Annotated in this window: 111 protein-coding genes, 1 tRNA gene, 1 pseudogene and 1 riboswitch (1 of these 114 cut by a window edge); of the genes and pseudogenes, 65 read left to right on the top strand and 48 right to left on the bottom strand. The window is 71.4% G+C overall.

Going from position 1 to position 112342, the window contains the following annotated elements; translation table 11 throughout:
* A protein-coding gene (locus ABZ857_RS28255; protein ID WP_357048262.1) for a MinD/ParA family protein crosses the window boundary here: on the bottom strand, positions 1-1742 show its 5' portion. Its footprint begins 847 nt before the window's first position; 1742 of the gene's 2589 nt are visible here — the first part of the coding sequence; the start codon lies at positions 1740-1742; its stop codon lies beyond the left edge, outside the window.
* A gap of 114 nt (positions 1743-1856) precedes the next feature.
* Here ABZ857_RS28255 and ABZ857_RS28250 point away from each other — a divergent pair, with 114 nt between their 5' ends.
* Positions 1857-2819 (top strand): NAD(P)H-quinone oxidoreductase, encoded by a 963-nt coding sequence (locus tag ABZ857_RS28250; RefSeq protein WP_357048259.1) that lies wholly within the window; start codon positions 1857-1859, stop codon positions 2817-2819.
* Between the two features lie 124 nt (positions 2820-2943).
* A complete protein-coding gene (locus ABZ857_RS28245; protein ID WP_357048256.1) occupies positions 2944-3471 on the top strand; it encodes a bacterial proteasome activator family protein in 528 nt (175 codons plus the stop codon).
* A gap of 18 nt (positions 3472-3489) precedes the next feature.
* Here the strand turns inward: ABZ857_RS28245 and ABZ857_RS28240 are convergent, their stop codons facing one another.
* The gene (locus ABZ857_RS28240) at positions 3490-4287 is read right to left on the bottom strand and encodes an HAD family hydrolase (protein ID WP_357048253.1); all 798 of its coding nucleotides are present in this window, start codon (positions 4285-4287) and stop codon (positions 3490-3492) included.
* A gap of 240 nt (positions 4288-4527) precedes the next feature.
* On the opposite strand from ABZ857_RS28240, the gene ABZ857_RS28235 reads away from it, so the two are divergent.
* Positions 4528-4731 carry a cold-shock protein gene (locus tag ABZ857_RS28235; protein ID WP_030511000.1) on the top strand — a complete coding sequence of 68 codons (204 nt, stop codon included), beginning with the start codon at positions 4528-4530 and terminating at the stop codon, positions 4729-4731.
* 458 nt (positions 4732-5189) lie between these two features.
* Here the strand turns inward: ABZ857_RS28235 and serS are convergent, their stop codons facing one another.
* The 4 genes from serS to ABZ857_RS28215 form a co-directional block, all read right to left on the bottom strand.
* On the bottom strand, positions 5190-6455 hold the full coding sequence (gene serS, locus ABZ857_RS28230; RefSeq protein WP_357048250.1) for a serine--tRNA ligase: 1266 nt from the start codon (positions 6453-6455) through the stop codon (positions 5190-5192).
* 38 nt (positions 6456-6493) lie between these two features.
* The gene (gene pheA / locus ABZ857_RS28225) at positions 6494-7414 is read right to left on the bottom strand and encodes a prephenate dehydratase (RefSeq protein ID WP_357048247.1); all 921 of its coding nucleotides are present in this window, start codon (positions 7412-7414) and stop codon (positions 6494-6496) included.
* Between the two features lie 210 nt (positions 7415-7624).
* Positions 7625-8044, bottom strand: a complete 420-nt coding sequence (locus ABZ857_RS28220) for a DUF4446 family protein (RefSeq protein WP_357048244.1) — start codon at positions 8042-8044, stop codon at positions 7625-7627.
* 22 nt (positions 8045-8066) lie between these two features.
* Positions 8067-9341, bottom strand: coding sequence for a glycosyltransferase 87 family protein (locus ABZ857_RS28215; protein WP_357048241.1), 1275 nt, complete (start codon positions 9339-9341; stop codon positions 8067-8069).
* Between the two features lie 62 nt (positions 9342-9403).
* Between ABZ857_RS28215 and ABZ857_RS28210 the strand changes: the two genes are divergently transcribed.
* Positions 9404-11566 carry a hypothetical protein gene (locus ABZ857_RS28210; RefSeq protein WP_357048238.1) on the top strand — a complete coding sequence of 721 codons (2163 nt, stop codon included), beginning with the start codon at positions 9404-9406 and terminating at the stop codon, positions 11564-11566.
* Positions 11567-11753: 187 nt separating this feature from the next.
* On the opposite strand, the pseudogene mptB reads toward ABZ857_RS28210, so the two are convergent.
* From mptB to ABZ857_RS28195, 3 genes and pseudogenes are all read right to left on the bottom strand, one after another.
* Positions 11754-12620, bottom strand: a pseudogene (mptB, locus tag ABZ857_RS28205) (polyprenol phosphomannose-dependent alpha 1,6 mannosyltransferase MptB); the annotation flags it as partial.
* 374 nt (positions 12621-12994) lie between these two features.
* Positions 12995-13726 (bottom strand): glycosyltransferase, encoded by a 732-nt coding sequence (locus ABZ857_RS28200; protein ID WP_357048235.1) that lies wholly within the window; start codon positions 13724-13726, stop codon positions 12995-12997.
* A 19-nt stretch (positions 13727-13745) separates the two neighbouring features.
* Entirely contained in the window at positions 13746-14096 is a 351-nt protein-coding gene (locus ABZ857_RS28195; RefSeq protein WP_030511009.1) for an STAS domain-containing protein, read from the bottom strand.
* A gap of 224 nt (positions 14097-14320) precedes the next feature.
* Between ABZ857_RS28195 and ABZ857_RS28190 the strand changes: the two genes are divergently transcribed.
* The 9 genes from ABZ857_RS28190 to ABZ857_RS28150 all read left to right on the top strand — a co-directional run bounded on the left by ABZ857_RS28190 (position 14321) and on the right by ABZ857_RS28150 (position 21241).
* Entirely contained in the window at positions 14321-14758 is a 438-nt protein-coding gene (locus tag ABZ857_RS28190) for a hypothetical protein (protein WP_357048233.1), read from the top strand.
* A 207-nt stretch (positions 14759-14965) separates the two neighbouring features.
* A complete protein-coding gene (locus ABZ857_RS28185; protein ID WP_357048230.1) occupies positions 14966-15460 on the top strand; it encodes a hypothetical protein in 495 nt (164 codons plus the stop codon).
* 11 nt (positions 15461-15471) lie between these two features.
* Positions 15472-17037, top strand: a complete 1566-nt coding sequence (locus ABZ857_RS28180; protein ID WP_357048227.1) for a multicopper oxidase family protein — start codon at positions 15472-15474, stop codon at positions 17035-17037.
* 282 nt (positions 17038-17319) lie between these two features.
* A complete protein-coding gene (locus tag ABZ857_RS28175) occupies positions 17320-17478 on the top strand; it encodes a hypothetical protein (RefSeq protein ID WP_193201905.1) in 159 nt (52 codons plus the stop codon).
* A gap of 165 nt (positions 17479-17643) precedes the next feature.
* The gene (locus ABZ857_RS28170; protein ID WP_357048224.1) at positions 17644-18201 is read left to right on the top strand and encodes a MauE/DoxX family redox-associated membrane protein; all 558 of its coding nucleotides are present in this window, start codon (positions 17644-17646) and stop codon (positions 18199-18201) included.
* Between the two features lie 2 nt (positions 18202-18203).
* Complete coding sequence (locus ABZ857_RS28165; protein WP_357048221.1) at positions 18204-18680, top strand: S26 family signal peptidase; 477 nt, start codon at positions 18204-18206, stop codon at positions 18678-18680.
* Between the two features lie 27 nt (positions 18681-18707).
* Positions 18708-19235 (top strand): redoxin family protein, encoded by a 528-nt coding sequence (locus ABZ857_RS28160; protein ID WP_357048218.1) that lies wholly within the window; start codon positions 18708-18710, stop codon positions 19233-19235.
* The gene (locus ABZ857_RS28155) at positions 19232-21007 is read left to right on the top strand and encodes an ABC transporter ATP-binding protein (RefSeq protein WP_357048215.1); all 1776 of its coding nucleotides are present in this window, start codon (positions 19232-19234) and stop codon (positions 21005-21007) included. The genes ABZ857_RS28160 and ABZ857_RS28155 overlap by 4 nt, the downstream gene beginning before the upstream one ends.
* 81 nt (positions 21008-21088) lie before the next feature.
* A complete protein-coding gene (locus ABZ857_RS28150) occupies positions 21089-21241 on the top strand; it encodes a hypothetical protein (protein ID WP_357048212.1) in 153 nt (50 codons plus the stop codon).
* On the opposite strand, the gene ABZ857_RS28145 is transcribed toward ABZ857_RS28150, so the two are convergent.
* A complete protein-coding gene (locus ABZ857_RS28145) occupies positions 21224-21763 on the bottom strand; it encodes a transcriptional regulator (protein WP_357048209.1) in 540 nt (179 codons plus the stop codon). The genes ABZ857_RS28150 and ABZ857_RS28145 overlap by 18 nt on opposite strands.
* 163 nt (positions 21764-21926) lie before the next feature.
* Between ABZ857_RS28145 and ABZ857_RS28140 the strand changes: the two genes are divergently transcribed.
* Positions 21927-22619, top strand: a complete 693-nt coding sequence (locus ABZ857_RS28140) for an SDR family NAD(P)-dependent oxidoreductase (protein ID WP_357048206.1) — start codon at positions 21927-21929, stop codon at positions 22617-22619.
* Positions 22620-22760: 141 nt separating this feature from the next.
* Here the strand turns inward: ABZ857_RS28140 and ABZ857_RS28135 are convergent, their stop codons facing one another.
* Entirely contained in the window at positions 22761-23876 is a 1116-nt protein-coding gene (locus tag ABZ857_RS28135) for an ATP-binding protein (protein ID WP_357048203.1), read from the bottom strand.
* Complete coding sequence (locus tag ABZ857_RS28130) at positions 23873-24586, bottom strand: response regulator transcription factor (protein ID WP_357048200.1); 714 nt, start codon at positions 24584-24586, stop codon at positions 23873-23875. The genes ABZ857_RS28135 and ABZ857_RS28130 overlap by 4 nt, the downstream gene beginning before the upstream one ends.
* A gap of 240 nt (positions 24587-24826) precedes the next feature.
* Between ABZ857_RS28130 and ABZ857_RS28125 the strand changes: the two genes are divergently transcribed.
* The 4 genes from ABZ857_RS28125 to ABZ857_RS28110 all read left to right on the top strand — a co-directional run bounded on the left by ABZ857_RS28125 (position 24827) and on the right by ABZ857_RS28110 (position 26543).
* Complete coding sequence (locus ABZ857_RS28125; RefSeq protein ID WP_167530395.1) at positions 24827-24994, top strand: hypothetical protein; 168 nt, start codon at positions 24827-24829, stop codon at positions 24992-24994.
* 1 nt (position 24995) lies between these two features.
* Positions 24996-25277, top strand: coding sequence for a DUF6412 domain-containing protein (locus tag ABZ857_RS28120; protein WP_357048197.1), 282 nt, complete (start codon positions 24996-24998; stop codon positions 25275-25277).
* 67 nt (positions 25278-25344) lie between these two features.
* Complete coding sequence (gene yidC, locus ABZ857_RS28115) at positions 25345-26007, top strand: membrane protein insertase YidC (protein WP_357048194.1); 663 nt, start codon at positions 25345-25347, stop codon at positions 26005-26007.
* Between the two features lie 23 nt (positions 26008-26030).
* Positions 26031-26543, top strand: coding sequence for a GNAT family N-acetyltransferase (locus ABZ857_RS28110; protein ID WP_357048191.1), 513 nt, complete (start codon positions 26031-26033; stop codon positions 26541-26543).
* A 76-nt stretch (positions 26544-26619) separates the two neighbouring features.
* Here the strand turns inward: ABZ857_RS28110 and ABZ857_RS28105 are convergent, their stop codons facing one another.
* Complete coding sequence (locus ABZ857_RS28105) at positions 26620-27072, bottom strand: ATP-binding protein (protein ID WP_357048188.1); 453 nt, start codon at positions 27070-27072, stop codon at positions 26620-26622.
* 150 nt (positions 27073-27222) lie between these two features.
* Entirely contained in the window at positions 27223-29106 is a 1884-nt protein-coding gene (locus tag ABZ857_RS28100; protein ID WP_357048414.1) for a PAS domain S-box protein, read from the bottom strand.
* Between the two features lie 239 nt (positions 29107-29345).
* On the opposite strand from ABZ857_RS28100, the gene ABZ857_RS28095 reads away from it, so the two are divergent.
* The 6 genes from ABZ857_RS28095 to ABZ857_RS28070 all read left to right on the top strand — a co-directional run bounded on the left by ABZ857_RS28095 (position 29346) and on the right by ABZ857_RS28070 (position 34834).
* A complete protein-coding gene (locus tag ABZ857_RS28095; RefSeq protein ID WP_357048185.1) occupies positions 29346-29906 on the top strand; it encodes a methylated-DNA--[protein]-cysteine S-methyltransferase in 561 nt (186 codons plus the stop codon).
* Between the two features lie 182 nt (positions 29907-30088).
* Positions 30089-30250 carry a hypothetical protein gene (locus ABZ857_RS28090; RefSeq protein WP_357048182.1) on the top strand — a complete coding sequence of 54 codons (162 nt, stop codon included), beginning with the start codon at positions 30089-30091 and terminating at the stop codon, positions 30248-30250.
* A gap of 67 nt (positions 30251-30317) precedes the next feature.
* Complete coding sequence (locus ABZ857_RS28085) at positions 30318-31319, top strand: MvdC/MvdD family ATP grasp protein (RefSeq protein ID WP_357048179.1); 1002 nt, start codon at positions 30318-30320, stop codon at positions 31317-31319.
* Positions 31316-32329, top strand: a complete 1014-nt coding sequence (locus tag ABZ857_RS28080) for a TIGR04500 family putative peptide maturation system protein (protein WP_357048176.1) — start codon at positions 31316-31318, stop codon at positions 32327-32329. The genes ABZ857_RS28085 and ABZ857_RS28080 overlap by 4 nt, the downstream gene beginning before the upstream one ends.
* A gap of 19 nt (positions 32330-32348) precedes the next feature.
* Positions 32349-32705, top strand: a complete 357-nt coding sequence (locus ABZ857_RS28075) for a hypothetical protein (protein WP_357048173.1) — start codon at positions 32349-32351, stop codon at positions 32703-32705.
* Entirely contained in the window at positions 32702-34834 is a 2133-nt protein-coding gene (locus ABZ857_RS28070; protein ID WP_357048170.1) for a peptidase domain-containing ABC transporter, read from the top strand. Before ABZ857_RS28075 ends, ABZ857_RS28070 begins: the two co-directional genes overlap by 4 nt.
* Positions 34835-34861: 27 nt before the next feature.
* Here the strand turns inward: ABZ857_RS28070 and ABZ857_RS28065 are convergent, their stop codons facing one another.
* From ABZ857_RS28065 to ABZ857_RS28045, 5 genes are all read right to left on the bottom strand, one after another.
* Entirely contained in the window at positions 34862-38185 is a 3324-nt protein-coding gene (locus tag ABZ857_RS28065) for a BTAD domain-containing putative transcriptional regulator (protein ID WP_357048167.1), read from the bottom strand.
* A gap of 134 nt (positions 38186-38319) precedes the next feature.
* Positions 38320-39660 carry a cytosine permease gene (locus ABZ857_RS28060; protein WP_357048164.1) on the bottom strand — a complete coding sequence of 447 codons (1341 nt, stop codon included), beginning with the start codon at positions 39658-39660 and terminating at the stop codon, positions 38320-38322.
* Positions 39651-39767: riboswitch (TPP riboswitch) on the bottom strand. Its footprint overlaps the gene before it by 10 nt.
* A gap of 103 nt (positions 39768-39870) precedes the next feature.
* Positions 39871-40194, bottom strand: coding sequence for a rhodanese-like domain-containing protein (locus tag ABZ857_RS28055; protein ID WP_357048161.1), 324 nt, complete (start codon positions 40192-40194; stop codon positions 39871-39873).
* A gap of 111 nt (positions 40195-40305) precedes the next feature.
* A complete protein-coding gene (locus ABZ857_RS28050) occupies positions 40306-41184 on the bottom strand; it encodes a DNA-formamidopyrimidine glycosylase family protein (protein WP_357048158.1) in 879 nt (292 codons plus the stop codon).
* A gap of 22 nt (positions 41185-41206) precedes the next feature.
* Entirely contained in the window at positions 41207-41812 is a 606-nt protein-coding gene (locus ABZ857_RS28045) for a TenA family protein (protein ID WP_357048155.1), read from the bottom strand.
* A 43-nt stretch (positions 41813-41855) separates the two neighbouring features.
* On the opposite strand from ABZ857_RS28045, the gene ABZ857_RS28040 reads away from it, so the two are divergent.
* Entirely contained in the window at positions 41856-42509 is a 654-nt protein-coding gene (locus ABZ857_RS28040; protein WP_357048152.1) for a GPP34 family phosphoprotein, read from the top strand.
* Positions 42510-42548: 39 nt separating this feature from the next.
* Here the strand turns inward: ABZ857_RS28040 and ABZ857_RS28035 are convergent, their stop codons facing one another.
* Positions 42549-43802, bottom strand: coding sequence for an LCP family protein (locus tag ABZ857_RS28035; protein WP_357048149.1), 1254 nt, complete (start codon positions 43800-43802; stop codon positions 42549-42551).
* Positions 43803-44054: 252 nt separating this feature from the next.
* Here ABZ857_RS28035 and ABZ857_RS28030 point away from each other — a divergent pair, with 252 nt between their 5' ends.
* Positions 44055-45521, top strand: coding sequence for a hemolysin family protein (locus ABZ857_RS28030; RefSeq protein ID WP_357048146.1), 1467 nt, complete (start codon positions 44055-44057; stop codon positions 45519-45521).
* Positions 45518-46534, top strand: a complete 1017-nt coding sequence (locus ABZ857_RS28025) for a hemolysin family protein (protein WP_357048143.1) — start codon at positions 45518-45520, stop codon at positions 46532-46534. The genes ABZ857_RS28030 and ABZ857_RS28025 overlap by 4 nt, the downstream gene beginning before the upstream one ends.
* Before the next feature lie 519 nt (positions 46535-47053).
* Here ABZ857_RS28025 and ABZ857_RS28020 read toward each other — a convergent pair.
* A tRNA-Leu gene (locus ABZ857_RS28020) sits at positions 47054-47139 on the bottom strand.
* 157 nt (positions 47140-47296) lie between these two features.
* On the opposite strand from ABZ857_RS28020, the gene ABZ857_RS28015 reads away from it, so the two are divergent.
* The 7 genes from ABZ857_RS28015 (at position 47297) to pknB (ending at position 56064) form a co-directional block, all read left to right on the top strand.
* Entirely contained in the window at positions 47297-48037 is a 741-nt protein-coding gene (locus tag ABZ857_RS28015) for a DUF3662 and FHA domain-containing protein (RefSeq protein ID WP_357048140.1), read from the top strand.
* Positions 48038-48054: 17 nt separating this feature from the next.
* Positions 48055-48519 carry an FHA domain-containing protein gene (locus ABZ857_RS28010; RefSeq protein ID WP_346228714.1) on the top strand — a complete coding sequence of 155 codons (465 nt, stop codon included), beginning with the start codon at positions 48055-48057 and terminating at the stop codon, positions 48517-48519.
* Entirely contained in the window at positions 48516-49790 is a 1275-nt protein-coding gene (locus ABZ857_RS28005; protein WP_357048135.1) for a Stp1/IreP family PP2C-type Ser/Thr phosphatase, read from the top strand. The genes ABZ857_RS28010 and ABZ857_RS28005 overlap by 4 nt, the downstream gene beginning before the upstream one ends.
* A 26-nt stretch (positions 49791-49816) precedes the next feature.
* On the top strand, positions 49817-51160 hold the full coding sequence (locus ABZ857_RS28000) for an FtsW/RodA/SpoVE family cell cycle protein (RefSeq protein WP_357048132.1): 1344 nt from the start codon (positions 49817-49819) through the stop codon (positions 51158-51160).
* Positions 51157-52614, top strand: coding sequence for a penicillin-binding transpeptidase domain-containing protein (locus ABZ857_RS27995; protein WP_357048129.1), 1458 nt, complete (start codon positions 51157-51159; stop codon positions 52612-52614). The genes ABZ857_RS28000 and ABZ857_RS27995 overlap by 4 nt, the downstream gene beginning before the upstream one ends.
* Positions 52611-54110, top strand: coding sequence for a protein kinase (locus ABZ857_RS27990; protein WP_357048126.1), 1500 nt, complete (start codon positions 52611-52613; stop codon positions 54108-54110). The genes ABZ857_RS27995 and ABZ857_RS27990 overlap by 4 nt, the downstream gene beginning before the upstream one ends.
* Before the next feature lie 67 nt (positions 54111-54177).
* Entirely contained in the window at positions 54178-56064 is a 1887-nt protein-coding gene (pknB, locus tag ABZ857_RS27985; RefSeq protein WP_357048123.1) for a Stk1 family PASTA domain-containing Ser/Thr kinase, read from the top strand.
* Positions 56065-56307: 243 nt separating this feature from the next.
* On the opposite strand, the gene ABZ857_RS27980 is transcribed toward pknB, so the two are convergent.
* Positions 56308-56886: a gamma-glutamyl-gamma-aminobutyrate hydrolase family protein gene (locus ABZ857_RS27980; RefSeq protein ID WP_357048120.1), complete on the bottom strand. Its 579-nt coding sequence runs from the start codon at positions 56884-56886 to the stop codon at positions 56308-56310.
* Between the two features lie 196 nt (positions 56887-57082).
* Between ABZ857_RS27980 and ABZ857_RS27975 the strand changes: the two genes are divergently transcribed.
* Positions 57083-57328 (top strand): cell division protein CrgA, encoded by a 246-nt coding sequence (locus ABZ857_RS27975; RefSeq protein WP_357048117.1) that lies wholly within the window; start codon positions 57083-57085, stop codon positions 57326-57328.
* Positions 57329-57448: 120 nt separating this feature from the next.
* On the opposite strand, the gene ABZ857_RS27970 is transcribed toward ABZ857_RS27975, so the two are convergent.
* Positions 57449-57655, bottom strand: coding sequence for a 4-oxalocrotonate tautomerase family protein (locus tag ABZ857_RS27970; RefSeq protein WP_357048114.1), 207 nt, complete (start codon positions 57653-57655; stop codon positions 57449-57451).
* A gap of 61 nt (positions 57656-57716) precedes the next feature.
* The gene (locus ABZ857_RS27965; RefSeq protein ID WP_357048111.1) at positions 57717-58451 is read right to left on the bottom strand and encodes an SDR family oxidoreductase; all 735 of its coding nucleotides are present in this window, start codon (positions 58449-58451) and stop codon (positions 57717-57719) included.
* Between the two features lie 111 nt (positions 58452-58562).
* Between ABZ857_RS27965 and ABZ857_RS27960 the strand changes: the two genes are divergently transcribed.
* Positions 58563-59282: a TetR/AcrR family transcriptional regulator gene (locus ABZ857_RS27960; RefSeq protein WP_357048108.1), complete on the top strand. Its 720-nt coding sequence runs from the start codon at positions 58563-58565 to the stop codon at positions 59280-59282.
* Here ABZ857_RS27960 and ABZ857_RS27955 read toward each other — a convergent pair.
* A complete protein-coding gene (locus ABZ857_RS27955; protein WP_357048105.1) occupies positions 59275-60141 on the bottom strand; it encodes a rhomboid family intramembrane serine protease in 867 nt (288 codons plus the stop codon). The genes ABZ857_RS27960 and ABZ857_RS27955 overlap by 8 nt on opposite strands.
* A gap of 112 nt (positions 60142-60253) precedes the next feature.
* Positions 60254-60784, bottom strand: coding sequence for a peptidylprolyl isomerase (locus tag ABZ857_RS27950; protein WP_357048102.1), 531 nt, complete (start codon positions 60782-60784; stop codon positions 60254-60256).
* Positions 60785-60936: 152 nt separating this feature from the next.
* Here ABZ857_RS27950 and ABZ857_RS27945 point away from each other — a divergent pair, with 152 nt between their 5' ends.
* Positions 60937-61425 carry a hypothetical protein gene (locus ABZ857_RS27945; RefSeq protein WP_357048099.1) on the top strand — a complete coding sequence of 163 codons (489 nt, stop codon included), beginning with the start codon at positions 60937-60939 and terminating at the stop codon, positions 61423-61425.
* 71 nt (positions 61426-61496) lie between these two features.
* Here the strand turns inward: ABZ857_RS27945 and ABZ857_RS27940 are convergent, their stop codons facing one another.
* The 5 genes from ABZ857_RS27940 to ABZ857_RS27920 form a co-directional block, all read right to left on the bottom strand.
* Entirely contained in the window at positions 61497-63773 is a 2277-nt protein-coding gene (locus tag ABZ857_RS27940; RefSeq protein WP_357048096.1) for an ATP-binding domain-containing protein, read from the bottom strand.
* Between the two features lie 435 nt (positions 63774-64208).
* The gene (locus ABZ857_RS27935; protein ID WP_357048093.1) at positions 64209-65384 is read right to left on the bottom strand and encodes a zinc-dependent alcohol dehydrogenase; all 1176 of its coding nucleotides are present in this window, start codon (positions 65382-65384) and stop codon (positions 64209-64211) included.
* Positions 65381-65857: a hypothetical protein gene (locus ABZ857_RS27930; protein ID WP_357048092.1), complete on the bottom strand. Its 477-nt coding sequence runs from the start codon at positions 65855-65857 to the stop codon at positions 65381-65383. Before ABZ857_RS27930 ends, ABZ857_RS27935 begins: the two co-directional genes overlap by 4 nt.
* A gap of 228 nt (positions 65858-66085) precedes the next feature.
* Positions 66086-66469 (bottom strand): STAS domain-containing protein, encoded by a 384-nt coding sequence (locus tag ABZ857_RS27925; protein ID WP_357048089.1) that lies wholly within the window; start codon positions 66467-66469, stop codon positions 66086-66088.
* Positions 66469-68013, bottom strand: coding sequence for a SpoIIE family protein phosphatase (locus ABZ857_RS27920; RefSeq protein ID WP_357048086.1), 1545 nt, complete (start codon positions 68011-68013; stop codon positions 66469-66471). The genes ABZ857_RS27925 and ABZ857_RS27920 overlap by 1 nt, the downstream gene beginning before the upstream one ends.
* 259 nt (positions 68014-68272) lie before the next feature.
* On the opposite strand from ABZ857_RS27920, the gene ABZ857_RS27915 reads away from it, so the two are divergent.
* From ABZ857_RS27915 to ABZ857_RS27905, 3 genes are all read left to right on the top strand, one after another.
* On the top strand, positions 68273-70036 hold the full coding sequence (locus tag ABZ857_RS27915) for an ABC transporter ATP-binding protein (RefSeq protein ID WP_357048082.1): 1764 nt from the start codon (positions 68273-68275) through the stop codon (positions 70034-70036).
* A 132-nt stretch (positions 70037-70168) separates the two neighbouring features.
* Positions 70169-70978, top strand: coding sequence for a glycerophosphodiester phosphodiesterase family protein (locus ABZ857_RS27910; protein ID WP_357048080.1), 810 nt, complete (start codon positions 70169-70171; stop codon positions 70976-70978).
* A 208-nt stretch (positions 70979-71186) separates the two neighbouring features.
* On the top strand, positions 71187-72443 hold the full coding sequence (locus ABZ857_RS27905; protein WP_357048077.1) for an MFS transporter: 1257 nt from the start codon (positions 71187-71189) through the stop codon (positions 72441-72443).
* A gap of 81 nt (positions 72444-72524) precedes the next feature.
* Here the strand turns inward: ABZ857_RS27905 and ABZ857_RS27900 are convergent, their stop codons facing one another.
* A complete protein-coding gene (locus ABZ857_RS27900; RefSeq protein WP_357048074.1) occupies positions 72525-73193 on the bottom strand; it encodes a class I SAM-dependent methyltransferase in 669 nt (222 codons plus the stop codon).
* A gap of 478 nt (positions 73194-73671) precedes the next feature.
* On the opposite strand from ABZ857_RS27900, the gene ABZ857_RS27895 reads away from it, so the two are divergent.
* Positions 73672-74250 (top strand): sigma-70 family RNA polymerase sigma factor, encoded by a 579-nt coding sequence (locus ABZ857_RS27895; protein WP_357048071.1) that lies wholly within the window; start codon positions 73672-73674, stop codon positions 74248-74250.
* A 2-nt stretch (positions 74251-74252) separates the two neighbouring features.
* Positions 74253-75311, top strand: coding sequence for an LCP family protein (locus ABZ857_RS27890; protein WP_357048068.1), 1059 nt, complete (start codon positions 74253-74255; stop codon positions 75309-75311).
* A 1-nt stretch (position 75312) separates the two neighbouring features.
* Here the strand turns inward: ABZ857_RS27890 and thrS are convergent, their stop codons facing one another.
* Positions 75313-76599, bottom strand: a complete 1287-nt coding sequence (gene thrS / locus ABZ857_RS27885; RefSeq protein ID WP_357048065.1) for a threonine--tRNA ligase — start codon at positions 76597-76599, stop codon at positions 75313-75315.
* 220 nt (positions 76600-76819) lie between these two features.
* Here thrS and ABZ857_RS27880 point away from each other — a divergent pair, with 220 nt between their 5' ends.
* The 7 genes from ABZ857_RS27880 (at position 76820) to ABZ857_RS27850 (ending at position 81914) form a co-directional block, all read left to right on the top strand.
* On the top strand, positions 76820-77554 hold the full coding sequence (locus ABZ857_RS27880; RefSeq protein ID WP_357048063.1) for a CPBP family intramembrane glutamic endopeptidase: 735 nt from the start codon (positions 76820-76822) through the stop codon (positions 77552-77554).
* 31 nt (positions 77555-77585) lie between these two features.
* Positions 77586-77924: a PadR family transcriptional regulator gene (locus ABZ857_RS27875; protein ID WP_357048060.1), complete on the top strand. Its 339-nt coding sequence runs from the start codon at positions 77586-77588 to the stop codon at positions 77922-77924.
* Entirely contained in the window at positions 77921-78631 is a 711-nt protein-coding gene (locus ABZ857_RS27870; protein WP_357048057.1) for a hypothetical protein, read from the top strand. The genes ABZ857_RS27875 and ABZ857_RS27870 overlap by 4 nt, the downstream gene beginning before the upstream one ends.
* A gap of 70 nt (positions 78632-78701) precedes the next feature.
* Positions 78702-79343, top strand: a complete 642-nt coding sequence (locus ABZ857_RS27865) for a TIGR04500 family putative peptide maturation system protein (RefSeq protein ID WP_357048054.1) — start codon at positions 78702-78704, stop codon at positions 79341-79343.
* Positions 79322-80263, top strand: a complete 942-nt coding sequence (locus tag ABZ857_RS27860; RefSeq protein ID WP_357048051.1) for an ATP-dependent carboxylate-amine ligase — start codon at positions 79322-79324, stop codon at positions 80261-80263. The genes ABZ857_RS27865 and ABZ857_RS27860 overlap by 22 nt, the downstream gene beginning before the upstream one ends.
* A 3-nt stretch (positions 80264-80266) precedes the next feature.
* Positions 80267-80533, top strand: coding sequence for a hypothetical protein (locus tag ABZ857_RS27855; protein ID WP_357048048.1), 267 nt, complete (start codon positions 80267-80269; stop codon positions 80531-80533).
* A 214-nt stretch (positions 80534-80747) separates the two neighbouring features.
* A complete protein-coding gene (locus ABZ857_RS27850; protein WP_357048045.1) occupies positions 80748-81914 on the top strand; it encodes a methyltransferase in 1167 nt (388 codons plus the stop codon).
* Here the strand turns inward: ABZ857_RS27850 and ABZ857_RS27845 are convergent, their stop codons facing one another.
* Positions 81915-82781, bottom strand: a complete 867-nt coding sequence (locus ABZ857_RS27845) for a DUF72 domain-containing protein (RefSeq protein WP_357048042.1) — start codon at positions 82779-82781, stop codon at positions 81915-81917.
* A 254-nt stretch (positions 82782-83035) separates the two neighbouring features.
* Between ABZ857_RS27845 and ABZ857_RS27840 the strand changes: the two genes are divergently transcribed.
* From ABZ857_RS27840 to ABZ857_RS27825, 4 genes are all read left to right on the top strand, one after another.
* Positions 83036-84232: a transposase gene (locus ABZ857_RS27840; RefSeq protein WP_357048410.1), complete on the top strand. Its 1197-nt coding sequence runs from the start codon at positions 83036-83038 to the stop codon at positions 84230-84232.
* 84 nt (positions 84233-84316) lie between these two features.
* The gene (locus tag ABZ857_RS27835) at positions 84317-84949 is read left to right on the top strand and encodes a bifunctional 4-hydroxy-2-oxoglutarate aldolase/2-dehydro-3-deoxy-phosphogluconate aldolase (RefSeq protein WP_357048039.1); all 633 of its coding nucleotides are present in this window, start codon (positions 84317-84319) and stop codon (positions 84947-84949) included.
* Positions 84946-85890 carry a sugar kinase gene (locus tag ABZ857_RS27830; RefSeq protein ID WP_357048036.1) on the top strand — a complete coding sequence of 315 codons (945 nt, stop codon included), beginning with the start codon at positions 84946-84948 and terminating at the stop codon, positions 85888-85890. Before ABZ857_RS27835 ends, ABZ857_RS27830 begins: the two co-directional genes overlap by 4 nt.
* A gap of 78 nt (positions 85891-85968) precedes the next feature.
* A complete protein-coding gene (locus tag ABZ857_RS27825) occupies positions 85969-86283 on the top strand; it encodes a hypothetical protein (RefSeq protein WP_357048033.1) in 315 nt (104 codons plus the stop codon).
* Here ABZ857_RS27825 and ABZ857_RS27820 read toward each other — a convergent pair.
* Complete coding sequence (locus ABZ857_RS27820; RefSeq protein ID WP_357048030.1) at positions 86228-86755, bottom strand: discoidin domain-containing protein; 528 nt, start codon at positions 86753-86755, stop codon at positions 86228-86230. The genes ABZ857_RS27825 and ABZ857_RS27820 overlap by 56 nt on opposite strands.
* Here ABZ857_RS27820 and ABZ857_RS27815 point away from each other — a divergent pair.
* Complete coding sequence (locus ABZ857_RS27815) at positions 86754-89078, top strand: M28 family peptidase (RefSeq protein ID WP_357048027.1); 2325 nt, start codon at positions 86754-86756, stop codon at positions 89076-89078. The genes ABZ857_RS27820 and ABZ857_RS27815 overlap by 2 nt on opposite strands.
* Here ABZ857_RS27815 and ABZ857_RS27810 read toward each other — a convergent pair.
* Together ABZ857_RS27810 and ABZ857_RS27805 are read right to left on the bottom strand one after the other, a co-directional pair.
* Positions 89071-89220 (bottom strand): hypothetical protein, encoded by a 150-nt coding sequence (locus ABZ857_RS27810; protein WP_357048024.1) that lies wholly within the window; start codon positions 89218-89220, stop codon positions 89071-89073. The genes ABZ857_RS27815 and ABZ857_RS27810 overlap by 8 nt on opposite strands.
* Positions 89221-89265: 45 nt before the next feature.
* Positions 89266-93615, bottom strand: a complete 4350-nt coding sequence (locus ABZ857_RS27805) for a BTAD domain-containing putative transcriptional regulator (protein WP_357048021.1) — start codon at positions 93613-93615, stop codon at positions 89266-89268.
* Positions 93616-93956: 341 nt separating this feature from the next.
* Here ABZ857_RS27805 and ABZ857_RS27800 point away from each other — a divergent pair, with 341 nt between their 5' ends.
* The 3 genes from ABZ857_RS27800 to ABZ857_RS27790 all read left to right on the top strand — a co-directional run bounded on the left by ABZ857_RS27800 (position 93957) and on the right by ABZ857_RS27790 (position 95747).
* Entirely contained in the window at positions 93957-94505 is a 549-nt protein-coding gene (locus ABZ857_RS27800; RefSeq protein ID WP_357048018.1) for a dihydrofolate reductase family protein, read from the top strand.
* A 57-nt stretch (positions 94506-94562) separates the two neighbouring features.
* Positions 94563-95102 (top strand): NUDIX hydrolase, encoded by a 540-nt coding sequence (locus ABZ857_RS27795; protein WP_357048015.1) that lies wholly within the window; start codon positions 94563-94565, stop codon positions 95100-95102.
* 96 nt (positions 95103-95198) lie between these two features.
* Positions 95199-95747, top strand: coding sequence for a dihydrofolate reductase family protein (locus ABZ857_RS27790; protein ID WP_357048012.1), 549 nt, complete (start codon positions 95199-95201; stop codon positions 95745-95747).
* A gap of 87 nt (positions 95748-95834) precedes the next feature.
* On the opposite strand, the gene ABZ857_RS27785 is transcribed toward ABZ857_RS27790, so the two are convergent.
* Both ABZ857_RS27785 and ABZ857_RS27780 read right to left on the bottom strand, forming a co-directional pair.
* Positions 95835-96461 carry an NAD(P)H-binding protein gene (locus tag ABZ857_RS27785; RefSeq protein WP_357048009.1) on the bottom strand — a complete coding sequence of 209 codons (627 nt, stop codon included), beginning with the start codon at positions 96459-96461 and terminating at the stop codon, positions 95835-95837.
* Positions 96462-96487: 26 nt separating this feature from the next.
* On the bottom strand, positions 96488-96964 hold the full coding sequence (locus tag ABZ857_RS27780; protein WP_357048006.1) for an SgcJ/EcaC family oxidoreductase: 477 nt from the start codon (positions 96962-96964) through the stop codon (positions 96488-96490).
* 92 nt (positions 96965-97056) lie between these two features.
* Here ABZ857_RS27780 and ABZ857_RS27775 point away from each other — a divergent pair, with 92 nt between their 5' ends.
* Complete coding sequence (locus tag ABZ857_RS27775; protein WP_357048003.1) at positions 97057-97509, top strand: MarR family transcriptional regulator; 453 nt, start codon at positions 97057-97059, stop codon at positions 97507-97509.
* Positions 97510-97542: 33 nt separating this feature from the next.
* Here ABZ857_RS27775 and ABZ857_RS27770 read toward each other — a convergent pair whose 3' ends face one another.
* Complete coding sequence (locus ABZ857_RS27770) at positions 97543-98055, bottom strand: MarR family winged helix-turn-helix transcriptional regulator (RefSeq protein WP_357048000.1); 513 nt, start codon at positions 98053-98055, stop codon at positions 97543-97545.
* A gap of 91 nt (positions 98056-98146) precedes the next feature.
* On the opposite strand from ABZ857_RS27770, the gene ABZ857_RS27765 reads away from it, so the two are divergent.
* Positions 98147-100417 (top strand): LLM class flavin-dependent oxidoreductase, encoded by a 2271-nt coding sequence (locus ABZ857_RS27765; protein ID WP_357047997.1) that lies wholly within the window; start codon positions 98147-98149, stop codon positions 100415-100417.
* Between the two features lie 3 nt (positions 100418-100420).
* Here the strand turns inward: ABZ857_RS27765 and ABZ857_RS27760 are convergent, their stop codons facing one another.
* A complete protein-coding gene (locus ABZ857_RS27760) occupies positions 100421-101374 on the bottom strand; it encodes a YafY family protein (protein WP_357047994.1) in 954 nt (317 codons plus the stop codon).
* Positions 101375-101469: 95 nt separating this feature from the next.
* On the opposite strand from ABZ857_RS27760, the gene ABZ857_RS27755 reads away from it, so the two are divergent.
* Positions 101470-102021: a DinB family protein gene (locus tag ABZ857_RS27755; protein ID WP_357047991.1), complete on the top strand. Its 552-nt coding sequence runs from the start codon at positions 101470-101472 to the stop codon at positions 102019-102021.
* 87 nt (positions 102022-102108) lie between these two features.
* Here the strand turns inward: ABZ857_RS27755 and ABZ857_RS27750 are convergent, their stop codons facing one another.
* The gene (locus ABZ857_RS27750; RefSeq protein ID WP_357047988.1) at positions 102109-102741 is read right to left on the bottom strand and encodes a hypothetical protein; all 633 of its coding nucleotides are present in this window, start codon (positions 102739-102741) and stop codon (positions 102109-102111) included.
* A gap of 68 nt (positions 102742-102809) precedes the next feature.
* On the opposite strand from ABZ857_RS27750, the gene ABZ857_RS27745 reads away from it, so the two are divergent.
* Together ABZ857_RS27745 and thyX are read left to right on the top strand one after the other, a co-directional pair.
* Entirely contained in the window at positions 102810-103142 is a 333-nt protein-coding gene (locus ABZ857_RS27745; protein ID WP_357047985.1) for a YnfA family protein, read from the top strand.
* A 165-nt stretch (positions 103143-103307) separates the two neighbouring features.
* Positions 103308-104039, top strand: a complete 732-nt coding sequence (thyX, locus tag ABZ857_RS27740) for an FAD-dependent thymidylate synthase (RefSeq protein WP_357047982.1) — start codon at positions 103308-103310, stop codon at positions 104037-104039.
* An 88-nt stretch (positions 104040-104127) separates the two neighbouring features.
* Here thyX and ABZ857_RS27735 read toward each other — a convergent pair whose 3' ends face one another.
* The 4 genes from ABZ857_RS27735 to ABZ857_RS27720 form a co-directional block, all read right to left on the bottom strand.
* The gene (locus ABZ857_RS27735) at positions 104128-105126 is read right to left on the bottom strand and encodes a MerR family transcriptional regulator (protein ID WP_357047979.1); all 999 of its coding nucleotides are present in this window, start codon (positions 105124-105126) and stop codon (positions 104128-104130) included.
* A gap of 6 nt (positions 105127-105132) precedes the next feature.
* The gene (locus tag ABZ857_RS27730) at positions 105133-105801 is read right to left on the bottom strand and encodes a HEAT repeat domain-containing protein (protein WP_357047976.1); all 669 of its coding nucleotides are present in this window, start codon (positions 105799-105801) and stop codon (positions 105133-105135) included.
* A gap of 157 nt (positions 105802-105958) precedes the next feature.
* A complete protein-coding gene (locus tag ABZ857_RS27725) occupies positions 105959-106615 on the bottom strand; it encodes a DUF6461 domain-containing protein (protein ID WP_357047973.1) in 657 nt (218 codons plus the stop codon).
* A 266-nt stretch (positions 106616-106881) separates the two neighbouring features.
* The gene (locus ABZ857_RS27720) at positions 106882-107625 is read right to left on the bottom strand and encodes a hypothetical protein (protein WP_357047969.1); all 744 of its coding nucleotides are present in this window, start codon (positions 107623-107625) and stop codon (positions 106882-106884) included.
* A gap of 1217 nt (positions 107626-108842) precedes the next feature.
* Between ABZ857_RS27720 and ABZ857_RS27715 the strand changes: the two genes are divergently transcribed.
* The 3 genes from ABZ857_RS27715 (at position 108843) to ABZ857_RS27705 (ending at position 110460) form a co-directional block, all read left to right on the top strand.
* The gene (locus ABZ857_RS27715; RefSeq protein ID WP_357047966.1) at positions 108843-109202 is read left to right on the top strand and encodes an Arc family DNA-binding protein; all 360 of its coding nucleotides are present in this window, start codon (positions 108843-108845) and stop codon (positions 109200-109202) included.
* A gap of 335 nt (positions 109203-109537) precedes the next feature.
* Positions 109538-109903 (top strand): hypothetical protein, encoded by a 366-nt coding sequence (locus ABZ857_RS27710; protein WP_357047963.1) that lies wholly within the window; start codon positions 109538-109540, stop codon positions 109901-109903.
* A 227-nt stretch (positions 109904-110130) separates the two neighbouring features.
* On the top strand, positions 110131-110460 hold the full coding sequence (locus ABZ857_RS27705) for a hypothetical protein (RefSeq protein WP_357047959.1): 330 nt from the start codon (positions 110131-110133) through the stop codon (positions 110458-110460).
* Between the two features lie 179 nt (positions 110461-110639).
* On the opposite strand, the gene ABZ857_RS27700 is transcribed toward ABZ857_RS27705, so the two are convergent.
* Entirely contained in the window at positions 110640-110945 is a 306-nt protein-coding gene (locus ABZ857_RS27700; RefSeq protein ID WP_357047956.1) for a hypothetical protein, read from the bottom strand.
* A 1017-nt stretch (positions 110946-111962) separates the two neighbouring features.
* Positions 111963-112342: integrase core domain-containing protein (locus ABZ857_RS27695; RefSeq protein ID WP_357047953.1), on the bottom strand; the 380-nt coding region annotated here is incomplete at its 5' end.

Below are 112342 nucleotides of genomic sequence, written 5' to 3'. Positions count from 1 at the left end.
TCCGGGGCCTCACCCGGCTTGATCAGCCCGGCGGACGCCTTGTAGACCAGCCGCCGCCAGCCCGTCGCGGGAGCGTTCCTCCGCCCCCTCAGCAGGGTGACCGGGTCGAGGCTGTCTGCGGTCGGCTTGGACCCCGCCGACTTCGACCCTGTCGTACGCGCCGGCGAGCTGAAGGCGGAGACGGGGGGAGCCGGTCGGCGCGAGGGCTGGTATGCCTCCCGCTCCGCCGCCGCGTCCCGTTCCACCGCGCGGGTCTGGTCCGGTGCGAGGCTCGGCGCCGGCGCAGGCGAGGGCACAGACGAGGGCGACGGCGCAGACGAGGGCGAGGGCGCGGGTGACGGCGTCGGTGCCGCAATCGGACCCGGCTCGTACGGCTTCCGCTCCTCGGCGGCCAGGTCCTCCCGCAGCGAGCCGGTGAAGCGGTCGTCCTTGAAGTCAGGCACGGCCTCGGCGCGTGGCGTGGCGAACGGAGACGGCATCTCCGGTGGCGCGGGCGGCTCCTCCGGCTCGGCGGCGGTGGCGGGTTCCTGCTGGGCGGCCGGCACCGGTACGGCCGGCTCCAGCCAGCCCCGCAGCGGCCCCTTCGTCGCGGATGACTCGCCGGACTCCTGGGGGGCGAAGGGCTTGACCGCCTCGCCACCGGAGAACGCACCGATGTTGTTGTAGGCGTCGGTGTCCGCCGGGGAGCCGGAGGAACCGGGTGAGCCGGGGAAGGCGCCGCCGAAGGCCCGTTCGCCGAACGAAGGAGTGGTGAAGGACGAGGGACCGCTCAGCGAGGTGGGGCGGCCGTCGTCCTCCTGCGGCTCATGGTCGCCGTCCGGTGTTTCCGGCGTCGTGCCCGAGGACGCCGCCGGGGACTCCGGTCCCCCACCGGAGGAGGCCCCCGGAGAGGAACCGAAAGAGGCCGCGAAGGACGACTCGGCCGAACGGTCCGGCGCCTGCTCGAAAGACGCCTCCGATGCCTGCCCCAAGGAAGACTCGGACGCCGCGCCGAAAGACGACCCGAAAGACGAGCCGAGCGGCGACCCGAACGACGGGGCGCTCACCGGCCCGGTCGACGTGGCGGATTCCTCACCCCTGGTCTCAGCCGCCGTGCTCGCGGTGGGCGGCTCGGCCGGCGGCGCGTCCGCACGCTCCTCTGAGGGCGCGGACTCGGGCCTGGTCACGAAGGCCGTCGTCTCACCGTAGGCCGTCGTCTCACCGTAGGCCGCCGTCTCACCGTAGGCCGCCGTCTCACCGTAAGCCGCCGTCTCACCGAAGGCCGCCCGGTCACTCAGGCTCGTCGTGTCGGCCAAGTTCGTCGTGTCGCCGAAGGTCGTCTCGCCGTACGTCGAGTCGGCGCCATATCCAGCCCCGAATCCGGACTTTTCGCCACTTCCAAAGCCGCCCGAATAGCCGGAATCGCCGCCGAAGAGGGACTCGCGGATGGGACCGGTGGACGACGGCTCGGAGGTCTGCGCGTCCTCCTGCGCCGGGGCCCCGTACGCGGAGCCGGTCGCGCTGTCGGCCGCGCCCCGGAACAGGCCTCCCGACGCCGGCTCTGCCGGGACGAGGCTCCAGGGGTCGGCGGGGTACGGGGAGGCGGGCTCGGGGTCGGCGGCCGGCGGCGGTGGAGAGGCGAGCGTGGCGGAGGTGACCGCGCTGACCGCTATCTCCACCTCGTCGGGCATCTCCTTGATCGCGTCAAGCCACGCGAGCTGGTCCTCAAGAGAATGGGGATCCTCACGATCATGTCTCGCCACCGTGTACCCCCTCGGGCTGGGCTAATGGGGTAGCAAACACATTGCAGATTAGCGCCACGTAATACGGTGAATGCGGGCAACCGCCGAGTTCTCCGCCACGCTACTTTAGGTCACATGCGTGCGATCGTGATTTCCGAACCCGGCGGACCTGAGGTTTTGGCCTGGCAGGAAGTGCCGGACCCGCGTCCCGGCGCAGGTGAGGTGGTCATCGACGTGGCCGCCTCGGCCGTCAATCGGGCGGACCTGCTCCAGCGTCTCGGCTTCTATCCGCCGCCGCCCGGAGCATCGGAGATCCCCGGACTCGAATGCTCCGGAACGATCATTGAGGTCGGCGAGAACGTCCCGCATCTCGCCCCCGGCGATCAAGTCTGCGCTTTGCTTGCGGGTGGCGGATACGCCGAACGGGTGGCGGTCCCCTGGCAGCAGGTGATGCCGGTGCCGGAGGGCATTGCGTTGGACGAGGCCGCCGGTCTTCCCGAGGTCGCCTGCACGGTGTGGTCGAACGTCTTCATGACCGCCCGCCTGCGGAAGGGCGAGACCCTGCTCGTCCACGGCGGCGCGAGCGGCATCGGCACCATGGCCATCCAGCTCGCCAAGGCGTACGGCTCCCGCGTGCTCGTGACGGCCGGATCGGCGGACAAGCTCGCGCGCTGCCGCGAACTCGGCGCGGACGAGGGCGTGAACTACCGCGAGGAGGACTTCGCCGAGAGGTTCGAGGGACAGGCCGACGTCATCCTCGACATCATCGGCGCGAAGTATCTGCCCGGGAACCTCCGCGCCCTCGCCACCGGCGGCCGGCTGGTCGTCATCGGCATGCAGGGCGGCGCGAAGGGCGAGCTCGACCTCGGCACGCTGCTCGCCAAGCGGGCGACGGTCCACGCGACCGGGCTGCGCAACCGCCCGGTGGACGACAAGGGCGTGATCTGCCGCGGCGTGGTGGACAACGTGTGGCCGCTCGTCGCGGCCGGGGCCGTACGGCCCGTGGTGCACGAGCGGATCCCCCTCGACCAGGCCGCCCGCGCCCACCGGATGCTCGAAGAGGGTGACCACATCGGCAAGCTGCTGCTGGTCAGGTGAGTTAGGTTGGATCGGGTCGGGAGTGTCCGGCGCCGCCCGGCCACGCGCGGCAGGGCCGTGATTCGTCAGGCACGACCTGGCACGGTGCCCCCCAGCGGAGCGAATCAGGAGTTGTAAGCGATCGATGAACGCAGACGAGAGCACGCCGCAGATCGTGGTCGTGGGGCCGCAGGGCCTTTCGGTCTCCGGCGGCGACGGTAAGGGCGAGCACGAGGAGCGGTCCGTCGCCGACCTGGTGGAGCAGCCCGCCAAGGTCATGCGGATCGGCAGCATGATCCGCCAGCTGTTGGAGGAGGTGCGGGCGGCTCCCCTCGACGATGCCAGCCGCAAGCGGCTCAAGGACATCCACCAGAGTTCCATCAAGGAGCTCGAGGAGGGCCTGGCCCCCGAACTGGTGGCGGAGCTGGAACGGCTGTCCCTGCCGTTCAGCGACGAGAGCGACACCCCGCCGAGCGACGCGGAGCTGAGAGTCGCGCACGCCCAGCTCGTGGGCTGGCTGGAGGGCCTGTTCCACGGCATCCAGACCACGCTGTTCGCCCAGCAGATGGCCGCGCGGGCGCAGCTGGAGCAGATGCGCCGCGCGCTCCCCGGCGGCATGAGCCAGGCCGCGCAGGACGACCAGGGCCACCGCGCCGGCGGTCCCTACCTGTAGAACCCCGTACGCGCTGACTCAGAACAGGGTCTCGAGCACGACCGCCACGCCGTCCTCGTTGTTGGCCGCCGTCACGTGATCGACGGCGGCCAGCACGTCGGGGTGGGCGTTCGCCACCGCGTACGACGTGCCGGCCCAGGTCAGCATCGACAGGTCGTTCGGCATGTCGCCGAAGGCGACCACCTCCGCGGGCTTGATCCCCCGCTCCTCGGCCAGGGTGGCCAGCGCTGTGGCCTTCGTCACACCGTACGCGCTCATCTCGATCAGCGCCCGCCCGCTCGAGTGGGTCGGGGTCACGATGTCTCCGACGATCTCCAGCACCCCGCGGTGCAACTCGTCGGGGTCCATCGAGGGGTGCTGCGCGAGCAGCTTGGCGCACGGCTGGGACGTCAGCGCCGCGATGGCCACCATCCGCCCGTAGGACAGCTCCCGGGCGTCCCAGCGCCCCAGCGCGTAGTCGGACTCGTGCGCGAAGCCTCCCTCGTACTCGACCGAGAACGTGAGATCGGGCACATACCGCCGCAGCCGGGCCACGCACTCTTCGAGGATGTCGGGGGCGATCAGGTGCGACTCGACGATCTCCTCGGTGTGGAGGTCGTACACGAGCGCGCCGTTCGCACAGATCGCGAGGCCGCGGTGCCGTACGGCTCCCGCGACGGTGTGCATCCACCGGGGCGGACGCCCGGTCACGAAGACGAGGGTGCCGCCGGCCTCCTCCACCCGGGCGAAGGCGGCGGCGGTACGTGGAGAGACCGTTCCGTCGGTGCGCAGGGCGGTGCCGTCGAGGTCCGTGGCGACGAGGCGGGGGCAGGTCATGACAGGTTCCAGTGTGCACCGAGATAGGCCGTGGCATGCCCTCGGCCACACCCGGTGCGAGAAATCTCCTCCGGACGTGGAACACCAACGGGCTACATAGTGTTAGATGTGAAGGCGTTGTATTAGCTGTTCCCGTAGCGAAAACCAGTTTGACTGTATGAGCCACCCGGGGAGCTGTGCGACACACCCGGGGTCCACGAGGTGTGGTCCCCAAGATTCACTTCCTTAGGGAGAGCAGTAATGGCTCAGGGAACCGTCAAGTGGTTCAACGCTGAGAAGGGCTTCGGCTTCATCGCACCGGACGGCGGCGAGCCCGACGTGTTCGTGCACTTCTCCGCCATCACGGGCAGCGGCTACCGCAACCTCGAGGACGGCCAGCGGGTCGAGTTCGAGGTCATCGCCGGTCCGAAGGGCCCGCAGGCGTCGAACGTCCGGGGCATCTGACCTGACTTGAGAAAGGCGGGGTTCGCCGTGGCGAGCCCCGCCTTTCGCGTGCCCGGGGTGACCCGGCGGTAAGCGCGGCGGCGGACCCGCGAAGGCCGCCGCGCATGAAAGTTTCACGCGCGGAGCCGTTCTCCTCACTCGGATGCCGTCCGAAGCGAGAGATTTACATCACATCTGACGCCCCTGCCGTCAAAGGTGCAGGTCGCACTTTGGTGGACATCTGAGGCTTTCGGCCGCACTACGTCGCGCCGGCGACTACACCGTGCCGACGAACCACACCGTGCCGCCGAGCCACACCGTGCCCCGCCGAACCACGCCGTGCCGCCGAACCCGGCCGCTGAGGGGAGCCACCGGGCCCAGAACCACAGGGAGACAGAACCACCGGGACACAGACACGAAGACCTCCGTACGTGGCGGTCGGCACCACGCCGGAGGTCCTCGATCAGGGGCCCGTGGATCTAACGGGACAGCGGCTCCAGGACGTCGAGCCCCACGTACGGCCGCAGCGCCTTGGGGACGACCACCGAGCCGTCGGCCTGCTGGTGGTTCTCCAGGATCGCCACGATCCAGCGGGTGGTCGCGAGCGTGCCGTTGAGGGTGGCCACGTGCTGCGGCCTGCCGTCCCCGTCCTTGTAGCGCACCTTCAGGCGGCGGGCCTGGAAGTCGGTGCAGTTGGAGGTCGAGGTGAGCTCGCGGTAGCGGCCCTGCGAGGGAATCCACGCCTCGCAGTCGTACTTGCGGGCCGCCGAAGTGCCGAGGTCGCCCGCCGCCGTGTCGATGATGCGGTAGGGCAGCTCCACCTTCTCGAGCATCTCCTTCTCCCAGGCGAGCAGCCGCAGGTGCTCCTCGTGGGAGTCCTCCGGCCGGCAGTAGGAGAACATCTCGACCTTGTCGAACTGGTGGACCCGGATGATGCCCCGGGTGTCCTTGCCGTACGAGCCGGCCTCACGGCGGAAGCAGGACGACCATCCGGCGTACCGCAGCGGCAGCGACGCGCGGTCGAGGATCTCGTCGGCGTGGTAGGCCGCCAGCGGCACCTCGGAGGTGCCCACGAGGTAGAGATCGTCCTCGGGCAGCCGGTAGATCTCCTTGTCGTGGGCGACGTGGAAGCCGGTGCCCTGCATCGACTCCGGCTTCACGAGCACAGGAGTGATCATCGGCGTGAAGCCGGCCTCGATCGCCTGCTGCATCGCCATGTTGAGCAGCCCGAGCTGGAGCCGTGCGCCGACGCCCCTGAGGAAGAAGAACCGGGCACCGGAGACCTTCGCGCCGCGCTCGATGTCGATCGCGCCGAGCAGCTCGCCCAGCTCGACGTGGTCGCGCGGCTCGAAGTCGAAGACCGGCTTCTCGCCGACCTCCTCCAGCACCACGTAGTCGTCCTCGCCGCCGGGGGGCGCGCCCTCCTCGACGATGTTCGGCACGGTCATGAGCAGCTCGTCGAGCTCGCTCGCCAGCGCGGCGGCCTCGGTCTCGGCCGTCTTCACCTGCGCGGCCAGTTCCTTCGCGCGGTCGAGCAGCGCCTGGCGCTCGTCTCCGGACGCGCGGGACACCGACTTGCCGATGCTCTTCTGCTCGGCGCGCAGCGACTCGAAGTTGTTGAGCGCGGCACGGCGGCGCTCGTCGAGCGAAAGCAGGGTCTCCACGACCGAGTCGTCCTCGCCGCGGACGCGCTGCGACGCCCGGAGCCGGTCAGGGTCCTCACGAAGGGTTCGCAGGTCAATCACGGCTCAAAGGCTACCGGAGCCGGTGCGGCTCCCGCCCGTCAAGCGAGACCGGCGCGGATCTTTCCGAGCCATTCGGCGGCCTCGGCGAAGTCCGCGTCCGCCGTACCCTCCTTGATCTGCGTCGGAACCCGGTCGGCCCGCGGGTAGCTGCCGAGGAACCGCAGGTCGTCGCAGAGCCGGTGGAGACCGGCGACGGCCTCCCCGACCCGGGCGTCGGCGATGTGGCCCTCGAAGTCGAAGTGGAAGAAGTAGCGGCCGATGCCGTCCCCGGTGGGACGCGACTCGATGCGGGTCAGGTTGACCCCGCGCACCGCGAACTCGCTCAGCATCTCCAGCAGCGCGCCCGGGTGGTCGTCGCGGAGGAAGGCCACGAGCGAGGTGCGGTCGGCGCCGGTGGGCTCGGGCAGCCGCCCGGGCCGGTTCACCTTGATGAACCGGGTGACGGTGTCGGAGCGGTCGCCGATGTTCGAGCCGATCGCGTCGAGCCCGTAGTACTCCCCGGCGATCGCCGGGCTGATCGCCGCGTCGTACGGAGACTCGGGAGAGGCGACCTCCTGCGCGGCGGCGGCCGTCGACGAGGCCGCGATCACCACGGCGCCGGGCAGCTCGCGCTCGATGAACCCGCGGCACTGGGTGTGGGCCGCCGGGTGGGTGATGACCCGCTTGATCTGCGCCATCTCGGTGCCGGGCCGCACCAGTAGGGAGAACTCGACCGGAAGCAGCCACTCGCCGGTGATGTGGAGCGGCCTCCCCCCGGCCAGCTCGTCGAGGGTCTGTGTGATCGCCCCCTCCACCGAGTTCTCCAGCGGGACCACCGCGCCGTCCGCCTCGCCGTCGCGGGCGGCGTCGAGCGCGGCTCCGACGTTGGCGCAGGGCAGGCGCTCGGCATCCGGCTCCAGGAGTCGCAGGGCCGCCTCACAGAAGGTGCCCTGAGGCCCCAGGTACGCGAGCTTCGACATGTCCTCAAGGGTATCCGCAGGTAGCTGTGGCGAGCATGCGGAGACACTTCTGTGGAAAACATCCTCGTCCGGCTCGTCCTGTGGACAGGCCCGCTCATCCTGTGGACAACCGCGGCCGCGAACCGCCCGTGGACGGTCCTCGCCGCACCCCAAGGCGTGGTCTGTCGGACCGTCCCCGTCCTCGCGGATCGGCACCCCCGCCGTCCCGCCTCAGCGGGGGAGGCGGTGCGGCTCGACCTCCGGCCCGATGCCGAGCCTGGCGGCCCACACGGCGTGCTCCTCCTCCGGCGACAACGGCTGCACTCCCTTCCCTCCGCGTACGGCACGGGCGTACGTGCGGGTCTCGGTGCGTCCGTTGATCGACGTCAGCACGACGCCGTCACCGAAGCCGTTGACCAGCGCGAGCGAGAACGACAGCCTGCCGGTCATCTCGTCGAGCGCGTCGTACCGATACAGCGCCACGTCGCGGATCGCCCTGCTGTCCACGGGCCCCTCGACGGGGGCCCGCCGGGCGAGGGCGTCCAGGCATTCCCGCACGGAACGGCGGGCGGCGCGCAGCGCGGTCAGGCCGACGGCCACGCCGGTCACACCCGCCAGGACCCCGGCCATCTCCACAACGGTAACCAGCACGGCACCGAGCGTAATGAATTGGTCAAGTCGCCGCAGCGGGAACGGCGACAGCGGCCCGCCGCCGGGGCAGCCAGGAGCCGAGGAGCCAGACCAGGCCGATCGCGCCGAGCCCGAACGCGTTCTGCACGATCTTCCCCGCGACCGGGCTGAGCACGGGGATCTCCAGTGCCTTGAGCGCCACCCCCCACCAGGGGATGGGCAGCACGTAGTACAGCCACACGCCCGCAGCGACCAGCAGCCGGACCGGGTCGCGGCCGGACCCCGCGAGGGCCGCGAGCACGACCACGACCCAGGCGATGTGGTGGATCCAGGCCACCGGCGACAGCAGCACCGCCATCAACCCGGTGAGCGCCACCGCCGTCGTCACGTCGCCGTCCAGGTACGCCCGCCGGGCGCGGCGGAAGCCGTACCAGCCGATCACGGCGACGGCGGCGAGCCAGAGCAGCGAGGTCAGCCAGCCGGGCAGGTAGAGCCTGAGCAGCATGCCCCGCAGCGACTGGTTGGTGGTGGCGGCGTTCGCCCCCAGCCGCTCGGAGTCGAGCAACGCCCCGAACCAGAAGTCCCGGGCGTCGTCGAAGATCACCAGGAACGGCAGCAGTGTGAGCAGGGCCGCCGTGAACACCGCCATGAAGAAGGCCCGGCGCTGTGCTGTGCTCCCGTGGCGCTGCCTTGGATCCCCCTCCCGGGAGGGCAAGGCGGTGATCGCCAGGTAGACGAGGAACACGCCGGGGGTGAGCTTCACCGCGGTCGCGAGGCCGATCAGCATCCCGCGCGGCCACCACGGCCTGCGCACCACGCAGTCGAGCAGGCACAACGCCAGGAGGAACAGGTCCACCTGGCCGAACCTGAACTGGTCCCTGATCGGCATGAGATAGGTGCACGCGGCGCACAGCACGGCGAACAGCAGCGGCGCGGCCAGCGCGCCGCGCACGCCGTCCAGGAAGGCCCGGAAGGCGTGCCGGACCGTCACGGCGAGGACGGCGACGATGGCGACCGTCCACACCCACTGCGCGACCGGCCACGACACCAGGGCGAGCGGCACCGCCAGCATCGCGGCCACCGGCGGGTACGTGAACGGCAGCAGCTGCGGAGCCGGCGTGATCACGTCGTAGACGGGCAGACCCCGCAGCAGCGCCCAGCCGCCCGTACGGTAGACGTCCAGGTCCACCAGGCGCTGGTCCTCGGGGTTGGTCAGCCAGTAGGCGATCAGCGGCGACGCCGCGACGGCCAGCGCCACCAGGGCGAGCGCCCACGCCCACGCGGGCCGGCGGGCCCCGGCGATCCGGCCAGTCGTCATGACCAGGCAGGCTACCGTGGACCGTGTCCGCACCGTTATCGATCATGAGGGAGCGCGGAACAGTGCGTCGCAGGCCGGTGGGGCTCCTCGCGTCGATCCTGGCGCTCGTCGTGGCGGCCCTCGTCCTGCCCGTCTCGCCCGCGTCGGCTGCTCGACAGGCCACAGCGGTGACGGGCCGGGTGGTGGTCATCGGGGTGCCCGGCCTCCGCTGGGACGACCTCGACCCGCGCCTGACCCCCGCGCTGTGGGGGCTGGCCGCCCGCGGCTCCAGCGCGTCGCTGTCCACGCGGGCGGTCCCTCCCGAGGGCCTGCCGGTGACCTGTCCGGCCGCCGGGTGGCTGACGGTCTCCGCGGGCCAGCGGGCGGGGGCTCCCGGCGCGGGCTGCGGGCCCCTTCCCGAGCCCGTCACCGCCGCCGACGGCACGGCGACGATTCCGAACTGGTCAGAACTGGTCGCCGTGCAGCAGGCCGGTCCCTTCAAGGCGCGGCTCGGGCTCCTCGCCGACGCCGTGACCGCCGCCGGAGGAAAGATCGCGGCCATCGGCCCGGGGGCCGCCCTGGCCGCCGCCGACCTGTCCGGCAGGGTCGCGACGTACGCCGCGGCACCCGCCGCGCTGCCCGACCTCACGCCGTACGCCCTCGTCGTCGCCGAGGCGGGGGAGATCACCCGGGCCCAGGCCGACGACCAGGCGGACGACGGGCGCGGGCAGGCGCGGCGGGCGGCCGTGAGCGCGGCCGACCGGACCGTCGCCGAGGTGCTCGCCAGGGTGCCCGCCGGTTCGGCCGTGCTCGTGGCGGGGCTGTCCGACTCCCCCGGCCGCGGCGAGGGCTCGATCGCGCACCTGCACGTCGCGATCGCCGCCGGCGGGCCCTACGGGCACGGGTGGCTGACCGCCACCTCGACCCGGCAGCGGGCACTGGTCACGATCACCGACGTCACGGCGACGGTCACGCACCTGCTCGGCGTCCCCACTCCCGAGGGCGCGGTCGGCAGGGCGTGGTCGGGCGGCGGCGCGGCGCCGCCCGTGACCGAGGCCGCCCGCGGGCTGGCCGACGCCGACCTGGCGAGCCAGGTGCTCAGGGAGGTCAGGGAGCCGTTCTTCATCACGCTGGTCGCCGCGCAACTGCTCTTCTACGGCCTGGCCGCGGTCGTGGTCAGGCGCCACCGGCGGATGCTGACGACCACACGGGTCGTCGCGACGGTCAGCGGCGCGCTCCCGGTGTCGATCTTCCTGGCGCAGCTCGTGCCGTGGTGGGGCTTCGCGCACCCGATGCCCGCCCTGCTCGGCACGATCCTGGGATTCGCCGTCCTGGTGGCCGGGCTCGCGTACGCCGGGCCGTGGCGCCGCCACGTGCTGGGGCCGCCCGCCGTGGTCGCCGGGATCAGCTCGCTCGCGCTCCTGGCCGACGTGGTGACGGGCTCGCGGCTGCAGGTGAACGCGGTGGCCGGCTACGAGCCGGTGACCGGCGGCAGGTTCTACGGCTTCGGCAACATGGCCTTCGCCGTCTACTCGACGGGCACGATCCTGCTGCTGGCGGCCGTCGCCTGCGTGCTGCGCCGCCGGCCGAGGCTCGCCGTGGCCGTCTGCGTGGCGTACGGCCTGCTCGCGATCGTCGGGGACGGCTGGCCGACGTGGGGCGCGGACTTCGGCGGGGTGCCGTCGTTCGTCCTGGGCGTGGCGGTGTGCGTGCTGATGGTCTCGGGCAGGCGGGTGTCGGTCGTGCGGCTCGGGCTGATCGCCGTGGCGGGGGCCGCGCTCATCACGCTGATCGCGGTGCTCGACTGGCTGCGCCCCGCCGACCAGCGCACGCATCTGGGGGCGTTCGTCCAGCAGGTCGTCGGCGGCGAGGGCGGCTCGGTCGTCGGACGCAAGCTCGGGGCGATGCTCCACACGCTGGGCAATCTGCCGCTGACGCTGCTGTCGCTGGTGGCGCTGGCGTTCCTGTTCCTCGTGCTGGCCCGGCCGTCCCGGTGGGGCGCGCCCGCGCTGAGCCTGGCCTACGAGCGGGCGCCGGAGCTGCGCGGCGGGCTGTTCGGCGCGCTGACCGCGGCGTTCGCCGGGTTCCTGATCAACGACTCGGGGATCGCGATCCCGGCGATGGCCCTGACGGTCGCGGTGCCGCTGACGCTGGCGGCGTCCGTACGCGCGCTGCAGACCGCGCCGCCCACCACAGCAGCGCGATCGTCAGCGCCAGCAGGAGCGACGGCGCCACCCAGCCCCTGACCACGTCGACGAGCCACCGCAGGTCGTCCGGCTGATCCGCCTGACGGGCGGGCAGGTAGGCGAGCGCGAGCACGGCGAGCCGGGCGACCAGGAACGCCTCCAGGCCCGGCCAGGCGACCAGGGCCAGCAGCGCGAACCCCAGCCCGTCATACCAGGGCAGCGTGTACGGCGTGGCGAACAGCCAGGCCACGGCGACGGCCAGGGCGACCACGGGGCCCTCGCGCTCGGCCGCCGGACGGCCGCGCAGCAGGAGGGCGGCAATAGCGGCCAGCAGGAGCAGCGACCCGGCCTGGATCCACGCGTGGTAGGCCCCGGACCCGAACACCGCCTGCAGGGCTCTTTTCACGAGCGCCCACGGTGTGGCCAGCGAGACGGACTTGCTGGCGTCGAGCAACTGGTCGAGCGAGTGGGGCCCGGCCAGCAGGTATGCCACGAGCACGGTCAGCGTCGCCGACCCGGCGACCAGGGCGAGCCGCCGGGGGCTCCGGCGCAGCTCCCACGCCGTGCCCAGCGCCACCAGGCCCGTGGTGGCCTTCACCGCCACGCCCAGGCCGAGCGGCACGCCCCGGCGGGCGACCAGCCCGGCCACGACGAACGCGATCGCCACGGTGTCGAGGTGCATCCCGGCCACGAGCTCGTAGACGATCAGCGGGTTGGCCGTCCACAGCAGCGCCGCACGGCGCTGCCGCACCGGATCGCCGGCGGTGGCGCGGTGGAGCAGCAGGCCGGTGGCGACGAAGGCGGCGGCGTTGACCAGGGCCATCACGAAGACCGTCAGGCCGACCGACTCGCCCCCGATGTGGCTCGCCAGCGCCTGTACGGCCGTCGCGACCGGGCCGTACACGCTGGGCGTCCTGGTCCACTCCTCCACCCGGCCGATGACGGGGTCGGCGGGAAGGTCGGCGGGCACGGTCGCGTACGGGTCGTAGCCGAGGGCCGCCATCCGCCCGTACGCCGCGTAGTTGAGGTGGTCGGCAGACCCGGAGGGCGGCAGGAACGCGAGGACCGCGGCGGCGGCGCACCCGGCGACGACGAGCGTGCGCGCCCGCGGCATCCGGTCGGCGTACGCGAGGCCGCCGGCCAGGCCGACCGTGCCGAGGACGAGCGCGGCGGCGGCCAGCGCGACGACGAGGTGGCCGCCGGGCGCGAGGTCGAGCGAGTAAGGGGGCTGCCACGACCGCCCGGGCAGCCACGGCACCATCGCGGACGGCCCGAGGGCGCCGATCGTGATCGTGAGGAGGATCGACAGGCCGCCGGCGGCCGGGGCCAGCCGGGCGACGGTCCCTGCGCGCCCCCTCGAATCCACCCGAGAATTCCACCACACCGGCTCGCCGACGTGGGCGAAGCCACCAGGTGGCCCGACTCAACAGCGCGGCTCAACAACGCGGCTCAACAACGCGGCCAAACAGCGCGGTTCAGCGGCGCGGCTCAGCGGCGCGGCGGGCGGAGGGCGGCGCGCGCCTGGCCCACGGCGGGCTCGCGGGCGGCGAGCGCCAGGCCGACGTCGCGGAGCTGCCTTGCCCTGTGCAACTGGGAGCGCCAGTCGGTGCCGGTCGCCCGGTGCGACATCTCGACCTCGACCTCGACCACCCGGAAGCCCTTCCTGAGCAGGTCGACGGTCATGCCGGTCTCGACGCCGAAGCCGTGGGCGAGCGGCCGGGCCGCCTCGAACGCCGCCCGGGTGAGACACCGCTGCCCGTTGAGCGGCTGGGTCGCCTCCCAGCCGGTGAGCCGCTTGATGCCGTCATGGGCCAGCCGTACGACCATGCCGTGCCCGCCGAGCTTGACCCTGGTCGCGAACTTCGCGATGGTCAGGTCGGCCTCGCCCGCGCGTACCGGGTCGATCAGCGGGAGCGCCGCCGCCGCCGTCTCGCCCAGGTCGGCGTCGAGGAACAGCAGGTGCCGGGGATGGTCCTCGTCCAGGAGGCGTACGGCCTCGGCCCCGCTCTCCATTGCCGCCGCCTTGCCCCGGTTGCGGCTGTGCCGTACGACCCGGGCGCCCGCCGCCCTGGCCACCCGGCCGGTCTCGTCGGACGAGCCGTCGTCGACCACGACCACGAGATCCACGCCGGGCAGCTTCAGGGCGGCGGTCACGGTGGCGCCGATCCTGTCGGCCTCGTCCTTCGCCGGGATCACCACCGCGGTGTCCGGCTCGGGCACTGCCATCTCCCCCATGCGCCTAGCCCTGGTGCTCGGCGGTGAGCAGGTCGGCGGGCACCGTGTCGTGCACCGTGAACACCGAGTCCAGGCCGGTGACCTGGAGAATCTTGCGTACCGCCGGTCTCGGCGCCGCCACCTCCAGGGTGCCGCCCCGCTCGCGCAGCCGCTTGAGCGCCGACAGCAGCACGTTCATGCCCGTGGAGTCGCAGAACTCCACTCCGGACATGTCGATGACCACCCGGTCCGGCCCGGTCTCCAGCAGACGGGTGAACTCCGCCTGCAGCCGGGGCGCGGTATATAGGTCGATTTCGCCGAAGACGGCCATGACGGCCTGACCGGCGTGGGATTGCGTCGCGACTTTGAGCTCCACGAGGCGCACACTAGCGTCGTCCCGGCCTCGGGTCACGCTCCATCGGATTCGTCGAAGAGTCGTCCGCCCTTTGTCCCCGATTCCGGCCCCACGTAAACGCGGAGTGCGCGAAGCTTGACGCCATGCGACACCGGCGTCGCCGGATGGAGGGCCCGGAACCTCCGCGTCTTGGTCGTCACACCGCAAAGGAGGGCGGGCGCCGAGCACAGCGGGCCCGAGAGCAGATGAACAGTGAGATACCCGAGGACCCCCAGCGCCGCGTGCTGCGCGAGCATCTGGAGACCATCCAGGTGCGCACAGAGAAGGCCTCGTCGTGGCGCGACGCGGCCGAGCCGCTGCGCGGCCTGGTCAACCGCGAGGGGTACGTCCCGGTCAGCGCCCGGCTCGCGGCCGAGGACCTCGACTTCCTGGCCGAGGCGCGCGAGGAGCTGCTGAGCTTCTCCGAGCTCGGCATCCGGCTGCTCGAACTGCACCAGCCCAGGGACGCGGGCGGCATCTCGAGCGACCCGGCCAACCCCATCCTCCGGTGCCGGAGCTGCATGTGGCGCTGGCCGTGCCCCACGTTCCGGGCCATGGCGGAGGCGTTCACCCCGCGCCAGCGGGAGGCCGCCCCGGACGTCCCCTCCTGGCGCGGCCAGCTGGAGCACCAGACCGACCTGTGACCCCGGCACGGCGCTGAGCTGCGCTTCCGTGCCGGGTTCTGCGACGCCAAGAGGCACCGAAGTCGTCATTAAGTGTTCGCCATGGAGGCGTTCCTAACTTCCCTTGTGTAAGGGCCGGCGTGCGGAAACGGGCGCCGGCCGGCGCAGGAGAGGACCGCGGGGCCCGGACGTCGAAGGGCTTGCCGGGTCCCGGATGGGAAGAGCGTCATGAAACTGGTCTACAAGGTCCTGGCCTCCCTCGTCGCGGCCGAGGTCGCCGTGCAGGCGATGGTGGTCGTTCTCGGCGACGCCGGGCTGTTCAAGTACGTCGAGCAGGGCGGCGTGATCGACAAGGCGGCCGCGGAGAGCGGGGGGATCGACTTCCCCGAGTTCTTCGCCTTCGTGGTCCACGGCGTGAACGGAATGATGGTCATTCCCTCGATCGCGCTGTTCCTCCTCGTCTCCTCGTTCTTCGCGAAGCTCCCCGGAGCGGTCAAGGGGGCCGCCCTCGTGGTGCTACTCGTCGCGGTCCAGGTCTCCCTGGGCCTCCTCGGCCACCAGATCCCCGCCCTGGGCGCCCTGCACGGCCTGAACGCGCTGCTGCTGTTCAGCGCTGCCGTCCACGCCGCGCGCCGCGGCCGCGAAGTGGCGGTTGGTGCGGCGGTGGGCGCGGCGGTGGGCGCGCCCGCCCAGCCGCACGGCCGTGTCGAGACCGTCGCCTGACGACACCTCGCATGAACGGGACTCGCCGTCGCGGCGCCCGCCTCCGGCTCGCTCTGGCGGGCGCCGCGACCATCGCCCTGCTCGGCCCGCCGGTCTGGATGTGGCAGGACAGTCTCATGCCCGGCGCGTACTCGGTCATGGACATGGGATACGCGGACTACGGCGGCGCTCTCACACACGTGGCGGGCACCTCCGAACACTCCGAACACAGCGGGCATTCCGAGCACGGACACTCCGAGCACGGACACTCCGAGCACAGACACTCCGAGCACACGGCGTCGGCGCGGAGCCTGACGTCGTTGACGGCCGACCCGGACCGCGCGGCCGACGTCGCGATCACCCTGGTCGCGCGCAAGCAGCGGTTCCGGCTGCCCACGGGCCGCACGGTGGACGGATACACGCTGAACGGCACCTCTCCCGGCCCGGTCATCCACGCGACCGTCGGGCAGTTGGTCGAGGTCCGCCTCGTCAACGAGTCGGTGCCGGACGGCATCACGCTGCACTGGCACGGCGTCGACGTGCCCAACGCCGCGGACGGGGTCGCCGGCGTCACCCAGGACGCGGTCGGCGTGGGCCGGTCGTTCACCTACCGGTTCGTCGCCGGTCAGGCGGGCACCTTCTGGTACCACTCCCACCAGGTCTCCCACGAGCAGGTGCGCCGCGGTCTGCTGGGCGCCCTGGTGGTGACCCCGGCGGCACCGCCGCCCGCAGGCACGGCCGACGTCGTGGCGCTGCTGCACCTCTACGACGGGGCCCGGACGATCAACGGGCGGGAGGGAGACGTCCGCGCCGTGGCGCGCCCCGGCGCACGGGTGCGCGTACGGGTGATCAACACGGAGAACGGCCAGACGCCCGTATGGGTCGGCGGCGCCCCGTTCCGGCTCGCCGCCGTCGACGGCACCGACCTGCACGAGCCCGCTCTCGTACGGGACACCGCCGTGACGGTCACGGCGGGAGGCCGCGCCGACATCGAGGTGACCATGCCCGAGGACGGCTCGCCGGTGCGGGTCCACGTCGGCGGCCCGGCCGGCGTCGTGCTCGGCTCGCGGTCGTACGACGCGCCCGCCGTCCCCCGGCCCACGGCCACGCTGGACCTGCTCTCCTACGGAACTCCGGCGTCACTCGGGTTCGACCCGGACCGGCCCGACCGGCGGTTCGACTACGAGATCGGGCGCCGCCCGGGCTTCCTTGACGGACGTCCCGGAGTCTGGTGGACGATCAACGGCCACATGTTCCCCGACGTGCCGATGTTCGTCGTCGCCGAGGGCGACGTGGTGCGGGTGCGCATCGTCAACGACAGCGGCGAGCCGCACCCGATGCACCTGCACGGCCATCACGCCGTGGTGCTGAGCCGAGACGGCGTGCGGGCGACGGGCAGCCCGTGGTGGGTGGACTCGCTCGAGGTCGGCACCGGCGAGTCGTACGACATCGCCTTCCTCGCCGACAACCCGGGCATCTGGATGGACCACTGCCACAACCTGCCGCACGCCACGGAGGGTCTCGTCGCCCACCTCATGTACGAGGGAGTCACCACGCCCTTCACCGTGGGCGGGACGGCCGGGAACGAGCCGGAATGACCTCTCGAGGTGAGGACCTCGCGAAGGCGGCCCCCACCACGGCCTGGTCCCGTGATGCTGGAACGCTCCGGCCCCCGCCTGAACCTTTCATGACAGGCGATGTCACCCGTGCCGGGTCGGGTCCCGGTCCGGACGGCGACCTCGCATGTCACCGCGCCGGGACCCCTGACTGCGAGGGCCACCTGACCGAGTCCCGAACCTCTCATCGGTTGATCTCCGTCGCCGCGATGAGAACGTGATGACGGCTGGTCGAATGATCAGCCCGCGAAGGGAGGAGTCTCCATGGTTCGCACGTTCCAGTCCTGGGGCGACCGCCTGCTCGCCCGCCTGGTGCCGAGGACCGAGGCGTCGGCAGCGGTGCCGTGCTGGTGCATGCAGCAGAAGTGGTGCTGCTACGGCGGCAACTACGGCTACTACTGCGGCCAGGTCGGCACCTGCTGAGACCCTGCCGCGGCGGGCCGCGTGCGGACGACGTCCGCACGCGGTGCCCGCCGGTCCGGCTCCGGGGACGTGCCGCAGGGCGTCACGGCATCCCCGGAGCCGACGGGTCCGCCTGGTACCCGCCGCCGGCTCACAAGCGGCGGAGTCGAAGCCGAAGGGAAATCCGTGACCTACGTGCTCCTCGCCTGCCGGATGGCCATCGGGCTGACGTTCCTGGTCTCGCTCGCCTCGAAGCTGCGCGGCCGGGAGTCCTGGCTGCGGTTCGCCGGGGCGACGGCGCGGCTGCTTCCCAGCCGTACGGTGACCACGCGGGCGACACAGCGCCACCACGCGCTCGCCGCCGTGGTGGCCGCCGTGGAGGGAGCCGTCGTCGTTCTGCTGGTCGTCCCGGCCACGGCGTCCGCCGGGTTCGCGGTGGCGCTGGCCGCGCTGGGGGCGTTCTCCTTGGTCATCCACAAGGCGATCCGCAGGGGCCTCATGGTCCCCTGCCACTGCTTCGGCGGCCGGAACCTGCCGGTCGGGCCCGCCGACCTCGCCCGCAACGCCCTCCTCGGGCTGATCGCCCTCACCGGCCTGGCGCTGACGGTCCTCGTCCCCGTACGCGGGCCGGCCGAGCCCGCCGGAGCGGCGGTCGCGGCCCTGGCCGCGCTGCTCGTCACGGTCCTGGTCGTGCTGACGGAGGAGATCGCCGACCTGTTCGGGCTCACTCGGGAGAGCAGGTAGCGGTGGCCCACCAGGTTCACGGGCGGCTGATCCTCCTTCTCGTCCTGGCCGTGGCGGTCTCCGGCCTGGCCCTGGTCGCCTGGCTGCGGCGGCGGTTCGTCGTGGTCGAGGTCTCCGGCGACAGCATGCGGCCGAGCTTCCACACCGGTGATCGCGTCCTGGTGCGGCGCATCCCGCCCCGGCGCGTACGGACCGGTGAGGTCGTGGTGGTCGAGGCGCCGAGGCCCCGGATGCATCAGCCGGGGCCGGAACGCAAATGGCACATCAAGCGGGTGGCGGCGGTCGGGGGCGATCCGGTGCCCGCACCGGTCGCGGACGCGCCCGCGCTCCGGAACGCCGACCGGGTGCCGTCCGGCCACCTGGTCGTCCTGGGCGACAACCCCGGATCCAGCCTGGACTCGCGCCAGCGCGGCTTCGTGCCCGCCGACCTGGTCCTGGGCGTGGTCCTGCGGCGGTTGCCGCCGGAAAACAGCCGATGAAAGTCACGGCCCGAGCAGGGAGATCTCATGCCGTTCCTCATCGCCTTCGTCGCCGTCGTCGGCGTCCTGTGCGCCGTGGACCTCGTCCTGTCCGTGGGCGTCATCAGAAGGCTCCGTGAGCACTCGGAGGCGTTGGCCGCACTGCGGCGCGGGCCGGCGGTCATGGCCCCTGCCGGGTCGGCCGTCGGGACGTTCACCGCCGTGACCACGGACGGGGAGACCGTCTCCGACGACACCTTCTCCGAGACGCCCACGCTCGTGGGCGCGTTCTCGCCGGGCTGCCCCGCCTGCGCCGAGCGCCTGCCGTCGTTCGTCGACGCGGCCAAGAACCACGCGGGCGGGAGGTCGTCGGTCCTCGCCGTACTGTCCGGCCGCGAGGAGGACGTCGCGGCGGAGCGGGCCGCGCTCGAACCCGTCGCCCGCGTGGTGATCGAAAGCTCAGGCGGCGCCCTCACGAGGGCGCTGTCGGTATCCGGGTTCCCCGCCTTCGCGCTGGTCGCCGCCTCCCGCACGATCCTCGCGAGCGGCACCAGCATGGAGGGCCTGGGCGCGTGAGGGCGGTCTGGGCGGCCGTCCGGCTCGCCTGGGAGTCGGGCAGGGCGCGACTGACCGCCTACGGCGCGCTGACCGTCGCCGGCGCGGTGATCCCACCGGCCGTCGCCTGGCTGACCAAGGTCGTGCTCGACCTGGTCGCCCACGGGACGGCGGCCCCGGCGTCGATCGCCTGGTTGGGCGCGGCCCTGGCCGCCTGCGGGATCGCGGCGGCCGTCGCCCCCCAGGCCACCCTGTATCTGAAGGAGGAAATCGGCAGGAGGGTCGGCGTCATCGCGCAGGACCGCCTGTTCCTCGCCACCGAACGGTTCGTCGGCCTGGCCAGGTTCGAGGAACCCGCCTTCCTCGACAGGCTCAGACTCGCCTTGCAGTACGGCGGCGCCACGCCCGGCATGGTGGTCATGGCCGCCTTCGGGACCGTCAGGTCGGTGATGGCGGGCGTGAGCTTCCTCGGCGCGCTCACCCTGATCAGCCCGTGGATGGCCGTCCTGGTGGCGGCCACCGCCGCGCCGGGCCTCGCGGCCGAGGTCTGGCTGTCCCGGCGCCGCGCCGCGATGCTGCTCGTGATAGGCCCGAACGAGCGCCGTGAGATCTTCTTCCAGGACCTCCTCCTGAGCGTCCAGGCGGCCAAGGAGATCCGGCTGTTCGGCCTCGCGGGCCACCTTCGCGGCCTGATGCGCGAGCAACGCGTGACGGCCAACGCCGAGCGCCGCCGCACGGACCGCCGGGAGCTCGCCGTCCAGAGTGTCATGAGCGGCACGAGCGCCCTGCTGGCGGGAGCGGGTCTGCTCTGGACCCTGCTGGAGACGCTCGGCGGGGGCCGGACCGTCGGGGACATCGCGCTGTTCGTCGCCGCCGTCGCCGGAGTCCAAGGGGCGATCGTCGGCCTCGTCGGGGAGATCGCGAGGTTGCACCAGCAGGCCCTGCTTTTCGGTCACTACCTGTCGGTGCTGGCGGCCCCGCCGGACCTCCCGGTGCGGCCGGAGCCGGTGCCCCGGCTGCGGCGGGGGATCGAGTTCCGCGACGTCTGGTTCCGCTACTCCGCGGAGCACGAGTGGGCACTGCGAGGCGTCTCTTTCACCATTCCGTACGGACACTCGGTCGGCCTCGTCGGCCGCAACGGCGCGGGCAAGAGCACGGTGGTCAAGCTGCTGTGCCGGATGTACGACCCGGAGCGGGGTGCGATCCTCTGGGACGGCGTCGACCTCAGGGATGTCGATCCCGCGCGGCTGCGGCGGCGGATCGGCTCGGTGTTCCAGGACTACATGACCTACGACATGAGCGCGGCGGAGAACATCGGCCTCGGCGACCTCGACGCGATGGGGGACCGGGAACGGATAGCCGAGGCGGCCGGCCGGGCGGGGGCCGACGGCTTCGTCGGCGCGCTGCCCCGCGGCTACGACACGCTGCTGTCGCGGATCTTCCTCGACGGCGGCGAGGCGGGCGTCCACCTGTCCGGCGGTCAGTGGCAGCGTCTCGCGCTGGCACGCGCCTACCTCAGGGGCGGACGTGACCTGCTGATCCTGGACGAGCCCAGCTCGGGCCTGGACGCCGAGGCCGAACACGAGATCCACAGCGGGCTGCGGCGGCACCGGGCAGGGCGGACCAACCTGCTCATCTCGCATCGTCTCGGCTCGATCCGGGAGGCCGACCTGATCGTGGTCCTGGACGAGGGACGGGTGGCCGAGCGCGGCTCGCACGCCGACCTGCTGCGCCTCGGCGGCCTGTACGCGAGCCTGTTCGCGCTTCAGGCGGAGGGCTACCAGGCCGGCTGACACGGTCACGCGGGCCGCCCGACCTGGGCGCAGCGGGTCCAGCTTCAGGAGCAGGCCCAGCAGGCGCAGGCGGAGACGCTCGTGGGGCTGGGCGTGGCCATCAAGGAGCGGCACACGGAGCGGCACACGGAGCGGCACACGGAGCGGCACACGGAGCGGCACACGGAGCGGCACGCGGAGCGACAGGCGTGGTACGAGCGCATGGCCGGGGCCAGGTCACCGATTCGTGGGTGAGGTCTGCGGTGCTGTCCAACTGGCGAGGAGTTTGAGGCGGTCCTCCGAGGGGGTGCCCGGCTCGGCCGTGTAGATGATCAGGTCGTGGACGGCCCGTTGAGGCAGGGGCAGGTTCAGGGAGCGGAAGGTCATCTCCAGACGGCCGACTTCGGGATGGTCCAGCCGCTTGATGCCTTCGTGACGGATTCGAACGTCGTGACTGGCCCACATGGTGCGGAAGTCGGGGCTGAGCGTGGACAGCTCGCCGACAAGCTCACGCAGGGCCTGGTCGTGAGGTTCACGTCCGGCTTCGGCGCGGAGCACTGCGACCGTGGCCCTGGCGCCTTCCTCCCAGTCGACGAAGAAGTCGGGGGAGCCGGGGTCGAGGAAGAAGTAACGGGGGAAATTGGCGCAGCCCCGGTCGCCGGTGGTGTCGCTGTCGAACATCGGTGAGTACAGGGCCCTGCACAGCGCCTTGCTCGCGACGATGTCCAAACGGCCGTCGCGTACGAAGGCGGGGGCCATGGTCATGGAGTCCACCATCCATTGGACGGGAGACGGGAAAGAGGTTGTGTTTATACCCTCCATAAACGCGACCTTGCCCGCCTTCGACGGCGCCGTTTTCCTGGGGTCGGCGCACTTGAACGGCACTCCTTCGTCGCGGGCCGCCGTCCGCCTTCCCCGTCCACACCTCAGGAGCATGACCATGGCCAGCAAGACCGTACTGATCACCGGCGCGACCAGCGGTATCGGCGCCCACACCGCGCGGTTGCTCCTCGACCGCGGCCACCGTGTGGCGGTCACCGGCCGCGACGAGAGCAAACTGAAGACTTTCCTTGACGAGGCCGGCCACCCCGACCGGCTGCTGGGTCTTGTCGCGGACGCGGCGGACTGGCAGGCCACCGAGTCGGTCGTGACCCGCACGGTGGAGCATTTCGGTGCCCTTGACGCGGCGGTGGCCAACGCCGGATTCATGTCCGGTGACTCCATCGGGGCCGGTGACCCGACGTCGTGGGCGCCGATGGTTCTCACCAACGTCCTCGGCCCCGCCCTGCTGGCCCATGCCGCCCTGCCCCACCTTGAGGCCACTGGCGGACGGCTGGTGCTCATCGGCAGCGTCGCCGGGCTGAAGAACTCTCCCGCCAATCTCTACTCGGCCACCAAGTGGGCTACCACCGGACTCGCCGAGAACCTGCGCCTGCACGCCACGACCCGCGGCATCGGTGTCACTCTTGTCAACCCCGGCATGATCGACACCCCTTTCTGGCAAGGCGCCGGCGTTCCCCCCTTCGCCCTGTCTCCCCAGCCCATCGCCGAGGCCATCTGCTTCGCCCTCGACCAGCCGGCAGGCGTCGACCTCAACACCCTGACCATCCGGCCCATGGGCCAGCCCGTCTGACCACGGCTCGGTTGTCACACCACGCCGCTCACTCTCCCGGTCACGTTGTGAAGCCGGGAGCCGAACGACGGCGTACGTGGGAGACCATGCCGAGCCCTGCCTCGCGGCCGGCTGCGGACGTCCCGCCTCGGCTGAACACTGTCAGGCCAGGGGCAGCGTGATAGTGAATCGGCAGCCGGGGCCGTCGTTGACCACGCCGATCTCTCCGTCGTGGGCCTCCACGATGCCGCGTGCGATCGCGAGGCCGAGCCCGGCGCCGCCGTCGGGGCCGGGCGTCCGCGCCGCCTCGCCGCGGAACGCGACGTCGAAGACCCGGGGAAGGTCCTCCTCCGGGATGCCGCCGCAGCCGTCGAGCACCGACAGGCGGGCGGTCGTCTCTTCCGCCGACGCCCGCACGACGACCGTCCCCCCGGCGGGCGTGTGGCGGATGGCGTTCACCACGAGGTTCCGTACGGCCCGGCCGAGTTGCCCGGCGTCCGCGTGCACCGGGACCCGCGGGTCCGCCTCGCCGGTCAGGTGCACCCCCTTGGCGCGGGCCAGCGGCTCGACGGCGGCGAGGGTGTCCGCGACGAGGTCGCCGAGCCCCGTGCGGGTGAGCGTGGGCCGCAGGGTGCCCGCGTGGATGCGCGACAGCTCGAACAGGTCCTCCACCATCCCGGCGAGCCGGTCGACCTCCACCCTGATCTGCACGTGGTAGCGCTTGACGGTCTCGGGGTCGTCGGCCACCCCGTCCTCCAGGGCCTCCACCATCGCCCGCATCCCGGCGAGGGGAGTGCGCAGGTCGTGGCTGACCCACGCGACCAGTTCGCGCCGCGCGCTCTCCAGCGCCCGCTCGCGCTCACGGCCCAGCCGCAGCCGCTCGTACGCCTGCTCCAGAGCGGTGCTGATGGTCTGCAGCTCGGCCGGGAGCGGCGCGGGCGGCGGGGTGAACCGGCCGGAGGGCGGCACGCTCTCCAGCGCGCCGACGAGGCTTTTGCTGGCGCGCACCACCGTCCGGGCGTTCACCAGCGCGACGCCGAGGCCCACCAGGCCGCCGATGCCGACGACGGTCAGCACGATGTTCTTCGGCCGCCCATCGATGATCATGGCGAGGGTGATGGCGACCACCCCGGCCAGGGTCGCGGAGACCGTCACGGCCGCGACGACCGCGAGCATCACACCGATCGACCGGCGGCGCAGCACCCGCAGCAGCGCCAGGCCGAGGGCCGCGATGACCAGGCCGAGCCCGGCGGCGACCGCGACGATCTGGACGATCACGACAGTGGCTCGTAGCGGTAGCCGACGCCCCAGACCGTGACGATCCTGCGCGGGTCGGTGGGGTCGTCCTCGATCTTCTCCCGCAGCCTGCGCACGTGGACCGTCACGGTGGAGGAGTCGCCGAACGACCAGCCCCAGACCTGGTCGAGCAGGGCCGTGCGGCTGAACGCCTGGCGGGGGTTGCGCAGCAGGTAGACGAGCAGGTCGAACTCCCGGGCGGTCAGGGTGATCTCCTTGCCGCCCAGGCGCACCTCGTGGGCGCCGACGTCCACCACCAGGTCGCCGTCGCGCAGCACGCCGGTGCCCGTCGGCACCAGCGCGCCGCGGGCCCGCCGCAGCACGGACTGCACGCGCAGGGCCAGCTCGCGCGGGCTGAACGGCTTCGTCACGTAGTCGTCCGCGCCGGTCTCCAGGCCGACCACCCGGTCCATCTCCTCGCCGAGGGCGGTCAGCATGATCACCGGGACGGGCCAGCGCTCCCGCAGCTTGCGGCAGACCTGAAGGCCGTCGAGCTTGGGCAGCATCAGGTCGAGCACCATCAGGTCGGGCGGGTCGGCCAGGGCCCGCCGCAGCGCCTCTGCCCCGTCGCCCACGCACTCGACCTCGTGCCCGTCCCGTTCCAGGTAGCGGGCCACCACCTCGGCGACGGTGGGGTCGTCGTCCACCACGAGGACACGGGCGGGATTCTGGGGAGTTCTCGAGGAGGGCACGCCCTCAACGGTAAGTCCGCCGGACGAGCCGGCCGAGCCACGTCATCGACCCGTAAGAACCGGCCGCTCTCGGCGGCCGTCCCGGCGCGCCGTGCCGCGCCACTCCCCGCACGTCATGACTGCCGGTTGGTGAATCGAGGCTGAACGCGATGATTCACGTGAAACCTCATGGATCGTGGGTATGGGAACCGATTCTGGATCAAGCTCGCGGTTGTCGGTCCCACCGCGTACCTTGGGGCCATGGCCCGTACCGTACTGACCGTACTGGGGATCCTCCTGGCCCTCTGGCTGGTGTTCGGATTCGTGATCCCCGCGCTGTTCGCGACGCTGAAGTTCCTGCTCATCATCGGGATCGTCGCCCTCGTCGCCGTCGTCGTGGTCACCGTCGTCGGGAAGCTGTCCCGCTGAGGTGAACGCCCTCCAGGCCGCCATCGGATCGCTCGTCTGGCTGCTGGCCGAGTTGGCCGCCGGGTCTTCGGGCCCCGGCGCGCTGACCGCGGTCGGCCTGGCCGGCGTGGCCGTCCTGGCGTTCGCCTGGATGCTCTGCCGGCTGGCCGGTGTCCCCGTCCTGCGTCAGGGGCCGGACAGGCCGTCGTACAACGGTGAGACGGCGATGGTCAGGCTGCGCGATCCCGGCACGCCCGGCCGTCCCCGTCCCCGCGCACCATCAGGAAGCCCCGCGCTCGGCTGACCGGCGATCCGGTCACGAGCGCTTTCGTCATGCCCTCACTCACCTGGTCACAGACGAAAGGCTTCCCATGTTCGACTTCGTGCTCGACCCCGCCTACCGGCTCATCGACGCGCTCAGCCACGTCACCGGCGCCGGGCTCGCGATCGTCCTGGTCACCCTCGCCGTACGGCTGTCGCTGCTCCCGCTGAGCGTCCGCGTCGCCCGCGCGCAGCGGATCCGGGCGCGGCTCGCTCCCCAGGTGAACAAACTTCGCACGCGGTGGAAGAACGACCCGCAGCGGCTCCTGCGTGAGGTGAACGCGTTGTACGCCAAGGAGGGCGTCGGCCAGTTCACCGGCTACCTCCCGGCGTTCGCGCAGTCGCCGTTCTTCATGGTGACCTACCGGCTGTTCACGGCCGCCGTGATCGCGGGGCACCCGAACCTGCTGCTGGCGCAGAGCGTGCTCGGCGTGCCGCTGGGGGAGCACCTCGCGGCGGCGGTCGCCGGCGCGGGCCTGGTGAGCCCGCCGACACTGGTGTTCGCCGGGCTGCTCGCGCTGCTCGTGGCCGTGGCCGTGATCGCCGCCCGCAGGGTCGAGCCCACGGCTCCGATGCGGCGCCTCCAGGTGCTGGCGCCGTTCTGGACCGTGGCCGTGGCGGCCTTCCTCCCGCTCGCGGCGGGCGTCTACCTGCTCGTGAGCAGCGCCTGGACGACGGCCGAGCGGGCCGTCCTCTACCCGCGCACGGTCTGACGCCGAGGTGGAATGCTGACGGCATGACCCGTGACCACGTGATCGCGACCTGGGCGGCCGGGGACGCCGGCGGGGACGGCCTGCGGGCGCTCCTGGCCGCCTACCACCTGCGAACCGAGGCCGAGAAGGGCGTCCCGGTGGCCGACGCGACGCGCCTGCCCGAGCGCTACCGTGCCGAGGTCGAGGACCCGGGCGCGGCGTTCGCGGACGGCGTCGTGCTGGTCGCGCGGCGCGGGGACGCCGCGATCGGCTGCGTGGTGCTCGGGGCGCCCGTCGAGGGGCGGGCGGAGATCAAACGGTTGTGGGTGGACCCGGGTGAGCGCGGCAGGGGCGTGGCGGGCGCGCTCGTCCGCGCCGCGCTCACCCGGGCGCGCGCGACCGGCCTGCGGTCGGTACGGCTGTCGGTGTGGCGCTGGCGGGCGACGGCGATCGCCCTCTACGAGCGGCTCGGCTTCACCGTCACCGAGTCGTGGGACTCCCGGGACGACCTGATCTGCATGGAGCACGCCTTCGGCGGCAGCGGCGGCGGAGCGTAGCGGCCGGGCGGCGAGGGCCACGGCGGAGGCCCCGCCCCGGGCCGTCGCCGGGGTCGGCGGCACTCGCGCGGGGTGCTCAGCCGACCTCGCGCAGCACGGGGGTTTCGGACAGCTCGACATGCCCGTTTCGGGCGGGCCATGAGGCGGGGACGACGGCCCACACGGTGGTCGCCTCCTCCTCGTGCCTGACCCCCCAGCGCTCGGCCAGGTATTCGACGATGCCGAGCCCACGGCCGCCGAGGGACGACAGCGTCGGGCGGCCCGCGCGGGGTTCCGTACCCGCGCCGCCGTCGCTCACGGCCACCTCGACCTGGGTGTCCGAGCAGAACCAGGCCACTTTGAGCTGGCCGGACGGGAGAGGGTGGGCGTGGCGCAGCGCGTTGCTCAGCAGTTCGCTCATGATCAGCACGACGTCGTCGACGGCCGAGGCGAGCAGCCCCGCGTTCGAAAGTTCGGCGCTGAGGCGCTGACGTGCGACGGCGACGCTCGACGGTGCGTACGGCAGCATCACGACGCTCGACGCACTCACCTCCCCGTTACCCCCGTTTCTGCTGCACGAGCCAGTACGACCGAAATGCCCCGCTTACTCGGCTGGGAAACCGTGCCCCGGATCACAGCTTGTGCACATTGGACAATAGTTCAGTGCTTAAGTGGTGACGCCACGCTCCGATCTGTCTTATCAGGATGAAGATCCTGCCGAGTTCAACACCAGCCGCATACGGGTTCCCCCGCCGGATCGGGGCAGCGCGGCGACGTCCCCGCCCTGGGCGCGGGCGAGGTTGCGCACGATGTAGAGCCCGAGCCCGACCCCGCCGAACCTGCGCCGGTTGCCGCTGTCGGCCTGGACGAACCGCTCGAAGATCCGCTCCCGGTCGCCCGCCGCGATGCCCACTCCCTCGTCGTCCACCACCAGCACGACCCGGTCGTCCTCCGGCCATGCCTCGACCCTGATCAGGCCCCCGTCGGGGGAGTACTTGAACGCGTTCTCCAGGAGCTGGGCCAGAAGGATGTCGGTGGCCAGCGCGTCCCCGTACACGAAGGGGAGATCGGACGGGATGTCCACCTCCAGCCGGTGCCGGTCGGACAGGACCGGCAGCCCGAGCGTCGCCGCGTGCACCCGTGCGGCCAGGTCGAAGGGCTCGACCCTGACCTTCAGCTCCTCCGCGCCCGCCCGCGCGCCGAGCAGGAGGTGGTCCATGAGCTGCCCGAGCGACCGGGCGCGCTCGGCGATCGTGTGGACCGCCGACCGCCGCTCCTCGTCGGACAGGTGGTCCCAGCGGGAGTCGAGCGTGCTGGCGAAGCCGTGCACGATCGTGATCGGCGTACGCAGCTCGTGGCTGGTGGTGGCGAGGAACAGGTCCTTGGCCTCCTCCAGCTCCTTGGCCCTGGTCACGTCGCGGAAGTCGACGACGGTCTCCCCCGTCTCCCGGATCTCCGCGCACAGCACGTCGAGCCATCGGCCGGACGGGAGCTGGAAGGTGAGCTTCTCCCCCGGCGCCGGCAGCGGGAAGGGCGGCGGCCCTCCGATCACCCGCTCCGCCGGGTGGCCGGTCAGCTCGGCCGCCGCCGGGTTCCACCGCACGACCGCGCCCGCGCCGTCCAGCACCGCGATGCCGTCGGCGCTGGCGTCGAAGACGGCCCGCTCGTGGGCGCGCTGCCGCACCGCGTCCTGGTACGCCATGGCGTTGGCGACCGCGATGCCGGCGTGCCCGGCGAGCAGTTCGAGCAGTTCGAGCTCCAGATGGCTCGCCTTGCGCCGGGCGAACAACGCGTAGAGCGCTCCGTAGGGACGCCCGCCCACGGCGGCGATGCCGACGGCGATCGTGTGCAGGCCGGGCAGGCGCGCCCAGATCAGGTCCTGGAAGCCCTCCGGGCCTGTCTCGAGCAGCACGGTCTTGCCGGTGCGCAGCAGCTTGGCGACCAGGCTGGTGTGCAGCCCGGCGGTGGCCCCGCGCAGCGTCTCGGGCAGCTGGTGGACGCCGACCAGGCGCAGCCGCTCCCCCTCGATGGACACGAAACCGCCGGCGTCGGCCCCGGTCAGCTCCGTCAGGCTCGCGGCGATGCGGTCGAGCACGACGGGCAGGTCGAGTTCGGCGTTGATGTCGCCGACCACGTCGGTCAGCCGCCGCACCAGCCGGGCGCGGCGCACCATCCTGCCGTGCGCGGCGTCGTCGTCCTCGGCGGCGTGGTAGACGTTCACGTACCCGAGCAGGACGCCGCCCGGAGAGCACAACGCGCTCGTGTCCACCCGCAGGTCGAGCAGCCGCCCGTCCCGGTGGAGACGCTTGGTGGTCAGCGACACCCGACCGCCCGCGCGTACGCGTTCGAGCACCGCGTTGTGCTCCGCCATCAGCTCGTCGGGCACGATCGGGGCCCGCCTGCCGAGCAGGTCGGACGCGGGCCAGCCGAACAGCCGCTCGGCCGCCGCGTTCCAGCTCAGCACGGCCAGGTCGCGGTCGAGCGCGACGATCGCGTCGGGGGAGCCGGCCAGGACCGCACGCGCGAGGCCCTCCTCGACGTCGCCGGAGACCCCGTCCGCGTCCGCGCCGAGGCTCCCGTTCACGGCCGCGGCGACGCCCCCGAGAGGCCCCGTGCCTGCGCCGGGCTCCACGCCGAACCCGCCCGCGAGCGGGTCCGCGGCGTCCGGGACCGCGGAGGCGAGGTCCGCCGCCCTGCCGTCCACGCTGCTGTCACCCACGTCCCCATCGTGCCTTCTTTCACCTTTTGATCTTGGGGTTTTCCGTCACCTCGCGACCGCTCCGATACGCTGCCTGCACGCAGAGAAGAGAAAGTGGGGCGCCCATGTCCACCGAGGACCTCGAAGCCCTGCTCCGTGTGACCTCGCCGGGCTACGTCGGCGAGGCCCCGCCCGAGGTCGCCTTCGGCACCACCGACGCGCCGGTGGGCCGCCTGGTCCTCGCGGTGACCGCACGCGGCGTGCTGGCCTGCACCTACGAGGACGAGCACGAGGTCTTCGCCCGGGTCTCCCGCGCCGTCGGCTCGTTCATCGGGCCCGACCCGCGCCGCCTCGATCCCCTGCGCAGGGAACTGGACGCGTACTTCACGGGCAGGCTGCGCACCTTCTCACTTTCGGTGGACCTGCGCCTGGTCACCGGCTTCAGCCGTACGGTGATCCAGCTCATGCCCGCCGTGCCGTACGGCAGCGTCACCACCTACCAGGAGATCGCCGAGCGGATCGGACGGCCGCAGGCGCCCCGCGCGGTGGCCAACGCCCTGGCCGGCAACCCGGTCTGCCTGCTGCTGCCGTGCCACCGGGCGGTGGAGGGCCCGGGCTCGCTCGGCGGCTACGCCGGCGGCCCGGCGGCCAAGGAACACCTGCTCCGCCTGGAAGGCGCCCTCTGACCTCCCCGGACTCCACCCGGAGGACGGTGCCATCAGGGGCTTTAGAAGATCACTAGTGAGCCTTTAGGCGCGCTCGGCAGGCTTCCTCGGTGTCGGCATACCGGGCTCGTCCCGCCGCGGCTCTCCGGCCGTGGGCGGGCTCTCCGGGCATGCCGCCAGCCGAATGAAAGGTGGTGAAAAGCATGTCTGTTCGCATCGACGACCTCAACGGGGACGCCGAGCTGCCGGAGGACTTCCTGGACGACATCGTCGGCGGGAAGCCGCCGTTGATCGGTCCCGAATGCGCCTATGTGTCCTCCTCCCTGGGCGGCGGGCGCGGTGACCCGATCGACGTCCGCATCTGACGGTCGAACCATCACGGCGGCGTGACCGGGCGCCCGGTCACGCCGCCCCTCGACGGGGAACAGCACGTTGATCTTGATTCTCAGCGCCGCGGACGATGCCTCGGTGGAGATGGTCGTCCCGCATCTGCGTGAACGCGGGGCGGAGTTCCTGTGGTGGGATCCGGGTGACTACCCGGCCGGGAGCACGATCTCCTCGCGCCTCAGCGGCGGATCCTGGCGGCACACGCTGTGCATCGGCGGCAGGACGTACGACATGGCCCGGTTCGGCGCCGTCTGGAACCGCCGGCCCTCGCCGTCCCGGGCACCGGAGTCGGTGACCGACGCCGACCACCGGCGATACGTCGAGAAGATCGCGCAGATCCTGCTGTACGGCTGGGAGGACACCCTCGACGCCCGCTGGTTCCCCGGCCGGACCATCGACGTCATCCGGCTGCAGAACAAGCTGCTCAACCTCGCCGCGGCGGCCCGGCTCGGCTTCACCACGCCGGAGACGCTCGTCACCAACGACCCCGCGGAGCTCATCCCGTTCTGGGAGGAGGCGGGGGGCGAGCTGATCGCCAAGCAGGTGGAGTACGTCCCGTTCCACATCGGCGGCGAGGAGCACGTGTTCTACACCACCCCGGTCACCCGGCGGCATCTCACGCATCGGCACCGGCTCGCCGCCTCCCCGGTGATCCTCCAGCCGTACGTGGACAAGACGATCGAGTTGCGGATCACTGTCGTGGGCGAGCGGGTGTTCGCCGCCGAGATCCACTCCCAGGGGTCGCGGACGACCCGGTACGACTACCGCCACTACGAGCGCAGCTTCTCGGCGTATGGCGTCCATCGGCTGCCGGAGGACGTGGAGCGCCGTTGCCTGGCGCTGACCGCCTCGCTCGGCCTGCCGTACGGCTGCATCGACATGATCCTCACGCCCGACGGCCGGTACGTGTACCTGGAGATCAACCCCACGGGCCAGTGGGGCTGGATCGAGTCGGCCACCGGCCTGCCCATCTCCGCGGCGATCGCCGACTGGCTCGTCGCCGCCGAACCCGGCCCCCGCCCCGAGACCCCAGGGGAAACCGCATGACCGTTCCTCCCGAGGAGACCTCCTTCGCCGGCGTCCTGGCCGGGGCGGTGGAGCTGCTGCGCGGCCTGCCGCGTACGCGTGACGGCGTGGCGGCGGCGCGGCGCGCGGCCGAGCGCTGGCGGGCGGACCACCCGGACGTGCGGGCCCAGCTCGTGACCGACGTACGGCCCGGCAGCCCCATGGTCGACTACGACCTGGTGCTCGACCATCCGGACGGCGGAACCCTGGCGCTGACCGCCCCGGCCGACGACGGCGTCCCCTGGACGGTGGACCACTCCACCCACTGGGCCTCGGGCAGGGTGCTGACCGTCGACGGCCAGGAGCTGCTGATTCAGAATGCGCTGCTGACGCTGCGCGCCCGCGCCGAGCGGGATCCGTCGGTGCAGGAGGAGCTGGTCGACCACTGCGTCCTGGAGGAGCTGATCGCGCGTGAGCCCGAGCCGACCCAGGAGGAGCTGCAGGAGGCGTCGGACGCCTACCGGATGCGGCGCGGGCTGCGCACTCGTGAGCAGATGCTGCGCTGGCTCGGCGAGGTCGGGCTCACCCGGGAGGCCTACGACAACCACATCCACGGGCTTGCTCTGAAGCGACGGGTGCGGGCGCGGGTCGAGTGGGAGACCGCGCGGGACTACCTGGAGCGCCACCCCGAGGAGTTCGACCAGGTCTGGGCGGTGTGGGCTACGGGAAGCACGGAGCGGCTGGCCGGCCTCGCCGCGTCGGGAGACCCGTTGGCGGCTCTCGGCGCGGCCGTGCTGTCGCGGGGCGACCTCGATGTGACGGCGGCGGTCCGGGTCGCCCGCGAACTGCCGGAACCGCTCCGGGACGCCGCGGCCGGCGAGGTCGTGGGGCCGGTGCCGTACGGCGCCGGGCACCTGTTCGGGGTCGTGCGCGAACGGCGGCCGGCGGACCTCGCGGACCCGGCGACGCTGCCGGCGGCGGGCCGGGCGGGCTTCGCCGCGTTCATGGCGGCGCGCCGCGCGGCGGCCGAGATCACCTGGCACTGGCTCTGAGCGGCACAAGGCAACGCCGATGAGCGCGCCGTTCCCCCCGCCCGTGCCGGATCCCGACCACACCCGGCCCATGTCTCCCCGGCCCTCCGCCGGAAACTGGCAGGAGCACCGGGCGGTCCGGCCGGCGGCCGGACCACCGGGCCCGCCACGCGAGCCGGGCCTCCCCTCCGGGGGGCAGGAGCGGGGCGTCTTCCGGGAGGAGGCGCTGCGGCGGCACGCCGTACGGAGCCGGGAGCCGCACGTGCCGGTCGCGCTCCGTGGGCCGTCGTTCCTGGCGTTGTGGATCGCGGTGGCCGCGCTGGTGGTCGCGGGAGTGGTCGTGGCGGTGCTGGCGTCGGTGCTGGCGTCGGTGCAGATGCCGGGGGCGGCCCGGTGAGGCGTGTGCCGGTGGTGCTGCAGAACACGCCCACCGAGTGCGGCACCGCGTGCCTGGCCATGGTGCTGTCCCATCACGGCCACCGCGTCACGCTGACCGAGCTGTCGGAACGCCTCGGCGTCGGCCGTGACGGGCTGAGTGCCCGCGCGCTTCTGCAAGGCGCCCGTGAGCATGGCCTGAAGGCGCGGGGGTTCTCGCTCGATCCCGAGGACCTGGCCCGGGTGCCGCTTCCCGCCGTCGCGCACTGGGAGTTCAACCACTTCGTGGTGGTCGAGCGGTGGTCGGTCGACCGGGTGGACATCGTCGATCCCGGGCAGGGACGGCGACGGCTGACCCAGGAGGAGTTCTCCGCCGCCTTCACCGGAGTGCTGCTGGTCTTCGAGCCGGGGGAGGGGTTCCGGCGCGGGTCGACGTCGCTGGCGAGCGCGTGGCGGCGGGAGTTCGTGCGCACGCTGCTGCGGCGGCGGCGCGGCCTGCTCGTGCAGGTCATCGCGGCGTCCCTGCTGCTGCAGGTGCTCGGCCTGGCCATGCCGCTGCTGTCCGAGCTGCTGCTGGACACGGTCATCCCGCGAGGCGCCTCCGGCCTGCTGCCGCTGCTCGGCGTGGGAGTGCTGCTGGCGGGGGCCGCCCAGCTCGTCCTGGCGTACCTGCGCGCGGCCCTGCTGGTGGCGGTGCGCGCCCGCGCCGACCGGGAGCTCACCGAGGGGGTGGTCGCCCACCTCGTCGCCCTGCCGTACCGGTACTTCACCCGGCGCGGCACCGGCGACCTGGTGACCCGGGCCACCAGCGTCTCGACGCTGCGCGAGCTGCTCACCGGCCAGATCGTCACCGCGCTCCTGGACGGACCGCTCGCCGTCGGCTACCTGGCGCTGGTCTACCTGCGCGACCCCGTCTTCGGGGTGGCGCTGACAGGCGTGGTCGCACTGCAGTCGGCGCTGCTCGCGGCCACGTCCCGCCGCGTGCACCGGCTGGCACAGCAGGAGCTCGCCGCGCTGTCGGCCTCGCAGAGCAGCCTCATCCAGACGATCAGCGGGATCGAGACGCTCAAGGCGTCGGGCGCGGAACGCAGGGCGATGGAGCAGTGGTCGTCCCACTTCGCCCGGCAGCTCGACGCGGACGTGCGCAGTGGGCTCACCCACGGCCTCCTGGAGGCCGCGCTGTCCGCGATCCGCGTGATCACCCCGCTCGGGCTGCTGTGGCTCGGCGCCTGGCGGGTGATGGACGGGCAGCTCAGTGCGGGCGCCCTGATCGCGCTCAACGCCGTCGCGCTGGCCGCGCTCACCCCGCTCGCCTCGCTGATGACCAGCCTGCAGAGCCTCCAGCAGGCGGGCGCGCACTTCGACCGGCTGACCGACATCCTCGCCTCCGCCCCCGAGCCGAGCCAGGGCATCGAGGTGCTGCGCCTGCGCGGCGCGATCGAGCTACGGAACGTCGGCTTCCGGCACGACCCGCGCGGCCCGTGGACCGTACGCGGCGTGTCGGTGACGATCCGCCCGGGACAGAAGGTCGCCCTGGTGGGAGCATCCGGCTCGGGCAAGAGCACGCTGGCCCGGCTCCTGCTGGCGCTGCACATCCCGGTCGAGGGCGAGATCCGCTACGACGGCGTCCCCGCCGCCGAGCTGAACCTGAGCACGCTGCGCCGCCAGTTCGGAGTGGTCACCCAGGATGTGGCCCTGTTCAACGGCTCCATCCGGGACAACATCGCGCTCAACGACCCCGACGCGCCGCTGGAGCGGATCATGCAGGCCGCCGGGCTGGCGGCGCTGCACGACGAGATCACCGCCATGCCCATGGGATACGAGACCATGCTGACCGACGGCGGCGGGCTGTCCGGCGGCCAGCGGCAACGCCTGGCCCTGGCCCGCGCCGTGCTGGCCCGGCCCAAGGTGCTGCTGCTGGACGAGGCCACCAGCAACCTCGACAGCGCCACCGAGGCCGCCGTCGAGGCCAACCTGGCCTGGCTCCCCCAGACCCGGATCGTCATCGCCCACCGCCTGAGCACGGTCAGGGACGCCGACCTCATCCTCGTCCTCGACTCCGGACGCGTCGTGCAACGCGGCACCCACGACCAGCTGATGGCCCAGGGCGGCACGTACGCCGCGCTGGTCGCGGCCGGCCTGCGCCGGTGACAGCCCACCTCGTCCGGCTCGGCGTGATCAGCCGGCCGCGGCGACGGCACGGTCCCGCCAAAGACCGAGGCCCGCCCTGCCGGCGAGCCGGGCGAGCCTGGCGTGGTGCCGGGCCGCGGCGTCGTCGTCTCCCATGGCCGAGGCGAGCATCGCCAGGAACCAGTCCACCGGCCCCAGGAAGGCGATGGCGGCTCCGACCGAGATCCGTCCCTCGTAGGGCAGGAGGGCCGAGTACGTGGCCGCGCAGGCGCGGACGTCGCCGACCGCAGCCTGCGCGGCGCCCTGAAGACAGGTGAAGGTCAGCCACGACCAGTCGCGCGGCGCCGGCCGCCACCCGTCGGCGGCCGCCTCGCGGGCCTCCTCCCCTCTGCCCTGTCCATGCCGCAGGAGCACGCGAAGCGCCTGGTCCGCGCAGGGGTTGGTGCCGGCGACCGAGTCGATGAGGGGCTCCGCCTCGCTCATCGTCCCCCTGCCGTAGGCGAGGAGGATGCGGCCCAGGGACACGACGGATCCCGCGTACCACATGCCGATGCGTTCGGCCTGCCGCTCGAGGTCGGCGTAGAGACTCTCGGCGTCGTCATACCGTCCGCGGAGCGTGAGCCGCCCCGCCCGCCACATCGTGTGCTGGAAGCGCGGCCAGGGCAGCGGCATGCGGGCCAGCATGGCGTCGCACCGGGCGGCCGCCTCGTCCGCTCCCGCGACGTCGAACACCTCCATACGACGGAAGGTCCACATCATCTGTGCGAGCAGCTCGAACTCGGGCGTCCGGGTCTTCTGGGCCAGGTCTTCCAGCTCCCTGGCGATCTCCCATGCCTCCTCCGTGTAGATCGAGCTGGGAATCGACAGATATCGGGCGTTAAGCGCACGCATCAGCAGATGCGGGTCGCCGATACTCCGGGCCGTCTCGACCGCCTGTGCGGAGTAGAGGTGGCAGCGCGGGTCGTCCGACCCGTCGTACAGCTCCTGGGCCAGCCCGCCGAGCAGCCGCGCCCGCTCGGGGCCGGCGGCCTCGGGCATGACGTCCAACGCGCGCTCGAACCGGTGCACGAGTTGGAGTTCGACCTCCTCGTACGGATTGCGCAGGTTCCAGATCGAGGGCGCGTCCAGCGCGGTGAGCGCCCGGGCGACCAGCAGGGGCCCGTCGGCACCCACCACCCGGTCGGCTACCCGTATCGCCCGCGCCCGCACGCTTCTGGCGGCCAGGGCGTCGCCGGCGTCGAGCAGGGCGCGTGCCTGCCGCAGCAGCAACTCGACGTGGTCGGCCGGATCACCGGCCGCGGCCCCGTGTGCCTCCACCGCGCGGCCCCACCAGGTGGCCGCCTCCTCGTAGGCCAGGCGGAGACCCGACTGCTCGGCCACAGCGGCGGCCCAGCGCGCCGCCTCCGCGTACGCCGCGGGCCCGGCCTGGATCGCGTGATGGGCGATGACGGCGACGTCGGCGCCGGGCCGTTCGACGAACGCGTCCATCACCCGCCGGTGGATGACGGCCCTGCGCAGCGGCGGAATCTCCCTCAGGAGGGTCTCCCGCACCAGGTCGTGGGCGAAGCTCATCCGGCGGCCGGAGGCGACGACCAGACCGGTCCGCACGGCCTGGTCCAGCAGCTCGTACACGGGCGCCGCCCGCACCTCGCCCACGACGCCGGGATCGAAGTCCCTGCCGATCACCGCGGCGATCCGGAGCACCTCGGCGACCCCGGGATCCAGCGCCGCCAGCCGCTGGTGGATCAGGCCGGCGACCGCGTCGGGAACCGTGTCCAGCGGACGGCCCTGCGCGAGCAGCCGGGCCGTCTCACGCACGAAGAACGGGTTGCCGCCGGTGCGCCGCGTCAGCAGGTGGGCGGTCCGCTCGTCGACCTTTGCGCCCACGGTCACGGCGATGGCCCGGATAACCGGGGTTTCGAGGCCCGCGAGCCGGATGCGGAGCAGGTTGTGCCGGGCGAATCTGCCGAGCACGTCGTCGAGGGGACCGGCCCCGGCGGTGTCCCGGAACGCGGTCACCAGCGTGAGCGGGACATGCTCCGCCGAGTCACCGACGAGCGCCGTCACGTCGCGCAGCAATCCCAGGGTCGCCGGGTCGGCCCACTGGAGGTCGTCCAGCATGATCACGATCGGCCGGTCCCGGGCGGCGGCGCGGAGCCAGTCGGCGACGGCCTGATGACGCCGCTGACGCGCCCCCTGCACCGACCCCTGCACCGACCCCTGTGCCGACCCCCGTGCCGATCCCTGTGGGACCTCCTCGTCGAGGAGCCCGGCCAGGGCCCCGAGGTCGGGAGCCGGATGGACGCGCTCCAGCGACCTCAGGACCTGGATCCACGGCCACAGGGGCAGGGCGGTGTCGAGATCGTGGCAGCCGCCCCAGAGGGTCAGGTGTCCCCGCTCCGCGCACCGGTCCCTGAACGCCTCCAGCAGCCAGGTCTTGCCGATGCCCGGTTCCCCGGTCACCACGATCGTGCTCATCCCGCTGCCGAGCGCCGACTCCATCTCCGCGAGCTGCCGGTCGCGCCCGTGCGGCGAGCGCACTTTTGCGGCGGCCGGCCGAGCCGGCTCGGGTCCTGCGGGCCCACCGGGGATGGTGAGGGACGGCGTGGAAGGCGGAGCGATGAGAGATGGGGCCTGGCGAAGGATGTCCTGCTCCAACGCCCGCAGCTGCGGGCCCGGATCGAGCCCGAGCTGATCGGCGATGAGACTCCTGACGCGGCGCAATGTGGCCAGCGCGTCCGCCTGGCGACCGGCCCTGTAGTACGCGAGGGCCAGCAGCCACCACAGCCGTTCGCGTAGCGGATGCTCCCCGGTCTCGGCCTCCAGGTCCTGGATCACCGCCTCGGGCCGGCCCAGATCGAGCTGTGCCTGTGCGCGGCGCTCGACGGCGACCAGGCGCAGCTCGTTGAGGCGGTTCACCTCGGTGACGGCCCACAGCTCGCCCGCGAAGTCGGCGTACGGCAGGCCGCGCCAGAGCCCCAGCGCCTCGTCGAGCAGCGCGAGCGCCCGGGCGGGCGGCCTGCGTTCCGCGTGGGCGACGAGCGCGCCGAACCGCAGGGCGTCGACGTCCGAGGTGGCGAGCAGGTAGCCGGGGCGTTTCGCCACGAGGAGCCGGGGAGGGGTGCGCGGTGCCCGCCGCGGTTCGATGACACGACGCAGGTTCGACACGTAGACGTGGATCGACTCGAGTGCGGTCGCCGGCGGCGTGCCGTGATAGAGGTCCTCGATCAACGTTTCCGTGGAGACGACCGCGCCCGCGGCGAGCACCAGCCGGGCCAGGACGGCCCGTTGCCGCGGGCCTCCGACGCCGACCGGTGCCTCACCGTCCCGGACTTCGAAAGGGCCCAGCACCCGGAATTCCACTGCCCCCACGGCCTCTCTGATGGTGGAGGCCGGCGCGGGCCTTCCCTGGGCAGCAGTCTTGAGGTGCCGTCTTGCAACTCACTTGCCTGTGGGTGGGAATCCGACCAGGTGAGAAACCAGCCCGGGTGAGAATCCGGCCGCCTCTAACGGCGCGACCGCAGGCGGCGCGCCGGGACGGACACCGCCACGGTCGCCAGCGCGGCGACGAGGAACGCGGCGAGCGCGGCGTTCATCCAGGGCTGGTGGACGAACCCGAGGGCGAGGCGGACGTCGGTCCAGAACCCGTCCCACCAGCCGACGGTCGGGGTGGACGTGACGATCCAGTACGCCACGAACCCGAGGACCCAGGGCACGACCATGAGCCAGCGGGAGGGGGCGTCCCCGGAGGTGTTCCACCGGGCGGCCCCGCCGAGCAGGAAGTAGTCGACCACGAGCACGGAGAACATCGGCACGAACACCGCGCCGATCACGGCCAGGAACGCGCCGTACGAGTTCACGTCGGCGAACAGCGCGATCAGGGTCGTGAGCACGCCGATCACGATCGAGATCACCCTGCGGTCCCAGCGTGGCGCGAGGTTCTGGATCGACACGGTCGTCGAGTAGACGTTCGCGAACGACTGGTCGGCCTCGCGCAGCACCAGGATGCCGAAGAACAGCACCCCGAGAGGGGCGGCCACGAACGGGTCCCACACCTTGTCCGGGTCGTTGCCGACCAGGGCGAGCGCGGCGATGCCGAGGGCCAGGCAGGCCACCTGGGCGATCGTGTATCCGGCGACCACGCCGGTGAACGCCGCGCCGCTCGACCGCGAGTGCCTGGCGTAGTCGGCGGCCATCGGCACCCACGACACCGACAGCGCGATCACGTAGTCGACGGCCGGGGCGAAGGCGTCCCAGGAGCCGCCCCCCACGGACGGCCCCTGCGTGAACAGGGCGACCGACAGCCAGATCATCGCGACCACCACGCCCGCCGTGACGTATCGCCGCAGCAGCCGCAGCGCGCCGAGCGGCCGGATCGTCAGCGCGATCGTCAGCGCGCCCGCCGCGACCGCCCACACCGCGTACGGCACCGCCGTGCCGAACAGCGCCTGCGCGCCGTTGGCGATGACCCACAGCTCGAAGGCGCCCCAGCCGAGCATCTGCACGATGTTCAGCACGGTCGGGATGTACGAGAGCCGGGCCCCGAACAGGCCGCGCAGCAGCACCATCGCGGGCCGCCCCGTGCGTACGCCGGGGATCGCGGCCAGGCCGACCATGGCCGTCCCCAGCAGGCTGCCGACGACGGCGGCCAGCACCGCCGCGGTGAACGTGAGCGGCCTGCCTCCCAGCGGGTCGAGCAGGAACAGCGCCCCCGAGAAGCCGAGGAGACTGACGCCGAGATTGGCCCAGAACGCCCCCTGGTCGAGCAGGCCCAGAGTTCTCGGGGCCTCCTCGTCGAGGGTGAGCGGAACCTCCGCGTGCGCGTCGTCGACGACGGCAGAAGTCATCACACGCTCCCTACGCCGGCATTATCCGGACAGGTTCATGCGGTCGGCGGCACGAGTTCGATCCGCCCTCTCAGCCCGGTCACGCCCGAGCTCCCGCGGGTATTGATGATGTCTTTGGGATTATGACACTTCTTTGACCGTTTTCATACGCCGGCCGTGTCCCAGCGCCGCCGTGTCCCCGCGCCGCCGTGTCCCAGCGCCGCCGTGTCCCTAGGCCACGTAGGGCGCCTGACCGGTCTCGCTCACCATCGGACGCCCGGCCGCGGCCCAGGACCGCATGCCGCCGTCCACGTTCACGGCGTCCCGGCCGATGTGGTTGAGCCACATCGCGGCGTGCGCCGACCGGCCGCCGACCCGGCAGACCACGTACACCGGCCGGTCGTACGGCACCTCGTCCACCCGCGCCTGCAGCTCGCCGAGCGGGATGTGGACGGCGCCGGGGGCGTGGCCGGCCACCCACTCCTCGTTCTCACGGACGTCCAGCAGGTACGCGTCCTCGGGCAGTGCGTCGGGGGCGATTTCCGGCAATGTCATGCGCCCATTCTGGCGGCACGCCGCCGATGCCCGGGCCGGTGCCGCGACCTGTGACCCACGCTGATCCGCGGGCCGGCTCCGAGGCCGACTCCAGGGGCCGACTCCGGGGCGCTACTTGAGCAGGCGCGACAGGCGGCGGTCGGCCAGCGGCTTGCCGCCGGTCTGGCAGGTCGGGCAGTACTGCAGCGACGAGTCGGCGAACGACACCTCCCTGATCGTGTCGCCGCACACCTCGCACGCCTCGCCCGTACGGCCGTGCACGCGCAGGCCCGACTTCTTCTCCGACTTGAGGTCCTTGGCGGCCAGCCCCCTGGCCCGCCCGACCGCGTCCCGCAGCGTGCTCACGATCGCGTCGTGCAGATCGGCGACCTGGCCGTCCGTCAGCGTTCCCGCGATCTTGAAGGGGGACATCTTGGCGACGTGCAGCACCTCGTCGGAGTAGGCGTTGCCGATGCCCGCGATCACCTTCTGGTCCCGCAGCAGGCCCTTGATCTGCGTGCGGCTCCCGCCGACGATCGTCTTGAGCAGGTCCGGCGTGAAGTCCTCGGCAAGCGGGTCCGGCCCGAGCCCGGCGACGCCGGGGACGTCCTGCGGATCGCGCACCACGTAGACGGCCAGGCGCTTCTGCGTGCCCGCCTCGGTCAGCTCGAAGCCGGGAGCGCGGCCGTCCTCGCCCGGCGACAGCCTCACCCGGACGGCGAGCGGGCCCTTGCCCGGCCGCACCGGTTTCGCACCGGTGAGGTCGTCACGCCAGCGCAGCCAGCCGCCGCGGGCCAGATGGGTGACGAAGTGCAGGCCGTCGCAGTCGACGTCGAGGAACTTGCCGTGCCGCGCCACGCCGGTGACGAGCAGCCCGGCGAGCGCGGTGACGGGCGGGTCGACGGTCTTGAGCGCCTGGAAGGCGGTCACGTCGACGCCGACGACGGCATGGCCGACGGCGTGCTCGCGAAGGAACTCGGCGAGCGCCTCGACCTCGGGCAGCTCCGGCATGCCCTCACACTAACCCGGCCGGTCAGGGGACGTCCCAGAACGCGAGCTCGTGCTCCATGCCGCGGACGAACAGCTCCCTGGCGCGCGCCGGGTCCGGAGCCGCCTCGTCGATCATGACGGCGATGCGCGCGGCGAGGGCGGCGAACCCGGGGTCGGCGTAGGTGTCCACCCAGGCCCGGTAGCGCGGCTCGGCGGGCGGGTCGGCGGCCAGGATCCGGCCGAGCGTCGAGTAGCCCCACATGCAGGGGTACAGGGCCGCCAGTCCCTCGCCGTAGTCCGCCGCCGACTCCAGCAGGAACGAGGTGTACGCCGCGCAGGCCGGCCCCTTCACGGCGCCGTCGAGGTCGGCGCCGAACTCCGCCGACAGCGACCGGTGCAGGTCGAGCTCGTCGTGCCACGTCGCGTACGCCAGGTCGACCAGGTCGCCGAGGTGGGCGTCCGGAGCCTGCCAGGCCAGCCGCGAGAACACCCGCACGTAGTCGAGCAGGTACAGGTAGTCCTGCTCCAGCCATGACCGGAAGACCGGCTCGGGCAGGTCGCCCGCCGCGATGCCGCGTACGGTCGGGTGCGCGAGCTGGGCGTCCAGCATCGGCCGCCCGATGGCGTGCAGGTCCGCAGAGATTCCCATAAGGGCTCATTGTGGCCGCAATCGGCGAGCTAGGCTCGATCGAGTGACACTGACGATCGCCGAGGAAGTGCTGCTGCTGGCCTACCGGGAGGACACCGGCAAGCCCGTCATCGGGCCGGTGGAGCTCGACTGCGCCCTGGCCGGGGCCCTGCTCGCGGAACTCGCCGTACGGGGACGGGTGGACCTCGACGGCGCGAAGGTCGTGCCCGTCGACCGCACCCCGGTGGGCGAGGAGGAACTGGACGCGACGCTCACCCGCATCGCCGAGGAGGAGCGCGGGCCGCGCAAGGCCGACTGGTGGGTGGGCAGGCTGCGCGCGGGCGGGCTGCGCAAGCGGCTGCTGACCCGCCTGGCCGCGCGGGGCGTGCTGAGCGAGCAGGCCGGCAAGATCCTGGGCATCTTCCCCACCACGCGCTATCCCGAGCTCGACCCGAGCCACGAGCAGGGCGTGCGGGAGCGCGTCCAGAACGTGCTGGCCGGGGCCGAGCCCGACGAGCGGACGGCGGTCCTGATCGCGGTCATGCACGCGGCCAGGCTCGACCGCAAGGCGTTCCCCGACGCGCCGAAGGGCCGGATCAAGGAGATCGCCGAGGGCCAGTGGACCGCCGAGGCGGTTCGCAGGACGATCTCCTCGATCCACGCCGCCGTGGCCGCGGCCACGACCGCCGCGACGGTCGCCGCCACCGCCGGAAGCTGACCGCCGCCCCACCTGCCGCAAGCTCGGGGGCGGCCGGGGCTACTTGGTGATCACGTCCTTGGGGACCTGCTTGTCGGCGGCGAGCGCCTCGAACAGGCGCAGCGCCTTCTGGGTGTCCCACTTGACCACCGCCTGGCCGCCGATCGTCGGCAGCGAGCCGATCGGCACGGCGGTGGCGACGGGCCCCTCGCGCATGGCCATGCCGACCGACAGCAGGTCGAACAGGCCGGTGCCGGGGTCGACGGAGACCGAGTCGGCCGCGCTCAGTGCCAGCGGCACCGAGGTGAACGGGTTGAGCAGCGTGCCCGGGCTCGCGGCCTTCTGCACGACGGCGGAGAAGAACTGGCGCTGCCGCTGGGTGCGCTCGAAGTCGGGGATGGCGCCCGTCTTCCGCGTCCGCACGTAGCCGAGCGCGGTGCCGCCGTCCATGTCCTGGCAGCCCTTCTTCAGGTTGATCCCGGCCTTCTCGTCCTGGATGTCCTGCTTCACGCAGATGTTGACCCCGCCGATCGCGTCCACGATGCCGACGAAACCGCCGAAGCCGATCTCCATGTAGTGGTCGATCCTGATGCCGGTCACCCGCTCGACCGTCTTGGTCAGCAGTTTCGGGCCGCCGAAGGCGTACGCCGCGTTCAGCTTGCCGCTGCCGTGCCCCTCGATCGGGACGTACGAGTCACGGGGCAGGCTGACCAGGGTCGGCCGGCCGCTCTCGGGGATGTGCAGCAGCATCATCGTGTCGGTGCGCTTGCCGACCGCCTTTCCGGTGGCGAGCTTCTTGCGCTGCGCGGCCGTCAGGCCCGCCCGGCTGTCGGACCCGACCAGCAGCCAGTCCTGGCCCGGCGTCTCGGCGGGCCGTCCGTCGTAGTCGGTCAGCGACTCCACCGGACGGAGCCGGGAACCGATCCAGAAATATCCGGCGACGGCGGCGACGAGCAGGAGCACGACCAGCACCACGACGACCCGCAGGACGGTCCTGCCGGTCCGCCGCGGCCCGCGGCCGCCGCGCACGGCCCCGTCGCGGCCCCTCGACCCCCCGTCACCACCGTGCCCGGCGCTTCCCTGATCCCCGGCCTCGTGCCTGCTCCCGCCGAGCGGGCGGACGGGAGCGGTGCCGGCACGCGGCTTGCCGTACACCTTGGATCGGGCGCGGGGGACCGTGTCCTCCCTGCCGGAGCCCGCCGGACCCGCCGGACCCGCCGGAGCGGCCGCCTGAGGCCGATCGGCCGGGGGCTGCGCTGCCGGGGGTTGGGCCGTACGCCGGTACGCCCGGGTCGCCTCGTCCTCGTCGGCCACGTGAACCCCCAGCTCAGCGTCCTGACCAATGCTTTGACCGCACCGGCCGGACTTTTTGCCGATGGGCCCCCTGCTTCACGGTACTCAGACGCCTTCTAAGCAGCCAGTAAAGGCTGCCGGGAAACACAGGAGAGATTCCAGTCGTTACGGTGGTATACCACCACCCGAAAGGATCGACGTGTCCGTTCCGGACCCCTGGAGTACCTGCCCGTGCACAGGCACGGGATCTCATGATCGCATGGCGGGCGCCCGATGAGCGCCGCCCTCGGCCTCCTGGCCGTCCTCCTCCTGACCCTGGCCACCGGATTCTTCGTAGCGCAGGAGTTCGCCTTCGTGGCCGCCGACCGCGGCACCCTCCGCGAGCAGGCGGCGGCCGGTAACGACGCCGCGCGCCGGGCCCTCGAGATCACCGGACGCCTGTCGTTCATGCTCTCCGGCGCGCAGCTCGGGATCACCGTCACCACCCTGCTGGTGGGCTTCATCGCCCAGCCCGCGATCGCCGGCGTGCTACGCGGCCCTCTGGAGGCCGCCGGGCTGCCCGGCTCGGCCGTCCCGGGTGTCGCGGTGGCCTTCGGCGTCGCGATCGCCACGGTCGTGCAGATGATCATCGGCGAGCTGGCTCCCAAGAACCTCGGCATCGCGCGGCCCGAGGACGTCGCGAAGTTCCTCGCCCGTCCGACGCACGTCTATCTCGTGGTCGCCGGGCCGGTCATCCGCCTGTTCGACGCCGCGGCCACCCGGCTCGTGCGCCTGTTCGGCATCGAGCCGGTGGAGGAGCTCGAACACGGCGCCACCCCCGAGGAGCTGTCGCGCATCGTGACGGAGTCGGCCGCGGCCGGCGAGCTGCCGCCCCGGCTGGCCGACACGCTGGAGCGCGCGCTGGAGTTCGGCGACCGCACCGCCGAGGACGTCATGGTCCCCCGCCCGCGCGTGGTCTCGCTGCGCGCCGAGTGGCCGGTCGCCGAGTTCCTCGACGCCCTGCGCACGCACGGCCACTCCCGCTATCCGGTCCTGGGCACCGACGCCGACGACGTCGTCGGGGTGGCCGGGCTGCCCGAGTATCTGAAGGCGGGCTCCCCCTCCGGCGGGCTCGTCGGCGGCATCACCCGCGCGCCGCTGCTCGTCCCCGCGACGCTGCCGCTGCCCGAGCTGCTGCGGCGGATGACCGCCGCAGGCGAGACGTTCACCTGCGTGATCGACGAGTACGGCGGGCTGGCCGGCGTGGTGACGCTGGAGGACCTGGCCGAGGAGCTCGTCGGCGAGCTGGTGGACGAGAACGACCCCGAACCACTCGGCGTCGTACGGCATAGCGAGGGTGTCTGGGACGTGCCGGGCACCCTGCGCCTCGACGAGGTCGAGCGCGCGACCCGCGTCCGGCTGCCCGAGAGCGAGGACTACGAGACCGTGGCCGGCCTCGTCCTCGCGCTCCTCGGCCGCATGGCCGAGCCCGGCGACCGGGTCGTCTCCCCCCTCGTGCCCGAGCCCCATCTCTTCGACGACGAGGAGGACGACGCCGAGCGGGCCGTGCTCACGGTCCTGAGCGTGCGCCGCCGCGTCCCCGAGTGGGTGCGGGTGTCGACGGAGACGCCGACGGACGTGTCGCCGGAACCGGAGGAGCGGCCGGAGCCGGAGAAGGCCCGCGCCGCGGCCCGCGGCACGGGAGGCTCCGACTACGCCCCCGAGCTGTTCTCCGCGCTGTTCCAGGGCAGGCCCGCATGAGTTCTCTCACCGGCGTTCTGCTCGGCATAGTCCTGCTCGCCGCCAACGGGTTCTTCGTGGCGGCCGAGTTCGCCCTGGTCTCCGCCCGCCGCCACCGGCTGGAGGAGATCGCCGTCAGTGGCGGCCGGCTGGCCAAGGTCACGGCCCGCGCCGCGGTCAGGGGCGGGCGTGAGCTGTCGCTCATGCTCGCCGGGGCGCAGCTCGGCATCACACTGGCCTCCCTGGGCCTCGGCATGGTCGCCGAGCCCTCCATCGAGCACCTGATGGAGCCGGTGCTCACGCTGCTGCCGGAGTCGCTGCGCACGCCCGTGGCGTACGTCGTGGCGCTCGCCCTGGTGACGTTCCTCCACATGGTCGTCGGCGAGATGGCGCCCAAGTCGCTGGCGCTCACGCACCCCGAGCGCGCGGCGATGGGGCTGGCGCTGCCGTTCCGCAGCTTCGCCTGGATCGTCCGCCCGATCCTCGCCGTGCTGAACGCGCTGACCAACGGCATCCTGCGGCTGGCCGGCGTACGGCCCCGCGACGAGCTGGCCACCACCCGCACGCCGCGCCAGCTCGCCATGCTGGTCGCAGAATCTGGCCGGATGGGCATGCTCGACCGCGACGAGCACGACCTGCTCACCCGCGCGCTGCGAGTCCACTCCCAGCCGGTGGAGCGGCTGATGGTGCCCGTCGGCGAGGCGCCCTCGGTGCCCGCGAACGCCGACGACCTGCTCGTACGCCGGACGGCCGCGCGCGGCGGGAACCTGCGCATGCTGGTCGTCGCACACAAGACGACCCCCGACGACGTGGTCGGCGTGCTCCACGCGCGTGACGCGGTCCTCCAGCCGGGACGCCGGGCCGGCGAGCTGGCGACCCCCGTCCCCCGCATGGCGAAGGACACCACGATCTCCGACGCCGTGACCCTGCTGCAGGAGGCCCGGGCCCAGCTCGGGCTCGTCACCGACGCCGGCGGCACGCCCGTCGGTGTGATCGATCTCACCACTCTGGTCGGCGAACTGCTCGTCGCCTGACGGCGGGAGACCCGGCGCGTTCGCCCGCGTTCACTTCGTGTTCATCGGCGGGCGGGCGCGCCGGGCGTCGGCCTGCTGCGCCCCGGCCCGCCCCTGTGCCTGCGACTTCACGAAAAATCTCCCATGGCGAGACATCTTCGCTCACGGGCTGGGACACAAGGTAAAGGTCGCCACCTGCAAGCCCGTGGAAAGTGGTTTGAAAGGCGGCCTCCTGAGAATGTGCAGTGCGCGACGGAGGGGCCCCGATCTTCGGGCCCCCGCCGCGACATCGCCATGAGGGCCCGTGCTGTACGGGCCGGGAGGGGAGGCCGGACGTGGAAGCTTCGCTTGCGACCAGGCGAGGCTGCCCATCCGCCCGGGGGTTCCAGGGGATTGCCCCCCGGGGCGGCACAAAGAAAAAACCCCGCCGGGCGGCTGCCAAGCGAGGCCGCTCGTCTGCCCGGGGGTTCCAGGGGGTTGCCCCCCTGGGCGGCACAAAGAAAAAACCCCGCCGGGCGGCTGCCAAGCGAGGCCTGTTCTTGGTGGGCAAGGGGGGAGTTGAACCCCCACGTCCTCTCGGACACACGGACCTGAACCGTGCGCGTCTGCCATTCCGCCACTTGCCCTTGCGGTTGGCCCCCATCTCTGGGTGCCTGGAAAGGTTAGCACGTATCCGCCCGTGCTTACGAACCCGGATACGATCCTTCTAAACGACGATGCGAAGGAGCTCAGTGCAGCACCGGAGCGGTCGCGACCGTAGTGGCATTGGAAGGGAGGTATCCGGTGGGAGTCCTTCAGCGCTTCGAGCGCAGGCTCGAAGGGTTGGTTGAAGGGGCCTTCGCGCGGGCGTTCAAGTCCGATCTCCAGCCGGTCGAGGTTGCCAGCGCCGTGCAGAGGGAGATGGACGAGCGCGCCGCGATCGTCGCTCAGGGTCGCACGCTCGTGCCGAACGACTTCGTGGTGGAGCTGTCGACGACCGACAGCGAGCGGCTGGAGGTGTACGCCGACAGCATCGGCCACGAGCTCGCCACTCTCGCACGGGAGTACGCCAAGGAGCAGGGCTACTCGTTCGTCGGGCCGGTGCGGGTGCGTTTCGAGACCGCCGACGACCTGGCGGTCGGGCTGTTCCGCATCCGGTCCGGTGTGATCAGGGGCGCCACGGTCGAGCAGGACGAGATCCGTCAGCCGCCGAGCGACCTGCCCGCCAGCCGCCCCGGCGCGTTCCACGGCCGCCCCCGGCTGCTCGTCTCGACCCAGGACGACCCCCAGGGCCAGCGCTCGTACGAGCTGACCACACCGGTCACTTTGCTCGGGCGCGGAACCGATTGTGATCTTCGGCTGGTGGATCCCGGCGTATCACGGCATCATGCCGAGCTAAGAGTGGAAGGGCCGCAGGTCGTGCTCGTGGACCTGGGGTCGACCAACGGCACCTTCGTCAACGGCCAGCCGGTCCGCAGGATCGAGATGCAGGACGGGACGAGGGTGACCCTCGGCCGCACGACACTGGTGTTCAGGCGCGATTAGAGGTAGACAAACGGTCCATGTCCGAGCTAACGCTGCTGCTGATCCGGCTCGCCTTCCTGGCGGTGCTGTGGTTCTTCGTGATCGCCGCGGTCGGCGTCATCCGGACAGACCTGTTCGGTCCGCGTACGGCTCCCGCGCCCGCACGCAAACCGGCCAAGCAGCCCCGACCGGTTTCCAAGCCCAAGAAGGGCGAACCCCGCCAGCTGATCGTCACCGGTGGCCCCCTGCAAGGGACCATCATCAACCTCACGGAGACGCCAATCACCATCGGCCGGGCGAACGACGCCACGCTGGTTCTCAGCGACGACTACGCTTCGAGCCGGCACGCCCGGCTCTTTCCCCAGGACGGCCAGTGGATCGTGGAGGATCTCGGCTCCACGAACGGCACGTACCTCGAACGCTCGAAAGTGACCCGCCCGACCCCGGTGCCCCTCGGAGTTCCGATCCGCATCGGCAAGACCGTCATCGAATTGCGCAAATGACCATCGCACTCCGCTACGCCGCTCGCTCGGACGTCGGGCTCCTCCGTGAAGGCAACGAGGACTCGGCGTACGCCAGCGGCCGCCTGCTGGCCGTCGCAGACGGCATGGGCGGGCATGCCCACGGCGAGGTGGCCAGTTCGGTCGCCATCGCCGCACTGTCGTCCCTCGACCGGGACGCCTTCGGCGGTGACCTGCTCAGCGCCATCGAGGCGGCGGTCCGGGACGCCAACCACCAGCTGCACGCGATGGTGGCCCGCGACCCGAGCCTGAAGGGCATGGGCACCACCCTCACCGCGATGCTCTGGAGCGGCTCACGATTCGCCCTGGTCCATGTGGGCGACTCCCGCGCGTACCTGCTCAGGAACGGCGAGCTGTACCAGATCACGCACGACCACACGCTGGTGCAGTCCCTGGTGGACGACGGGAGGATCACCCAGGAGGAGGCCGCCAACCATCCCCAGCGCTCGATCCTGCTGCGCGCGCTGGACGGGAGCGGCGAGGTCGACCCCGACCTGCAGGACCGGGAGGCCCAGGTGGGCGACCGTTACCTGCTGTGCTCGGACGGCCTGTCCACGGTGGTCAGCGCCGAGACCCTGCATCACACCCTGACCACGATCGACGATCCCGAGGACGTCGTCCGGCAGCTCATCGACCTCGCCAATCGCGGCGGCGGGCCGGACAACATCACCTGCGTGGTCGCCGACGTGATCGAGGTGGACGACCTGCAGCCGCCTCTGGGGGCGGCGGCGGTCGTCGGCGCGGCCGGCTCGGGCCGGGTCCGCTCGGCGCCGCCCGACACCCCCGCGGGCCGGGCCACCACGGTCACCGCGCCCCAACCCGTGATCACGGACGACGACCTGGACGACGAACCCGCGCGCGAGGCCCAGGCCTCCGCGCGGCGTTCGCGCAAAGGCCGGTCGGGCCCGAAAGCGGCCGTCGGGGTGCTGGTCGTCGCCGCCGCTCTCGGAGTCGGCGGCTATTTCGGCTACCAGTGGACGCAGAGCCAGTTCTACATAGGCGCCAAGGGGGACGAGCTCGTCGTCTTCCAGGGCGTCGACGCGGAGGTCGGGCCGGTGTCCTTCAAGAAGGTCGCCTACACCGAGCACGTGCGCGTCTCGTCGCTGCCGGCGGTGCAGCAGGACCAGGTCCGCAGCGGCATCCCGGTCGACGACCTCCAGGCCGGGATCACCAGGATCAAGAGTTTCGGCGCCTCGGCGACCCCCACGACGGACACCGAGGCGACACCGACCCCCACGAGGTCCGCTAAGTGACTGCTGTCGAAGCCACGCCCGTACCGATGACCGCGAAGAGGCGCGGCGCCCAGCTGGGCATGCTCGCCTTCGCCGTACTGATCGTGATGGGCGCGTACGCCAGCGTCGGGCTCGGGATCAACGGCAAGGTCCCGTCCGGCATGCTCGGCTACGGCCTCGGCCTCGGCGGTCTGATGCTCGCGGCCTACCTGGTGCTCGCCAAGTGGGCACCGTGGGCCGATCCCCTTCTGCTTCCCCTCGTGACGCTGGTCAACGGCATCGGCCTGGTGATGATCTACCGGATCGAGCAGACGGGCCAGGTGGGCGCCTCAGCCACCAACCAGCTCATGTGGACGGCGCTCGGTGTGGTGATGTTCTCCGCGACCCTGATCGTGTTGAAGGACCACCGTGCCTTGCAGCGCTTCACCTACACCGCGGGCTTCGCGGGAATCGTGCTGCTCATCCTCCCCGTGCTACCGGTGGTCGGCACGGAGCACTACGGCGCCAGGATCTGGATGAACCTCGGCCCGTTCTCCCTGCAACCGGGTGAGTTCGCCAAGCTGGCCCTGGTCGTCTTCTTCGCCGGCTACCTGGTGGCCAAGCGCGACGTGCTGGCCCTGGCCGGGCGCCGGCTGCTGTTCATCGACCTGCCCCGCGCCCGCGACCTCGGCCCGGTCCTGATCACCTGGGGCGTCAGCATCGCGGTCCTCGTCGCCGAGAAGGACCTCGGCACCTCGCTGCTGCTGTTCGGCGCGTTCATCGCGATGCTGTACATCGCCACCCAGCGCACCTCCTGGGTGCTCATCGGGCTCCTGCTCTTCGTCGGGGGCGCCGTCCTCGCCGGGCAGATCTTCAGCCACGTCCAGGCCCGCTTCGACGGCTGGCTGCACGCCGACTCGACCGAGGTCTACGGAGCCGGCACCAGCTACCAGCTCATGCAGGGACTGTTCTCGATCGGCTCCGGCGGCATCCTCGGCACCGGCCTCGGCCAGGGCTACCCGAGGGAGATCCCCTTCTCGTTCTCCGACTTCATCTTCGACGCCGTCGGCGAGGAGCTGGGCCTGACCGGCCTGATGGCCATCCTGATGATCTACGCCCTGATCGTCGAGCGGGGACTGCGCACGGCCCTGACGGCCCGCGACCCGTTCTCCAAGCTGCTGGCCGGCGGCCTGTCGTTCATCCTCGCCTGGCAGGTGTTCATCATCGTCGGCGGCGTGACCCGGCTGATCCCGCTGACCGGTCTGGTGACGCCGTTCATGTCCGCCGGAGGGTCGGCGCTGCTGGCCAACTGGATGCTCATCGCCCTGCTCATACGGATGTCCGACGCGGCCCGCCGGCCGCCACCGCAGGCGATCCAGGACGAGGGACTGACCCAGGTGATGCAGCGATGAACAGCACACTCAAGCGCGTCTCCGTGGCCTGTCTGCTCATGTTCGGGCTGCTCATGGCCAACGTGACCTACCTCGGGGCCGTGAAGGCCGACGACCTGCGCAACGACTCGCGCAACGTCCGGATGCTGTACTCCCGCTACAAGGTCGACCGCGGCTGGATCACGGCCGACAACGGCAAGACCACGCTGGCCAAGACCGTCGACACCGGAGACCCCAAGTTCCGGTTCGAGCGCGAGTATCCGCTGGGCAAGCCGTTCACGCACGTCGTCGGCTGGTTCGCGCCGGAGAGCGCGTCGGGCATCGAGGCCGCGATGAGCCGCTACCTCGACGGCAGCCACCCCGACCTGGTGGTCCGCCGGGCCATCGACATGGTCAGCGGCAAGCCCGCCAAGGGCGCGAGCGTCGACCTCACGCTGAACACCAAGGCCCAGGAGGTCGCGTACAAGGACCTGGCCGGCACCGGCAAGCGCGGCGCGGTCGTCGCGCTCGAGCCGAAGACCGGCAAGATCCTGACGATGGTGTCGGTGCCGTCCTACGACCCGAACCCGCTGGCCAAGGCGAACAAGGAAACGGTCAACAAGGCGTACAACAAGCTGGACAAGGACGACAACAAGCCGCTGCTCAATCGGGCCATCGACCTGACGTTCGCCCCGGGGTCCACGTTCAAGACGGTCACCTCGGCGGCCTACCTCAGCGACGACTCCTCACGGGACGAGAACACCCAGGTCGACGCGCCCGACTCGCTGCCGCTGCCGGGCACGAGCATCTCGCTGCCCAACTACCACGGCGAGTCGTGCGGCGGCCGGGCGACGCTGGTGCAGGCGCTCACGATCTCCTGCAACACGCCGTTCGCCATCATGGGCATGGACGTCGGCTACGACAAGCTCAAGGAGCAGGCCGAGAAGTTCGGGGTCGGCCAGCCGCTGGAGATCCCTCTCGGCGTCGCGGCCAGCAACATCGGCCCGGACGAGGGCAAGGCGGCCCTCGCCAAGACCGCGATCGGCCAGCAGAGCAACCAGATGACCCCGCTGCAGATGGCGATGGTCGCGGCCGGCATCGCCAACCAGGGCACGGTCATGAAGCCGTACCTGGTCAACAAGATCATGGGACCGGACGGCGCGGAGATCGACGGGACCGACCCCGAGGAGCTGGACGAGGCCGTCACCCCGGAGGTGGCCGGCGAGCTGACCAAGATGATGATCAGCGTGGTCGAGCACGGCACCGGCGGCGCGGCCAGGCTTCCCGGGATCACCGTGGCGGGCAAGACGGGCACGGCGGAGACCCTGCCGGGCAAGCCGTCGCACGCGTGGTTCATCTCCTTCGCCCCGGTCGACGACCCGAAGGTCGCCGTGGCGGTCTTCGTGGAGTCCGGCAGCGCCGGCAACGACGCCACCGGCGGCGCGGTGGCCGCGCCGATCGCCCACGACGTCATGCAGGCGGTGCTCGGACAGTGACGGAGACGGTGCTCGGCGGGCGGTACCGGCTGACCTCCCCCATCGCCGCGGGCGGCATGGGCGAGGTCTGGCGGGCCGACGACGAACTCCTCGGCCGGGAGGTGGCGATCAAGCTGCTCGGCCGCCATGTCGCGGGCGACGCCACCTTCCGCGACCGGTTCCGCTCCGAGGCCAGGATCACCGCCGCCCTGACCGACCCCGGCATCGCCCAGGTCTTCGACTACGGCGAGACCGACGGCCTGGCCTACCTCGTCATGGAACTGGTGAGGGGCGAGCCGCTGTCGGCCATCCTCGCCCGCAACGGCGCGCTCGGGCCGGACGTCACGCTCGACATCGTCCAGCAGACCGCCCGGGGCCTGCACGCGGCCCACCGGGCCGGGGTGATCCACCGCGACGTCAAGCCGGGCAACCTGCTCGTGACCGAGAGTGGACAGGTCAAGATCACCGACTTCGGCATCGCCCGCGCGCTGGAGGCCGCGCCGCTGACCGCGACCGGCACCATCCTCGGCACCGCCCAGTACGTGAGCCCGGAGCAGGCGTCCGGCACCACCCTCACCCCGGCGAGCGACATCTACTCGCTCGGCGTGGTGGCCTACGAATGCCTCGCGGGCCGCCCGCCGTTCACCGCGGAGACCCCGGTGGCGCTCGCGCTGCGCCACCTCAACGACACGCCCCCGCCGCTGCCCGGGAACGTGCCCGCGCCCGTGGCGGCCCTCGTGACGGCCATGCTGGCCAAGGACCCCGCCGCGCGGCCCGAGACCGGGCCGGTGCTCCTCGACAGGGTGCGGGTGCTGCGTGAGACCCTCGCGGGCACGGCGGCCTCGACGGCGGTCCTCGGTTCGCTGACCGACCCCCGGGGCTTCCCGGCGGCAGGCGGTGGCGCGGACCACGCCACTCCTCCGGCCGTGCCCGGCCTGACCGCGCCGTCGGGTCATTCACCGGACCCTACGCAGAGCCAGGGCGCGACGCGTCCCGGCGCCACCGCGCCGCTCGGTCCGGTCCCGGCCTCCCCTCGCAGGGCTCCCGCGGGCGTCCCCGGCGCCCGTACGCGGCGCCCCGGCGGCCCGGAGGGGCCCGCCGGCGGGCGGCGTCGCCGGACGACCCTGCTCCTCGCGACGGCCGGTTGCGCCGCCGCGGTCGGCATCGGGGTCCTCGCCTTCGCCGCCAGGACCGGCGAGGCGCCGCCGGACCCGGGTGAGACGGCCGCGCCGGTCTCACCGTCCCCCTCGCCGTCGCCATCGCCGTCGTCGGCGCGAACGCAAAGGTCAGAGGTTCCACGGACGCATCGGCCGACCGCTCCGGCGACGTCGGACGAGCCGAGCGCCGTTCCGTCGGCTACCGTAAGCAGGTCGGCATCAACCACCCAGACGCCCACACCGGCTTCGTCCCCGACCTCGACCCCGACTCCGACGTCCACCCCGGCCACGGAAACCAGTGAGACTCCGCTCCCGACGGAAGCCCCACCCGACACGAGCCCTCCGGATGCGGGGGAGTGATGAGGAGAGGGGTCGATGATGGAGACCGGTGGCACCCCACGATGAACGGCAAGGGACAGTGCAGGAAATGACTCAGCCACGACTACTCGGCGGACGCTACGAGCTGGATGGCGTCGTGGGGCGTGGCGGCATGGCCGAGGTGTATCGCGCCCGGGACATCCGGCTGGACCGTGTCGTCGCCATCAAGACGCTCCGCTCCGACCTCGCCAGGGACCACACGTTCCAGGCGCGCTTCCGGCGTGAGGCGCAGTCCGCCGCCTCGCTCAACCACCCGTCGATCATCGCCGTGTACGACACCGGCGAGGACATGATGGACGGCACCCCCGTGCCGTACATCGTGATGGAGTTCGTCGACGGGCGGACGCTGCGCGACCTGCTGCGCGCCGACCGGCGGCTGCTGCCCGAGCGGGCCATGGAACTGGTGGACGGCATCCTGCGGGCGCTGGACTACAGCCACCGGGGCGGCATCGTCCACCGGGACATCAAGCCGGCCAACATCATGTTGACGGTCAACGGCGAGGTCAAGGTCATGGACTTCGGCATCGCCCGGGCCATGGCCGACTCCGCCGCCACGATGACCCAGACCGCCCAGGTGATCGGCACCGCGCAGTACCTGTCCCCCGAGCAGGCCCGCGGCGAGCGCGTGGACGCCCGCAGCGACATCTACTCGACCGGCTGTGTGCTGTACGAGCTGCTCACCGGGCAGCCGCCCTTCACCGGCGACTCCCCCGTGGCGATCGCCTACCAGCACGTGCGGGAGGACCCCATCCCGCCGTCGCGGATCGACCCCGAGATCCCCCAGTGGGCCGACGCGATCGTGCTCAAGGCGATGGCCAAGGACCCGGTCCACCGCTACCAGAGCGCCGCGGAGATGCGCGGCGACATCCAGCGGGCCCTGTCCGGCATGCCGGTCGACCCGCAGACGATGGCGATGGCCACCCAGCAGTACAACGGGTACGGCGCGGCGGACCGCACGCGGACGATGACCACGGCCGGCGGCGCCCCCATGACGCAGAGCACCCGCGCCGTCCCCGACTACGAGTACGGCCAGGAGGAGCGCGGCGGCGGCCGGTACGACGGGCGGCGGCGCAGCGGCGGCGGCAACAGCACGCTGAAGACCGCCCTGTGGATCCTCATCCCGCTGCTGGTGATCGGTGCCATGGTCGGCGTCGGCTACGCCTTCCTCGGGTCCGGCGGCTCCTCCACGGCCGACAAGGTCGAGGTGCCGCGGGTGACGAACCAGACGAAGGCGGCGGCCCAGAAGGCGCTGGAGGGGGCCGGGTTCAAGGTCGCCTTCGGGCCGGAGGAGTTCAACAGCGACGTGCCCAAGGGCTCCGTGGTGAGCACCGACCCCGCCTTTGGCGAGCAGGCCGACCGCGGAGCCACGGTCACCGTCATCGTGTCCAAGGGCGAGGAGAAGGTCACCGTCCCCGACGACCTGATCGGCAAGACGCCGGAGGAGGCCAGGACCGAACTGGAGGCGCTGGAGCTGAAGGTCAGCATCGTGCCGAAGGCCTCCACCAAGGAACAGGGCAAGGTGTTCGACAGTAACCCCAAGCCCGGAGAGAAGGTCGAGAAGGGCGCCCTGGTCCGGCTGTACGTGCCCAAGGAGATGACCGAGGTGCCGAGCGTCGTCGGCCTCACGCTTGAGGACGCGAGTCAGACGCTGAAGGGCGCGGGCTTCAGGGTCAAGACGTCGGAGCAGCCGAGCGACGTGGTGCCGCAGGGCAACGTGATCGACCAGTCGCCGCAGGCGGGGACCAAGCTCAACCCCAACACCACGATCACGCTGACCGTCTCCAGCGGGCCGCAGCAGCAGGAGACGCCGACCCAGCCGCCGGTGCAGAACGAGCCGACGGACTCGCCGACCGGCGACGACACCGGGGGCGACAGCGGGGGCGGCGTGGACATCGGAGGGCCCGGAGACGGCGGCGACAACCCGTTCGGCAACTAGACGAGATGGGTGGACGGCGGTCACCGCGAGGCGGTGGCCGCCGTCGGCGTTTCAGAGGCGTTTCGGAAGGCGTTTCGGAAGGCGTCTCGGGGGCGTCTCGGGGGCGTCTCGGGAGCACTGCCGCGACGCGGACGGCCCGACGAACAGCGCGGACGAACGGCGCGGGCATGAGGAAGGGCTTCCGCCACTCGGGGGCAATGGCGGAAGCCCTCACTCTTGTAGTCGTAACGAGAGCGGAAAGCGTTACACGATCTGCGCGAGCCAATTTCCGAGCAGCCGATGGCCGTGCTCGGACACGACCGACTCGGGGTGGAACTGCACGCCCTCGATGGGGGCGTCGCGGTGGCGCAGGCCCATGATGACGCCGTCCGGGGTGGTGGCCGTCACCTCCAGCGCGTCCGGCACGGTGCCGGGGACCACGGCGAGCGAGTGGTAACGCGTCATCGTGACCGGCGAAGGAAGCTCCCGGAACACGCCCCGCCCGTCGTGGGAGATCAGGCTGGTGCGGCCGTGCATGAGCTCGGGCGCGCGGTCCACCACGGCCCCGTACGCCACGGCGATGGCCTGATGGCCGAGGCAGACCCCGAGCAGCGGCAGGCCGCGCTCGGCGCAGTGCCGGACGAGGGGCACCGACACCCCGGCCGCCTCCGGCGCGCCGGGGCCCGGCGACACGAGCACGGCGTCGAAGGCGTCGGCGTCGCCCACGGCGACGTGGTCGCGCGGCCGTACGTCGCAGTCCGCGCCCAGACCGCGCAGATACTGCACGATCGTGTGCACGAAGCTGTCGTGATTGTCGACCACGAGCACCCGGATCGGGCTCATAGCTGTCTCCCGCTTGACCGGGGTGGCTGGGTGTGCCAGAGCGGAAATCGGACTTTCAGCGTACGGCAATCCCGCATGGGGGATCGCCCCGGCGGCTCCGCGCCGACTATCCTTGCTCGGGACTTCACCGCCACAGCGATTACGCTATTGACACCAGCCCGCACGACCGCGCGGGTACCCACCAGGAGAAGCTCCCGTGCCCAAGTCGAAGACCCGCAAGAAGGCCGTCTACACGCCGCCGCAGAAGGCGCAGACAGTCAAGGTCAGCCCCCGTTGGCTCGCCCCCGTCATGGTGGCCTGCTGGATCATCGGTATCGCCTGGATCGCGGTCTACTACATCGCGCCGAGCGTTCCCGGCATCTCCGCCCTGGCGAACTGGAACCTGCTGATCGGTTTCGGGCTCATCATCGTCGGCGTCGTGCTGTCGACCAAGTGGCGTTAGGGCGCTTTCCCAAAATCTTTCCACAGCTTTTATCCACAGCCTGTGGGCAGCAGGCGATGAGCGGCCCCTGCGGCGGGTTCGGGCCGGACGGCGAACCGTCCGGCCCGGCCGCAGGGAGGGTCAGCTTCGGCCGAGCATCTCGGCGGTGAGGATGTTCCCGCCGAGGCCCCAGCCGCCGTCAGGCACCTCTTCGACGAGGACCAGGGTGGTCGCCCGGGCCCGCTCGCCGTACACGCCGACGTAGGCGTCGGTGACGGCGTCGATGAGCTTCTTCTTGGACTCGGGGGTCAGGGTGTCGGCGGGCACCTTGAGGTTGGCGAACGGCATGGTCATTCCTTCCGTTGATTTCGAGATTTTGATGTGATGTCGGTTCAGGGTGCGGCGGGCGTCAGACGATGCCGCCGTTCGCGCGCACGACCTGCCCGTTGACCCAGTGCCCCGCGGGGCTCGCCAGGAAGGCGACGACCTCCGCGATGTCCTCGGGGGTGCCGAGCCGTTCGAGCGGGGGCTGCTTGGCCATCCGCTCGATCGTGGCCTCGTCCTTGCCGTCGAGGAACAGCTCCGTGGCGGTCGGGCCGGGCGCCACCGCGTTGACCGTGATGTCCCGACCCCGCAGCTCGCGGGCGAGCACCAGCGTCATCGCCTCGACGGCGCCCTTGCTGGCGGCGTACGCCCCGTAGGTGGGCGGTTGCAGGCCCACGATGGACGTGGACAGGGTGACGATCGCGCCGCCGCCGCGCACGCGGCGCGCGGCCTCCCGCGCCATGACGAAGGTGCCGCGGATGTTGGTGCGGTGCAGGGCGTCCAGGTCGGCGAGGTCGAGGTCGGCGATCGGGGACAGCGACAGGCGCCCCGCCGAGTTGACGACGACGTCGACCCCGCCGAACTCCTTGTCCGCCGCGTCGAACATGGCCGCGACCGCGTTCTCGTCCGCGACGTCGGCCTGCGCCGCGATCGCCCGGCCGCCGGCCGACGTGACGGCGTCGACCACCTCGGCCGCGGCCGCGGCCGATCCCTGATATCCCACGACGACGGCGAAGCCGCGGGCGGCCAGCGTCGTCGCGATCGCCCGGCCGATCCCACGGGAGCCGCCGCTGACGACGGCCACGCGCTGATCACTCATTGGAGAATCCCCCTCGGATATCACCGATATGTACTGCTCGTATCGGCGTTACGACACAGACGCTAGCACGCTCTCCATATCAACGCTAGCGAGGGTCCGTATCATGGTTACATGGCAGGTGCGGAGACCCTACGCGCGGCGATGATCGAGGCCGCCGAGAAGCAACTGGCGACGTCCTCGGACAACGACATCGCCACGCGGGCGGTCTGTGAGGCGGTCGGCGTGACCCAGCCCGTGCTCTACCGGCTGTTCGGCGACAAGCGGGGGCTCCTCGACGCCGTCGCCGACCACGGGTACGAGCGCTACGCGGCGCTCAAGGCCGCGCAGGAGCAGACGGCCGACCCGGTGGCCGACCTGCGGGCCGGCTGGGACGGCCACATGGCGTTCGCGCGGGAGAACCGGGCCCTCTACCAGCTCATGTTCACGCCTCGGCCGTGGTCCCGGTCCACGGCTCGCGACCGGGTGTTCGAGCTGCTGGAGGCGACGCTCGTACGGTGCGCGGCGATCGGCGCGCTGAAGGTCGAGCCGCCGGTCGCCGCCCGGCTGATCCTGTCCGCGAGCGTCGGAGCCGCGCTCGACCACATCGCCGGCCCCGAGCTCTTCGACGACCCCGCGCTGTCCCACCGCATGCGCGACGCCGTGTTCGCGCACGTGCTCACCGAGGCGACCGTGCGGGAGGACGCCGATCCCCTCCGCGAGGCCGCGCTGCGCCTGCGCGCGCAGCTCGACCTCGCCGGCACCGACGCCCTGGAGCCGGTCGAGACCGCCCTGCTCCGGCGCTGGCTCGACCGCATCACCGCCCCTGGCGGGGCCACGGGGAGCGTCAGGTGAAGGCGCCCTCCAGGCGCAGGCCGTACGGCGGGAGCATGGTGAGGAGCAGGACCAGCGCCACCAGCACCGCGGCGGCGACGCCGGCCTGCACGAGGGTGCGGTTGCGCGGCGGGGCGTAGGCGAAGCCGGCCGCGACGATCGTGCCGGTCACGAGCCCGCCGAGGTGGCCCTGCCAGCTGATGCCCGGCACGACGAACGTGAGCACCACGTTGATGCCGATCAGCCACAGGGCGCCGCGGGCGTCGTATCCGAGCCTGCGGGCGACGACGAACAACGCGCCGAACAGGCCGTAGATGGCGCCGGAGGCGCCGACGGCCCACGTGCCGAACAGGTAGATGGCGACCGAGCCGCCGAGCGCCGACAGCAGGTAGAGCGCGGCGAACCGGCCCGAGCCGAGCCTGCGCTCCAGTTCGGGACCGAGCGCGTAGAGCGCCCACATGTTGAACAGGATGTGCCAGAACGACGGCGGCGGGGCGTGCAGGAAGGCGCTGGTGATCAGCCGCCACCACTCGCCCAGGTAGACCCATGCCGACGACATGGCGAACCGCTGGACGACCTCGTCCGGGCGCAGGACCTCGGCCGCGTACGCGAGCACGTTGAGGATCAGCAGGGTCCACGTGACGCGGGGAACGGCCACGGCGGCGCCGCCGAACGTCGCGCGGGCCTGCCGCACCTCGCGACTGCCGTCGCGGACGCACTCGGGGCACTGGTGGCCGACCGCGGCCTCGCGCATGCAGTCGGGGCAGATCGGGCGTTCACAGCGCTGGCAGCGGACGTAGGTCTCGCGCTCGGGGTGCCGGTAGCAGGTGGGTACGGCTTGCGCCCCCGGCTGCGGGGGCGGCGGAGGCTGGGAGGTCATGGGGTCCTTTCCTGGGCGAATCCCGGTGTGGGGGCGCATCCACGAGCCAGCCTATAAGCCGGAAACGCCCCGGCCGCGTGTTCGCGCGGCCAGGGCGTCTCCGGATGCGGCGTCAGGACCGCTCGATGGTGACCTCTTCGAGGACCACGTCGTTCACCGGCCGGTCGTTGCGACCGGTGGAGGTCATGGCGATCGCGTCGACCACCTCCGTGCCCTCGATCACCTCACCGAAGATCGTGTGCCCCTGGTTGAGGTGCGGCTGGGGGCTCACCGTGATGAAGAACTGGGAGCCGTTGGTGCCCTTGCCGAACCGCTTGCCGGCGTTCGCCATGGCGAGCAGGTAGGGCCGGTTGAACTGGTTCTCCGGGTGGATCTCGTCGTCGAAGCTGTAGCCGGGGCCGCCGACGCCCTGCCCGAGCGGGTCGCCGCCCTGGATCATGAAGCCTTTGATGACGCGGTGGAAGATCGTGCCGTCGTAGAGCTTGGCGTTCGTCTTCTCGCCGGTCTCCGGGTGGGTCCACTCCCGGGTGCCCTCGGCGAGTTCGACGAAGTTGCGCACGGTCTTCGGCGCCTTGTTGGGGAACAGCTGGACGCGGATCGTGCCGTGGTTCGTGCGCAGATTCGCGATGAGGTTGTCAGCCACGAGGGCCGCCCCCTTTGTTAGCTCGTGTTAGTTGTCCGGTGAACAGGGTATCGAGCATGCCTTCAAACACCGCTCGTGATTGAGCCACGACCATCCGGGAAGGGGTCGTTCCGGGGCCCCGTCGATTGGGGAGGTTGATCGTGTCCCTGACAATGAACAGAAGGCGCCGCGCCGAGGTGATCATCCCGCAAACGTGGCTGAGCAGGATGAGGGACCAGGCGATGAAGGCCAGCGGCCGGATGAGTCCGGTGGCGGAGACCGCACGGGATCTCGCCACGCACCGGATCGAGGACGCCAGGATCTGGGCGGCGCCGAAGCTCGACCAGGCGGCGCAGTCGGTCGAGGAACAGATCGCTCCGATCGTGAGCGCGTTCCTGACCGAGCTGGCCCGCCGGATCGACGTGACCAGTGCCAGGAAGACCCGCCGGCGCTGGCCGGTCGTCGCGCTGCTGGGCGGCGTCGCGATCGGCGCGGTGGGTGTGGCGATGTACCGGAACAACGCCCAGCGCTGGGCCGAGACCATGCGGGAGAGCATGCGGCACACCGGCTCCGACGCCAGCAAGTGGGTCGGAGACAAGGCCGGGGAAGTCGGCGAGAAGGCCGACAAGGCCGCCGACGAGATCTCGGGAAAAATGTCCTAACACGCCCCTCACAGCCACCCGGTACGGCCGGCGTTCCCCCAACGCCGGCCGTGCTGTGTCTCCCGCTTCGCTCATCGGAGCGCTTGTGGGGGCTCCAAGCGGTGCAGTAGGGCGGGGAGGCGGTCCTCGTAGACGACGGTGAGCCGCCGGGTCGCCCGGGTGATGGCGACGTACAGGTCCTGGCCGCCCTTCGGCGACTGACGCAGGATGCCCTCGGGATCCACGACCACCACCGCGTCGAATTCCAGGCCCTTCGAGCTCCGCACGGTGAGGACGGCCACCGGGCTGTCCAGGGGATCGACGGCCTCGGGGAACAACGCGGCGACCTCCGCGTGCCGGGCGTCCGGCGTGACGACGCCGACCCGCCCCTCCCCGATCTCGCGCAGCTCCGACTCCACGAGCAGCCGCAGGTCGGTCCCGGCGGCGGGCACGGCGCGGGGGCGGGCGTCACCGAACCGGACCGACTCGGGCGGCTCCTCCCCGGGCGCCACGGCACGCAGCACGTCGGCGGCCACCTCCATGATCTCGGCCGGCGTCCGGTAGTTGACCAGCAGGCGCTCCTCCCGCCAGCGTCCCTTCACGTACGGATCGAGCATCTCGCCCCACGACCGCGCGCCCGCCGCCGAGCCGGTCTGGGCGAGGTCGCCGACGACCGTCAGGGAGCGGGCCGGGACCCGCCTCATCACCGTCCGCCAGGCCATCGCCGACAGCTCCTGCGCCTCGTCCACGATCACGTGCCCGTACGCCCAGGTGCGGTCGCGGGCGGCCCGATCGGCCGTCGTCAGGTACGGCCCGTCGTCGCGGTTGCGGCCGGCCAGCAGGGTCGCGTCGAGCACCGGGTCGACCTCGGTGATCGTCAGGACCTCCCGCGCGTACAGTTCCTCCTCGCGGCGCTCCTCCTCCGCGCGGCGCCGCCTGGCCCCGGCCCCGTAGTCGTACTCGCCGAGCAGTTCGGCGGCCTCGTCCAGCAGGGGGACGTCGCCGACCGTCCACGGCGCCTCGCGGGGCCGCAGCAGGAGCCCGCGCTCCTCCTCCGCCAGGTGGGGCCCGGCCGCCGTACGCAGCCGCTCCTCGTCCGACAGGAGTTCGCGGACGAGCCGCTCCGGGGTGATCTCCGGCCACAGCGCGTCGAGCGCGTCGCGCACCGACCGGTGCTCCCACAGGGTCGTGGCGGCGTATCGCAGGTCGCCGTCCTCCAGCGGCCGGTCGAGCTTGGCCGCCTCGTCCCGGGCCAGCGCCCGCAGCACCTGGTCCACGAAGGTCCACCGGGCGATGTTGTGCTGCCGCCGCAGGCCGCGTGCGCGGTCCCGGGCCCGCAGGCAGGTGGCGTGGTCCACCCGCAGCGTCATCTCCTCGACCACGACCTCCACGCCGCCGCGCACCGAGGTGCGGACGGGGATCTTCACCTCCAGGTCGCCCTCAGGCACGCGCTCGCGGTCGCGGACCGCCTCCTCGACCACCTTGGCCATGCGCGGGTCGCCCTTGACGACGGCGACGGCCGGCTCGTCCTCGGCGGTGGCCCGCACCCCGGGGTGGAGCCCGCCCATGCTCGCCAGCACCACCTGCGTCTCGCCCAGCGCGGGCAGCACCTGGCTGATGTAGCGGGAGAACGCGGCGTTGGGCCCGACGACGAGCACGCCGCGCCGATCCAGCGTGTCGCGGTGCGTGTAGAGCAGGTACGCCGCCCGGTGCAGGGCGGCGACGGTCTTGCCCGTGCCCGGCCCGCCCTGCACGACCAGCGCCCCCGCCAGGCCGGAGCGGATCACCCGGTCCTGCTCGCGTTGGATGGTGGCGACGACCTCGCCCATGCGTCCGGTGCGCCCGCGCCGCAGCGCCGCGAGCAGCGCGGCCTCGCCGACGAGCGTACGGCGGTCTCCGTCGGCCATCCGGTCGAGGTCGAAGACCTCATCGTCGATGGCCACGACGTCGCGGTGCCGGGTGTGCAGGTGACGGCGGCGGACGAGGGAGCCCGGGTCGCTGGGGGTGGCGACGTAGAAGGGGCGGGCGGCGGTGGCCCGCCAGTCGACGAGCACGGACGTGTGGTCGTCGTCGCGCAGCCCGATGCGGCCGATGTAGAGGGTCTCGCCCCCGGCGTCGTCGATGCGGCCGAAGCACAGGCCGCGTTCGACGGCCGACAGTTGCGCGAGGCGGCGGGCGTGCTCGGCCGCCGCCACCTCCCGCTCCACGACGGCCTGGCGGGTTCCCGCACCGCCACGGCCCAGGACTTCCCGCATGCCGCGCTCGGCCCGTTCGCGGGCGATGTCGAGGCGGTCGTACAGCATGGAGACGTAGGACTGCTCGATCCGCAGGGCCTCGGCGCGAGCGGAGTCGGATTGACGGTCACCCATTCCTGTGATAAACTCCTAGTGACAGCGTCTGAACTTCAGATGATTGGGAATCCTCTCACTATAGGCCATCACGCCCGTGTCCACTCCGCCCTGGAGTGGATTTTTTGTTTTCCGGGACTTCTGTGACGGATGTAAGTGATGTCGCGTCCGTCCTGGGTAGCCCGCGGTACGGCGCGATCGGCGGGACGCATCGCCACATTCCATCCGTATTCGCATCGCGCCATGGTCAACCGCCGCGTGCCGCGGGACGTCTTTGGAAACAAGGAGGCCCGGATGGACGTCCTCGACAGCCTCGTGGACGACGAACTCCGCCTGGAGCTCGTCCTCATCGAGGCACTGCACCATGAGGCGGAACGGCTGGCCGCCCCAGCCGTACGCTGAGATCACCAGCCCGCCGCCTCGCATCGGGGCGGCGGGCGCTGTCTCGCAGGTCAGTCAGGCCCAGGGGCGGAAGACGGCGCGGACGCAGCCGTCCTTCTTGTGCTTGAACATGTCGTAGCCCTTCGGCCCCTCGTCGAGCGTCATGGTGTGCGTCGCGAGGTAGGAGGTCTTCAGATCGCCCTTGGCGATGAGGTCGAGCAGCTTCGGGATGTACCGCTGGCCGTGCTGCTGCGCGCCCCGCAGCGTGAGGCCCTTGTTCATCAGCGCGCCGAGCGGGAACTTGTCCACGAAGCCGGCGAAGACCCCCAGCACGAACACCGAGCCGCCCTTGCGGCAGGCGTGGATCGCCTCCCGTACGGCGATCGGGCGGTCCTGCTCCAGGCGGAGCTGCTGCTTGATCCCGTCGTACACGCGCTGGATCCCGGTGCTGTCGGCCTCCATGCCGACGGCCTCGACGCACACGTCCGGGCCCCTGCCGCCGGTGCGCTCGCGCAGCTCGGCGGTGACGTCGGTGCTCGTGTAGTCGATCACCTCGCAGCCGACGTGGCGGGCGGTCATGGCCAGCCGTTCCGGGTAGCGGTCGATCGCGACGACCCGCTCGGCGCCGAGGAGCATGGCGGCCCGGGCGGCCATCTGTCCGACGCCGCCGCACCCCCACACCGCGACCACGTCTCCGGGCCGTACGCCGCCGAGCTCGGCGCCCATCCAGCCCGTCGGGGCCGCGTCGGAGGCGAACAGGGCGTCGAGGTCCGAGACGCCCTCGGGGACGTTGAACGCGTTGTAGTCCACGAAGGGCACGCGGATGTACTCGGCGTGGCTGCCCCGGAAGCCGCCCATCGCGTGCGAGTAACCGAAGATGCCGGCGGTCGTGCCGCCCCACATCAGGTCCGTGACCCCCGGCTTGGGGTTGCTGTTCTCACACAGCGACCACTCGTCGTGCCGGCAGGCCCAGCAGCGGCCGCATCCGATGATCGAGCAGACCACGACCCGGTCGCCCGGCCGGTGCCGGCGCACCTCGGGGCCGACGTCGACGATCTCGCCGATGAACTCGTGCCCGATGACGTCCCCGGCCCGCATGGCCGGGATGTAGCCGCCGAGCAGGTGGAGGTCGGAACCGCAGGTGGTGCTCGCCGTCACCTTCACGATCGCGTCCTGGGCGTTGAGGATCACGGGGTCGGGCACCTGCTCGACCGACAGCTCGTTCACACCCTGCCAGCACAATGCCTTCACAACCGGCCCCCTTCGGACGCGCGTCCCAGTGCCATGTCGAGCACCTTGCCCGGCAGGGTCGGCCGGGTCGTCGCGATCTCCTCGTCCGACCGCAGCACGTCGCCGGTCTCCAGCAGGGACTTCGTTTCGCGCAGCGCCGTACGGACCGTGGTGCGGGGGTCCTCACCCCGCAGCCGGGCGAGGACGCCTTCGGCGCCGGCCCGGTGTTCTCTCGGCCGGGCGTAGATCTCCGTGCCCCGGTCGCCGGGCGCCCGGTTCATCCGCACCTCGGCGTCCACCCGGGCCAGCGGTTCGGGCAGGTGCCCGGCCGGGGCGACCTCGTCCGGCGGCCGGTTGATCGTGACGCCCAGCCAGCGGCTGGACTCCAGCGGGTCCTTCGCCGCGCCCGGGACTCGGCCACGTGAGGCCGCCCATCGCGCCATCCCCAGGCCGGCGGCCGCGAGCGCCGCCGCTCCGGCAACGAGACGTTTCATGGCTGCGCCCCCTCCATGGCCGACTTCCTCGGGTGCTACCCCCGCTCATGGGCTCTATCCCGCCCACAGCGGGCATGTGAGGAGGAGTTGGGCGCGGGGTGACGGTCCCCGGGCGAGGCCGTGGCGGTTCGCTGCGGGCCACTCGGCGTCGCGGCGGGCTACTCGGCGTCGCGGCGGGCTACTCGGCGTCGCGGGACGTCGCTGCCGGTTATTCGGCGTCGCTGCAGGCTACTCGGCGTCGCGGGACGGCGCGGCGGCGAGAGCGTCCGCGACGGTGGGGAAGACCGGGACGTGGGACGTCAGGCCGGTGATCCACAACGCGCGGGCCGCGCCCTGCTCCACCGCGACGAGGGCCAGCCAGCCTCCCCCGTCCAGCGCGCGCTTCCAGGAGTTGACCAGCAGCCCCGTCGCTCTGGAATCGAGGAAGTCCAGTTCGAGCAGGTTCACCACGAGGTACGGCCCGAACTGGGCGAACGCCTTGTCGAAGAATTCCGTGGCCGGCTCGTGCGTGGTGAAGTCGAGCGTCCCCCGCACCGTCAGCACTCCGATGCTTCCGCTGCTCTCGGCGGCGAACGTGGTCTCGGCTGTCGAGATGTTGTGAAGGTCAGACATCAGGACGCTTCCAAGGAGTTCGGCAAAATGCGGGCGACCAGGATGCAGGTGTCGTCGCCGGTGTTGCTCGGGGCCAGGGCCTCCATGACCGCCGCCACCCGATCCTGCGGTGGCACCTTCGGCACGGTCTCGCCGATCGCCGCGCTGAGGATGTCCAGGCCCTCGAACAGGTCCCGGCCCGGCCGTTCGATCAGACCGTCGGTGAACATGAGGAGCAGATCGTCCGGCTCCAGCCGGATCTCGGCGCAGCTGTAGGTCACGTCCTCGAAGACGCCGAGCAGCACCCCGGGGTGGAGCAGCCGGTGGACCTTGTCACCCCGGACCAGCAGCATCGGCGGGTGCCCCGCGTGGGTCCACCTCAGCGTGCGGTCCTTGGTCCGGTAGCGGGCCACGACCGACGTCGCCAGCACGTCGGGCCGCATGCGCCGGAGCAGCCGGTTCAGCGCCACGAGGATCTGCGCCGGATCGTGGTCGGCGAAGGCCAGCCCGGTGATCGCGTGCCGCAGCTTGGCCATCGCGGAGGCGGCGGCCAGGCCGTGCCCGGCCACGTCGCCCACCGCCAGCAGCGCCTCCCCGTGGTCGACGTGGATGGCCTGGTACCAGTCGCCGCCCAGCGGCGCCGTCTCGGCCGGGAAGTAGCGCACGCCGATCTGCAGCCCGGGCACCGAGTCCTGCACCGGCAGGATGATGCTCTGCAGCCGCGCGGTGAGCTGCGACTCCTCCTCCAGCCGCTGGGTGACCTCGGCGAGCTCGTCGGCGGTCCTGCGCCAGTCGGTCACGTCCTGCACGACGCCGTGGATCTCGACGGGCCGCCCGTTCGCGTCCCGGCTGACCTCGGCGGTCGCCCTGATGTGCCGGTACTCGTCGCGGACGCGGATGCGGATCTCGAACTCGTGCGGCCCGCCGGTGCCGGTCAGCGTCGTGAGCGCGTGCTCGACGACCGGGACGTCGTCGGGGTGGGCGATCTCACGGTAGTACTCCAGCGCGAACGGACCCTCGGCCGGATCCCGCCCGTGGATGATGTAGAGCTGGTCGGACCACTCGGCCTCGCCGGTGATGAGGCTCCAGTGCCCCCATCCGAGGTGGCCCAGGCGCTCGGTGTGGAGCAGCCGGGCGGACAGGCGCTCCTCCCTGTCGTGGCGAACCCAGGAGGCGAGCAGGCCACCCTGCAGGCGGGCCAGGCGGACGCCGTAAGTGGACAGATGAGCGACGCCGTCCCCGTCTTCCCGGTGCACGTAGGGATCGACGTCCTCGGGTTCCCCGGTCTCCATGACACGGAGGTAGGCGTCCCACAGAGGGGAGCCGGCGACACCCGGGTATGCCTCGATCGCGCGCAGGCCGACGAGCTCCTTGCCGGTCCTGTCCTGGATGTCCCTGGCCTCGGGACTGGCCGCGCACACCTCGAAGTCGACGATCACACCGGCCTGATCGCGGATGGGCACCAGCCAGACGCCCTGGATCAAGGTCGCATCGAGCATGGCCTGCACCAGCCCGGCCATCGCTTCGGGGGACGATTCGCTCGCGTCGAGAGAGTGGCCGCTCACAGGAGTAAGCCGCAGAATGCGATCACCTCCGCTCATCGGATCCGCCGGCCACCTTCCGCGAGGCATCCACAAGAGCGGACTTTCGGGAGGATCGCTCTTGCCTTCCCGATGAGGTTACCCTCCACTCTTCAGGATAGGCACTTGGTGCCCCTTGGTCTCCCCGCGAGGTTCCGTCCGTCCTGGGCACGCCCCCCTGTCGGCTCTTAGGATCTTTTAGGAACTTTTTACCCTTCTCGGTTCCGGTAGGGAGATTGTCGGGATGGTGCTTCCGCACAACGCTCTGGACCATCGGTACCGGGGCGAGCACCCGCTCCGCACGCTGGCCTATCTCTTCCGGGAGCACCGGCCCCGCCTCGTCCTCGCCGTCGTGGCCTTCACGGTCAAGCACAGCCCGACCTGGCTGCTCCCCCTGGTCACCGCGAACGTCATCGACGCGCTCGTCCGGCACGCGCCCGTCGCCGACCTGCTGACGTCGACGGCCGTGCTGCTCGTCCTGCTCCTGCTGAACCTCCCCGGCCACCTGCTGTACGTACGCTGCCTGCACGGCGCGATCCGCCAGGTGGGCACCGGGCTGCGGTCGGCGTTGTGCCGCAGGATGCAGCACCTGTCGATCGGCTACCACTCCCGCGTGAGCGCCGGGGTGCTGCAGACCAAGGTCGTCAGGGACGTCGAGAGCGTCGAGCAGATGGTGCAGCAGACGGCCGACGGCGGCCTGGCGGCGGTGACCATGCTCATGGGCGGTCTCGTGGTGATCGCCTTCCGGGTGCCGGCCGCGCTGCCGGTCTTCCTGCTCGTCGTCCCGGCGGCCGCGGTCCTGGTGATGCGGATGCGCAACCGCCTGCGGGCCGACAACGAGAGCTTCCGCCAGGAGGTCGAGCGGCTGTCGGCGCGCGTCACCGAGATGACCCACCTGATCCCCATCACCCGCGCCCACGGCCTGGAGCAGGACGCGCTGCACCGCATGGACGGCACGCTCACCCGCGTCCTGCGTACCGGCCTGCGGCTCGACCTGCTCAACGGCCGGTTCGGCGCGATGGCCTGGATCACGCTGAACGTGCTCGCCGCGGGCTTCCTGGCCGGCTCCGCGCTGATCTCCTACTACCAGGTGCTGCCGATCACGGCCGGCGACGTGGTCATGCTCAGTACGTTCTTCACCACGCTCACCACCTCGGTCACCACGCTGATGAGCCTGACGCCCGTGATCAGCAAGGGCCTGGAGTCCGTACGCTCGATCGGCGAGGTGCTCCAGGCGCCCGACCTGGAGAACAACGACGGCAAGGCCGAGGTGACGGCGGTCCGCGGCGAGTTCGAGTTCCGGTCGGTGTCGCTCGCCTACGAGGCGGACCGGCCCGCCGTGGACGACTTCAGCCTCACCGTGTCTCCCGGCGAGACCATCGCCCTGGTCGGGGCCTCGGGGGCGGGCAAGTCGACCGTGCTCAACCTCGTGATCGGCTTCCTGCGCCCCACCTCGGGCCGCATCCTGCTGGACGGCCGGGACATGGAGGAGCTCGACCTGCGGACCTACCGGCGCTTCCTGTCCGTGGTGCCCCAGGAGTCGATCCTGTTCGAGGGGAGCATCCGCGACAACGTCACGTACGGAATGCGGGACGTGCCGGAGGAGACCCTGCGGGCCGCCCTGCGCGACGCGAACGCCCTGGAGTTCATCGACCGGCTGCCGCACGGGCTCGACACGATCGTGGGCGAGCGCGGCGCGCGGCTGTCCGGCGGGCAGAGGCAGCGGCTCGCCATCGCCCGCGCGCTCGTCCGCGACCCGCGGGTGCTGATCCTGGACGAGGCGACCTCGGCGCTCGACACCGCGTCGGAGGCGCTGATCCGGCAGGCGCTCGCCCGCCTGGTCGCGGGCCGCACGGTCTTCGTCGTCGCCCACCGCCTGTCCACCATCCGTACGGCCGACCGGATCGTCGTGATGCGGGACGGCCGGATCGCCGAGGTGGGCACTCACGACGAGCTGAGCCGCAGGCCGGGCGTCTACTCCGGGCTCCAGGCCGCCCAGCTCGCCTGAACCGCTCCCCAGCGTCGTAAGGAATCCCGGTGTCGTCAAGAAAGGGTCCGCCCGCGCGGCGCCGGCCGCACGGTCCATCCGCGTCCGCACACAATGCGCTGGTCAGCCGTGGTCGAGTGGGGAGGACGAGCGATGACCAGGGCATCGGCGGGAGCCGCGCTGGCCCTCGTGGTCGCCGTGGTCGCCGTGGTCGCCGTGGTCGCACCCGCGCCCGCGGCGGAGCTGCCGCCGTGCCCGCTGGTGATCGGCCACGGCGGCTACCCGAAGAGCGCCGGCGCCAAGGCGAAGGACGTGATCCGCCAGCCCAACGTGCTGCGGGCCGTGGACGACCAGGCGTCGTGGGGCGCCGACGGAGTCGAGGCCGACGTCCAGCTCACGCGGCAGGGCACGAAGGCGGTCATGTGGCACAACAGGACGACGAACGGGCTGACCGGTCCCCGGCAGGAGATCCGCGAGATCGGGTGGGCCGACGGGCCCGGGAACCTGCGCGACCGCCGCGTCGCCCGCGGACCGTACGCGGGTGAGCGCGTGCCGACGCTGCCGGAGTGGCTCGACCACGTCCGCGCCCGGGGGCTGATCGCGCTGCTGGAGATCAAGGCGTCCGCCGAGCCCGTCCTGGCCGACCCGGAGCACGGCGCCGCCGCGTGGCGGGAGATCGTCGATCCCGTCGTCGAGCGGCAGGACGCGCAGCCGATCCTCGTGTACTCACACGACGAGTGGATCGAGGCGGGGCTCGCCGACCGGCTGCCGGAACATCTGCGAGGTTCGGCGGCGAAGTGGACCGACGGCGTCAAATGGGACGAGCCGCCGCCTCCATGGCAGCTCAACGTGCCGCGGTGGCAGGCCGTGTTCGACCAGGCTCCCACCAGCGTGATGACCAGCCACACCCACGACTACCGCGCCTGGCTCGACGGCAGATGCCGCCGCTACGCGGACGCGTGAAAGGGCGCCGTCCACCGGGTTGGCAGCCGTCGTAGGAGACGTCACCGCGCCGGTCGGAAGGTCCGGTCGGAAGGTCCGGTCGGAAGGTCCGGTCCGCTCCTCCCGTCGAATCCCGTGCGGCCGTAAATCAGGTGACGGGCGCGGGCGGGGACGGCACGATGGAACGTCGCCCCCTTCCCCATGTCCCACATCCTCCGGAGTTGTTCTCATGCCTGGCCTCCGCCGTGATCTCGGCCTGCTCAGGGATCGGCGGTTCGCCCTGCTGCTGGCGGCCCGGACGATCTCCGTACTCGGCACCGCCTTCGCCCCGGTGGCCCTCGCCTTCGGCGTGCTCGGCCTCCCCGGCGCCACCGCCACGACGCTGTCCGCCGTGCTCACCGCCGAGGCGCTGCCGATGGTGCTGTTCATGCTCGTCGGCGGCGTGATCGCCGACCGGCTGCCGCGCCACCGGGTCATGATGGCGGGGGAGACGCTCAACGCGGCGGCGTACTTCTCTCTGGCCGCGATGATGCTCACCGGCTGGACTCCGCTGCCCGCCCTCGTGACCGCGAGCGCGGTGAGCGGCATCGCCGCCGCGGTCCTGTTCCCCGCCCTGACCGGGATCATCCCGGACGTGGTGCCCGCCGACCGGCTGCAGACCGCCAACGCGCTGCTGGGACTGGGACAGAACATCTCCCGCGTCGCCGGCCTCGTGCTGAGCGGCGCGGCCGTGGTCCTGCTGGGAGGCGGATGGGCGCTGACGGCCAGCGGGGCGATGTTCGCCGTGGCCGCCGTGCTGATCGCACTGCTGCGCCTCACGCCGGCCGAGCGGGCGGCCGGCGGCGGGCACTCGGTGCTGGCCGAACTGCGGGACGGCTGGCGCGAGTTCGTCTCCCGGCAGTGGCTGTGGGTGGTCGTCGCCCAGTTCTCGATCCTGGTCATGGCGCTGCAGGCCGCCCACGGCGTGCTCGGGCCGCTGGTGGCCAAGCAGTCGCTGGGCGGGGCGCCCGCCTGGTCGGCCGTCCTCGCGGGCGAGGCCGTCGGCATGATCGTGGGAGTGGTCGTCACGCTGCGCCTGCGGCCCCGGCGGCCCATCCTGGTCGCCACGCTCCTCACGCTGCCCACCGCCGCGCCGTACGTGCTGCTCGGCCTGAGCGCACCGCTGTGGACGGTCGTGGGCGGGGCGTTCGTGATGGGCGTGTGCTTCGACATCTTCGGCGTGCTGTGGCAGACCACCATGCAGCGCGAGATCCCGGCCGAGTCGCTGTCACGGGTGAGCTCCTACGACGCGCTCGGGTCGCTGATGTTCGGGCCGCTCGGCCTGCTGCTGGCCGGACCGGTGGCCATCGCGGTGGGACCGCGGCCGGCGCTGGTCGCCTGCGGGGCGGTCATCATCCTGGTCACGCTGGCCGCGCTGCTGGCCCCCGGCGTACGCGGGCTGCGGGTCGTCGAGGAGAAGCCCTCGGGCGTACCGGCCGCGTCCTGAAACGAGACATCGGACGCGGCCTCTTACGTGTGACCAGGGCCCGGGGCGGGCCGGAACGCCGCACCCCGGGCCGGTTGACACCTACCGGGCCCGCTTGGTCAGCCGGACCTCGATGCTGATCCCCTCCGCACGGATCTCACAGGTTCCGAACGCGCTCTCGGCGGCGAGGCGGGCGAACACCTTCCGGGAGTAGGCGCGGCGTCGCAGCGCCAGCAGCGGCACCTTGGTCAGGAAGGAGTTCAGCGGCGTGAGCCCCATCCCCCTGACCTCCTCGTCGATGGCGGCCCGGGACGCCTCCCGGCTCATGTCATGGACGATCGCCGTGCCGCCGGGACGCAGCACCCGGTGCATCTCGTCCAGCACGCGGACGGGCCGCCCGAAGTTCTTGAACGCGGCCTGACAGACGATCAGGTCGAACGAGCCGTCGGGATAGGGGAGGTCGGCGGCGTCGCCCTGCCGCACGTCGACGCGCACCCCCTCCCGGGCGGCGTTCTCCGCGGTGATCTCCACAAATGTGCGGCTGAGGTCGATCGCGGACATCGCACAGCCGAGCCGGGCCATCTCGACGGCCAGGTAACCGGGCCCGGGAGCCACCTCCAGGACGGCCGCCTCGGCCGGCAGGTCGGCGGTGACCTGCGCCGCGTACCGCCGTACGGCGGCGATCTGGGGCGCCGAGGCGCGCTGCCGCGCGTACCACCGGGCCATCGCACCCTCCATGCCGGGCGCCTGGTTTTGCCTGATTTTCTCCATGCTCTCCTCCGGTTTCGGATCACGCGTGTCCGAACCGGCCCGTGGAGGAAGCCCGGCTATCCTTGCGGTTGCCACCTTCCGACCGGATTCCGCCCGCGGGTTTCGGTTCGAGGGTCACGGGCTCCGGCCAGGTGTTCCCGCACCTTGGCCGGGGTCCGTCCTGACGAGTTCAGTCCGTTGTGAGGCCCCTTTCCGCGAGTTCGGCCGCCTCGGGCGGCATCTGCCCGGACTCGTGCCAGGCCTGCCACATCGGCCGGGCGGCGATGCCCTCCTCCAACAGGTGCGAGCACGGCCAGGCCCAGAAGATCGCTCACCTTCCGCCGTCCGGCCATTGTGCTCACCCATCCTGATACTCGTGAGCGACTATACGTCGGCGAGTATGGCGTGTCCATGCCGTGAACCCGAACAGGGACAAGTGGCGAGATATGGCTGTCAGATCCCGGAAGGGTTAGGCCGGCTCGATGCCATGGTGTCGTTGATGATCCCCCTTGCCACCCCACGCCTGGACTCGGACCTGATCGCCGAGTCCAGGGCGCGGCCCGAGGCGTTCGCGGCGCTGTTCGACCGCTACGCGTCGATGCTCTACCGCTACGTGTCCCGCCGCCTCGGTCCGGAGGTCGCCGAAGACCTGGTGGGCGAGACGTTCCTGGTCGCGTTCCGGCGCCGGGACCGCTACGACCTCACCCGCCCAGACGCCCGTCCCTGGCTGTTCGGCATCGTCAGCAAGCTCCTCTCCCGGCACCACCGCGACGAGGCCGCCCGCTACCGGGCGCTCACGCGCAGCCCCTACGACGACGTCGCGGAGCCGTACGCCGAACGAGTCGAGGACGGCGTGAGCGCGACGGCCGTCCGGCCGCTGCTGGCCGCCGCGCTCGCGCGCCTGTCCAAGGGCGACCGCGACGTCCTGCTGCTCATCGCCTGGGCCGACCTGTCGTACGACGAGGCGGCGCAGGCCCTCGGCATCCCCGTGGGCACCGTGCGCTCACGCCTGAACCGGGCCCGCCGCAAGGTGCGCGAGGCGCTCGGCCACACCAACCCGCTGCGCGACGAGGAGTAAGCATGGACGACCTGACGATGCTCCGCGACCTCGGCCGCGGTCTCGAGCACGAGCCCCCGGCCGACCTCGCGCGCCAGCGGCGCCGCCTGCTGGACGAGGCGGCGGGCGGGCGCCGCCGGCGCCTCACGCTGTGGACCGGCGGCCGCCGGGCGGGGTGGATCGCCCTGGCGGCGGTCGCGGTGGTCACCGCCGCGCTCGTCGTGGTGCCGACCGTGCTGCTGCGCGGGACCACCGGCGCGCAGACCGTGGCGCCGCCCACGGGGGACCGTCCGCCCAAGACAGGCGAGGCCCTGACCGTGCTGCTCCTCGGCTCCGATCGGCGCCCGACGTCCGCGAGGGTCGGCGACCTGGGCGAGCGCAGCGATCTGATGGTCCTCCTGCGGCTGTCCGCCGACCGCAAGCGGGCGACGGCCGTCAGCCTGCCCCGAGACTCCGTGGTCCGGATCCCGCAGTGCCGGTCAGCCGACGGCCGGACCGTCGCCGCACATCAGGACATGATCAACCAGGCGTACGCGATCGGCGGCCTGACCTGCGCGTGGAAGACGGTGGAGAGCACCACGGGCGTGCGCGTCGACCACGCAGTCGCCATCCGTTATGACGGATTGGAGAAGCTGGTCGACGCGCTCGGCGGCGTCGAGGTCACCCTCCCTCAAGCGGTGAACGACCCCAAGGCGAAGCTGAAGCTGCCCGCCGGCCGATCCGTCCTCGACGGCAGGACCGCGGTGGCGTACGCGCGCCTGCGGTTCGCGCTCGGCGACGGCTCCGACATCGCCCGCGTCAGGCGCAACCAGGCCCTCATTCAGGCGTTGCTGAAGAAGGTCTCCCGTCTCGACGATCCCGCCGCCCTGACCCGCCTCGTCCGCGTGGCCGCGACGTCGGTCACCACGGACGCGGGGCTGGATCTGGACACCATGCTCGATCTGGCTCTGGACGTGCGGCAGGCCGGCACCCGGGTCACGTTCGTGACCGTGCCGTGGCGGCCCTACACGAAGGATCCGAACCGCGTCGAGTGGGAGCAGCCGGACGCCGCCCGCCTGTTCGCACGGCTCGCCGAAAGCTGAGTCACGACGCGGGCTCCCACAGGGCGGCGGCACGTGCCTCGACGAGAGCGCCGATGCGGGCCAGTGCCTCGGCGGCGGGCATCGCCTCCAGGGCGCGGCCGTCGCGCAGGCGCAGCGCGACCTCGTCGCCTGCGGCCTCCCTCGCGCCGATCACCGCCTGGTAGGGCACCAGCCGGGCGGCCCGGACCCGGGCGCCCAGGCTGCCGTGCTCGTGCCCGGCGACCTCCGCCCGCAGGCCCAGCTCGGCGCAGCGCCGTACGAGCGCCTCGGCCGGGGGCAGCTCGGCCTCGGTCACCGGCAGGACCACCACCTGGGTGGGGGCGAGCCAGGCGGGGAAGGCGCCGCCGTACACCTCGATGAGGTGCGCCACGGCCCGCTCCACGCTGCCGATGATGCTGCGGTGGACCATGACCGGCCGGTGCCTCGCGCCGTCCTGGCCGATGTAGTGCAGGTCGAACTGTTCGGGCTGGTGGAAGTCGACCTGCACGGTGGACAGCGTGGCCTCACGCCCGGCGCCGTCGGCGATCTGCACGTCGATCTTCGGGCCGTAGAACGCCGCCTCGCCCTCGACGGCCTCGTACGCCAGGCCGGAGCGGTCGAGGACGTCTGTCAGCATGGCGGTCGCCCGCCGCCACATCTCGGGGGCGGCCACGTACTTCCCGCCGGCCCCCGGCAGGGAGAGCCGGTAGCGGACCGGGCGGATGCCGAGCACGTCGTACGCGCGCCTGATCATCTCCAGGGCCCCGGCCGCCTCGGCGGCGACCTGGTCGAGGGTGCAGAAGATGTGCGCGTCGTTGAGCTGGATCGCCCGCACGCGGGTGAGCCCGCCGAGCACGCCCGACAGCTCGGAGCGGTACATGCCGCCCAGCTCGGCGACGCGCAGCGGCAGCTCGCGGTAGCTGTGCGAGCGCGAGCGGTAGATCAACGCGTGGTGGGGGCACAGGCTCGGCCGCAGCACGACCTGCTCTCCCCCGAGGTCCATCGGCGGGAACATGTCGTCGCTGTAGTGCGACCAGTGCCCCGAGATCTCGTAGAGCTCCCGTTTGCCCAGCACGGGGGAGTACACGTGCCGGTAGCCCGCCCGCCGTTCGGCGTCGCGGATGTACTCCTCCAGGGTGTGCCGGATGACCGCGCCGTCGGGCAGCCAGTAGGGCAGCCCGGAGCCGATCAGCGGGTCGGTGTCGAACAGGCCGAGCTCGCGGCCCAGCTTGCGGTGGTCGTGCATCGCGGTCTCCTCGCGTTTCGTCTGCGGCGAGGCGAGTGACCGGACGACGAAGCCCCGGGGCACTCGCCCCGGGGCTTCGTCGAAAGTACGTGTCAGCGCGCCGGGACGGTCTCCGGCGTCGTCGTCAGGCAGGCGCGCATCATGCCGCGAACGCTAGCACAGCCAGTGATCGTCTCCGAGCGGATTTCGCGGCAGGAACCCGGTGCTCGCTACCTAGGTTGCAATCCTAACTAGCTCGCTTTATCGTCTAAATCGCCAACACAGGTAAGAAGGACGGCAATCCATGAGCATCACTGCGAGCTTCTCGACCCCGGGCCTGCTCCTGACGGTCGCGCTGACGGCCTATCTGGCCTTCGTCGCTCCCTGGCTGGGCAAGCGCCAGTACGACCGGCTGGCGCGACGCCGCGCCCACGACCCCCGGGCGCTGGTGCACGCGTACCGGCTGTGGATCGCCGAGGAGTGGATCTGGGTCGGCGTCACGGCGCTGATCCTGGTGCTGTCGCCAGGGCTCGACCCGGCGGACCTGGGATTCGCGATGCCGGGCCACCTGGACCAGGTCGCCGGAGCGGTCGTCGGCATGACCTGCGCCATCGTGATCGGCACACTGCTGCTCCGCCGCCTCGCCCGCTCGGGCCGTGCCGTACCCGGCCAGTCGGCCGTGACGGAACTGCTGCCGCGCACTGCCGCCGAGCGGTGGCACGGCCTCGCCATGGCGGTGACCGCGGGTGTCTGCGAGGAGATCGTCTACCGCGGCCTGCTCATCGCGCTCGGCGTCGGCGTGCTGGGCCTCAGCACCGCCGCGGCGGCTGCCCTGGCTCTGGCGGTCTTCGTCGCGGGCCACTTCTACCAGGGCTGGAAGGGCATGATCGTGGTGACCCTCCTCGGCCTCTGGCTCACCAGCGTGTACCTGTCCACCGGCAGCCTGCTGCTGCCGATCGTGGCGCACGTCCTGATCGACGTCCGTGGCCTCGTGCTCATGCCGGCGCCCGCCGGCAAGACGGTCGGCGAAGCGGCCTAGGTAGTACTCCTACCGTGCGAGGATGAGGCATATGGCGACCGACCGCCGCGCGAGCTGGCTCAAGGGCGTCCTCGACCTGCTGGTGCTGGCCAGCCTGACCGAGGGCGAGAACTACGGCTACGAGATCGCCAAGATGCTCGCCGGCTCCGGGCTCGGCCAGATCCGGGGCGGCACGCTCTATCCCGTGCTCAACCGGCTGGAGGAGGCGGGTCTGGTGTCCGCCGAGTTCCGGGTGACCGAGCGTGGGCCGGGCCGGCGCTACTACCGGCTGACCGACCAGGGCCGGCGGACGCTGGCCGAACAGGGCCGCCTGTGGCTGGCGTTCGACGAGTCCGTACGAACGGTGCTGGCGTCGGGAGGGCTGAAATGAGCGGCTACCTCGACGAGCTCGGCGCCCTGCTGCGCGCGGGCGGCGTGCCCGCGGCGCAGGTCGAGGCCACCGTCGCCGACCTCGCCGCGTACGTCGCGGAGACCGGCGCGGACGCGGAGGATGAGTTCGGGCCGGTCGGCGAGTTCGCCGGGCAGCTGCTGGCGGCGCACACGCCCGAGACGGACGCGGCGGACGCGACCGAGTGGCGGTGGACCGCGGACATCTTCGCCGACCGGCAGACGCTGGCCCGGCTCGGCGACCAGGGCTGGGAGGTCGACCGGGTCGACCACCTCGGCAGGTTCGTCAGCCACCGCGACCCGGAACGGCCGCAGCGGTGGGAGTATCGCAGGGAACCGGTGACACCGGGCGGGGGCCGTGCCCTGGCCGCGCGGCTGGCGCCCGACGGCTGGGAGCCCTGCGGCACCTGGATCTGCTTCGAATACTTCAAACGGCCCAGGGCCGCCAGCGTGGGACCGGCCGCGCAGCTCGACTCCCCGCCCGCGGCCCCCGGCCGCAGCGTCTTCTTCAGCCGGAGGTTCTATCTGCTGCTGGCGGTCCTCCTGCTCGCCCTGGTCACGCCCGGGATCCTGTGGGGGTCGTCGGACGGCGACGGGCCGGGCTTCTTCGCCGGCATGGCCGTCGGAGGCTGCGTCGCGATCGCCGCCCTGGCGGCGATGTGGCTGTGGACGGCCCGCCGCCGCGACTAGCCAGTGGCGGGCCTAGAGGTCCAAGCCAGGCCCCACCGGCACGCAAGGCCTGGGCGGCAGCATGCCTCCCATGCTGACCGAGACACTGGAGTTCCTGAGGGGCCTGGACGGGGTCGAACCCGCCCAGGCCCGCGAGCGCCTGGACGACCTGCGCGCCCGCTTCCCCGACGTCGTCTTCCGCCTGCTGTGGCAGCGCGAGGAGTACGACGGCTCGCTCCACTACGACCTGCTCGCCCGCACGCCCGACGGTGAGACCGTCTCCCTGTCGCGTACGGCGGGGCAGGAGCTGCCGTGGCCGCTGCGCGGCCTGCACCGGGTCTCCGAGAACGTCCTGTGCCGGGTGGACGGCATGGACGTGCGGGTGGATCAGGCCGTGGCGCTCCTCGACTTTCTGTGGCAGGAGCGGCCGCTCATGGACCGCATCGTCGAGTCGGCGCTGCTGCGCGGCCTGCTGGAGGAGCAGCCTGCCGAGCTCGACGCGACCGCGTTGCAGGCGGCCATGGACGCCTTCCGCCGCGCCCGTGGCCTGCTCACCCCGGAAGCGACCGAGGCATGGATGGCCGAGCGCGGGCTCAGCCACGAGGCGCTGGAGGAGATCGTCGCCGAGCAGGCGGCCCTGGCCCGGCTGCGCGCCCGTGTGCCCGGCCTGGAGGAGCACCTGCGAGAACGGCGGCGCACCGCCAAGGTCGAGTGGTTCTGGGGACCCGCGTGAACCGGGAGGTGCTCGTGGTCACCCTGGGCGGCGACAACCACGCCACCCACATCGCGACTCTCCTGCGACGGCGAGGCGCGCGGCCGCGCTTCCTGCGCACCTCCGACTTCCCCGCCTCGCTCACCGCCACCCAGCACCGGATCGGGGAGATCGAGCTCGGCGGGCTCACCTCGGCCTGGTTCCGCCGCTGGGAGCCGCACCAGCTCGACCCGGCGATCACCGACCCGCAGGTGCGGCGGCATCTGCTGCGCGAGTCGGAGATGTTCGCCGACTCGCTCTGGGACAGCCTGGAGTGCCGCTCGGTTCCCGCGCCGTTCACGCTACTGCGGCGGGCCGAGCGCAAGCCGTACCAGCTCGCCGTCGCCAAGCGGGTGGGCTTCGACGTGCCGGACACGCTCGTGACCAACGACCCCGACGACCTGCTCGACTTCTACGGCAGGCACGACGGGCAGGTGATCTACAAGGCCCTCTACGCGCCGCAGGTGGCCGGGCTGTCACGGCCCACGCAGCAGGTCTCGACGCGGGACGTGCTGCACGCGGGCGGCCTGCCGTACGCACCGGTGATCGTGCAGGAGTACGTGCCCAAGCGGCAGGAGATCCGCGTCACCGTCGTCGGCGAGCGGCTGTTCGCGGTGGCCATCGACTCACAAGCCTCCAACCGCACCCGCTTCGACTGGCGGCGGCACGACCGCAAGGCCCGCCAGCTCTCCCCCTGCGAGCTGCCCGGCGAGGTGGCCGAGCGGTGCCTGAAGTTCACCAGGCGGCTCGGGGTGAGCTTCGGCGGGATCGACCTCATCCTGACCCCCGACGGGCGTCACGTCTTCCTGGAGATCAACACGAGCGGACAGTGGCTGTGGCTGGAACGCGCCACCGGGCTGCCCATCAGCGACGCCCTGGCCGACCTTCTCGTCGCGGGATGACCATTGATCCACAAGTGGGATCCAAGCGACGCCGACGACGATGCGATCGTCCGCAGAGATGATCTGGAGGTGATGATGCGCAAGACCACATTCGGCGAACTCGACGTCGCCGGCGCCGAGCTGGACGAGAGCGCTCTCGTCGCAGTGCAGGGCGGGATGCCGCCAAACGAGTTGTATGGGACGGTGGACTGGTCCTATTGGCAGTACGACAACCTCGTGGAGTCGGGCCTGATGGCCTACGAGTACGGCGGCTCCTTCTTCTACCCCTGATCCTGTGGCACTAGCTGCCGCAGACCGCTGACGCGCCCGGGCCGGGGTAAGCGGCCCGGGCGCACGTATAAGCTTCTCAGAAAACAGTCCTCGCCCACCAGGTCAAGCGGCGCGGTGGGCCTGCGCGGTGGGCCTGTGCGGTGGCGGGCACCGGCCGTCCGTCCGCACCTGGCGGGGTCCCAGCGGTAGATCGTGGGCACTAGCCTGAGGCGCGATGGACCGTATGACGACGGCGCGGGGTGAGTTCGACCTCGCCCGCTTCCCCGAGGACCCCCGCGACCCGCTCCGCGCGTGGGACGCGGCCGACGAATACCTGCTGCGCCACCTCGACGAGCGCGAGGGCGGGCCGGTGGACCTGTCGGGGAGCCTGGTCGTGCTGGGCGACCGGTGGGGCGCCCTCGCCGCCGCGCTCGCCGCCCACGGTAACGTCCACCGGCCCGTGCAGATCAGCGACTCCTTCCTCGGACAGCAGGCCACCCGCGCCAACCTGCAGCGCAACGGTCTCGACGCGGACGCCGTACGGCTGCGCACGACCAGGGACGCGCCGCCGGACCGGATCGACGTGCTGCTGGTGCGGGTGCCCAAGAGCCTCGCCCTCCTGGAGGACCAGTTGCACCGCCTCGCCCCGCACGTGCACGAGGGCACGGTGGTCGTCGGCGCTGGGATGGTCACCGAGATCCACACGTCGACGCTGAAGCTGTTCGAGCGCGTCCTCGGGCCGACCCGGACCTCGCTGGCGGTGAAGAAGGCGCGGCTGATCTTCTGCTCGCCCGATCCCGGCCTGCCTGGCGGGGCCGATCCGTGGCCGCGGAGCTACGCCCTGCCCGCCGGCATCGGCGTGGTCTCCGGCCTGACCGTCGTCGACCACGCCGGCGTCTTCTCCGCCGAGCGTCTCGACGCCGGCACCCGCCTCCTGCTGCGCAGCCTGCCCGTGCGTACGGGTCCCGAGCACGTGGTCGACCTCGGCTGCGGCAACGGGGTGGTCGGGCTCGCCGCCGCGCTGTCCAACGGCGAGGCCGAGGTGACCTTCATCGACGAGTCCTACCAGGCGCTGGCCTCGGCGGAGGCCACGTTCCTGGCGAACGCCGGGGCGGGCGCCACCGCCAGGTTCGTGGCGGCCGACGGCCTTGCGGGCTTCCCGCCGGGCACGGCCGACCTGGTGCTGAACAACCCGCCGTTCCACAGCCACCGGGGCAGGACCGACGCCACCGCCTGGCGCATGTTCAACGGCTCGCGTGCCGCACTGCGGCGGGGCGGCGAGCTGTGGGTGGTGGGCAACCGCCACCTCGGCTACCACGTGAAGCTGCGCCGGCTCTTCGGCAACTGCGAGGTCGTCGCGAGCGACCCGAAGTTCGTCGTGCTCCGTGCCGTCAAGCGGTGATCAGAACAGGGTGAGCGGCTCGTTCGGCAGCGCCTCCTTGGACATGGGCTCGGGGAGCGGTTCCACGCCGGGCACCTCGGCGCGTACGTCGTCGTGGAACCGGCGGGCGAGCGTCAGCGCGTCGGCGTTGTCGGGGGTGTGGACGAACACCGTCGGCGAGCGGCCCTCACGCAGCCACCCGGCGACCGCGTCCACCCAGTGCCGCCAGCCCTCGGCCGTACGCTGCGGGTCGTCACGGCCGATGTAGCGGACGATCGGGCGGTCGGTGAGGGCGACCGTCCGCAGCGGCACCCGCGGCTTCTTCGACCAGGCGTCCCGTTCGGCGTCGCTGGTCGGCGGGCTGCGGAACAGCACCGTCGTGTCGAACGGCACCCACTCTGCGCCGGCCCCGGTCAGCACCCGCTCCAGGAGCCGCGCGGCCCGGGGGTCGTCGAAGAACGCGCGGTGCCGGACCTCGACGGCGTAGCGGTGGTCGCGGGGAAGGCGGCCGAGGAAGGCCGCGAGCACGCCGACGTCCGCCGGGCCGAACGAGCCCGGGAGCTGGATCCACAGCGCGTGGGCCCGCGAACCCAGCGGCTCGATCGCGTCGAGGAAGGCGCGCAGGTCGTCGTCGGGCCCGGTCAGGCGGCGCTCGTGCGTGATCGGCTTGGGCAGCTTGACCACGAAGCGGAAGCCGGGGTCCGTCTGCCGCGCCCAGGACTCGACCGTGCTCTGCGAGGGCGTCGCGTAGAACGTCGTGTTGCCCTCGACCGCGTTGCACCAGGTGGCGTAGGCCCGCAGCCGCTCCCCCGGAGGAAGCGGGTGCGGCAGGAGACGCCCCTGCCACGGCGCGTGCGTCCACATCGCGCATCCCACATGAAGCCGCATGGCCCCGACGCTATCCAAGGCGCACGACAGGTTCCGAATGTGGTAGACGATTCCGTCGTTGTCCACAAGGCCCGGGGTTGGGCCACCGCAAGGCTGACAAGCATGGCCACGCACTGGCGATCAGGTACACGCCGGTGAAGAGCCAGTGCCGGAACCCGGTCACGAAGCCAAGGGAGTGTGCAGAACGGAAAACGCCGCGCCTACTTGTTCTGACGCTCCATACTCGCTGATCAACCGATGGTAAAACCATGGATGTGCAGCTCAGGTACAACTTCCGCCTCTTCCCGACCGCTGGTCAGCGTGTGGCGCTGGGGCGGGCGTTCGGGTGCGCGCGGGTGGTGTTCAACGACGGGCTGCGCGCACGGCAGGACGCCCACACCGCCGGGTTGCCGTTCATCTCGGATGGGGAGTTGTCCAAGCGCGTCATCACCAAGGCGAAGAAGACCCCGGAGCGCTCGTGGCTGGGTGACGTGTCGGCTGTGGTGTTGCAGCAGGCGGTGGCGGACCTGAACAAGGCATACCGGAACTTCTTCGACTCGATCACCGGCAGACGTAAGGGGCCGAAGGTGGCCCCGCCCCGCTTCCGGTCCCGCAAGGACAACCGGCAGGCGATCCGCTTCACGAAGAACGCCCGGTTCTCCATCACACCGGGTGGGAAGCTTCGCCTGCCGAAGATCGGGGATGTGCCGGTGCGCTGGTCGCGTGCCCTGCCCGCCGAACCGTCATCGGTCACGGTGGTCGAGGACGCGGCCGGGCGGTACTTCGCCTCGTTCGTGGTCGAGATCGCCGGACAACCCCTGCCGCCGGTCGAGCCCGAGAAAGGAATCGACCTGGGCTTGTCGGCCTTCGCGACCCTGTCGAACGGGCGGAAGATCGACTCCCCGCGGTTCCTACGCCGGGCAGAGAAGAAGCTCAAGCGACTCCAGCGAGCGCTGTCCCGCAAGGCCAAGGGGTCCCGCAACCGAGTCAAGGCCCGGCAGCAGGTTGCCCGCCAGCACGCGAAGGTCGCCGACGCGCGCCGCGAGTTCCACCACCGGCAATCCACGAAGCTGATCCGCGATAACCAAGCGATCTACGTAGAAGACCTGGCGGTCAAGGGACTGGCACGCACCCGGTTGGCCAAGAGCGTGCACGATGCGGGCTGGGCGGCATTCGTCGGGATGCTGGAGTACAAAGCCCGCCTGTACGGTCGGGTCTTCCACCGGATCGACCGGTGGTTCCCCTCCTCCAAGCTCTGTTCGGAATGCGGGGCGCTCGCCGAGTCGATGCCGCTGAATGTGCGCGAGTGGACCTGCGCGTGCGGGGCGGTCCACGACCGGGACGTCAACGCCGCCAAGAACATCCTCGCCGCCGGACGGGCGGAGAGGCTAAACGCCTGTGGAGGGCAGGTAAGACCACCCCACCAGGTGGCACAGCCCGTCGAAGCAGGAAGCCTCAGAGGTGCCGCATGACGCGGCGCGAGCTGAATCCCCAGCCTTCACTTCAGGTTGGGGAGCGCGTCAACCCGACCGCTCCTTCGCAGAATGGTGACCGGCGTGCAACCACACGATCTGCTCGACCTCCTCAGGACCAGGCGCCTGCTGGCCATCGTCCGCGGCGACGACCCGGAGGCGGCGCTGCGCAGCATCGACGTCCTCGCCGAAGAGGGCGTGACCCTGATGGAGGTCTCGCTCAGCGGCGCCGACGCGCTGTCGGTCATCCGGAAGGCGGTCTCCACCCTGGGCGCGGGCGTGCATCTCGGCGCCGGAACCGTGCTGACCGCGCGGGACGCCGTCGCGGCCAGGGACGCGGGCGCGACGTTCGCCGTCACCCCCGGTCTGGGCGAGGGAGTGGACGAGGCGCTACGCCTCGGGCTGCCCGTGCTCGCCGGGGCGATGACCCCCACCGAGGTCATCGCCGCGACCGCGCGGGGCGCCGCCGCCGTCAAGCTCTTCCCCGCCTCCGCCGGAGGGGTCTCCTACCTGCGCGCGCTGCGCGATCCGTTCCCGGCCGTGCCGTTCGTGCCGGTCGGCGGTGTCGGCCTGGACAGTGTCCGCGACTATCTGGAGGCCGGGGCCGTCGCGGTCGGCCTCGGCTCGCCGCTGCTCGGCGACGCCCCGCGCGGCGGCGACCTGGACGACCTGCGCCACCGGGTGAGGACGGCGCTCGACCTGGTGGGCGCTCCATGAGGGCCGACGTCCTGACCATCGGAGAGGCGATGGTCACGGTCCGCTGCGCCGGACCGCTGCGCCTCGGCGGCGACTCGCGGGTGTCCATCGCCGGCGCGGAGGCCAACGTCGCCATCGCTCTGTCCCGCCTCGGGCACACCGCCCGCTGGACCGGCGCGCTCGGGAACGACGAGCCCGGCGAGCTGGTCCTGCGCACGCTGCGGGCCGAGGGCGTGCTGACCGACCACGTCGTGCGGCGCGCGGACGCCCCGACCGGCCTGCTGCTGCGTGACGTGGCCGCCGGGGGGCGGGCCCGCGTGCACTACTACCGCAGGGACTCGGCCGCCTCGACGCTGTCGTGGGACGAGGCGCGACCGGCCGTCGAGGCGGGTCAGACGGGCCTGCACCTCACCGGCATCACGCCGGCGCTGGGGCCCGCGCCGCTGGAGGCCGTCATCGCCGCCGCCCAACACGCCTGCGAGGCGGGCGCCTGGGTCAGCCTCGACGTCAACCACCGCTCCCTGCTCTGGTCCCGGGAGGCGGCCGTGCGGGCGCTGCGCCCCCTGCTGCCGTACGTCACGGTGATGGTCGCGTCCGACGACGAGCTTGATGTCGTGGCGGACGGCGACGGCGAACGCGACCGCGTGGCGGCCCTGCTGGACGCCGGTGTCGAGGAGGTCGTCGTCAAGCGCGGCGCGGCGGGCGCGAGCTACCACGACGCGCGGACCTCGTTCGACGTTCCGGCTCGCCGGGTGCCCGTGGTGGACGTCGTCGGCGCGGGCGACGCGTTCACCGCCGGATATCTGTCCGGGCGGCTCGACGGGCTCGACGCGTACGGCCGGCTCGAACGGGCGACCCTGCTCGGCGCCGCCAGTGTGGCCTGCGCCGGGGACTGGGAGGGGCTGCCCACCCGGGCGGAGCTGCCCGCGCTGGCCCTGCCGGAAGGGGAGACGCTGCGATGACATCGCCGGAGATGCTGGTGGACGCCGGTCTGGAGCTCGGCGAGGGCGCCCCGCTGGCTCGGGGACCGGTGGGTCGTCGTGGACATCCTCGACGGCGCGCTGTACGAGGTCCCCGCGGGACCCGGCGCGGCGCTGACGCCGTTGCTGCGCACCGGCGGCGAACCGCTGGGCGCGGTGGCCCCGCTCAGGGACCACCCCGGGCACTGGCTCGCGGCCGTCGGCGAGGGCGTCGCCGTCCTCGGCTCGGACGGCACGGCCCACTGGCTGGCCCGCCCCGAGGCGGGCAAGAGCGTGCGTTTCAATGCGCCCGCAAGCGCCGCGCCACGGGAAAGGGCGGTTACCCCTCCGTCGGCCGGGTCGAACGTGTACCGCCAGGACCGGCGACCGTGGTGAACGACGAGCTGTCCGTGCTGGTTTGCACCGACAACGTCTGCGTACGCCTCTCCCACGCGGTGGCGGGCGGAAGCTTCAACACCATCCGCCCAACCGTCGCGGCGGCACCCAGGTCGACCTGCATCCACTGCGGGAACGCGTTGTTCGGGCTCTCCCAATAGCTGTTGGCGTCGCCGTCCACCGCGTTGCCACCGGCGTAGTTCTGCGTGTGCCCGCTCTCCGCCGTCGCCTTCCCTCGCGCGAGGTTCGTGTCCCCGCCGCCGCCGCCGGCCACGGGCGGGGTCGGGCGTACGGAGGTGAGCGCGATCTGGCCCTTGAGCATCCGGCCGCCGTGGCGGGTGAGCCGCAGGTAACAGTCCGATTGCGTACGGTTGCGCTCGACCCCAGCCCTGGCCTGCGGAAAACCGCAGGAGGGAACGGAAACGCGCATCATTCCGGGCGCGGGGCGGCCGAACCTAACGTTCCCACCCATGACAGAAGCGTTGATCGACGTGCCGCGCCGGATGATCTCGGCGGTCGCGGCCCTGGGCGTCCTGGCAGCGGTGATCATGCTGACCGCCATGTCGGGAAGCACCATGCAGCCGCTTCCGGCGTCGGCCGCCGCCGGGGAGTTCAGCGCGGACCGGGCGCTCGCCCACCTGCGGACGTTCGCGACCGAACCGCGCCCCCTCGGCAGCCCGGCCGGTGACCGCGCCCGTGACTACCTGGCCACCACGCTGCGGGCGGACGGCTTGAAGGTCCAGATCCACCGGGCCGTCGGAGCGTGGTCGTCCACTGGGCTGGCGACGTTCGGCACGGTGGACGACATCGTGGCCACGCTGCCCGGCACGGACCCGACGGGCACCCTCCTGCTGGCCGCCCACTACGACTCCGCGGCCATGGGGCCCGGCGCGTCGGACGACGGCGCGGCCGTCGCCGCCATGCTGGAGACCGTACGCGCGCTGCGCACCGGCGCCGCCCTCCGCAACGACCTGGTCCTGCTGATCACCGACGGCGAGGAGGACGGCGTGCTCGGCGCCGAGGCGTTCGTCCGGGAGCACCCCCTGGCGGGCGCGGGCGGGGTGCTGCTCAACTTCGAGGCCCGCGGCGTCAGCGGCCCCTCACTGATGTTCGAGACGTCGAGGAACAACGCGGGCCTGGTCGCCACGTACGCCGACGCGGCGCCGCGACCCCGGGGCGACTCCTCGATGGCGGAGCTGTACCGGCTCCTGCCGAACAACACCGACTTCGCCCCCCTGACCAGGGCGGGCTTCGCCGGCATGAACTTCGCGTACATCGAGGACTCCGCGAAATACCACACCGCGGGGGACTCGATCGCCAACCTCGACCACGGGAGCCTGCAGCACCACGGCTCCACGATGCTCGCGCTGGCCCGCGCCTTCGGCGGGGCCGACCTGACCACGCTCGCCTCGGACCACGACGCGACGTACTTCCGGATCCTCGGGGTCATGGTCACCTACCCCGCGTGGCTGGTCTGGCCGCTCGCGGTGGCCGCCGTCGTGGCGCTCGCCGTGCTGACGCTGCTCGCGCGGCGGCGGGGGATCACCACCGTTCCCCGGGTCGTCGCCGGCGCCGCGTCCTCGATCGTGCCGCTCGTCGCCGCGGTGGCCCTCGCGCAGGGGCTGTGGGCCGTGCTGGCGACGTGGCGGCCCGCCTACGACGCCATGGGAGGTCTTCTGCATCGTCCGCTGCCCTACCGGGCCGCCGTCGTGGTCATGGCGATGCTCGCGGTGCTGCTCTGGTATCTGTGGGCGCGCCGCGCGATCGGGCCCGTGGGGGCGGCCGTCGGCCCGCTGGCCTGGCCCGCCGGGCTGGGAGTGCTCTGCGCCCAGGTCGCGCCCGGGGCGTCCTTCCTGTTCACGCTGCCGGCGCTGGCCTGCGCGATCGGCGGGATCGTGGCCGTGCTGCTCCCCAACTCCGCGGGAGCGCGGCCGGGGCAGGTCGTCGCCGTGACTCTCGGGGCGGTCGCGAGCGCGGCGCTGCTGCCCGCGCTGGCCGGGAACGTCTTCGACGGGATGGGCCTCGCGCTCGGCGGGGCCGCGGCTCTGGTGTTCGCCCTCTTCTGCCTCACCCTGCTGCCGATCGCCGATCTGGCGCTGCCACGGCCCGGGACCCGGCCGGGCCGCCGCGTGGCCGTCGCCGTGCCGTCGATCGGCGCCGTGCTCGTGCTCACCCTGACCGGTCTCGGCCTCCACGTGAACAGGCCCGGCGCCGCGAGCCCCCAGCGGACCCATCTCGCGTACGTGCTGGACGCGGACACGCGCACGGCCCGCTGGGTCAGCGGGGACGTCGACCCGCCGGCCTGGACGCGGCGCTACGTGAGCGGCCGCGACGTGACCGCGCTGCCGCCCGGCTACGCCCGGGGGGAGCTGTGGACGGGTCCGGCCCAGGGGATCGACGCCGACGGCCCTCGGGTGACCGTGCTCTCGCGGGCCGGAGACACCGTCACGCTGCGGGTGGCCGCCGGTCGTGGCGCCCGCTCGCTGACGCTGCGCGTCGACCACCCGATCACCTCGGTGACGGCCGTCGCCGGCGGGATGCGACCGGTCACCGCCGCCGTGACCGGCACCCGCGCCCGCACCTGGCCGGGTGAGGTCCGCTTCCGTGGCATTCCGCCCCGGGGCGCCCGGATCACCGTCCGGATCCCGGGCACGCGGACGGCCCGCCTCACCGCGATCGCGGAGACGGACGGCCTGGCGGCCGTGCCGGGCTTCGTGCCGAGGCCTGCGGAGCTGGTCGCCTCGACCCGTGAGGACGGCGAACTCCTCGCCGTCACCCGGACCTACGTCATCTGACGAGCCGGAACATCGTGGGCACGTCATGCCGGTCGGCCAGGGCCCGGGTGAGGGTGCTCTTGCCGGCTCCGGAGCCGCCTGCTGTCCCGCGGACATGCGCGAGCCTGCGGCGGAGATCGGCGGTGGAAGGCCGGCTTGTCATGCCCGGCAGTCTCGCGACGGAGCCGGTCCAGGACCACCGTGGCCTTCAGCAGGTGGGCCGGTAGTCCACCGTGGGGAAGTAGGCGGCCCACTCCGCGCGGGTGAGGTCGCGGCCGATCTCCTCGCACAGCCGTCCCACGAGCGGGCCGGGCCGCAGCTCCCAGCGGATGATCCTGCCGTCCTCGCCGCCCGAGATCAGGTCCGCGTCGGCGGTGAAGGCCAGGCCCCGGATCGGGGCGGTGTGCCCGGTCAGTGTGGCCGCCGGCCTTCCGGTCCCGAGGTCCCAGACCATGATCGTGCGGTCGTCCCCCGCGGACGCGAGCGAACGGCCGTCCCGGCTGAAGGCGACGGCCTGGACCGGGGCGGTGTGGCCGGTCAGCGTGGCGTACGACGCCCAGGTCCGCGTGTCCCAGAGCTTCACGGTGCGGTCGGCGCCCGCCGTGGCGATCGACCTGCCGTCCGGGCTGAAGGCGACGTCGAGCACCGAGCCCTGCCTGGTCCTCAGGGCGCGCGCCTCCCCGTCCCCGGCGAGATCCCAGACGACCAGGTCGCCGGTGGGGCCGGTGGTGGCGAGCAGCGGCTCGCGGGGGCTGAACGCCAGCGCCGAGACGAGATATCCGCCCGCGAACGGCACTTCGACGGGCTTTCCCGGATCGCGGACGTCCCAGCGGAACCGGCCGAGCGCGGTGGCGACGAGAAAGCGCCCACGCGGATCGAAGCCGACGTCGGTGGACGCGCCGAGCCCCTGGTACGTCGCCCTGCCGAGCCTCCGTCCGCTGCCGACGTCCCAGAGGGTGAGCGTGTGGCTGCGGGTGACGGTCGCGAGCCTGCGGCCGTCCGGGCTGAAGGCGACGGCCCGGACATGATCGGGGTGGTCGCCGAACGTGGCGATCGGATTGCCGCGCACGTCCCACAGCCGGACGGTCCTGTCGCTGCTCGCCGAGGCCACGAGACGGCCGTCCGGGCTGATCTCGATGTCGTTCACGGCCTGGTTGTGTCCGCTGAACGGAGGAACGGCGTGCTCGCGGACCACGATGGTCCGGCCCAGCCCGGCCGAGGCGAGCATCGAGCCGTCGGCGCTCAGGGCGAGGGACAGCGTCTCGGTGCGGCTTCTGTCCTGGTAGGTCTCGACGGGCTGCCGTCGCTCCACGTCCCAGACCGTGATCAGGCCGTCCTCGTCGGCGACGGCGATCCGGCCGGCGACCGGAGCGGACATGTCCCAGGTGTACGGCGACCGCTTGGGCAGCCCCGGCAGTCGCGTCACATGCCCGTGACCGATCCGCCAGAACCGCACGCCGTAGTGCGACGATCCCGTGGCGAGGACGCCGTTCGCGGGATCGAAGCCCAGCCTGTGGACGTTCACGGCGTCGAGCGCCGCGGTCTTGGTGCCGGAGGCGGCGTCCCACACGAGGGGGTTCTCGGTTCCGCCCGTGGTCGACACCAGGAACGCCTGGTCGGGACTGAAGGCGAGAGCCACGACCTCCTCCCGGTGTCCCTTCAGGGTGCGCATGCTCCCGTCGCGCAGGTCCCACAGCTCGACCGCGCCCTTGTCCACTCCGACGGCGATCCTCGTCCCGTCGGGGCTCAGCGCCATCGCGTCGGTGATCCGCTCCCGCTGCCGCTGGAACACTGGCCGGCGGGAGGCCAGGTCCCACACGACGACCACTCCCCTGCTCGATTCGAGCGCGGCGTCCCTGACCACGGAGGCGAGCAGCCTGCCGTCGCGGCTGAACGCCGCCGCCCTGGCGTGGATCTCCCCCGGTCCCGTACGGGGCAGCGGCCCGGGGAAGGCGGCGACGCGGGTGCGGGTGCGCGGGTCCCAGAGGCCGACGGATCCGTCGGTGCCGGCCGCGGCCAGCCGCGACCCGTCCGGGCTGAACGCCAGCCCGAAGACCGCGGGCCCTTCCACGTTGAGCTCGACGCGGCGACGCGCCGCGGCCGACACGCTCAGCAGGGCGCCCCGCGTCTCCGGCTCCGGGTCGAGCCGGTACGCCGCGATCGCCAGCAGGCCGGCGAGATCGGGATCGGTGGCGAGGAGCGATCGGGCCTGCAGGGACTGCTGCCGTGACAGGGCGACCAGCTGCTGGTGGCCGGCCTCCCTGCCCTGCCGTACGGCGACGCCGCCGCCGAGCAGGGCGAGCAGGAAGAGCGCGGCCATCCCGGCCAGCAGGCGTTGCAGCAGCCGGGTGCGGCGCCGCGCAGCGGTGCGCTCGCTGTCCTCCAGCGCGCGGCTGTCCCGCAGGAAGGCGCTCTCGATGTCGTTGAGCTCCTGCGGATGGTCCTCCGCCCAGCTCCCGGCGACGAGAAGCTGGGCGCCCCGATACAGGGCCCCCGGGTCGCGGTCCAGTTCCCGCCACGTCTGCGCGGCGTCGGTGAGCCGCCGGTGGACGAGCAGGTTCTCGCGGTCGTCGGTGAGCCAGCGGTGGAGCCGGGGCCAGGCCCTGATCAGCGCCTCGTGCGCCACGTCGACCGTCTCCTCCGCGAGGACGACGAGCCGCGCGGCGGCGAGCCGGTCGAGCACGCGGGCGGTGACGCCGGGGTCGGCCACGCCGACGAGTTCCGTACGGGAGATGGGGCGCCTGGTGTCCTCGGTGCCGTCTCCCAGCGCGGTCAGCCGCAGGAAGATCCTGCGGGCGGCCTGCCGCTCCGCCGGGGCGAACTCGCCGAAGACCCGCTCCGCGCTCTGCGCGATGGCCCCGCGTACCCCACCGGCCGCCTGGTAGGCCGCCAGCGTGAGCCTCGGGCCGGTCGCGTTCCGCCAGGTCTCCAGCAGCGCGTGCGAGACCAGCGGCAGGCTGCCCGGCTCCTCGGCGGCGTCGGCCAGCACCGTGGCCAGCAGGTCGGGATCCACGGTGAGCCCCGCCCGGGCGGCGGGCCGTACGACGATCTCCTGGAGGTCCGGCGACGACACCGGCCCGACGAGCATCTGGGCCTCGCCGCCGAACGCCTCGACCAGGGCGGGGTGCTGGGTCAGGTGGGCGAGGAAGTCGGCGCGGACACCGAGCACGAGGACGACGCGGCGTTCGGCACCGAGGGCGGCGCCGAGGATGGCCTCGACGAACCGGCGGCGCTCTCCGTCGTCGGCGCACAGCGTGAAGATCTCCTCGAACTGGTCCACCACCAGCAGCAGGCGGCTCTCCGGCGCGCCGCCCAGCGCACCGGTCAGTGCGCCGGACAGTGCGCCGGACAGTGCGATGGTCAGTGCGACGGTCAGGGCTTCCGGATCGCGGGCCAGGTCGTCGCGCAGCGCCACCGGATCGACGCCGGACGCCTTCGCCACCACGTCGGCCAGCGCGTCCAGCGGGTGTTCCCCCGGCGTCATGAGCAGGCCCCGCCACGGCGCCGCCGCACCGTCCTCGCCGGAGACACCGTCCTCGCCGGAGACACCATCCTCGGCGGAGACACCGTGCCCGCCGGAGACACCGTGCCCGCCGGGGACGGACCCCAGCAGGCCGGCGCGCAGCAGGGACGACTTGCCGCTTCCCGACGCGCCGAACACGCCGACCACGGGAAGGCGGTCGACCAGTTCGCGAAGCCGGTCCACCAGGTGGGAACGGCCGAAGAACCAGTCCGCGTCCTCCGGCTGGAACGCCGTCAGACCCCGGTATGGGCAGTCGTCCGTCTTCCGCCGCTCGGCGGCCGGGGGCGGGGCCAGGGCCGGGAGGAGGTCCTCGTCGCCGCGGAGCATCGCCTCGTGCAGACGCTGGAGCACGGGGCCGGGTTCGATGCCGAGCTGGGCGTTCAGGAGGTCGCGGGTCCCGCGGAAGACCTCCAGCGCCTCGACCTGGCGCCCGGACCGATACAGCGCGAGCATGAGGTGCCCGTGCAGGCTCTCCCGGTACGGATGCTCCCCGGCGAGGCCGGCGAGTTCGGCGGCCACCTCGACGTGCCGGCCCAGACCGAGTTCGGCCTCCGCCAGCCGCTCGTGCACCGTGAGCCGCGACTCCTCCAGCCGCCGGGCCTCCTCGGCGACGAGCGGGCAGTCGGCGAACTCCTCGAACGCCGGCCCCCGCCACAGGTCCAGCGCCGCCCGCAACCGGTCACGGGCGGTTTCGAGGTCTCCCCGGTCCAGGGCCGCGCCTCCCTGCGCGGCGAGGCCGCGAAACCGCGCCGCGTCGAGCGCGTCGGGGATGATCGCGTAGCCGCCCGGCCGTCCGGGCAGGACGTGGGCGCCGTACGCTCGCCGCAACTGGTGGACGTAGAGGTGGATGTTGCGCCGCGCGGACGCGGGCGGCCGGTCGCCCCAGACCGCGGCGATCAGCCAGTCGACGGACACCGGCTGGCCCGCCTTCGACAGCAGCGCGGCCAGGGTGAGCCGGAGTTTCGGCGCTCCGCCGACAGGGACCAGGTGACCATCGCGGGAAACGCTGAGCGGCCCCAGGACGTGAAATTCCACTCAGATTCCGCCTCTGTCGGACACCGGAGTGAAGAATCCAGGATCATCACCTGATTTGTCAACGATTCAGTCAGGGCGGCGATTACCCCCGAACCGGAGCCGATTACGTGGTGGCGGATAAGGCCCTATCAGGGGCTATACGGCCCGTATACCCGTCTGTCCGATGCTCGGACCCGAGCCCCGCCCCTACGCGGGGCGAGCCCCGCCCGGGGCGCTGTGTCCTCCAGTCGGGGGCCTGGAGGACACAGCGGCGCCACCGACAAGAAAAATTGTCTTGACAGTTCCACTCGTCGGATGCCAATCTTGAGTCACGCAAGCAACGCGAGACAGAGGAGATCCAGATGAGCAAGATCGTCGCCAGCTTCTTCATGTCCCTGGACGGCGTCGTCGAGTCGCCCGACCAGTGGCACTTCCCCTACTTCAGCCAGGAGATGGGCGCGGCCGTCGGCGCGCTGATGTCCGAGTCCGAGGCGATGATGATGGGCCGGGTCATGTACGAGAGCTGGGCGGCCTACTGGCCGGGCAAGACCGAGGCGGACGACCCCTTCGCCGGCTTCATCAACAACGTCCGCAAGTACGTCGTCTCGTCGACCCTCGACACGGTCGAATGGGAGAACTCCACCCTCGTCAAGGGCGACTTCGTCGAGGAGATCACCAAGCTCAAGCGGCAGCCGGGCAAGACGATCGGCATCAGCGGCAGCACCAACCTCGTCCGCTCGCTGATGCGGCACAACCTGCTCGACGAGCTCCGGCTGCTGGTCCACCCGATCGTGGTCGGCAAGGGCCAGCACCTGTTCGAGGAGGGGCTGGAGATCCCGATGAAGCTCACGTCCTCGGAGACCTTCCCGACGGGCGTGCTGTCCCTGTCCTACCAGCCCGTGGAGAAGTGATCGCCGCGGCCGCCGAAGCCCCGGCGGCGGGCCGGAGCGCCGGTAGTATCCGGCCACGTGACCGAAGCGCAGCCCATAATCCGGCAGGTTTCCTCCCGGATCGTCTACACCAACCCGTGGATGACGGTCCGGGAGGACACCATCGAGCACCCTGACGGCTCACCCGGCCTGTACGGATACGTGGTCAGGCCCGACTTCGTCCTGATCGTGCCGGAAGAAGACGACGGCTTCCACATCGTGGAGGAGTACCGATACCCGATCGGCCGCCGCTCGTGGAGCTTCCCTCAGGGAACGGCCGAGGCGGACACCCGTGAGGACCAGGCCCGGCGCGAGCTGGTCGAGGAGACCGGGCTCCGGGCCGAGCACCTGCGCTGTCTCGGGCGCATGGACAACGCCCACGGGATGACCGACCAGGGGCTGCACGTGTACGTGGCCACCGGCCTCACCCGGGGCGAGCCCCACCGCGAGCACACCGAGCAGGACATGCGCCAGCGATGGGTGCACCGCACCGAGTTCGAGCAGATGATCCTCGACGGCGCCGTCAGCGACTCGTCGTCCATCGCCGCCTACCTGCTCTGGCGGCTGCGCCGGCCGTAGCCGTAGGGCCGTGTCGTTTCCGTACAAGACCCTCGCGAGCGTTCCCGCCTAATCTCCCATTCGCAGCCACCGTCACACGGCAACAGGAGCAGAGACATGGCCAGGATCGTCGCGAACTTCTTCATCTCCCTCGACGGCGTCGTCGAGTCGCCCGACCAGTGGCACTTCCCGTACTGGAACGACGAGATGGGCGCCGTGATCGAGGGGGGTATGCAGAACTCGGCCGGGATGCTGATGGGCCGCAAGCTGTACGAGGAGTGGTCCACGTACTGGACGACGACGGACCAGGACCAGGAGATGGCCGCGATCTTCAACAACGCCCCCAAGTACGTCGTGTCGAACACCATGGAGAAGGCGGACTGGAACAACACCACCCTCGTCAACGGTGACGTCGCGGCCAGGCTGCGCGAGCTCAAGGAGCGGATCGAGGGCGGCGACCTCCAGATGTCCGGCAGCGCGACGACCGTGCGGTGGCTTCTCGCCAACGGGCTGCTCGACGAGCTGAACCTGCTGGTCCACCCGATCGTCGTCGGCCGGGGGCAGCGGCTGTTCGAGGACACCCCGACGCACAAGCTGAAGCTGGTGAAGTCCGAGACGTTCAAGACCGGCGTGCTCAACCTGAGCTACGTCCCGGACGCCGGCTGACGGCGCGCCTCAGACGTGGTGGCCCTCGGCGGGTCCGCGCGCCTGCCACGCCCCGCGACGTCGAGCGAGTACGGCGAGCGACGGCGGTCAGGACGAGACCGCGACGGGACGGCCGAAGGTCGACGGGTCGTCGAGGCGGTCCACCACGAAGGCGGCCAGATCGGCGCGGGAGGTCCGGTTGCCGACACGCCCGGTCGCGCCGATCGAGACCCGCGGACGGCCCGTGCCCGGCCGGTCGGTCAGCCCGGTCGGCCGCACCGCCGTCCACCTGAGGCCGCTCCCGGCGAGCAGCTCTTCCATCCGGGCCATGTCGGCGTACGTATCCCGCATCAGGCGATGCAGGACACGCCCGAGCAGCCGCGCTCCCGGTCCGGCGTCCGCCGGGACCGCGAGACCGGCGGACGAGATCACCATGAGACGGGCGTCCGGCGGCAGCGCCGCGACGATCGCGGCCGTCCCCGCCGAGTAGACGGTGGTGGGCCCGCGCCCGGCCGAGCCGAGCGCGGAGACCACGACGCGTAGGCCGGCGAGGGCGGCGCGGAGCGCGCCGGGGTCAAGCGCGTCGGCGGCGCGGCGGGTGAGGCGGGGATGGTCGAGGTCGAGGTTCTCGGGGCGGCGGGCGACAGCGGTCACGTGGTGTCCGGCCGCCAGGGCGCGTTCGACGACGAGGCGGCCGGTGCGGCCGGTGGCGCCGACGACGGCGAGAGGGGCCATGGGAGTCCTCCTCCGGTCGGTCGTGATCAGGCGGCGGGCCTGGCGGCGGGCTTGGTGGCGGGCTGCGCCTTGAAGGAGATGGCCTCCATGAGGGCCTTGTGCTTGGTGTTCTGGAAAGCGGCCACCTTCCAGTCGCCGCCCTGGCGGACCACGGTGTAGGTCTGGATCTTGCCGAGCTTGCCGGGCCTGCCCTTGTGGACGTCGCCCCGGGTGATGACCAGAGCGGTGTCCGGGCCGGTGAAGCGGATGCCGACGATCTCGCAGGCGAGCCGGGTGCCCTTGAGGAAGCTGCCGAACAGGGCCTGGTGGGCGGTGCCGATCTCGGCGCCGCCGACGTAGAGGGTGCCGACGTAGGTGATGTAGGTGGCGTCCGCGGTGAACTCCGCGCCGTAGGCGGCACCGTCCCCCGCGTTCCAGGCGGCGGTGAGGCGGTCCAGCACGGCGGTGACAGCGGCGACGTCAGCGGTTGTCCCGGTGGTGGTCCCAGTGGTGGAGGCGTTCATGACCCATGCCCTCTCATGATAGCTTCTTTGAAGCATTTGCTTCTTCGAAGATTTCTCTTCTCTGAGGAAGAGATTAGGGAAGGGCTCGGCACGTGTCAACACTCGACGACGCGGGAGCGGTGTACCGGCGCTACCTGAGTGCCGTGATGCTGCACGGTCACGCCAGCGCCAAGGCCGTCGGCCTGGGCGCGACCGACCTGTACGCGCTGAACATCCTGGGGCTGGGCGGCGCGATGACCCCCGGCGAGCTCGGCCGGCGCACCGGTCTGACCACCGGGCCCACGACCAGGCTGATCGACCGGCTTGAGCAGGCGGGCTACGTGCGCCGCGCGCCCGACCCGGAGGACCGTCGCAAGGTCATCGTCGAACTCGTCGCCCGTCCCAGCGGCCTCGACGAGGCCCTGGCCCCGGCCCGCCAGAAGATCGGCGCCATCGTCCAGGGCTACTCGTCCGAGCAGCAGGCCGTCCTGTTCGACTACTTCGCCCGCGCCTCCGACGCGTACCTGGAAGCCGCCGCGGAGCTCCACGACAAGCGGACCGGTTAGCGGAGGTCAACCGGCCGGACGCGCCGCAGCGGGTCACGCCTCCTGTGTCAGTCCGGCCGATCTCGCGACGGCGGCGCAGCGGTCCTCACCGGGAGCCGCCCCGGTGGCGGCGTGCTCCAGCAGCGCCAGGAGGACGCGCCGGTCCTCGGGCGGGAGATTGGAGAGCAACTCGTCCTCGGCCTGCGTGACACGCGCGTCCACTTCGGCGAGGACCCGCCGTCCGTGGTCGGTCGGCACGATGCGCCGCGCCCGGCGGTCGGCCGGGTCCTGCCGGCGCTCCAGGAGACCGCACCCCTCGAACTTGTCGAGCAGGTAGGTCATGACGGTGCGGTCGATGCCGAGGCGGGTGGCGAGCGCGGCCTGCGTGGGCGGGGCGTCGTGCACGACCGCGGAGAGCACCTGGTAGCCGCGCACCCCGTGCGGCAGGTCACGTGAGGCGCTCTCGACGCGCGCGCTCCACTCCCGCAGCAGCACGGTGAGGGACCACCCGAACACGGATCCCTGCGAGGACGGCGTCTGGGAGTCGGCTGGTTCGGGGGTGGTCACGCCGTCCACTCTAACCCGGAATACGATGAGGTCTCGATAAGTTGTGCCGCATATAGTCTGTTCGACAGATTACTTTTCGGAGAGGCCCGGCATGACGGACTACGGCCACGAACTGGCCTTCGGCACGTTCCTCACCCCGCAGAACCAGGACCCGCAGGGGCCGGTCCGGCTCGCACAGGTCTCCGAGGCCGCCGGGCTGGATCTCGTGACGTTCCAGGACCATCCGTACCAGCCGGGGTTCCTGGACACCTGGACGTTGCTGTCCTGGGTGGCCGCGCGGACCGAGCGCATCACGGTCTCGGGCAACGTGCTGAACCTGCCGCTGCGCCCACCGGCCGTGCTGGCCCGGGCCGCGGCGTCGCTCGACCTGCTCTCCGGCGGCCGGTTCGCACTCGGCATCGGCGCGGGCGGCTTCTGGGACGCGATCGAGTCGATGGGCGGCACCCGCCTGACGCCGGCCGAGTCCGTGACCGCGCTGGAGGAGGCCATCGAGATCATCCGCGGCATCTGGGACGTACGCGAGCGCCGCATCCTGCGCGTCGACGGCGCACACCACCGCGTGGCCGGGGCCAAGCGCGGCCCGGCCCCCGCGCACGACATCCCGATCTGGATCGGCGCCTACAAGCCGCGGATGCTGCGCCTGGTGGCGCGCGAGGCCGACGGCTGGCTGCCCTCGCTCGCCTACCTCAAGGACGGCGACCTGCGGCGCGGCAACGAGATCATCGACGAGGCCGCCGAGGAGGCCGGGCGCGACCCGGCTCAGGTGCGCCGCCTGCTGAACATCGGCGGCGCGGTCACCGAGACCCGTGAGGGATTCCTGCAGGGGCCGGTCGAGCAGTGGGTGGAGGAGCTGACCGCGCTGGCGCTGGAGGACGGCATCGGCACGTTCGTCCTGGGCTCGGACGACCCGCGGCTCATCCAGGTGTACGGCGAGGAGATCGCCCCCGCCGTACGGGACGCGGTGGCGCGCGAGCGGGCCACCAGCGGCACCGTTCCCGCGGCCGCCCGCCGCGGAGCCGCCGCGATCGCGCTGCGCCGCGACGGAATCGACTACGACAAGGTCCCGGCGAGCCTCGCGGCCGACGCCGTCGAGCCCGGCGACCGCGCCTACGAGTCGGTGCGGCACAACTACCTGCGCACCGGAGCCCCCGGCCTGGTGCTGCGCCCCCGGACGACCGGCCAGGTCGTCGAGGGGCTCGCGTACGCCCGCTCCCAGGACGTGCCGCTCGGCGTACGCTCCGGCGGGCACGGGATCAGCGGCCGTTCCACGAACGACGGGGGCATCGTGCTCGACGTCGGCGCGCTCAACGCCGTCGAGGTCGTCGACCCGGCCACGCGCCGGGTGCGGCTGGGCGCGGGCGCGACCTGGGGCGAGATCGCCGAGGCCCTGGCCCCGTACGGCTGGGCGATCAGCTCGGGCGACTTCGGCGGCGTGGGCGTGGGCGGCCTCGCGACCACGGGCGGCATCGGCCTGCTCGGGCGCACGTTCGGCCTGACGATCGACCACGTCGTCGCCGCGGAGGTCGTGACGGCCGACGGACGGGTGCTGCACGCCTCGCGGGAGGAGAACCCCGACCTGTTCTGGGGCCTGCGCGGCGCCGGGGGCAACCTCGGCGTGGTCACCTGGGTCGAGATCGAGGCGATGGAGCTCGGCGACGTCGTCTTCTCCCAGATGGCCCTGGACGCCCGCGACACGGTGGGGCTCCTTGAGCGCTGGGGTGCGGCGATGGAGAAGGCCCCGCGTGAGCTGACGAGCTTCCTCATCCTCTCCCCGGCGCGCCGCGGCCAGGACGCGGTCGCCCAGCTCCTGACCGTCTACGCCGGCGCGGACACCACGGCCGCGGTGAGCGAGCTCGAACGGCTCGCCGAGGCAGGCCCGCTGCTGGGGCACCAGGGATACGTGCTGCCCTATTCGGGCGTGGTGCAGCCGGCCGAACGGCATCACACCGGCGGCGGGAGCCCCGCCGTACGCTCCGGCCTGGTCACCCACCTCGACGGCGACGTGAGCCGTGCCTTCGACCGGATCGCGCGATCCGGGCTGTCGTACTTCCTCCAGATACGCGCCACCGGCGGGGCCGCGCACGATCTGGCTCCCGGCGCGACCGCCTATCCGCACCGGCACCAGAACTTCCTGCTCACCGCCATGGGCGCCGCCCAGCCGGCCCTGAATGCCGTGTGGGACGCGGAGGTCGCGCCGCACACCGACGGCCTCTACCTGTCCTTCGACACCGACACCCGGCCCGAACGGCTGCTCGACGCGTTCGGCGAAGCCAACCTCGCCCGTCTGCGGCAGGTCAAGCGCGCCTACGACCCGGACAACGTGTTCCGCGCGAACTTCCCCATCCGACCGGCACACGAGTGAGCCTCAGGCCCGCTGGAATCTGGCCCCCCAGTTGTGGATCTGGTCGCGCAGTTCGGGCGGGCCGACGACGCGGAAGTCGGCGCCGACCATGCCCAGCCACATGGTCGGCCAATCCAGGGAGTGGGTGGTCGTCCGGATCCGGCAGTGCCCGGCGTCGATCTCCTCGACCGTGCACCAGCGGCCGATCCGTTCGCGCACCGTGGGGGCCGGGGCATCGACAAGCACCTCCACCCGGTAAGGATGAGGCAGGTTCTTCAGGCCGGCACGGACGAACTCGGCGGCGTCGGCGGCGGGCAGGTCCCGGGGGCGGAACCGGGAGCCGGTGCCCTCCGGCGCGGTGATCCGGTCGGCCCGGAAGCTTCGCCAGTCGCGGCGGCTGAGGTCGTACGCGACCAGATACCAGCGGCGGCTGAGACAGACCAGCCGATGCGGTTCGACGTGCCGGTCGGTCTGCCTGCCGTCGGCCGCCTGGTAAGTGAAGCGGAGCTGTTCATGGTCCCGGCAGGCCAGCGCGACCGCGGTGAGCACGTCCGGGTCGACGCCCGCGTCGGCCGGACCGCCCCACCCGGCGGCTACGGTCATCGTGCGCAGTGCCTCGACCCGGTGTCGCAGCCGGGCCGGCATCACCTGCACCACCTTGGCCAGCACCCGCACCGATGACTCGGCGATGCCCTCCACCGCCCCCTGAGCGGCGGTCTGCAGTCCCACGGCCAGGGCAACCGCTTCCTCGTCGTCGATGACCAGGGGCGGCAGTGCGGCGCCCGCGGCGAGCTGGTAGCCGCCGTCGACGCCGCGCTGCGCCTCGACCGGATAACCCAGCTCACGCAGCCGGTCGATGTCCCGCCGCAGGGTGCGGACGGAGACTCCCAACCGCTCGGCCAGTTCGGTGCCCTGCCAGTACCGGTGCGTCTGGAGCAAGGAGAGCAGCCGCAACGTCCGCGTGCTGGTGTTCGCCATGTTCCGGATTCTCTCGTCGATTCAGGCCGGAAAGTGACCGCTATGACTTCTATCGTGGTCCTGACCGACGAGCGGAACAACGGAAGGCGGAAACCGTGAACGAGACGACCACTCGCGACCTCGCCGACGCGCCGGCCATCACCGGCGAGCGCGCCGACCTGCTGGCGGCGCTGGCCAAGAACCGGCACTTTCTGCGCTTCACCACCCGCGACCTCACCGACGAGCAGGCCGGGCAGCGGACCACGGCCAGTGAGCTGTGCCTGGGCGGCCTGATCAAACACGTCACCCTGGTCGAGCGCAACTGGGCGGACTTCATCCTGAACGGCCCTTCAGCGATGGGCGACGCCACGACCATGACCGAGGCCGACTGGACCGCGTGGGCCGACCAGTTCCGGATGCTGCCCGGCGAGACGCTCGCCGGTGTGCTGGCCGCCTACGCCGAGGTCGCCCGCCGTACGGACGAGCTGGTGGCCACCCTGCCCGACCTCGACGTGACCCAGCCGCTGCCGAAGGCCCCGTGGTTCGAGGCCGGTGCGCGATGGTCGGCCCGCAGGGTGCTGATGCACATCATCGCCGAAACCGCCCAGCACGCCGGCCACGCCGACATCATCCGCGAGTCCCTGGACGGCGCCAAGAGCATGGGCTGACTCACGAGTCCCGCAGCAGCCGACCCGCTGAAGATCGCGGGGATCCTCCCCCGCGCCGGGGGCCGGGCCGAGCCGGGCCGCTGCGATTCACATCGCGTTCCAGTTGTCGAGGACCACGACGGGCGCCTCTTCCACATCCAGCCACTCGCTTTCAAGGCCCATGCCGGTGGACGCCTCGATGAAGGCGAATGCCGCACTGCGCTTGCCCCGGTAATCCTCCGGGGCGAGGCTGTCGAGCATGGCGCGAAAACCGGCCAGAACGCTTGGATCACCCTCCTGTGTCGCGTGCTCTCTGAAGAGGAAGTCCCGCATCCGGGCCCTGATCCTGCCGTCGGCCGCGTAGAGGATCGTGTGTCCGCCCTTGAAGTGCCAGGTCGTCATCCACACGCGTGACCCCTTGCTGAGTTCGGTGAGGATGTGGTCAGGCGTGGCGAAGCCGTAGGAGAACTCGAGGAAACCGTAGGCTCCTTCGCCCTCGTACACGAAGAGCACGGGCAGATCCTCCATGGCGGCGTCTTCCGTGGGATACGCCATGGTGCGTTCCTCGGGATCACGGCCTCCGTTCAGCCGCCAGAGGAGATCGTCCACCGTGATCTCTTCGTCGAGGGGTTGCACCACGGTCCAGCAGAGCCCGTCCTCGAACCACTGCTGCCGGTTGAAGAGATCGCGGTAATGATCAATCACGCGGTGATTGTCGCGAAGCCTCGGCGACCCTGTCACGGTGATCGCGAGAAGGCGGAAGCCGCACGCCGCGGGGAAGCGGTCAGCGGTCCTCTACAGTCGCATCCGTGACCGTCGCACGCTCCCTCCTGCTGTTCGTCGTCGCCGCGCTCGCCGAGATCGGCGGGGCTTGGCTGGTCTGGCAAGGAGTGAGACAAGAGCGCGGGCTGTTGTGGGTCGGGGCAGGGTTCGTGGCTCTCGGCCTGTACGGCTTGGTGGCCACTTTCCAGCCGGATGCCCACTTCGGCCGGATCCTCGCCGCCTACGGGGGCGTGTTCGTCGCGGGCTCGCTGGTATGGGGCATGGTGGTGGACGGCTTCCGCCCTGACCGATGGGATCTGATCGGAGCGGCCGTCTGCCTGCTGGGCGTCCTGGTCATCATGTACGCGCCACGCGGCTGACCAGAACGCCCAAAGGGGCCGCCGGCGCCCGGCTGGTCCTGGCGACGACGGCGGGACGATCAGCACCGCGACCGCCTACGGCCCTCAGTTCTGTCGCAGGCGCGATCCGGGCCAAGACGACCGGTGGAAAAATCTGGTCGCAGACTCGAAAAACAGGGGGAGCCGGTGAGCGATCAGGACACTCCAGAAGTCACCTTCCGCGACGACATGACTGTCGAGCTGATCAAACACTGTGCCTCGGACACCGACGTCCTGTGGGCGGCGCGGGTGTCCACGAAGGGAGAAGGGTCGCTGGAGGACATCCAGGCCGACCCGGAACGCTCGGCAGGGCTGATCAACTTTCTGATGCGAGATCGGCATGGCACCCCCTTCGAACACTCGTCGATGACCTTCTACGTGAACGCCCCGATTTTCGTATTGCGTGAGTTCATGCGGCACCGGACCTTCTCCTACAACGAGGAGAGCGGGCGTTACCGTCGGCTGGAGCCCGTGTTCTACGTTCCTGGACCGGATCGTAAATTGGTCCAGATCGGCAAGCCTGGCCAGTATCAGTTCGTCGACGGCACCGATGAGCAGTACAAGCTGGCGACCGAGCTGATCAGAGAGAGCTGTAGGCAGTCCTACCGTTCCTATACGGAAATGCTTCAGGCGGGGGTGGCACGCGAGGTCGCGCGTACGGTCCTGCCCGTGGGCCTGTACTCCTCGATGTACGCGACGTGCAACGCGCGCGCCCTGATGAATTTCCTGTCCCTGCGTACGAAGCGCGAGGACTCGGCCTTCCCTTCCTTTCCGCAGCGAGAGATCGAGATGGTGGCCGAGCAGATGGAGGCCGAGTGGGCCACGCTCATGCCGTTGACCCATGCGGCCTTCGAGAAGGCTGGGCGCGTTTGCCCCTGACAGGCACAGCGTAGAGACCCGCGATGGGGCGTCCACCCGGTAAGCGGCAAGCACCGGTCCCCACGCACAGCACCCCAGGAAAGATCCGTTATCGCGTGTTCCGTAGCTTGAGGATGTACGTCGCAGTGAGCGCAACGGCACGGTCTTCGTCATGTGACAGATCCGCGAGGGCACGTGACGTCGTGGTCCCCGGGATATCCGCGAGCGCCTGTGTCAGCCGCCGACGTGCGAACGCTTCGATGCCACCATGGGCGAGGCGGTCGACCAGCCCGGCGCCGATCTGATCCGCCAACGCGGGATCACTCGCCAGCGCGCTCAGCGCGTCGGCCGCGTCGACGTCGTTCGCCCCCTCGACGATCATGTCGATGAGCGTCGGGACCGCGTCGGCCACTCCACGTGCCCCGAGCGCCAGAGCCGCATACCTGCGTACCACGATGTCGGAGTTCGTGAGCGCGTCCCGCAGCAGTGCGGTCGCCTCGCCATCCGGAATCTCGGCGATGGACTGGACGGCGCGTTTCCGCACCTCGGCTACCGGTGAGCCGAGGCCCTCCGCCAGCAGCGCCAGTCCGCCGTCACCCGATCGCGCCAGAGCCCAGCGAAGGGCTCCGGCGACGTTCGGGTCCGTCTCGCTCAGCGCCGCCTCGACCAGGGCGTCCACCGGCACCTCTGCGTCCGAGGACAGGGCCGCGCGCTGGCGCTTCCCGGCGCTCTCCGACCCCAGGGCCTGGAGGAGTGCCACGATCCGGAGGACGTCCTCCCAGTCGGCGGGATCCGCGGCACCGATCCGAGAAAGACGCGTGAGCAGCTCCGTCTCGGCCGCGATCCGTTCTCGCGTCCGGCGGATGAGGTCGTCGACGAGCTCCGACGGAGTGAAGCCGGGATCGTCCAGCGCGCGCCCGACTTCGCGCAGCGACAGCCCCAATGACCGCAGGCTCTCGATATGGAAGATCCGCCGGATGTCCTCGCTGGAGTACTCCCGATAGCCGCCCTCGGTACGACCCGTCGGCCGCACCAGACCGAGGGATTCGTAGTGCCTGAGCATACGGGCGCTGACCCCGGACCGTCGTGCCACATCACCGATCAACACTGCCTGTCACTCCTCCTGGCCAGTCGTGCCGAGGGCCACGATGCGCTTCGCCTCCTCGACAGCGAACTCGAAACCTGCTTCCGGGTTGCGCGACAGCCGTTCCGTGGCGATCGCGTGCTGACGCACGCGAGGGTCGGGATCCGTCATCGCGGCGCGCAGGATCGGCGTGATCACCTCACCGAGCGCGATCAGCGCCCGGCTGAGGCTCAACTGCGTCTCACGCTCGCCGCGCCCGAGCTGCGTCGCCAGCACCCCGGCCAACTCGGGATCCTCACCTTCGGGCACGAGTACCACCGCTGCTCGCCACGCACTCCGGGCCACCTCGTCGTCGGCGTCGGTCAGGAGCGCCCGCGTGATCGCCGGCCACGCTCGCCGATCCCCGATCTTGGACAGCGTGTGCAACGCCTGGCTTCGCGCCTGTGCACGCTCCGAGCGAAGTTCGTCGATGAGCTTCGGAACCGTCAGCGACGACGAGTGGCGGGTGAGTGCCCACGTGAGCATGTCGCGCACGTAGAAATCGGGCTCGATCGCGCACCGTTCGATGAGCTTGTCGACGAACCGCGGGTCCGGGGCCGTGCCGACCGCCAGCACCGCCTGCAGCCGCACCGACGAGCTGCTGTTCTCCAGCCCTTGAAGAGCTCGCGACGTGTTCGTGTCCTCTTCCGGCATGGTCATCGGGACCACCTCCTTGGAGGCTACAGTGAAGACCTTGTCACAGTGTCAAGGTCAAGCCGTGCCACGCCGCGAGATGTAGCCAGCCGCCGTCAGCGGATACGGCACCGTCTTCTGTTCCCTCGGTCTTTCGATGGCGGCATCTCGTCGAACCTTGGCGTCAAGCCAGCTCGGGAAATGCGCCTTCAGGGCTTTCGTAGTAGCGGGCGATGGAGGCACGGTGGGGTAAGGCGCCGGGCTGGAGGTGGCGGGGTTCCAGCCGGACACCGGTACGTCGTTCAGCGAGCGCCAGAGCGCCCTCGATATATGGCGGGAAGACCTCGGGGTCCGGGTCGAAGTCCCAGAGCATGCCCAGCTCTTCGAGGTCCTGCTTCAGCCGTTCTGGGTCGGCACTGTCGCTCCAGTGGGCGAACATCGGGACGAGACGGGCGACGACGTGGCCGTCCACGGCATGGACGAAGTGGGAGTGGTAGTTGACATTGCGCTCCACACTGGCGATCGACGTACCCTGCGACAGGGTCTGCACCACGTCACGGAAGATCCCGGCAGAGCCGCACTCCACCATGATCGAGCCGCCGGGAGCGCGGCCGACTTCGATCGTCGCGAAGCCTTCCTGTTCGGGGTCCTCGCTCAGTCCCAGTCGGCGTAGCACCTCTTCGGGCGCGAGGTCGGCGACGAAGGTGAAGCAGAACGCCGCCGGTGCCCATCGAGACCGACTCCACCATGCGTAAAAGCCCAGGCGGGAACACGGTCCCTGGCCTGGGCTTTCAAGTGGGTGGAGCCTAGGGAATTCGAACCCCTGACTTCCTGTTTGCACATCGGCCTGGATCGCAGCCCGCCAGGGGTCGAAGACGAACAGGATACGAATCTCCCTGCGACCGGTCGATCCGCGTTAACCCCAGGCCTTGGTCTGCTCGGCTTGTCCCGGGTCGATGGTGGGCGGGATGATCAGCTTCCGCCCCAGCCACCTACGGCTCAGCTCTCAGCACACATCCCGGAGCCGGGGTGGCCCCCGCCGGAGGCCTCTTGCCACCCATCAGTCGCCGACCCGGCCGCGCCCTCGCCACGCGACGAGGCCGGCCCTCACTTCTCCCGGCTCCTGTAGGTGGCCCGCAGGTCGATCAGCTTCTCCCTGGCCACCTCGTCCAAGGCCCGGCGCTGATCCGGGTCCTCCTCCCAGGTGGCCTCCGCACACAAAACCCTGGCCGCCTCGTGCGGCTCGGCATCGCGGACCACGTACCAGACGGTGTCGCCACAGCCGCGCCTGTCGTGATCGCGGCGCAGGATCGTCACGATGCCGGAGACGAGGATCTGTCTGGTCCACGGGTTCCTGGCCAGAACCTGCCGATCCACTGTCAGCCCGTCGTCCATGAGCTCGCCGCCGAGCATGTCGTCCTCCCACCGCCACACGCGGCGGCTGACACCCGGTGGTACATACAGGGCGCCACGGCCTTCGACGGGCACAGAGAACGTCAGGGTGCCACTGCGGCACAACTCCTTGGCGATGCGCTCGCCGTCGGCGTACTCGCGCAGCCGATCCTCGCCTCGGTCTTGCCCGGACAACGAGCCCCGCCGCGCCTCCTCGGCGTAGTAGCGGTCGATCAGTGGATCCTTGAACCGCCCCGCACGCGCGCGCGGTGGTGTGCAGGAGGCCGGTGTGAGGTCCACGCCGTCCTCGATGTCTACCCCCGCCGCGCGCAGCAACTCGTGAACGGTGACGCCCCTGCCCTCGGCCTTGCGGCGCAACCTGCGCAGCCAGCCGTCGAAGGTGTCCAGGTCCGGGTCCGTGCGCAGCGACGTCCAGTCCGCCACCGCTGAGACCGGCACTGGCACCTCCGCCGCGCCGGCGGTTGCACGAGCTGCTCGGGCTCGAGGTCGATCGAGTAGTACAGAACCCCGCGCGCAATATAGGAGAAGGGCGCCGCGTGCGTGATCGGGTCGAAGACATCCCGGATCGGCCAGAACCTCAGCAGCCATGCCTCATCGCACTCACCTGTGGCATGTCCGTCGCCCGGCTCGGGCTCACGCAGGTACATGTCCACGCCGTACTCGAAACGCGGCGGCCCGATCAGGAAGTCATGCCCCCTGCCGTCCGTCATCGAGACGATCGCGACCACGCCGCTCTCCGCGACGAACGTCGTCGAACTGACCGGCGTCCACGAGGCGTCCGCGGGCCCGGGCTCGGCGTCCCAGGACTCCAGCCGCACGGCCGCGACGAAGTGGTAGATCTCGTCCGTCGGGGAACTCCACGCCGGCAGGTCGGTGCCGTCCAGCCCGAACGTGTTGTACTCGACGTAGACCTCGTCGTCGAGCCTCCGCAGCAACTGTGCCATGTCAACGCCTTCGCCTTGTTGATGGTCATCCTGGCTTGGCGGAGTATGGCCCATTGCACTGACAATCCGAGCCGCGCCGCACACCGCGAACGCTTCAGGCCGCGGGAAATGAATCGCCCAATACGAGAAGCCTCGGGATGACCCTTGCCGATTCCCTTGAGTGGGGTGGAGCCTAGGGGATTCGAACCCCTGACCTCCTGCTTGCAAATCGGCCTGATCACCAGGAGAAACGGCCGCGACCTGGGCAAGAGGCCGTCCGCGAGTGACCGTGAGTACCCCCTGTTGACCGCCCTTAACCGCTAATGGCCCGGCGATCAGGCTCGCGACCTGCCGGCGGGCACGCGCGCCCCTGGTCCACCCCATCCTCTTCGTAGCCGCCGACAGCCAGGGCGCAGCCGCCGTTTCGATGGTCGGCTCGCTGTAGATCGGAACCCCCTACCTACAGAGGTTGTGTCCGACATAATATGGGCATGAAGAAGTTGCGCTTCTACCGGTCGGCGCGCAAGCATCGCATCGGACAGGCGCACGCCTTACACGTCGTCCGATCTGGTCCGCCAGCGATCGTGCCGCCACCGACCCGACGTTGGAGGATCGATGGGTCTGGATCGGCCCCGATGATCGGGGCATAGAACTGGAGGTGATCGGCATCCTCACCGACAAAGCTCTAGTGATCATCCACGTGATGCCGACCGCGCTACGGAGAAGGACGCCATGACTGAGCACGAGGCAGCCTGGCCACCCGAAGACATCGAACTGGCTCTGGACCACGACTCCGATATCGACAGCGACTCCGAAGAGATCCACGACGCCAAAGGCAACCTGATCACGGACGAGTACGTACGGGACGCAATCGGCGACGTCCACCGCGCAATTGACGAAGGCCGCGTACCCGTGCCGACCAGTCGCCCCGGACGTCCATCACTCACAGGCGAGGGCACCCATTCCCCAAGGGTCTCCTTCAGACTCCCCGAGGAGCTGCGTGAACGCGCGAAGGCCCGCGCCGAACAAGAGGGTAAGAGTGTGTCCGCGCTGGCACGGGAAGCCTTTGAACAGTTCCTCAGAGCGGGATGAGCACGCGACGGACGAGCGACGGCGCCAGGTGGCCAAGCAACTCGACAGCCTTGCACGAGGGCAATTCGAGAGGGGATCGGGCACGGAAGAGCGCGAAGGCCGAATAACGATCGAAGCCCAGGCGAGGAGAACGGTCCCTGGCCTGGGCTTTTGAATGGGTGGAGCCTAGGGGATTCGAACCCCTGACTTCCTGCTTGCAAAGACGCATGCCGATCTTACTTGACCTGCGAAGACGCAGCTCACGGCACTGATCGCGTTCCCTCTGACTCCCCGCTGTTTCCCCTTGTTGCTCGTCCCATCGGGCACGCGACGGGCACGGCTGGCAGACTCACCGCATGATCGAGATCGACGGCCCTTTCTATCGCATCAGCGACCCTGGCTTCGAGATGCTGATCCCCCGCTGGGATGAACTTGATCCCGAGACCGCCGATCAGGCCGACGCGACCATCACGCTTCCTGACGGCACCCGGCGCTATGCCACCTTCATGACCCTTGGGGCCATCTACGGGATCATGGATCGCTGGCAGGGGACGGGCGACTGTCTCAACGGCCGGTACTTCTGGTGCTCGGACCTGGTCATCATCCGCAAGCCTGGCTTCGTCTCGATGGCCGACGCCGTACGAGACATGATCGCGATTGGGGAGCTTGAAAGCGCGTGCAGTGCGCTGCCAGTCGACGACAACCATCAAGATGCGGATTAAAAGCTCGGCCGATCATGGTTCCAGACAGTTCAATGCAGGTCAGAGCGTATCCGTGGTCTGCTCTGAACGGCCTTGGACTGCCCCGAACTGCAACCCAAAGTGCAACCCGATCTGCCTTGGGGAACGAGATCAGAGTGGGAGAGCATCAGGCGCCCTTCGTGGCTGTTGCCGTCAGTTGGCTCCGATCTTTCTGGTGCTGCCTGGAGGCGCACTGGGACACTATGTGGGTGAGCATGACGGAAGGGCCACTTGTACGGGATCTGTTCCCCGATCTCATCGCAGAGCTGATCACGTGCTTGAGGGAAGAGGGTGAGGAAGATCTCGCCGTCTGCGCTTGGGATATCCGGTTCTATGGCGAATGTGGATGTGGCGACGACTTCTGCCAGAGCTTCTACACGGCTGAACGTCCAAGCGGGGCGTACGGCCTCGGGCATCGATGCGTGCCACTGCTTCCGGAGAAGGGCTATCTGATCCTCGACGTTGTCGACGGACGAATCATGTTCGTAGAGGTGTTGCATCACGACGAGTTGCGCCGCTCGCCGGGGGGCCGGGGCTGAGAGCGCCTAGAAATGCTCAAGGTCGGGTCGGGATTCCCGTCCTGACCAGGCCTGCAGCTTGAAGCGGGTGACGGGATCGAACCCGAACTGTCCTACCTACCGCGGAACGGCCTCCGCCGCGGGCAGCCGGGCTACCCTGCCCCGGCAACCCCGGCGGAGGCCGATCTGCTGAATCTTGATCAGTCGACGCACATCGCGTCGTGGGTGGACTGGAAGACCCATGTGCCGCCACCCGGAGAGGAATAGATCGTTAGCGTGTTATAGGTTCCAGGGGTGCAGTCGTGGCCGACCGCGAGGACGGCCTGCCGGGCCCGCTGTTCGGCCGCCGCCAACCCGGCCGCGTAGGTGTTGCCCGCCCCCAGAGCAGTGGCGCTGCGGGGAGTGTCATAGCCGTCGGCGTGCGCGGCCACGGGCGTGGTCGCCAGGCCGACCGCCGCCACCGCTGAGACGAGGCCGAGCCGGCGGAGCCAAGTGACTTTCTGCATGCTTCTCCTTACGAGGGACGGGCATTCGATCGATCAATATAGATTTAGCGCAGATCGATATAGCGGCGGTATTGACCAGTTGGTCACAAGAATCTGGCGGCCGTTGTCCTCATGGTGGAGCACATGGCTAAGGAAAATCCAGAGAATTACCCATTCAGTTGATCTTTGATTTCTGGTATAGGCCGGTTTCCGTGCCCGTTCACGCCCGATGGTATAGTTCCACTCGCCGTGGAATTCATGTGGGGCAAGGGGAACAGCGGTCAGCTCGTCGCTGGTAACTAGGACCCCGGTCGGGGTAGAAACCGTCGTCCAGACAGGCCGACTCGGTCAGCCCGGCCTCCAGCGGTCGTGCGCACGATCAGCTCGAGGATGGCACGGTTGGCGACCAGCGCTCGCCTCCCGGTCTAATTCGTCCTCCCTGCCGGAGGTGAACAACACCTTCGGCCAGGTACACGGCTCCAGACAGTACGAGCTGTTTCCAGGCCAGCACAGCCGAATCCAGATAATCGGTCTTCAGATAATCTCGGCCCATGAAGGCAGCCCCAATACTGTGACCTGCAGGTTAAAATTCGCCGAGACCTCTAGAACCACCAAATTACGCGGAACGCGGGTACGAGGGGTCGCGCTGTACCGCTCGTTGCCGAAGGCTAATTGCTCAGTGAGCCAGGACTGAGGAAGGGAGCTCTGGATCGTCGATCGCCCCCGGCCACGTATGGCGATTGGCCACGATGAGGCGATCGTGAGGGCGGTTGGGGTGCGGCGGCGGCCCGGAGTCCCGCCGGCGGCCGAAACCGGCGCCCACGCCGCACGCCCGGACGCCGGGCGGGCCGTGGACCGTGTTGCGGCGGGGCGCCGCGCCACCGCCTTGACAGCCTCGCGCGAGGACAACTCAAGAGTGGATCGGCCACGCGGCGGTCAGGAGTGGGTCGGGCAGGCAACGGGCACGCGAAGGCCGATTAACGATCAAAGCCCAGGCGGGGAAAACGGTGTCAATCCCCTGAAAGCGTGGAGACGGTCCTATGCCACAGCGGCCCTCAGCAGGGCCGTTGACGATTGCCTCTTCTCGATCATCTGACGCTCGAATGTGACAGGCGGCAGCCCGTCATTGGCGCTGTGCCTCCTGCGGGTGTTGTAGAAGTCGACGATCCAGGTCGCGATCTTCAGCCGTGCCTCAGCCCGCGTGCGGAAGCGCTGACGGTGCACGTACTCGACCTTGAGGGTGCTGTTGAACGCCTCGGCCGCGGCATTGTCGAGGGCGCAGCCGACCCGCCCCATCGACTGAACCACCCCATGCCGCGCGCATTCGGCCTGGTAGCGGGCCGCGGTGTACTCACTGCCCCTATCGGAGTGAAAGATCACACCGTCCACGTCACCGCCGCGTGTGGCCACGGCCATCT

The sequence above is a fragment of the Microbispora sp. NPDC046933 genome (assembly GCF_040644635.1).
GTDB lineage: Bacteria > Actinomycetota > Actinomycetes > Streptosporangiales > Streptosporangiaceae > Microbispora.
Note: the sequence above shows the minus strand (reverse complement) of the source record. Positions and strands in the feature narration are given on the sequence as shown.

Coding starts and splice junctions, on each gene's coding strand:
- ABZ857_RS28250 (WP_357048259.1), top strand. CDS start 1,857: ATGCGTGCGATCGTGATTTCCGAACCCGGCGGACCTGAGGTTTTGGCC.
- ABZ857_RS28245 (WP_357048256.1), top strand. CDS start 2,944: ATGAACGCAGACGAGAGCACGCCGCAGATCGTGGTCGTGGGGCCGCAG.
- ABZ857_RS28240 (WP_357048253.1), bottom strand. CDS start 4,287: ATGACCTGCCCCCGCCTCGTCGCCACGGACCTCGACGGCACCGCCCTG.
- ABZ857_RS28235 (WP_030511000.1), top strand. CDS start 4,528: ATGGCTCAGGGAACCGTCAAGTGGTTCAACGCTGAGAAGGGCTTCGGC.
- pheA (WP_357048247.1), bottom strand. CDS start 7,414: ATGTCGAAGCTCGCGTACCTGGGGCCTCAGGGCACCTTCTGTGAGGCG.
- ABZ857_RS28215 (WP_357048241.1), bottom strand. CDS start 9,341: ATGACGACTGGCCGGATCGCCGGGGCCCGCCGGCCCGCGTGGGCGTGG.
- ABZ857_RS28190 (WP_357048233.1), top strand. CDS start 14,321: ATGAACAGTGAGATACCCGAGGACCCCCAGCGCCGCGTGCTGCGCGAG.
- ABZ857_RS28185 (WP_357048230.1), top strand. CDS start 14,966: ATGAAACTGGTCTACAAGGTCCTGGCCTCCCTCGTCGCGGCCGAGGTC.
- ABZ857_RS28180 (WP_357048227.1), top strand. CDS start 15,472: ATGAACGGGACTCGCCGTCGCGGCGCCCGCCTCCGGCTCGCTCTGGCG.
- ABZ857_RS28175 (WP_193201905.1), top strand. CDS start 17,320: ATGGTTCGCACGTTCCAGTCCTGGGGCGACCGCCTGCTCGCCCGCCTG.
- ABZ857_RS28160 (WP_357048218.1), top strand. CDS start 18,708: ATGCCGTTCCTCATCGCCTTCGTCGCCGTCGTCGGCGTCCTGTGCGCC.
- ABZ857_RS28145 (WP_357048209.1), bottom strand. CDS start 21,763: ATGGTGGACTCCATGACCATGGCCCCCGCCTTCGTACGCGACGGCCGT.
- ABZ857_RS28140 (WP_357048206.1), top strand. CDS start 21,927: ATGGCCAGCAAGACCGTACTGATCACCGGCGCGACCAGCGGTATCGGC.
- ABZ857_RS28125 (WP_167530395.1), top strand. CDS start 24,827: ATGGCCCGTACCGTACTGACCGTACTGGGGATCCTCCTGGCCCTCTGG.
- yidC (WP_357048194.1), top strand. CDS start 25,345: ATGTTCGACTTCGTGCTCGACCCCGCCTACCGGCTCATCGACGCGCTC.
- ABZ857_RS28110 (WP_357048191.1), top strand. CDS start 26,031: ATGACCCGTGACCACGTGATCGCGACCTGGGCGGCCGGGGACGCCGGC.
- ABZ857_RS28095 (WP_357048185.1), top strand. CDS start 29,346: ATGTCCACCGAGGACCTCGAAGCCCTGCTCCGTGTGACCTCGCCGGGC.
- ABZ857_RS28090 (WP_357048182.1), top strand. CDS start 30,089: ATGTCTGTTCGCATCGACGACCTCAACGGGGACGCCGAGCTGCCGGAG.
- ABZ857_RS28080 (WP_357048176.1), top strand. CDS start 31,316: ATGACCGTTCCTCCCGAGGAGACCTCCTTCGCCGGCGTCCTGGCCGGG.
- ABZ857_RS28075 (WP_357048173.1), top strand. CDS start 32,349: ATGAGCGCGCCGTTCCCCCCGCCCGTGCCGGATCCCGACCACACCCGG.
- ABZ857_RS28060 (WP_357048164.1), bottom strand. CDS start 39,660: ATGACTTCTGCCGTCGTCGACGACGCGCACGCGGAGGTTCCGCTCACC.
- ABZ857_RS28055 (WP_357048161.1), bottom strand. CDS start 40,194: ATGACATTGCCGGAAATCGCCCCCGACGCACTGCCCGAGGACGCGTAC.
- ABZ857_RS28050 (WP_357048158.1), bottom strand. CDS start 41,184: ATGCCGGAGCTGCCCGAGGTCGAGGCGCTCGCCGAGTTCCTTCGCGAG.
- ABZ857_RS28045 (WP_357048155.1), bottom strand. CDS start 41,812: ATGGGAATCTCTGCGGACCTGCACGCCATCGGGCGGCCGATGCTGGAC.
- ABZ857_RS28030 (WP_357048146.1), top strand. CDS start 44,055: ATGAGCGCCGCCCTCGGCCTCCTGGCCGTCCTCCTCCTGACCCTGGCC.
- ABZ857_RS28025 (WP_357048143.1), top strand. CDS start 45,518: ATGAGTTCTCTCACCGGCGTTCTGCTCGGCATAGTCCTGCTCGCCGCC.
- ABZ857_RS28010 (WP_346228714.1), top strand. CDS start 48,055: ATGTCCGAGCTAACGCTGCTGCTGATCCGGCTCGCCTTCCTGGCGGTG.
- ABZ857_RS28005 (WP_357048135.1), top strand. CDS start 48,516: ATGACCATCGCACTCCGCTACGCCGCTCGCTCGGACGTCGGGCTCCTC.
- ABZ857_RS28000 (WP_357048132.1), top strand. CDS start 49,817: ATGACCGCGAAGAGGCGCGGCGCCCAGCTGGGCATGCTCGCCTTCGCC.
- ABZ857_RS27995 (WP_357048129.1), top strand. CDS start 51,157: ATGAACAGCACACTCAAGCGCGTCTCCGTGGCCTGTCTGCTCATGTTC.
- pknB (WP_357048123.1), top strand. CDS start 54,178: ATGACTCAGCCACGACTACTCGGCGGACGCTACGAGCTGGATGGCGTC.
- ABZ857_RS27980 (WP_357048120.1), bottom strand. CDS start 56,886: ATGAGCCCGATCCGGGTGCTCGTGGTCGACAATCACGACAGCTTCGTG.
- ABZ857_RS27970 (WP_357048114.1), bottom strand. CDS start 57,655: ATGCCGTTCGCCAACCTCAAGGTGCCCGCCGACACCCTGACCCCCGAG.
- ABZ857_RS27965 (WP_357048111.1), bottom strand. CDS start 58,451: ATGAGTGATCAGCGCGTGGCCGTCGTCAGCGGCGGCTCCCGTGGGATC.
- ABZ857_RS27960 (WP_357048108.1), top strand. CDS start 58,563: ATGGCAGGTGCGGAGACCCTACGCGCGGCGATGATCGAGGCCGCCGAG.
- ABZ857_RS27955 (WP_357048105.1), bottom strand. CDS start 60,141: ATGACCTCCCAGCCTCCGCCGCCCCCGCAGCCGGGGGCGCAAGCCGTA.
- ABZ857_RS27945 (WP_357048099.1), top strand. CDS start 60,937: ATGAACAGAAGGCGCCGCGCCGAGGTGATCATCCCGCAAACGTGGCTG.
- ABZ857_RS27940 (WP_357048096.1), bottom strand. CDS start 63,773: ATGGGTGACCGTCAATCCGACTCCGCTCGCGCCGAGGCCCTGCGGATC.
- ABZ857_RS27930 (WP_357048092.1), bottom strand. CDS start 65,857: ATGAAACGTCTCGTTGCCGGAGCGGCGGCGCTCGCGGCCGCCGGCCTG.
- ABZ857_RS27925 (WP_357048089.1), bottom strand. CDS start 66,469: ATGTCTGACCTTCACAACATCTCGACAGCCGAGACCACGTTCGCCGCC.
- ABZ857_RS27915 (WP_357048082.1), top strand. CDS start 68,273: ATGGTGCTTCCGCACAACGCTCTGGACCATCGGTACCGGGGCGAGCAC.
- ABZ857_RS27910 (WP_357048080.1), top strand. CDS start 70,169: ATGACCAGGGCATCGGCGGGAGCCGCGCTGGCCCTCGTGGTCGCCGTG.
- ABZ857_RS27905 (WP_357048077.1), top strand. CDS start 71,187: ATGCCTGGCCTCCGCCGTGATCTCGGCCTGCTCAGGGATCGGCGGTTC.
- ABZ857_RS27900 (WP_357048074.1), bottom strand. CDS start 73,193: ATGGAGAAAATCAGGCAAAACCAGGCGCCCGGCATGGAGGGTGCGATG.
- ABZ857_RS27895 (WP_357048071.1), top strand. CDS start 73,672: ATGATCCCCCTTGCCACCCCACGCCTGGACTCGGACCTGATCGCCGAG.
- ABZ857_RS27890 (WP_357048068.1), top strand. CDS start 74,253: ATGGACGACCTGACGATGCTCCGCGACCTCGGCCGCGGTCTCGAGCAC.
- ABZ857_RS27880 (WP_357048063.1), top strand. CDS start 76,820: ATGAGCATCACTGCGAGCTTCTCGACCCCGGGCCTGCTCCTGACGGTC.
- ABZ857_RS27875 (WP_357048060.1), top strand. CDS start 77,586: ATGGCGACCGACCGCCGCGCGAGCTGGCTCAAGGGCGTCCTCGACCTG.
- ABZ857_RS27870 (WP_357048057.1), top strand. CDS start 77,921: ATGAGCGGCTACCTCGACGAGCTCGGCGCCCTGCTGCGCGCGGGCGGC.
- ABZ857_RS27865 (WP_357048054.1), top strand. CDS start 78,702: ATGCTGACCGAGACACTGGAGTTCCTGAGGGGCCTGGACGGGGTCGAA.
- ABZ857_RS27850 (WP_357048045.1), top strand. CDS start 80,748: ATGGACCGTATGACGACGGCGCGGGGTGAGTTCGACCTCGCCCGCTTC.
- ABZ857_RS27845 (WP_357048042.1), bottom strand. CDS start 82,781: ATGCGGCTTCATGTGGGATGCGCGATGTGGACGCACGCGCCGTGGCAG.
- ABZ857_RS27830 (WP_357048036.1), top strand. CDS start 84,946: ATGAGGGCCGACGTCCTGACCATCGGAGAGGCGATGGTCACGGTCCGC.
- ABZ857_RS27815 (WP_357048027.1), top strand. CDS start 86,754: ATGACAGAAGCGTTGATCGACGTGCCGCGCCGGATGATCTCGGCGGTC.
- ABZ857_RS27820 (WP_357048030.1), bottom strand. CDS start 86,755: ATGGGTGGGAACGTTAGGTTCGGCCGCCCCGCGCCCGGAATGATGCGC.
- ABZ857_RS27810 (WP_357048024.1), bottom strand. CDS start 89,220: ATGACAAGCCGGCCTTCCACCGCCGATCTCCGCCGCAGGCTCGCGCAT.
- ABZ857_RS27800 (WP_357048018.1), top strand. CDS start 93,957: ATGAGCAAGATCGTCGCCAGCTTCTTCATGTCCCTGGACGGCGTCGTC.
- ABZ857_RS27790 (WP_357048012.1), top strand. CDS start 95,199: ATGGCCAGGATCGTCGCGAACTTCTTCATCTCCCTCGACGGCGTCGTC.
- ABZ857_RS27785 (WP_357048009.1), bottom strand. CDS start 96,461: ATGGCCCCTCTCGCCGTCGTCGGCGCCACCGGCCGCACCGGCCGCCTC.
- ABZ857_RS27780 (WP_357048006.1), bottom strand. CDS start 96,964: ATGAACGCCTCCACCACTGGGACCACCACCGGGACAACCGCTGACGTC.
- ABZ857_RS27765 (WP_357047997.1), top strand. CDS start 98,147: ATGACGGACTACGGCCACGAACTGGCCTTCGGCACGTTCCTCACCCCG.
- ABZ857_RS27760 (WP_357047994.1), bottom strand. CDS start 101,374: ATGGCGAACACCAGCACGCGGACGTTGCGGCTGCTCTCCTTGCTCCAG.
- ABZ857_RS27730 (WP_357047976.1), bottom strand. CDS start 105,801: ATGACCATGCCGGAAGAGGACACGAACACGTCGCGAGCTCTTCAAGGG.
- ABZ857_RS27715 (WP_357047966.1), top strand. CDS start 108,843: ATGACTGAGCACGAGGCAGCCTGGCCACCCGAAGACATCGAACTGGCT.
- ABZ857_RS27710 (WP_357047963.1), top strand. CDS start 109,538: ATGATCGAGATCGACGGCCCTTTCTATCGCATCAGCGACCCTGGCTTC.
- ABZ857_RS27700 (WP_357047956.1), bottom strand. CDS start 110,945: ATGCAGAAAGTCACTTGGCTCCGCCGGCTCGGCCTCGTCTCAGCGGTG.